The following is a 97478-nucleotide window of genomic DNA, read 5'->3' as shown; positions in this document are numbered from 1 at the left end:
TTGAGGGAAGAAATGCGGTAATCCTCCCTCGGTATCAGCCGCCCGTTTTCATCAAGGGTGGGCTTCATGGTAAACTCGTCATGCTCAAATGTGAGATAGGCTTCCGCTGCGCCATAGTCCGCATTTTTAGAGCTGATATGTTTGAATGTTGCCAACAGCGTCACCCACTTTCTGCAAGACTTCAAACTTTAGGGCAGCAAGGTCGGAAACCGCCGCCCGTACCTCCCCGGCAAGCTGCGGGTAGGGGCTGTGCCACTCGTTCAGCGTCCGGGCTATCTGGTTTAAGTTGCCGCCGATCCTGCCGTATTCGGCGGTCAGCTTCCCGACAGCGGCAAGCAACTCGTCATTGACGGGGGAAACGGTTATGATGGGGCGTATGGCTGCCCCGGTTATGGCTTGCCGGATAAACTCGGCTTGGCTCATGTTGTAAGCAGAAAGCCTTTCCGCAAACTCGGCGTATTCTTCCTCGGTCATGCGTGTCTTGACTACCCGGCTGCGGTGCGGCGTGTTATATCGTTTTCGCATGGTAAAACCTCCTTCGGCTGTGCGTGGTGTCCTCTCACTAATAGGAGAAAAACAGGGTGTAAAGCGGAACTGTTTTTGAAAAATCCGAAAAATTATTTTGAGGGATTTTCCAGCGGCGTAAGCCGCATAAGCAGGGTTTGGGGAAGGCACTCCCCAACAAGATTCCCGCAGGGGCAAAATGAGCGATAAGCAAATTTTGGTACTGCGGTAGAATCTTGCTCTGAAAAACTCCGGCGTTCCCCGGCTTCCGTACTTTCCGCTAACAAGACGTTTCAAAAGGGCTTTGCTACCCGCTATTCCGGCATATCTTGAAAATTTTCCTTTCACTACCTACAACACCACGCAAAGCAAAATGGACGGAGATTTTTAGAATTTCCCCTTATTCCCTACAACACCACGCAAGCCGAAAAAGGCGGACAATGGCAGTATTTTTTTCTTTGATACCCTCCACGGATAAGTAAGGGATTTTGCCAACTGCGGCGGCAATTTTCCCTTTTGTTTTTTCATACTGGGGATTTTCAAAAATGCCAAACAGGAACGAAAAAAAGCAGCAAATCTGTTGAATAGATTTACTGCTTTCTGGTTGCCGGCGAAGCGGCGGTTATTCAGTTGTAGGCGGTAGGGCTATCTCCCAAAGCGGAACTTGAAAATAGCTGTGAGAAGCGTCTGGGTGATGTAGTCCTCTGTATCTTGGTCTACCCGTCCATTCACACGGGCGGCACATTGTATGCGGCGGCGGTAATACTGCAATACAGTTCCCACCGCTTCCGGCTCCCCGCTGGTGGCTTGGACGATTGTTTCATAGGGGAGAAGCCTATTATTTCTCATATGCCATTCCCTCCATTTCCGCTTGGAGCTGCCGTAGGACTTTTCGGATATGGTAGCCCGCTGTGCTGCGGCTGCGCCCGTACTGTCTGCCAATTTCGTGCTGTGGAATACGCTTGAAAAAGGACAGGTAAATCATTTCCCGCTCCCGTTCGTCCAGCCGTGACAGGGCTTCCGCAAGTAAGCCGCTGCTGAAAATGACCGTATCGCCGCAAAGGGTAAGTATGTATTCCTCGTCCGGCTCCGGGGCTTGGAAATATTCATCTGTCGTGCCTAAAGGGTAGTGCTTTTCGTCTGTGAGGTATTCAAGGGATATTTCTCTTTTGTGCTTCCTGCTCCGTGTCCTCGCTGCGTTGATCGTTGCATTTCGGATAACGACTTTGCAAAAGGCATGGAAAGTGTACTCGATATGTTCCCGATATTCTTCTGTACAGGTCATGGAAAATCCCCCTTTCCTCCCAAAAGGGCTGTGGCTGGTTAGTAGTTGCTTTTTATGATAGTAAGGGGCGGCAGCACTTTAGGCTGTCGCTCCTTGACTGCCTAACTGCAAAACCGGGCGGGGCTGTCAACGGCGGGCGAAGCCCGTTCATCTTGACCGTTGACTGGCTCGGCCAGGTTTGCTATTTATCCGGCAAACTTGAATTTATTTTAAGCTATCACGTTTTACCTTTTTAAGCCTTACTATCATTACCATAGGAATTTCTTTGTTGTTTTTGAAACATTCTTCATAAAATCCATCAATGACAAATCCAGCTCTAAAACAAAGGTTAAAAATATCTTGTATGGAACGATGATAATAAATCTGCTCCTCCGGTTGCCCTTCAATCGCTATACCATAGTAACTGTGCGGTGTCATATATTTTTCAGTCAACGTGATAAAACAAGGGTGTTGCGTTGCAAAGACAAAAATTCCGCTTTCCTCCAACAGTTCATAAACAGCCATAAGAAGTGGTTCAATATCCGTAATATCCATAATTGCCATATTAGAAACTGCTTTCGTAAAGGCTCGATTTCTTTTTAATTCTAATATACTTTCTCTATTGGTCGCATCCGCTACACAAAATTCAATTTGTTTTGCATATTGTGATTGCCGTCTTTTAGCCAATTCTATCATTTTTTTGCTGTAATCAAAAGCGACAATCGAAGCGCCTCTTTGTGCAAGATACGAAGAATAATTTCCATTGCCACACGCAATATCCAAAATGTAATCCGCAGGATTAGGAGATAGAAGTTCCGTTACTTTGGGACGCACTACCTCTCTGTGAAATTCATTAGATTTGTCACCCATTGCATTATCCCAAAATTGTGCGTTTTTCTCCCAGATTTTTTTACTTTCCTCTGTTCCCATGTTCTCTCCCACTCCCAAAATTTGCCTTTTTGCTTCCATTAAATCTTCCTTACTATATTCCATTGTTACCCTCCATAACTTCTGATTGTTGCCGTCTTGACTATTATGTATCTTTTCTTTCCAAAATGGTATAGGCTTTTATTTTTATAATGCTGCAAAACTTTTCTTCTGTAAGGTATTCAAAGGATATTTCCCTTTGCCGCCGCTATTGGAAAGCCAAAAGCAGCGGCTTTTTTACGCGATATGACCGAAAAGTCTAGAAAGCAGGATATGTCATCATTTGTCATTTCTTCTCAATGTAATAACTGCATGGCATATCAAGCCAAATACAAGAGAAAAACAGCCACCGCCAAATAGTGATGCTCCCCACCCTGCACCCGACATTGTCATAAAACCGCCAACAAAGAAAATACCAATGCCAAGAAATATCCCGACACCATAAAAAAGTCCAATTGCCATATCATACTTATTAAATTGTCGTTTCTCTTTTTTTTCACATGTTTCCATTTTTGTTATTACCTCCTTCGCAAAATCGTCCATGTGGACTCCAAAAAGAAAACAAATTTTTTTCAACGTATTTAAATCGGGTTCATTAACATCTCTCTCCCAATTCGATAGCGCCTGCCGGGTAACATTCAATTCCCCAGCCAGTTCTTCCTGTGTCATTCCCGATTGTGTTCGCAGATGACGTATTTGCTTTCCTGTTGTAATATCCGTCTGTTTCTGGTTCAAAATGGTTCCTCCTCTCTGATGCTGATTTTATCAATATACGATACATTTATGCAGACAACACCACGGATCGGCTTTTGGCTGGACAATTCCAATCAAACACCACAGCAGACAGCAGAAACCATTCTGAACACTAGGAAGCCGGTATGATTGTTACATATAAGGGGAAGAAAAATTTCTTTTAAGTACTTGCTTTCCTAAAACTGATGTGATATAATAGCTTCATTCCAGAAAAGGAGTAAAAAATATGCGGCAAGGTATTCTTAAATAAAACTATAATCAAATAGTGGGAACAAAGAATTATGATAGCTCCTTTTGTGGGGGCTTGGTTTTTTGTACCCAATTTAAGAATACTTTTGCCTTATCAATTTTGACATATTCAAAAAACAGCAATCACAAATAGGTGTATGCTGTATATGTGTATGTCCGCAAATTAGAATCCCCAGTGGTAAAAGTATTTTACTGCTGGGGATTTTTATGCCCTTTGGGGCTGTAAAGGGAGGACAATCACATGAAAATAATCAATATCGGCATTCTGGCCCATGTAGACGCAGGAAAAACTACATTGACAGAAAGTCTGCTATACACCAGTGGAGCGATTGCGGAACAGGGAAACGTGGATAAAGGGACCACAAGAACAGACACTATGATTTTGGAACGGCAACGGGGAATTACCATTCAGACAGCGGTTACTTCTTTTTATTGGAATGATTATAAAATCAATATCGTGGACACTCCCGGTCATATGGATTTTTTAACCGAAGCATACCGCTCTTTATCTGTCCTTGACGGAGCTGTTTTAGTCATTTCAGCAAAAGACGGCGTACAGGCACAAACCCGTATATTATTCCATGCGCTTCAGAAAATGGACATTCCGACAATTATCTTTATAAATAAGATAGACCAAAATGGGATCGACCTGCAGTGTGTTTACCAAAGCATTAAAGATAAACTTACCAGTGATATGATTGTCATGCAGGAGGTTTCCCTGTCGCCAAAGATAACCATGACCGATATTTCTGATTTAGACAAATGGGATATGATTATTTCCGGAAGCGATGAACTATTAGAACGATATGTTGCAGAGGATTCTTTGGATATACAGGAATTACAATATGAAAAGTGCAAAAGAACCAGATGCTGCTCTTTGTTTCCTGTTTATCATGGGAGTGCAAAAGACAATTTAGGAACAGAAAAACTGATTGAAGCGATTATAGAAACTTTCATTACAGAAACGGACGATATTCAGTCTGAATTATGTGGATATGTTTTTAAGGTTGAGTATACAGAGCGGAAAAAACGGCTTTCTTATTTACGCCTGTATCATGGGACGCTCCATTTACGGGATACCCTGCTGCTGTCAAAAAAGGAAAAAATAAAGATTACAGAAATGTGTATTCCGTCAAATGGTGAAATCGTCCCGGCTGACCATGCCTGTCCGGGAGAAATTGTTATTTTAGCTGATGATACTTTGAAACTGAACGATATCCTGGGAAATGAAAAACTCCTGCCTCACAAAACACGGATTGATAATCCCATGCCATTACTTCGGACAACGGTAGAGCCGCAAAAGCCGGAGCAAAGGGAAGCCCTGTTAAATGCCCTCGCAGAGATTGCTGATACAGACCCTCTTTTGCATTTTGACATTGATACTGTTACCCATGAGATTATGTTATCTTTTTTGGGAAAAGTACAGTTAGAAGTTATTTGTTCGCTATTAGAAGAAAAATATCATGTGGGCGTGGCTATGAAAGAGCCTTCGGTTATTTATCTGGAAAGACCGCAAAAAAAAGCGAGCTGCACGATTCATATTGAAGTGCCGCCGAATCCGTTTTGGGCATCTATTGGTTTGACTGTAACACCGCTTCCTGTTGGAAGCGGAACACAATATAAAAGCGAGGTATCTCTCGGCTATTTAAACCAAAGTTTTCAAAATGCCGTCATGGAGGGTGTGCGTTATGGAATGGAGCAGGGCTTATATGGCTGGGGAGTGACAGACTGCCAAATTTGTTTTGATTATGGAGTTTATTACAGCCCGGTCAGCACCCCCGCTGATTTTCGTTTTCTTGCGCCTGTCGTGTTGGAGCAGGCATTGAAAAAAGCAGGGACACAACTGTTGGAACCATACCTTTCCTTTACCCTTTTTGCACCGCAGGAATATCTTTCACGGGCTTATAATGATGCACCAAAGTATTGCGCAATCATTGAATCAACCAGACTTGAAAAAGATGAAGTTATTTTTAAGGGTGAAATCCCTGCCCGTTGTATCGGTGAATATAGGAATGATCTGAATTTTTATACAAATGGAAGAAGTGTCTGCATTACAGAATTAAAAGGGTATCAGGAAACTTCCGGCGAGCCTGTATTTCAGCCACGCCGCCCGAACAGCCGTTTAGACAAGATCCGGCATATGTTTCAGAAGATAATGTAACGTCTTGCGCAATGCAAGCGTTCATTGCTGGCTATTGCGAAATATCCCAGAAGGCCGGCTCCCAAGGAGGAAACGTCAATGATCCTGCCTTCAGTGATTATACCTCTATATTTTGTCTGGTGCATTAAGGAAACCTCAGACACGGTAAATATGTCCTATAACTTCTGATGGAGGGGGAACTCCTCCTTCCGTTATATCTATATAGATTTATTAGATTGGACTTTGTAACTATTAACCAGTAGTCGTTCTTGACTACACCATTATTATACTAGGAGAATGTAACTTCATGTTTGCTAAAAATTCAAAGGCATATTCTGTCTACCTGCTGTTCCGATTTGTCTGTTCCCTGGCGGTTTCTATGTCCACAGTGCTTTCCATCGTGTACCACCTGGAGGTGGTGCAGCTGGATGCTTTCCAGCTTGTCCTGGTAGGGACGGTTCTGGAGACCTCCTGCTTTCTGTTCGAGATACCCACCGGTGTGGTGGCGGATTTGTATAGCCGTCGGCGCTCGGTGCTGATTGGAATGTTCCTCTACGGCCTGGGCTTTCTGATGGAGGGTGCGCTACCGTGGTTCGCGCCGGTTCTGCTGGCCCAGGTTGTCTGGGGTTGCGGTGATACCTTCATCACCGGCGCTCTGGAGGCGTGGATTGCCTCGGAGGAAGAGGACAAACCCATAGACAAGGTGTTCCTGCGGGGCAGTCAAATGGGGCAAATCGGCGGCGTTCTGGGCGTGGTGCTGGGCACACTGCTGGGAAACATAAACCTGCAAATGCCTGTCATCTTGGGGGGCAGTTTGTGCTTGTTGTTGGGGCTGGTGATGGTTCGCATCATGCCAGAAACCAACTTCTCCCCTGCTATTGAGGAACGGCAGGGCTTGCTTAAAGACTTTGTCTGCCTGTTCAAGCTCAACCTGGGCTTTGTGAAAGGCGCACCTGTGTTGCTGGCGCTCTTAGCAATCACACTATGCGGGGGACTTGCCAGTGAAGGCTTTGACCGGCTCTCCACCGCTCATTTTCTGGATGACACGGTAATACCCGTTATCGGGCCGCTGAACAGCGTCACTTGGTTCGGTGTTATCAGTCTTATCGGCAACGGCTTAGGTATTCTGGCTTCTCAGTTGCTCATCGCCCGCATGGAGAAAAAAGGGACTGTCAGCCGAACCAGTGTGGTCATGTCCACCAGCGCCGGGTATATCCTGTGCCTGGTTCTCTTCGCGGTGGGGCGGAGCTTTTGGTTCATGTTGTTGGTGTTCCTGCTGGCGGGGCTTATGCGCACCATCAAGGAGCCTGTGCTGGCCGCCTGGATGAACGACCATGTGGATGAGAAAATGCGCGCCACAGTCTTTTCCACCAGCGGACAGCTGGACTCTTTCGGGCAGATCATCGGCGGGCCTATTGTGGGGCTGGTAGCCCAGCAGGTGTCCATACCCTGGGGGCTGGTCTGTACCGCTTTCCTGCTGTTGCCCGCGCTGTTCTTAGTGCCGGTGGCGGGAAAGAAGCGGGATTGATATGGCATAGTTAAGTTTACTGACGAGCGGGAGATTACTTCCGCTCGTCTTCATTTAGTAGCGCAAAATTTGAGGACTCTTTATTTCCTTATTCGGTATAGCGGAGGCGGCTGTCAATTCGACATAATTTTCTTGTGATACTTTACCGTACATGAGCATTCTCCGCCGGGCTGTTCCAGTTTTTGTGGACGTGGAATGACTTCTTCAACACCAACATTTACATCAATACCGTGTCCAAATTTCCGTTGTCCCTGGCACTCCGGGTCAGCATCGATGTCACCTCCAACATTCAGTGGAACCAGGTGATGTCCATGGCGCTGGTTTCGATTCTTCCGCTGATTCTTCTGTTCTTCGCGGCGCAGAAATATTTCGTGGAAGGGATTGCCACGACTGGTATGAAGGGATAGGGCGCGGAGATGGAATTTGAACAGGGACTTCTGTACCATGTGGACGGTCTTCTGCGGGACGAAGCGTGGGGAGATTTTATTATCAGCCGGATTCCGGAGTCTGTCAGGTGTCAGCTGAATGAGAAAGCGCAGAAAAACATGTTGTTTGCAAGCAACAGTGAGCTGCGCTTCGTGATGGAGGAGGAGACGGTGACAATCGTCCTGCGGAGACTGCCGGTGAGCGGGCAGATCCGGTCCGCAGGAATCCTGGAGGTCTTTTCCGGCGATTATCAGGGCAGCTATGAGATCAGTCCTGGCGTGGTGGGAGTCGGGGAGACAGAGATTACTATCCACAGGCAGGACTGGAGCCATATCAGCCGCTTTCCGCGAAATCCCGGCGGGTTTGCGCCGCAGGTCACACGAGTCCTGCTTCCCTACGACTGGGGCTGCGCCATCCGGGAGATACGCGGAAGCTTAAGGCCGCCCAGACCGGAGGAAATGCCGGAAAAACGCCTGCTGTTTTACGGTTCCTCCATCACCCACGGAGGAAATGCTTCCGTTCCATCCAGAACGTATGCGTTTCAAACGGCCTGGGAACTGGGGTACGACTTAATCAATCTGGGAAGCGCCGGGAGCGCCTTCATGGACCAGGCATTGGCGGAGTATATCGCCGGTCTGAAGGACTGGGACGCCGCCGTGTTTGAGCTGGGAGTCAATGTGCTGGAGGAATGGACGGACCGTCAGCTTTACGACCGGGCTTACCAGTGGATTGATACGGTAAAACGCGCTCAGCCGGAAAAACCTGTGTTCGTGACAGATTTCTATTACAATCATTATGATTTTGAAGAAAATGGAAAGTCTGACGCATTCAGAAAAAAGATAAAAGAGTGCACGGCTGTACTGGAAAAAAAGTATGATCGGTTGTATTATAGGAATGGAACGCAGATCATGGGAACGTTTCGGGGGCTGTCCTCGGATGGACTGCATCCCTCGGACGCGGGTCACACCATGATCGCACAGAATTTATCGAACTTTATGAGAGCACATGGCCTGTAAGACAGGGCGTGGCTGAAATGGAGGATTTTATGCAGACTTACAAAAATCCGGTATTGTACGCGGACTATTCGGATCCCGATGTGATTCGGGTCGGAGAAGACTACTATATGGTGGCGTCTTCCTTTACTTATTTTCCCGGGGTGCCTCTCCTGCATTCGAAGGACCTGGTGCACTGGGAACTGATCAACTACTGTGTGAAGGAGCTGCCGTATGAAAAATACGCGGTGCCTTCCCATGGATCCGGAACCTGGGCGCCGGCGATCCGTTACCACGACGGAACCTTCATCGTGTTTATCCCGCTGGTGGACGAAGGGATTCTGGTGGCCAGAAGCCGCGATCCCTATGGAGAATTCCAGCTGAACATGCTATGCGAACGAAAGGGCTGGATCGATTCGTGTCCTTTCTGGGATGATGACGGTAAGGCATACATGATCTTTGCCTACGCGGGCAGCAGGGCTGGGGTTAAGCACCGCCTGATGGTGGTGGAGATCGACCCCGACTGCCGGGAACTTATCGGTGAACCGGTCCTGATCTTCGACGGCGAGCAGATCGCCCCAACCACAGAGGGGCCGAAGATGTATAAAAAAGACGGATACTATTACGTTTTAATGCCGTCCGGCGGAGTGGAGAACGGCTGGCAGTCCTGCCTTAGATCCACGTCGGTGTACGGCCCCTACGAGTATAAGATTGTCATGCGCCAGGGCAAGTCCCCCATTAATGGCCCTCACCAGGGCGGCTGGATAACGGCCCCGGACGGAAGAGACTGGTTCATCCATTTTCAGGATGTCCTGGAACTGGGGAGAATCATCCATCTTCAGCCCATGTGTTTTGTGGACGGATGGCCGTTTATGGGACAGGATACGGACGGAGACGGAATCGGCGAGCCTGTGGCGGAATGGAAAATGCCGGTGGAAGGCATGCCGGAGTATGAGATTGCGCGTGCGGATGATTTCTCCTCGGAGACCCTGGGGCTCCAGTGGCAGTGGCAGGCGAATCCCAATTCGGAAAACTATTCCCTGACCGCCGCACCGGGCCATCTAAGGCTGTACTGCCGCAGAAATCCGGACAGGGAGAATCTCCTGTGGTACGCCCCCAATGTGCTGACTCAGATCCCCCAGCAAAAGGAGTTTTCCATGATAGCCAGGCTGGAACTGCACGGAGATAAGAACGGAGATTTCGGCGGAATCGGCATGGTGGGCCATTCCTACGCCTACGCTGGCTTATATCAGGGGCCGGACGGACCGGAGCTTTGCTGCTATGAGGGGACCGTTTCGGAGAAAATGTTCCTCGGTGAAGCGGAGGAGCACTGTGTCCTTAAGGCACCCGCCGCCGGCAGCAGCCTGTGGCTGAAGCTTTCTGTCTCCGGGGACAAGACATACCAGTTTTCCTGGTCCGCCGACGGCACCGTGTTCCATAAGCTGGAGCCGGTATTTAGGCTGTGCCGGTCCACCTGGACAGGAGCGAAGCTCTGTCTGTGGTCCTGCTCGCGTGAAAATGAGGAATCGGCCGGATACTGCGATTATGAGTGCGTTCTGTTTGAATAAATAGGTGTCAGTGCGTGGGGGAGACCATTTATCACTGCAACAAATAAAAAGCGTGGGAACACCGAGAAGAATCTGCCCGGCGTTTCCACGCTTTATTTGTTATCCATGATAGATTATATGATGATTCCTAACTCTCCATTTTTTTCAGGATACTTCTCGCCACGCTGATTCCGTTGGCAGATGCCTGCTGAAGCCCGCGCGTAACGGAGGCGCCGTCTCCGATGGCGCGAAGTCCCGTGACACTGGTCTCGAAGTCAGAATTGACTACAACCTTGTTGGAGTAGAATTTTACTTCCACACCGTAAAGCAGTGTCTCGTCGCTGGCGATACCCGGAGTGACCTTGTCTAAGGCCAGCAGCATTTCCTTAATATCGACCATGATGCGGTGCGGGAATACCAGAGATAAATCGCCGGGAACCGCGTCCTTTAAGGTCGGGATTAAGTTGTTGCGGCAGAGACGCTCTTCCGTGGTACGTCTGCCGCGCTGGAAATCGCCGAAGGTCTGAACCAGAATCTTGCCGTCGCAGAGCATATTGCTGAGCTGGGCGATGTGCTTGCCGTATTCAATCGGCGTCTTGAACGGCTTCGTAAAGTTCTTGGAGACAAGAATCGCGAAGTTCGTGTTGTTTGTCTTGTATTCCTTGGACTTATAGGCGTGGCCGTTGACAACGGCCAGTCCGTTTTCGTAGTATTCTGTGGCGACCTCACCGGAAGGATTCGTACAGAAGGTACGCACCTTGTCGTCAAAGGTCGGTGTGTAGTAGACCAGCTTCGCTTCATAGAGGTTCTTGTTTAAGAACTCCATGATCTCGTCGCGGACCTCTACGCGGACTCCGATGTCCACCGTTCCGACGCGGGTCTCGATGCCGTGCGCGTCGCAGATGTGGCTGAACCAGTCAGAGCCTTCGCGGCCGATGGCGGATACGATCTCCGGCGCATAATACGTCTCGCCCTTATCGGTAACGATGGCCTTCGCCTCGTTATCTTCTATAATAATGTCCTTTACCATGGTGTTGAATTCCATCTCAACGCCCTGATCCAGTAAATGCTCCTGAAGGCGGGTATAGATCTTGTAGCCTTCCTCTGTGCCGAGATGGCGGATCGGACATTCAATCAGTTTTAAGTTGGCGTTAATCGCCTTTCTGCGGATCTCCTGAATCTCTTTCTGCTTGTCGATGCCGTATACATTCGTGTCGGCGCCGAACTTCAGATAGATGTTATCGGATTCCTTTAAGAGCTCCACTGTCTTGTCATACCCCAGAATCTCCGGGAGATTCCCGCCCACGTCTGGAGAGAGTGACAGCTTGCCGTCGGAAAATGCACCCGCTCCGGCAAAACCGGTGGTGATGGAACATGGCTTGCATCCCACGCAAGTCTTGGTCGTCCTCTTCGGACACGTCCTGTTTTCGATTCTGCGCCCCTTCTCGACCATCAGGATCTTTAAATCCGGTTTCTGCTGAATCAGCTCATAGGCACAGAAAATACCGGAAGGCCCCGCCCCGATGATGATGACATCATAGTTACTTGAATTTGAACTCATGAACAACACTCCTTTTCCCATAAAAATACCAACCAGCCTTATAGTCAACTATTCCGGTAGTTGGTAGAAACGTTCAACCTATTTTGAACCTATATAAGGTGTAATTCAGTGACATTAGCATTTTACCATATTGGGAGGGGCACCGCAAGATGTGCGGACGACTAAATTCATGTGTATAAAAATAACGGCGTCTATGACAGCATATGAAGTTCTATCTATCTTTATTGGGATATTAGCATTGATGATGTCCTTTGGAAGCTTGCTTGTAGCGGTTATCGCCTTTCTCGATAAGAGAAATAAGCGAAAATAAAATGCCCACCCTGTCAGCACACAGGATGGGCGGTGTCCGTAAGGACATGTAACATTTAACGTGGAGCATCCACTTTTGGAGTGGGTGCTTTCTTTAATATTATTATAATTGATTTATACCCAATATTCAAGTTATTTTTAAAATATTTTATGATATACACCGCATCTTCCCCCTTTACATCAAGGTTTCAAACTGTTAAAATGAGTAAACCAGCCAGCGTTAGATACCCCCCTACAAGGAAATCTAGCGCTTTTCGGGCGTTCTGAAGTCCAATACCCCGCCGCAGGCAACTAGTACTGCATTACGCAATGCAGTACTAGGCATTGGTTCTCGCGGCAGTCGCCGGCCGGACATGCGGGCATGTTCGCCTGGTTCACTGCCCGCGGAAATAATTGGCATGAACTCAGAGATAAATTAATATAGAACATAGTAAGGAGCGGAAAATATGTATTTGATCGCAGGACTTGGAAATCCAACAAGGGAATATGAAAAAACGAGACATAACGTAGGCTTTGAAGCCATCGATATTCTGGCGGACAAGGCCGGAACGACGGTGACAGAGAAGAAGCATAAGGCGCTGTACGGAAAGGGATATATCGGCGGCCAGAAGGTGATCCTGGCGAAGCCCCAGACGTATATGAATTTAAGCGGGGAAAGCATCCGGGAAATAGCGGACTTTTATAAAATAGAACCGGAGAACATCATCATTCTCTGCGATGATATTAATCTGTCAGAAGGGCAGCTGCGCATACGCTTAAAGGGAAGCGCCGGCGGCCATAACGGCTTAAAAAATATCATCAGCCATCTGGGAACCCAGGAATTTCCGAGAATACGCATCGGGGTAGGCGAGAAACCGCGCGGCATGGACCTGGCGGACTACGTGCTGGGGAGATTCCCGAAGGAGCAGCAGGCAGTTATGGAGGAGGCGTACCGCGACGCGGCGGAGGCGGCCTGCATGATGATCGAGGACGGAGCAGATGCGGCGATGAACCATTATAACAGAAAAAATAAGGAGAATTCATGAGCGATGTGTTTGAAAGTCCATTAAGAGAGCTGAAGGAATTTGAAGACTTAGACCGCGATTTAAACCGGAAAAAAGGGCCGGTTCTGGTCAGCGGCTGTATGGATTCCCAGAAGGTCCATTTAATGTACGAGGCGGCGAAGGAGGTGTCCTGGAAGCTGGTGGTCACTTACGACGACACCAGAGCCAGGGAGATTTACGAGGACTTCCGCAATTTCGAACCGGGAGTCTCTCTGTATCCTGCCAGGGACTTACTGTTCTTTAACGCGGACATTCACGGAAATCTTTTAACCAAACAGCGTATGGCCGTATTCCGCAGGCTGATGGAGGAGAAGTCCGGCGTGGTCGTCACTACCTTTGACGGGCTGATGGACCATCTGCTTCCGCTGGCCTTCTTACAGAAGCAGATTCTCGAGGTGGGAAGCGGACAGACTTTAGATATCGCAGAGTGGAAGGAAAAACTGGTAGAGCTGGGGTACGAGCGCGTAGCCCAGGTGGATGGCATGGGCCAGTTTTCGATCCGGGGCGGAATCATCGATGTATTTCCGCTGACCGAGGAACTGCCGGTCCGTATCGAACTGTGGGATGATGAGGTGGATTCTATCCGTACCTTCGATATCGAGAGCCAGCGGTCCATTGAAGAGCTGGAACGTGTCCTGGTCTATCCGGCCACGGAGATGGTGCTGACAAAGCAGCAGATCGCAGACGGAAGGGAAGCGATCGAAAAAGAGGCAAAGAAATACGAGAAAGAGTTAAGGGCGCAGCTTAAGACCGAGGAAGCAGCCCGGATTCATTCCATTATCTCGGAACTCTCGGATGGCCTTAAAGAGGGCTGGAAACAGCACGGCCTGGACGGATATATCCATTATTTCTGCCGGGACAGTGTGTCATTTCTCGACTATTTCCCGGAGGAGGACACGGTCATCTACTTAGACGAGCCGGAGCGGTTAAAGGAAAAGGGGGCGACGGTGGAGGAAGAGTTCCGGGAGAGCATGATATCCCGTCTCGAGCACGGATATCTGCTTCCAGGACAGACGGGACTGCTCTATCCGGCCAGGGAGATGCTGGCGAGGACTCAGAAGAGCCGTACCGCGTATCTGACCGGCCTGGAGCAGAAGCTCTCCGGATTTACAGTAAATGGAAGATACAGCCTTTCCGTGAAAAATGTGAACTCCTATCAAAATGGATTTGAACTGCTGATCAAGGATCTGACCAGGTGGAAACGGGAGGGATACCGTGTAATCCTTCTTTCTGCCTCCAGGACCAGATCCAGCCGTCTTGCCAGCGACTTGCGGGAGTACAATCTTCGGGCGTGGTGCCCGGATGAGAGCCGGGAAGAGGTGGAAGTAAAGCCGGGTGAGATCCTGGTAACCTACGGAAACTTACACCGCGGCTTCGAGTATCCGATGATCAAGTTTATCGTGATCACGGAAGGCGACATGTTCGGTGTCGAGAAAAAGAAGCGGAAGAGGAAGAAGACCACCTACGAGGGGACGAAGATTCAGAGCTTTTCTGATCTGTCCGTGGGGGACTATGTGGTTCATGAGGACCACGGCCTCGGTATCTACCGCGGAATTGAGAAGATCGAACAGGACGGAATCATCAAGGATTACTTAAAGGTAGAGTATGGAGACGGAGGCAACCTCTATCTGCCCGCCACACGCCTGGACGGAATCCAGAAGTACGCCGGTTCTGAGGCGAAGAAGCCGAAATTAAACCGTCTCGGCGGAGACCAGTGGAACAAGACGAAGACCAGGGTGAAAGGCGCGGTTAAGGAGATTGCCAAGGACCTGGTGCAGCTATATGCAGCCAGACAGGACACCCAGGGCTTTCCGTACGGGCCTGATACGGTATGGCAGAAGGAATTCGAGGAGATGTTCCCTTACGAGGAGACGGAGGACCAGCTGGATGCCATCGATGCCACCAAGGGTGACATGGAGAGCCGGAAGATTATGGACCGCCTGATCTGCGGCGACGTGGGCTATGGAAAGACGGAGATCGCCCTGCGCGCCGCGTTCAAGGCGGTGCAGGACGAAAAGCAGGTGGTGTATCTGGTGCCGACCACGATTCTGGCTCAGCAGCATTACAACACCTTCGTCCAGAGAATGAAGGATTTCCCGGTGCGTGTGGATCTGATGTCCCGGTTCCGAACACCGGGCCAGGTGAAGAAGACGCTGGAGGATTTAAAACGCGGACTGGTGGATATCGTGATCGGAACCCATCGCGTGCTGTCAAAGGATGTCCAGTTTAAGGATCTGGGGCTTCTGATTATCGATGAGGAGCAGCGGTTCGGCGTGGCTCACAAGGAGAAGATCAAGAAGCTGAAGGAAAATATCGACGTTCTCACCCTGACTGCGACTCCGATTCCCAGAACGCTGCACATGAGCCTGGTGGGAATCCGCGACATGAGTGTGCTGGAGGAACCTCCTGTAGACCGTATGCCCATCCAGACGTACGTGATGGAGTATAATGACGAGATGGTCCGGGAGGCCATTAACCGGGAGCTTTCCCGCGGCGGCCAGGTGTATTACGTATACAACCGCGTCAGCAACATCGACGAGGTGGCAAACCATATCGCCAGTCTCGTGCCGGAGGCCTCAGTGACCTTCGCCCATGGCCAGATGCACGAGCATGAGCTGGAGCGCATCATGTTTGATTTCGTCAATGGGGAGATCGATGTGCTTGTCTGCACCACCATCATCGAGACGGGACTCGATATTCCCAATGCCAATACGATGATTATACAGGATGCGGACCGCATGGGACTTTCCCAGCTGTACCAGCTGAGGGGGCGCGTGGGCCGGTCGAGCAGGACTTCCTATGCGTTTCTCATGTACAGACGTGACAAGATGCTTCGGGAAGAGGCGGAGAAGCGTCTCCAGGCCATCCGGGAGTTTACGGAGCTGGGCTCCGGCATCAAGATTGCCATGCGTGACCTGGAGATCCGCGGGGCGGGCAATGTTCTGGGCGCGGAACAGCACGGCCATATGGAAGCGGTCGGGTATGACCTTTACTGTAAGCTGTTAAATCAGGCGGTATTGGAATTGAAGGGCCAGCGGAGGGAGGAGGACACCTACGAGACTGTGGTGGACTGCGATATCGACGCTTATATCCCCACCTCTTATATTAAGAATGAATATCAGAAGCTGGATATTTACAAGAGGATTTCCAGTATTGAGAATGAGGAGGAGCACATGGATATGCAGGATGAGCTGATGGACCGTTTCGGAGATATTCCGAAGCCGGTTGAAAATCTCCTGCACGTGGCGGCCATCAAGGCGCTGGCTCATGGTGCTTACGTGACCGAGGTGAACATCAACAGCCAGGAGATCCGGCTCACCATGTATCAGAAAGCGAAGCTTAACGTGGCGGGCATACCGGCTATGGTGGAGCGGTACCGCGGCGATTTGAAGTTCCATATGGCGGATGAACCGTACTTTACGTTCATCGACAGGCGGAAAAACCAGACCACGGCCGGCATGATGGAACAGGCGGAAGAGCTGCTGAAACAGTTGCGTGAATTGACAGAAAAATAAAGAGTATTCTGAAAAGTGTTTATAAAAATTTAAGCTTACGATGGTTGCTATTAGCCTATTTTATGATATAATAATAGTAGAAGAAGGGATGAAAATCCCCAATGCATGCTATATTTCCATAATCATAAAATATAAGAAAGGTGGTAACCATGGACGTTTTAGGTATGTATCTTCTGCAGAGAGTTTCGAATGAGCTGACCATTCAAAGGAATGAATCATTTGAGAACAGATTTGTAGCTCCGGTTCCTGACAGCACGGCGGCAAGGGTGACGCATGAGGCGTATGTATGTTCCTCAAAGGACGTATCACCAAGGGTCACGAAAGGAGCGTTCTGATTCAGACAATGAAGATTGCGAAAGAGTAGTAGGAGTTTCGTAAGCAGGCGGCTGTTCCGGATTCTGTAAGGAGCATGCTTAAAAGATTTTGAAAGGGAGCTGCTGCACCGGCTGTGTAAAACCAGCGGTGCGCAGCTTCTTTTTATCGGGTAAAATAATAGAAAATACGATACGGGGAAAGGATAACATTTATGAAGCAGAATTACATCCTGTATGCAGGAAGCTATGCAGCGTCAGAGGAGGCCGGAATTCACGGGTACAGGCTGATCCGGGGAGAAGGCGGGGAGCCGCGGCTCACGGAAGTTTTTGCGGCCGCAGGAGTGTCGAATCCGTCGTACCTGGCGGTTTCCTCCGATGGCCGGTTTTTATACTCCGTTATGGAGGACATGACTTATGAAGGAAGGAGCGGAGGCGGTGTGGCTGCGTTCCGGATTCACAGCGATTCGCTGACGCTTCTTAACACACGGGGAACGGAGGGAACGCTGCCGTGTCATCTGCTTCCCGATGAGAAGCGGGGCTTTCTGTACGCAGCCAACTATATGAGCGGCAGCGTATCCATGTTCCGGTTAAATGCGGATGGCTCCATCGGGGAACTGTGTGATTTGAAACAGCATTCCGGCCACGGACCCAATGAAGAGAGACAGGAGGGGCCTCATGTTCATTATGCAGGGTACTCTGCGGATGAAGCAGGTCTCTGGTGCGTGGATTTAGGGATCGACCGGATCAAATATTACAGGATCGATGAAGAGAATGGGAAGCTGGAGCCGGACGAGAAGCGCGATATTGTATTTCCAGGAGGTACGGGGCCGAGACATTTTGTCTTAAACCGTGAGAAGAGAGAGCTGATGTATGTGGTGAGTGAACTGAGCTCGGAGGTATTCGTGATTCAATGCAGCGGCGGGGAAAACCGTATCCTGCAGAGAGTCTCCACACTGCCGGTGCAGGCGGAGAACAACACGTGTGCGGCCATTCATTTATCTGGCGACGGACGTTTTCTCTGCGCTTCCAACCGCGGGCACGACAGCATCGCGGTGTTTGCGGTGGACGCCGGTACCGGACTTCTCACGTTCACCGGGCGGACCGGGACGAGGGGAAAGACGCCCAGGGATTTCTGCCTCTGCGGGGACGTAATCCTTTCCGCGAATCAGGACAGCGATACGATTACCATGTTTCGATTTGATGAAAAAAATGGAAAAATCGATGACATGGATGAGGAGATCCGCTGCGGATCGCCGGTATGTCTGATCGGCGCAGCGGAACGGTGAGGAGAAGACAGGCAGGAAGAATATAACAGAACAGCCATCAACCACAAAATCTGATCGTATTTGCGCCAGTTCAAAAGAACTGGCGCATTTTCTTACGCCATACTCTGCAGTCATGATACTGCGGAAGCCGCATTCAGAGCGGTCTTCACGGCTGTAAATCAATTTTAAAAACCTCATTCGATGGAAAATGACAGGGATATATTACGAAAAATGGCAGACATGAGTATAAATCTCAGCGTTCGTAGCAAAATAGTATCAGTGATATAAAATTGTACACCATGGAGGAGTTTTATATGAAAGCAACAGGTATTGTAAGGAGAATTGATGACCTTGGCCGTGTGGTAATCCCGAAAGAAATCAGGAGAACCCTTCGTTTGAGAGAGGGTACGCCGTTAGAGATATTCACAGACAGGGAAGGCGAAATCATTTTAAAGAAATATTCACCGATGGTTGAACTGACGGCGTTTGCATCCCAGTATGCGGAAGCCATGGCACAGACGACGGGACTTACCGTCTGCATCAGTGACAGGGACCAGGTGATCGCGGTTGCCGGTGGTTCGAAAAAGGAACTGCTCCAGAAGACGATCAGCAAACAGCTGGAAAATGTGATTAATGAAAGAACCGTATTGCTGGCAGGAAAAGATGATAAGAATTTCACTCCCCTGACTGGAGAAGCCCTGGAAGGGATCACAGCCCAGGTGATCGCGCCGATTATCTGTGAAGGCGATGCGATCGGGGCGGTTGCCTTGTTAAGCCGAGAGCCCAGAGCAAGATTTGGAGATATGGAAACGAAGCTGGCTACGACGGCAGCAGGATTCCTTGGAAGACAGATGGAAGGCTGATAACAGCCGAAAAAAAGGAGGTGACAGAGATGGCAGCGTATGATCCGAAGGAAGATGATTACGGTGATGGAGACATTCCCGAAGTGGATACAGAACCCTACAAGGACGGCTTCTATGTGGAGCCGCTTCCTGAGTCCACACGTCCCAGAAGGGACGGCCCCGGCGGGGACTGATGATGAAAAATAAAAACGGCCTGTCAGCTTCATGGCGACAGGCCGTTTTGTTTAATTGATTATCTGATCGCCGTCCTTGATGCAGTAATTGACACGCACGCCCAATTCCTCCATCCACTGACGGGTCTCCAACGTCTTCCAGTCCCCGCTTCCGATACCGCCGCCGTTGTCGTTGTCCCAGAGCCACTGCGGGCAGGGCCATAAGGCGATCTGAGGATTGATGGCTGCGTAGACATCGCGGTTTACGCCGTACTGTCCGTGATGGGACATCTGTACGATATCGCTCTTAAGCTCGGCGGGCGTGTGCTCGTTCATTAAGAGCTGTCCGCCTTCCGGTCCCAAGTCGCCCAGAACCAGGATGCTGACGCCGTTTAAGTAAAACTTAAAGACGACGGAGCTGTTGTTGACAGAGGTGGCATCAAGCAGATACGGATCATTCATGACGACGGCCCGGATATCGCCCAGCTGTATTTCCTGGCCCTTGGTGATGTCGCCGTGAAGCTTCTCCGGCGGAAGCTTTGCCAGGGCGTCCCTAAGGCCAACTACGAAGTCGCCGCGTCCGGAACCGTGGGTATCGTACCATTCCTGGTCTGTGAATTTGTAGTAGACGTTGTCAATGGTGATCTGGCTGTCCGGATTATTTAAAATCTCAATCAGGGCGCCTGCGTGGTCGGAATGGGGATGGGTGATGAACCATCCGGAGACATGGCCTCCCTTGGAGCGGATCACATCGAGTAAATGGGCGGAATCACTGTCCCAGCCGCCGTCAATGACGACGAGAGTGCCATCCTTTGACTGCATGACCATGGACAGCATCTGACGGTTGCCGTGGTCAGCCAGCAGAGACAGGCTTCCGCCGTCAAAGAGCTGGCTTCCCGGCCCGATGGACAGTTTGGAAGAAAACCCCATACGCTGTATGGCCGGCTGTCCTTCCGTTCCTTCTGCGGCCACGGGCTGTCCGATAAAGCTGGTCAGTGCAATATTTAAAAACAGAATTCCCGCGGCTATTTTTTTCCAGATATTAAATGATTTCATGTTTCCCTCCGGTTTCTTTTTTGACTATCCCTTATTATATAAGATTGTCCCCGTTTTTAACAGGTGGAGGCGCGAATTGTCAGGAAATCTTCAGAAATGGCGAAAGCTGCCGCTGTTATTGAGAAAAATCATGCATTAAGCTCTCTTTTCTGCCGGCACAAGGATATGGGAAGCCTGCATTCCGCCGCGGCAGATGGTGTTGTGCGCGATCCGGTTCACTTCGCTGTCGAAACCATTTTCCGTATTACTGTTTGGAAACATAAAATTTTTTGCGCCGGAGGTAACGGTAAAACGCATCCGGTGGCCGGCTTTGAAGGTGTTGGAGAGCTTTGTGGTCCGAATGCGCACTTCGTAGATGCCATCCGGTTCCATAAATTCCGGTTTTTCAAAGCTGTTTCTGTATTTTACATCCATGACGCCGTCCGCCAGCTTGATGGACGTCCCGTTTTCATCCACATCCGTGATCCGCACGAATAAATCAGTGTCAGGACAGTCGGAGGAAAGATAAAGGACCGCGGTGATGTCTCCGGTCACGGTCAAATCGTGATCCAGCACCGGCGTGGTGTAGCACAGGATATCATCGCGTTTCTCTTCTTCGGTGTAGTCTTCCGGCACCTCCAGCTCATTTTCGGAAACGTCTATGATGTGTGCGGCGGGAGAATCGGGATCGTAATCGTAGGAATCGGATTCCTGCCTTTGAGGTTTACATAATGTTAAGGCTTCGCGGTCCAGATACCAGACGGTGGGAACGGTTTCCGGCAGAGGCCAGTGCTCTCCGGTCTTCCAACGGTTGTCACCCAGTGTATAGTATTCCACAGGCGCGGTGGTCTCGATGCCGTTGTCTTCGCCCTTTAAAAAGTGATCCAGCCACGCAAAGCACAGGAGATCCATATCATAGCGCAGCGCGCGTTCTCCCATAAAGATGCCGTGGATGTCGTAATTGGCATTGCCGCTGTGTTTCCAGGGGCCAAGAACCACCTTGTACGATCCGGTGGGATAGAACTCGTCGATCAGCTCCAGCGCTTCCGTGGTTCCCATTCCATTGTCATCAAACCATCCGGACATGACGAGGGCGGGAACGACATGGCCGCAGCTGCGCTCTCTCCAGTTGGCTTTTCTCCAGAAATCGTCGTAGTCGGGATGCTTCAGCCATTCGTTTAAGAATGGGACATCGATGCCCAGCGCCTTTTTGGCCATGTCCCGGAGGGGCCGCAGCTTTAAGACCTCTTCCCAGTCGCTGCGGATCATGCGGTCCTCGCGGAACCGCTGCTCCGTCATGGCGAAGTTCCAGGCCATGGAGCCGGAGGTGAAACAGCCGCCCCGTCTGGGGAGATCGATGAAGGGGCTTCCCGCGCAGACACTGCTTAAAATGGCTTTCAGATGGGGATTGCCGCTGGCCGCCGCGGCCCATTGAACGTACCCGAGATAGGAGCCGCCGGTCATTCCCACGTTTCCGTCACTCCACGGCTGTTCGGCAATCCAGTCCAGGGTGTCGCTGCCATCCTCGACTTCATAGTAATTCGGCATCCATTCGCCGGTGCTGTCCTCTCTGCCCCGGACATCCTGTACGACGACCGCGTAGCCGCGCTGTACGAACCGGTAGTACTGTTCTGCGCCGTCGTGCTTACCGTAGGGGGTGCGGACCAGGACTGCCGGCACCTGGGTGGGGAACGGCCCGGAACATACTGCGGCGGGGTCCAGCACATGCTCGGAGACGATCGTGCCGGGAAGATAGACGTCCGAAGCCAGCAGCTCGCCGTCTGCCGTCGGGACCATGTGGGTACCGGCAAAACGCACCGCGCAGACCGGTCTGTCGCTCCATTCTTTCAGAATTGTATGCTCCTCCATTCCATCCAATACCAGGACTCCCGTATAATCCCTTCCGGACATCTGTACAGCGTAAAGCTGTCCGTCTGATACGTACAAATCCAGCGGAAACTTGACCTCTCTCTGTATGTAAGAGTCGTGTATGCAGGAGTCATGCATATAAGCTTCATTCGCCTGCAGGCCGTCTCCGTTTAACCTGCGGGTAAAAACCTGCCCCTTTGACGTGGTGAAACGCTCTTCTCCCGCGCCTGCATGGGCCTCGTATTCCGGAAGCGATTCGAAGAAGCGGCGTATCTTCCTGCGGCAGAGCACTTCGTAAAAATCATCGTTGTGAAACGGTTCTTCCCGGTTAAAGGTGTTGGTGAATACGTCCAGTGTCTGGTGATTCAGTTCCTTTCCGTCCTCGTTCTGGTCACGGATTATCCCGTAAAGAATCCCTGAAAAATAAAAATTCCATTGTTTCATCGTCTTATTCCTCCTGTCTCTGTTTCTGATTATAAGGGAAATGGGGTATTCTGGAAACCGGTAAATTGGAAATTATTTCAAAAAAAGATTGACAGACGGCGCATCCTCCTGTACAATAGCACGCAATACATAGCAAAGAGATATGAATACTATGAATCGAACGTGTTCCGCATGAGGAACGGGGAAAGGATGGATGCATATGTCAGAGAAAAAGAAATTGAGGTTTGAAACATTACAGATCCATGCCGGCCAGGAGGAGCCTGATCCGGCCACAGGGGCCAGGGCGGTTCCGATCTACCAGACCACGTCGTATGTATTTAAAAACTGCAAAGAGGCGGCGGACCGTTTCAGCCTTTCGGATGCAGGCAATATCTACGGACGCCTGACCAATCCGACAGAGGATGTGCTGGAACAGCGGATCGCGGCTTTAGAGGGCGGCAGCGCGGCGCTTGCCGTGGCCAGCGGAGCGGCAGCTATCGCCTATACCTTTCAGGCGCTTGCCAGGGAAGGCGATCATATTGTGGCGGCTTCCACCATCTATGGAGGCACCTACAATCTGCTTGCGCACACGCTGCCGGAATTCGGCGTGACGGCCACCTTTGTAGATCCCGACGAGCCCGGGGCGTTTGAGCGTGCCATCCGCCCCAATACAAAGGCCGTCTTTATCGAAACGCTGGGAAACCCCAATTCCAGCATCATCGATATGGAAGCCGCGGCCGCTGTGGCCCATGCCCATAAAATTCCCCTGATTGTGGATAATACCTTTGCTACCCCGTATCTGTTCCGCCCGCTGGAGCACGGGGCTGATATTGTGGTGCACTCCGCAACCAAATTTATGGGTGGTCACGGTACGGCGCTGGGAGGCGTTATCGTGGAAGGCGGAAGCTTCGACTGGGAGGCCTCAGGCAAATTCCCCAGTCTTGTGGAGCCGAATCCCAGCTACCACGGTGTCAGCTTTACGAAAGCGGCCGGACCGGCGGCCCTCGTGACGAAAATCCGCGCAGTACTTCTGCGGGACACGGGTGCTACCCTGGCGCCTCTGCACGCGTTTTTACTGCTTCAGGGACTGGAGACGCTGTCACTGCGTGTGGAGCGCCACGTCTTTAATGCTGTCCGGGTGGTGGAATACTTAAATGCGAATCCTCACGTAAAGAAGGTAAACCATCCATCACTCCCCGACAGCCCGTACCATGAACTCTACAACCGGTATTTTCCGGAGGGAGCCGGTTCCATCTTCACCTTTGAGATAGAGGGCGGGGCGGAGAAGGCAATGGAATTTATCGACCATCTGAAGATATTTTCCCTTCTCGCCAATGTGGCCGACGTTAAATCTCTGGTGATCCACCCGGCCAGCACCACACACGCCCAGATGACGGAGCAGGAACTTGCGGCCAGCGGCATCAGGCCGGAGACCATCCGGCTTTCCATCGGAACCGAGCATATAGAAGACATTATTCAGGATCTGGACCAGGCATTTGCTTGTGTTTTCTGACAAAAAAGCGTATAATTTTCTGGTATAGGAAATCATTCCCGGGCCGGATGGAGCAGCTGCCCATCCGGCCCGGATTATTTACGCCGACGTGAGCCGGGCGGACGTGTCCGCATGGCCTCCGGCGGCAGCATGCCTCGCTTTATCGGGTACTGTTAATAGAAGGGGGAATACAGATGTATTCATTTGAGGATCTGGTAAGAATTACGGCACAACTCCGTTCGGAGCACGGCTGTCCCTGGGACAGGAAGCAGACTCATGAGAGCCTGAAGCCATGTTTGAAAGAGGAGAGCGAAGAGGTATTTGCGGCCATCGACAATCACGATATGGAGAATCTCTGTGAAGAACTGGGGGACGTGCTGTTCCAGGTGCTGATGCACAGCCGGATCGCAGAGGAAAACGGTGCGTTTACGATGGATGATGTGATAAACGGCCTCTGTGAGAAGATGGTGAGGCGCCATCCTCATGTATTTGGCGACGCGAAGGCGGCCACTCCTGAGGAAAGCCTGGAATTGTGGAATGAGATAAAACGCCAGGAGAAGCTGGGGAAGAAATAGGAGAGCTGGTTTCATGGAGTGGTTGAAAAAACGGGTCAATATGAGAGTATTGTCGGTGTTTCTCCTGGTCATTGCAATACCCGTCATTGTGTACTCGGCCTGGAATGTGAGGGCGGTGCATGTCTGCGTGGTGCGGCAGCAGGAGATTGAGCAGAGCCGCAGGATGTGTGAGGCCAACAGTCAGAACCTGGCCAATGCGTCGGACTACCTGACAGAGGAGGTCTGGCGGTTCGTTGCAACGGGAGATATGGAAAATCTGAATAATTATTGGGATGAAGTGGATAATATCCGTAACCGTGATAAAGCGATCAAAGAGCTTGAAACGCTTAAGCTGACAGACGAGGAGATGGAACTCGTGAATATCGCAAAGGCGGAGTCCGATCTGCTGATCGATGGGGAGGCGAAGGCCATGCGCCTTGTGGCCGAGAGCATCGGCATGAAGACAGAGGAGATGCCGCCCCAGGTGGCTTCCGTGGAACTGACCGCCCTGGAGAGCCGGATGACGGCGGAAGAGAAGCGGGCTTCGGCCGCGGATTATATCTTCGGAGCGGAGTATGAGGCGGGAAAGGCTCTGATTACGGACAGCTTAAACCGCTTCCGCAGGATGCTGCGCAGCAGAAAAGACGAGGAAGTAAAGGCCGCCATGGCGGAGACGGAGCGTGCGCTGGCGCTGGCCCAGTCGGACAATGCAGCCGTGCTTCTTCTGCTCGCTGCGGCGCTGGTCTCCTTCTATCTGCTGGTAATGAAGCCGTTCCTCAAATATTCCGTCGCTTTAAGGCGCGCGGATGGGGCGTCGCCGGTTCAGCTGGTGCCGGCAGGCTCGGCAGAGGTGCGGGAGTTTGCCTCCGTGTTCAATCACGTATACAGCCAGTGGCAGGAGCAGAATGAGCGTCTGAAGGAATTAAACGCCATCGACTCCCTGACCGGAGCCGCCAACCGGGAGACCCTGTACCGGTATCTGGAGGACCTGATCGGGAAGAAGCAGGGAAACATCGGCGTGTTTATGCTGGATATCGATTCCTTCAAGTCGTTTAACGATGCGTATGGCCATTTATCCGGCGATGAGGTGCTGGCGAAGATCGGTCATTTCCTGAGTACCATTATGGCGGAGGTCCATGGTTTGGCCAGCCGCGTGGGCGGGGAAGAATTTGCCCTGGTGGTCCCGGAGGCCTGTGCAGAGACCATCGACCATATCGCGGGGAAGATTCTGTACGGAATTCAGGAGCTGAATTTAAAGCATGAGCTCCTGCCGCTGACCGACACGCATATCACGGTGAGTCTGGGCAGTATTTTCTGGAAGGGCGGAGAGACAAAGACGCCCAAGGAGCTGATCCACTACGCGGATTTGGCGCTGTACCAGGCGAAGAAGAACGGTAAGAACCAGCATGTGATGTTTTCCGAGACGGATTACTCCTTTATCGTCCTTCAGAACAGCCACACGCATGACAGCGAGGTGGAGGCGGATATGTACGGCGCCCTGGAGCGGGGAGAATTTATTCCGTACTACCAGCCGCAGTATGATTTAAAGACGGAGCGGATCGTGTCGGCGGAGGCGCTGGTGCGGTGGAAGCATCCGGAAAAGGGGATTCTCTATCCCGATTACTTCATTCCTCTCTTCGAGCGGAACGGCTTTATCACGAAGATGGATTTCTGCATGTTTGAAGCGGTATGCAGGGATTTAAGCGAGTGGATCAGGACGGGAGAGCGGGTGATTAAGGTGGCGTGTAATTTTTCCCGTCTCCATTTTGCGAGGGAGGATGTGGCGGAGAGGCTGAAAGAGATTGCGGATGCCTATGGCGTTCCGTATGAATATCTGGAGATTGAGATCACCGAGAGCGCGTTTATGGATGACAGCAAAAATATCATTGATCAGATGAAAAAACTGCGGGAAATCGGTTTCTCGACGGCTATCGATGATTTCGGCGTGGGGTACTCATCCCTCGGTCTGCTGCAGGACGTTCCGGCCGATGTTCTGAAGATCGACAGGGGATTTTTAAACCGTGACATGGCGGACAGAAAGAACGTGATGATCATCAAGGGCATCGTGAATATTGCCAATATTCTGCATTTAAAAACCGTGTGCGAGGGCGTGGAAACAGGCGCTCAGAAGGAGCTTCTCAAGGGCATCGGATGTGATCTGGCCCAGGGTTATTACTACGGAAAACCCATGGAAAGGGAAAAAATGGAAGCGCTTTTATTCATTCATAAAGAGCTGGCTTAAGACCCAGAATATTTTTAAGGGCAAAGCCAATAAAAAGGTAAAAAACCTTGACAAAAACAGGAGAAACAGCTATAAATGATATAGTATCGTATTAACGAGAAAAATCGTAGTTAAATACTACATTCTAGGAGGAAGATATCAATGAACAAAACAGAATTAATCGCAGCAGTAGCAGAGAAGGCAGAACTGTCCAAGAAGGATGCAGAGAAGGCAGTAAAGGCTTTCACAGATGTAGTATCTGAAGAATTAGTAAACGGCGGAAAAATCCAGTTAGTTGGTTTTGGTACATTTGAAGTTTCTGAAAGAGCAGCAAGAGAAGGAAGAAACCCGAAGAGCGGCGAAGTTATGAATATCCCGGCTTCCAAGACACCAAAATTCAAAGCTGGCAAGGCATTAAAGGATATGGTGAACGCATAATTCATGAGACTTGACAAATTCCTAAAGGTTTCCCGGCTCATCAAGAGAAGAACCGTGGCTAACGAAGCCTGCGACGCAGGCCGAGTGGTCGTGAATGATAAACCGGCGAAGGCTTCCTTAAACGTTAAGGAAGGCGACATCATCGAGATTCATTTCGGGACAAGCTCCGTAAAGGTGGAAGTCCTCGATGTAGCGGAGACTGTAAAAAAGGATGAAGCGAAAGAGCTTTATCGCTATATTTAACAGGAATAAAGAGGCGCGCCTCCTAATATACTTTAGACAGGTATATTAGGAGGTTTTTTAATGGAAGAGAAGATGAATATCCGCCCGCATAAGCTTACACTGGAAAACAGAGGGGCCGGAACCGTTACGGGGATCCGGGAGGTCGTGTCGTTCGATGAGAATCAGGTGGTGCTCGATACCGATTTGGGGCTTCTTACTGTCAAGGGGAAGGACTTGCATGTCAGCAGGCTGACCCTGGAAAAGGGAGAGGTGGACTTAGACGGCACCATCGACAGTTTAAACTATTCCTCCAACGAGGCGTTAAGAAAGTCCGGAGAATCCCTGTTTACCAGATTATTCAAATAAAGAGCCTAAAGGAGTCCTATGAGCGTCCATATTGTATATGAGGTGAGACTTCTGCTCTACAGCTTTGCCACGGGCGCAGGGCTTATGATGACGTATGATTTTCTAAGGATCCTTCGCATCTTCATTCCTCACCTTCCCGTCATCATGGGCGTGGAGGACATGGTATACTGGGTCTACGCGAGCCTGGTGACATTCTCCCTGCTGTATGAACAGAATGACGGAGGCTTAAGGGGATACGTCATCGCAGGTGTCTTTATCGGAATGTTTTTATACGACCGGCTGATCAGCAGGTTTTTTCTAAAGTTCTTGAAAAATACATGGAAATATCTTAGAATGAAGCTAGACAAGTGTTTCCGCCGCAGAAAGAAACGGCAACGATAGAATAGCTGGTGATAAAGAGAATGAGTAATTTTGGAAAATCGAGGAGAAAACGGAAAGATAAATGGGGCAACCGTATGGCCCTGATCGGAATCACCTTTGTGGTATTCAGCCTGGCAGTCATCGTTACGGTCAAGGGCGCCTCCTTAAAGGACAAGGAACTGGAATACCAGATTCGTGAGGAGAACTTAACCGCTCAGAGGGACAAGGAGCTGGAACGCTCGAAGGAACTGGAAGAGTACCGGATCTATGTCCAGACGAAGCAGTACATAGAAGAGGTGGCGAAACAGAAGCTGGGGCTGGTGAATCCTGACGAGATTCTGTTGAAACCGAAGAAAAAAGAGTGAATCCTGTCGTAATATTTTTGGGACAGGGTGTTAAGATTTGACAAATATTTCCCTCCAACCTGTATATAATGTGCGTTAGGAACAGTATGCATAAAAACAGGCAGGAGGGAATTTTTGTGTTCAGACGTAAGGCGGAGCATCACGATATGGCTGATGTGAATGTATATACAGCGAAGAGATTAAACGACATGGCAGGCTCCCTCGGAGAGCTGGCCAGAGCATGTACAGATGAATTGTCCGCCGGACAGGGACTTACGAAGGAAGATGGGGTTGCGGCGATGCAGACAGCCGCAGCCATGGTATGCGCGGGCTGCAACAAGTGCAATATCTATTCCAGCCAGGAACAGGAAAATAACTACTATCTGTATTATCTGATTCGCTCGTTTGAGCAAAAAGGAAATCTGGATTACGGGGACATGCCCCGCATGTTTCTCGAGACATGCAAACGCCGGGACGAGTACGTGGACCAGTTAAACCGCAGCCTCGGAAAAGCAACGATGAATTTAGCCTGGAAGAACCGGTTCCTGGAGAGCAGGGATGCGGTCATCATCCAGTTTAAGGAGCTTGCCGTCATCCTGGAGGAATTCTCCCACCAGATGGAAAAGGCGGTGGACATTACCCAGGACAAAGCGGACGCGGTGGAGAAGGAATTCAAGCGCCGCCACATTATCATTGAGAAAATGCTGATTCTGGAGTATGAAAACCACCAGAAAGAGGCATTCCTCACCATGCGGACCGGAAATGGGCGCTGCGTGACTGCGAAGGAGGCGGCGGAGCTGTTGGAGGAAGCCATGGACGAAAACGAATGGTGTGTCGCCCACGACGGCAGAAACTTAATCACGAAGCAGCCGGCCACGATCCGTTTCGTGGAAAAGGGACGTTACCGCATGGTCTACGGCGCCGCCCGCGCCATAAAGACAGGGGAGGCCGTCTCGGGGGACAACTACAGCTTCAGCCAGATCATGCCCGGCCAGGTGATCATGAGCCTCTCCGACGGCATGGGAAGCGGTGAGATTGCGGAGGAAGAGAGCCGTCAGGTTATAGAGCTGACAGAGAGACTTCTGGAAACCGGTTTTTCCGCCCGTGCCGCCTTAAAGCTTGTCAACACAGTGCTTCTTCTGACCGGCAACGTGCAGCATCCCGCGACTCTTGACTTAGGATGCATCGACTTACATACCGGAATCCTGGAGGCCATGAAGCTGGGCGCCGCGGCCACCTATATACTGACTCCCAGCGGAGTGGAGCTTCTGGAGGCCGGCGAGGTCCCCATGGGCATCTTAAATCCGGTAGAACCGATTCTTCTCTCCAAAAAACTGTGGGACGACAACCGCATTATCATGGTCAGCGACGGCGTGTTAGACGCCCTGCCCGGTGAGGACAAGGAGCTGTCGCTCCTGGAATTCATAGCCGGAATGCCCATAAAAAATCCACAGGACATGGCCGACCGCATCCTTCTCTTCGCCCGCTCATTCAACGAGTACGTAGGCGACGACATGACCGTCTTAACTGCCGGCATCTGGGACCGCTGACGGTTTAGGGGGATCTGTCTGTGCCATGCGGCAGCCGTTGTCTGCCGGCCCATACGAATTCAGAAGGCATACGCCCCGCGCCTTCTGAATTCTTTATAACTTTCATCCGATTCTCCCGTACGCCTCCATACAATCCTCCCGTTTAAAATTTCCAGCCAACATTTCGAGTCGGACTTTCACGATTTTCCTCTTTATGGTATATTTATAATTATACCGGGAAAAATCTACAAAGGCGGTGTCACCATGCACAGAAAAATACTGGAAACCATCAGGGAATTCATCCGGGAGCACGATATGCTCGTCCCGGGCGACCGCGTAATTATAGGATTGTCCGGCGGCGCGGATTCGGTGAGCCTTCTGATGATCTTAAGCGAACTGAAGAAAGAACTGAACATAGAGCTTTTCGCGGTCCATGTCCACCATGGGTTAAGGGGGAAGGAGGCGGACCGTGACAGCGCATACGCACAGGAACTGTCAGAGAATCTGGGAGTGCCTTTTGTTTGTGTGCACGCGAACGTGGCAGAGTACGCCCGTGTCAACGGAGTCTCAGAGGAGGAAGCGGGAAGGCATCTGCGCTACCGGATTCTGGAGGAACAGCGCCTTTTTCGCCATGCGGCGAAGATCGCCGTGGCTCATCACGCGGATGATCAGGTGGAGACCGTGCTCTATAACCTGTTCCGCGGAAGCGGCTTAAAAGGGCTTGGCGGGATGAGGCCGGTGCGGGACGCCGTCATACGGCCTCTGCTTTCCGTAACGAGAAAAGAGATTCTTGCATATCTGGAAGAAAAAGAGATATCATATTGTGAGGACTCTACAAACAGCGGGACGGATTATATCAGGAACCGCCTGCGCCACGAGATCATTCCCGCAGTCAGGGAACGGATCAACGAGGGGGCGCCATCCAATATCCTGCAGGCGGCAAAGACGGCCGCGGCCGCGGATGCCTGTTTCGAGAGGGCCGCGAGGCAGATTCTGGAGAGCGGCGGCATCCGGGAGAGACGGGAGGACGGCGGCGTTATTTCCATTGGAATTTCTGCGGATAGCTTAAAACAGGAAGAGTCCATTGTCCGTCAGTACGTGATCCGGCAGATGATCGGAGAGACGTATTTATCTTTAAAGGACATTGCCTCCGCCCACGTGGAGGAGGCCGAAAAGCTTCTTTTTAAGCCGGTGGGACGGCGGATCCAGCTGCCGGATGGGGGATATGCCCTCCGGACCTACGAGGAATTGTGGATAAAAAAAGAGGAAAAAAAGCTTTTTTCCCAGAGCGGCGGCGAAGAAACCGGAATAACGCCCGTTATGACGACATTTCCTTACAAAAAAGGGCAGGAAATTCCCAAAAACAGGTATACGAAATGGTTTGATTATGATAAAATCAATAGTGCGCTCTCTGTGAGGTATCGGGAAACCGGAGACTATATTACGCTCGCCGGCGGCGGCAGAAAGACAGTCAAATCGTTTATGATCGATGAAAAGATTCCGAAGGAAGAACGCGGTAAGATTCTGCTGGCGGCGGACGGATCACACATTCTCTGGATCATCGGATACCGGATCAGTGAATATTATAAAATTACAGACGATACTCATACAGTACTGCAAATACAAATAGACGGAGGAAAAATTGATGAATGATAAGATACGTGTATTGTTATCGGAAGAAGAAGTAGCAAAGAGAATCAAGGAGATGGGGGATGTAATCAGCAGTGATTACGAAGGCAGACCCCTTCATCTGATCTGCATCTTAAAGGGCGGAGTGTTCTTTACCTGCGAGCTGGCAAAGAGAATCAGCCTGCCGCTGACCCTGGATTTCATGTCTGTATCCAGCTATGGCGCAGGCACCGTATCCAGCGGGATCGTAAAGATCGTAAAGGATTTGGATGAACCGATCGAGGGAAAGGATGTATTGATCGTGGAAGACATCATCGATTCCGGCAATACGCTTTCTTATCTGATTGAAGTCCTGAAGCAGAGAAACCCGAGAAGCATCGAGCTGTGCACCCTGCTTGATAAGCCGGAACGCCGTGTGAAGAAACAGGTTACGGTTAAATACACCTGCTTTACCGTACCGGATCAGTTCATCGTGGGATACGGTCTTGATTATGACCAGAAATACAGGAATTTGCCATATATCGGAGTAATAGAACAGCAATAAGGAGACAGCCCGTTGAAACAACAGCAACCATTTAGAGGGTTAGGTCTCGTTCTGATCCTTGTGATCATGCTGATCGTAGCAAGCATGTTTCCGAGACAGAATGAGAAAATCAGTAACCAGGAATATATGAAGGCCATCGAGGATGGCAGCGTAGTCGCAGCGACTATTAAGCAGAATCAGCAGACGCCCACCGGCCAGGTCGTGCTGATTATAAGCGACGGATCGGCAGAACAGGCCAAAGTCGTGAATGTTCCGGACGTCATTGCAGCACAGGAGCTGCTGGACAGGAACGGAATCGTCTATACTACGGAGAACGTACCCCAGGAGAATTATTTCCTGACCATCGTTCTTCCGATTATCCTGACTGCCGTGGTTCTCGTTGGCATGTTCATGCTGATGAACGCCAGAGCGGGATCGGGAGGCGCCAACGCCAAGATGATGAATTTCGGCCGCAGCCGGGCACATCTGGCCAAGGATGCCAATAAGGTCAACTTTGGAAAGGTCGCCGGCCTGGAAGAAGAGAAGGAAGAACTGGCCGAGGTGGTGGACTTCTTAAAGAATCCACAGAAATACACCAGTGTCGGAGCGCGTATCCCCAAGGGCATTCTGCTTGTGGGCCCTCCGGGAACCGGTAAGACGCTGCTCGCAAAGGCGGTGGCAGGGGAGGCGGGAGTTCCGTTCTTCTCCATTTCGGGTTCCGATTTCGTGGAGATGTTCGTCGGTGTCGGCGCATCGAGAGTCCGCGATTTATTTGAAGAAGGCAAGAAACACGCGCCCTGTATCATCTTTATCGATGAGATCGACGCCGTTGCCCGCCGGAGAGGTACCGGTATGGGAGGCGGCCACGATGAGAGGGAGCAGACCTTAAACCAGCTGCTGGTCGAGATGGATGGATTCGGTGTCAATGAAGGCATCATCGTCATGGCGGCCACCAACCGTGTGGATATTTTAGACCCTGCCATTCTGCGTCCGGGCCGGTTTGACCGGAAGGTCGGAGTGGGAACACCTGACGTCAAGGGCAGAGAAGAGATCTTAATCGTCCATTCCAAGGAGAAACCCCTGGGAGAGGACGTGGACTTAAAGCGCGTGGCTCAGACTACGGCAGGATTTACCGGTGCCGATTTGGAGAATCTGATGAACGAGGCGGCGATCAACGCGGCCCGCGACAACAGGAAGTTTATCAGCCAGGCGGACATCAACAAGGCGTTTGTCAAGGTTGGAATCGGCGCGGAGAAGAAGAGCAAGGTCATCTCCGATAAGGAGAAGAAGATTACGGCGTATCACGAGGCCGGTCACGCGATCCTGTTCCATGTGCTTCCGGATGAGGGACCGGTTCATACCATTTCCATCATTCCTACAGGCATCGGTGCGGCGGGTTATACCATGCCTCTGCCGGAGAGCGACCGGATGTTTAACACGAAGGGAAAGATGCTGCAGGATATTATGGTGGATTTAGGCGGCAGAATCGCAGAAGAACTGGTCTTCGGCGATATTACCACCGGTGCATCCCAGGATATTAAGCAGGCGACAGCGACGGCCCGTTCCATGGTGACCCAGTACGGTATGTCTGACCGTGTCGGTATGATTAACTACGACAATGACGGCGACGAGGTCTTCATCGGCCGCGATCTGGCTCACACCAAGAGCTACGGCAACGAGGTTGCCAACGCGATCGACAGCGAAGTGAAGCGCATCATCGATGACTGCTACACCAAGGCGAAGGATATCATCATGAAGCATGAGGATGTACTTCATTCCTGTTCCCAGCTTTTGATTGAGAAAGAGAAGATTGGCCAGCAGGAGTTTGAAAGCCTGTTCCCGGCAGAGATTTAAATAAACAAACGTCAGCAGAAACACTTTGCGGATCAGAAATATGCAGAAATATGCAGATGCCCGGTAAAATGCCTAAGATTGGCGCTGGGCGCCTGCATTTTTTTGTCTGTAAAATGGGGAGAAATCAAAAATGACGAAAAAACAGGAATGAAAAAAATGATGTTTGTGCACACTTATTTCTGAAAGCATGATATATTATTAATCGTAAACCCCCCCCAATACATTATATAGTTTTTGCTACACCCCATAAGAAACGAAATACCTTCTCCGAAAAACGGTCAGCTCCCCCGCTGACCGTTTTTTATTTCATAGGATAGTTTGTCCTATGAAATAAAAGCCCTCCGGGAGGATGCGCACTCCGCGCCGGACTCTTTGTTCTGCCCATAACAGGGAATATGGAAAAGGTTGAAAGAAAACGAGGGATTGGGCATGAAAAAATGAAGAAACTAAGAGCCCGCGGGGTTGTATATTTAGGCCTGATCAGATAAAATAGATACAGGAGTAAATGAGAAAGGGAAGGATAACCGTATGTGCTTCCAGGCAGAGGCGTTAAACAGAGAGGCGTTATTTACCGACGAGACAGAAAATTTCCGATTTCCCACAGAGCCTTTAGAAGGAGACGACGTATACTTACGTTTCCGGACCGCAAGGGATAATGTGGATTATGTATATTATATAGAAGATGGCAGCAGGAAGGAAGCCGTTATGGAGAAGTCAGATTCCGACGGCCTATTTGATTACTATGAATATAAGATTACAGTCGGCAGGGAAAGAATCAGCTACAGCTTTAAAGTAGTAAAAGGCAGCGAGGCCTGTTACTACAACCGGCTGGGGGCGACGATGGATAATCAGGAGTGTTTTCATTTCCGGATCGCTCCGGGATTTAGCACCCCGGACTGGGCCAAGGGCGCCATCATGTATCAGATCTACGTGGACCGGTTCTGCAATGGCGATCCGTCCAATGATGTCGTGGATAACGAGTATTTTTATATAGACCAGAATGTCATGCATGTGTCGGATTGGAGCAAATATCCCAGCCAGATGGACGTGGGCTGCTTCTACGGCGGTGACCTGCAGGGCGTATGGGATAAGCTGGATTATATCCAGAATCTGGGTGTGGATGTCATCTATTTCAACCCGATTTTCGTGTCGCCATCCAACCACAAGTATGACTGCCAGGATTATGACCATATTGATCCGCATTACGGCGTGATTGTGAAGGACGGCGGAGAGCCGCTGAAGCGCGGTTCCGCCGATAACCGCCAGGCGACCAAGTATATGGTAAGAAGCACGGCAAAGGAGAATTTGGAGGCCAGTGACGCGTTTTTTGCGCGGTTTGTGGCTGAGGTCCACCGCCGCGGGATGAAGGTCATCCTGGACGGCGTGTTTAACCACTGCGGTTCCTTTAACAAATGGCTGGACGGAGAACTGCTTTACCAGATGTCCGGCGACTATGAAGCTGGGGCGTATGTGTCGGAGGACAGCCCGTACCATACGTTTTTTAAGTTCTACAAGGATGACGCATGGCCCTGCAACGATTCCTACGATGGCTGGTGGGGCCACTCCACGCTGCCGAAGCTAAACTATGAGGAATCACCGAAGCTGTATGAATACATCATGAAGATTGCCCGTAAGTGGGTCTCTCCGCCGTACAACGTGGACGGCTGGAGACTTGATGTCGCCGCCGATTTAGGCCACAGCAGCGAGTACAACCACCAGTTCTGGCGGGATTTCCGAAACGCGGTGAAGGAAGCCAATCCAAAGGCGATCGTTCTGGCAGAGCACTACGGCGACCCCTCCAGCTGGCTGGCAGGAGACCAGTGGGACACCGTGATGAACTATGACGCGTTTATGGAGCCTGTAACCTGGTTTCTGACAGGCATGGAGAAGCACAGTGATGAGAGTAATCCCAATCTCTACGGGGATGGAGAGAGCTTTTTCCGCTCCATGAATTACCATATGAGCCGGATGATGACGAATTCCATGATGGTGGCCATGAACGAACTGTCCAACCACGATCACTCCCGTTTCTTAACGAGGACGAACCGGACGGTGGGACGGATCAGCACGAAAGGGGCCAAGGCGGCTTCCGAGGGTGTGAACTACGGCGTATTCCGTGAGGCCGTATTGATCCAGATGACCTGGCCGGGAGCGCCGACCATCTACTACGGCGATGAGGCCGGAGTCTGCGGATGGACGGATCCCGATAACCGGAGAACGTATCCGTGGGGCAATGAGAATCTGGAGCTGATTGAATTTCATAAATATATGACGGGGCTTCATCACCGGATCGCCGCTTTGAGACGCGGCTCCTTAAAGCAGTTGCTGGCAGGAAGGCAGCTGATCGCGTACGGCCGGTTCTGCGGCGACAGCGTCTGTGCCGTGATTGTCAACAACCGGGCGACAGAGCGGGATGTCCAGCTTCCGGTATGGCAGCTGGGCCTTTCGGACGGAGATACGCTGGTACGCCACATGCTGACGTACGAGACAGGATACAATGTGGGCAGAATCAGCTATGAGGTCGCAGACGGCCAGGTATCGGTCTTCCTGCCCGCCAACAGCGCCATCCTGCTCGCAACAGACCGGGTGTAGGACCAGGTCCGGCGGCACTAATACAGCAATTTTCAAACACGCTCTTAATTGGTCCGGCAGAGACGAAGAAGGCCGGGCCAGTCAGAGCGGGATATCCGGATGGAAGAAAGAGGACGAAAAAATAATCGCACAGCCGATGAAAACCGCTTGATTTTTTATGTTCTCTGTGATAAAATAATCACTGCTTGTCAAAGCATTTTGGATGGTTTCCCGAGTGGCCAAAGGGGACAGACTGTAAATCTGCTGCAAATTGCTTCGGTGGTTCGAATCCACCACCATCCATATGCCGGCGTGGCGGAACTGGCAGACGCACAGGACTTAAAATCCTGCGGGCCTAATCGCCCGTACCGGTTCGATTCCGGTCGCCGGCAGTAAAAAAAGCTGCAAAAGTGAATGTTCACTTTTGTAGCTTTTTATTATTCATAAAAATTCGTGCCAGGGACGCCTTGTTCCTGTTGTCGGACCGTATTAAATGTTATCCTCTTAACAGCTCCCCCATTTCCTTTAAGGAGAGGTAGACACCGTCAGGGCGAACCTTTGCGTGATCGAGATCCTCTCTCTTCGTCTCCCCCGTCAGGACCAGCAGACCGGCGGCTCCGTTGTTTACGCCGGCGGCCACGTCTGTGTACAGGCGGTCTCCGACGAAGGCGGTACGATCCCTGGCGGCGCCCGTCTTTTCTAAGATCATCTCGACGGTCTCCGGAAATGGTTTTCCCACATACTTAGGCGTTTTTCCTGTGGACAGCGTGATCGCCGCACAGAAGGAGCCGCAGTCAGGTATGAATCCGTCCTCTGTCGGGCAGTTGATATCCAGATGGGTAGCGAGAAATGCCGCCCCATCCCGGATGTAACTGCACGCCCGTTCCAGCTTGTGATAGGTAAGCGTCGTATCAAACCCCACCACCACAAGGTCCGGCCGCTCTTCGGTCAGAGGGATGCCGGCCTTTTGAAAGCTTTCGCACAGCGTAGGCGTTCCCAGCAGATAGACGGTCTTTTCCGGATAATAATGCTTCAGATATTCGATCATCACGTCGCCGGAGGTCATGATCTGGCTGGAGCCGATGGAGCAGTCCATGCGTCTGAGCTTCTCGATGTAGGACTCGGCGGACTTAGAGGAATTGTTGGTGAAGAACAGATAGCGCCTCCCTGTCTCCTTAAGCGTCTGCAGAAATTCCAGGGCTCCCTCTAAAATGTGTTCTCCGAGATAGAAGGTTCCATCCATGTCCAATACAAAAAGTTCTGTCTTTTCAAGCAGTGATACTCTTTGTTCCTTCAATGCCGTTCTCCTTTACGAGTCCCCCAGTATTTCATCTATCTCTTCTGCCATTTCAGTTAGAGCGGATTCTACGTCCAGATCCTCCTGAATGATTTCGTCCATCCAGTTCTTCCACGTGGTGGATGCCTGGCTCCAGTCGGAGCGCTGAATTCCGGGTGTGATGACATCCAGATTGTCGAAAATAATCTGGAACTCCGGCTTCTTCTCCAAGAAGGCCTTGCCTTCCTCGGTCTCCTGTACCGATTTTCTGGTGGGCAGATATCCGGACTCGGAAGCCCAGATCATATTGACCTCCTTGCTCATTAAGTAAGAGAGGAATTCCCAGGAGGCGTCCTTTACCTTCTGATCGTTCTTGGCCGGGAGGAATAAGACATTTCCGCCTAATTCCTGCTCCTTTGTCTTGCCTCCGGGCAGCCATTCCATCCCGACATCAAAGCTGCAGCTGTCTGCCATGGTGTCAAATAAGGAACTGGTGTAAACGATGGATAAAGCCTTTCCGTCAATAAAGTTCTGACGCATGACGGAAGCTGCATCTTCTCCTGTGGCAAGGTAGGTGTAGCCCTTCTGGCACCAGTCCTTTAACTGGGAAACCAGTTTTATGGAATTGTCAGAGGCCAGGTCTGTCCTGCCTTCCGGCGTAACCATCTGGACTCCGTTGTTGACAAAGAATGGTTCGTAGTACCAGGTGATCCAGCCGGGGATTACCATACCGTAGCGGTTGGTCTTGCCATCCGCGCCGACATCGGAGGCCTTTTCTAAAAACTGGGGCATCTCATCCCAGGTCTTTGGCATCTCCAGACCTAACTCCTTCATTAAATCCCTGTTGTAATAGACCACTTCCGTGGATACGAGAAATGGAAGGGCAACCTGGACATCCTCGTATTTCGCAGCCTGAATCAGACCTTCGCCGAAGTCGTCAATCTCAAATCCGTCGCGCTGGATATAAGGCCCCAGGTCTTCACACAGGCCGCCTGCGCCGTAGCCCGTGACATAAGGGATATTGGCCATGGCGACGCCGGGAAGATTCGTATTGGCTGCATTTGCCGAGACGATGGCCTCGTTTAACGCGGAATAATTCCCGATATACATGGGTTTTACCACGATGCTGTCGTGTGTGCTGTTGAAGTCACCGACTACACGGTTTAATGTCTCCTCATACTGGTTTTCCAGCGCATGCCAGAATTCGATCTCAATCACATCGGAAGCGGCTCCTGAGTCCGCAGCAGCCTCGGCGGCCGGTGCGCTGGCAGCCGGTGTGGTGCCGGCATCCGCCGTTGTTTCCTGAACTTTTGCGGAACATCCGCTCATGGTGATAACAGTCAGTAATGCGATCCCCGCCAAATATCTTTTTATCATAGTCTCTCCTCCTTTTTAGTTCGCCAGCGTAAGTAAATATTCCCCCAGTTCATACGCATAACGCATCATTGCATCGATCATTGGATCCGGCAGGCGGTCCGTCATTTTATGTGTCTCGTAAGCGAACGCCCCCTGATAGTTTATTTTCTTTAAGGTCTTCATGATAGGCTCCCATTCTATCGTACCGAGATAGGGCAGCAGATGGTCGTCAATGACACCGTAATTGTCCTGAACATGGGTGGCAATCAGGCGGTCTCCCATCATTTCAAGACATTCCGGCTGGTTCCAGTGCATCAGATTGGCATGGCCGAAATCCCAGACGATCCCCACATTGTCATAAGACTGGTGCAGCGTATCCACCAGATCGATTAGATCTTCCGGATCCGCCAGATAACGGGGAACACGAACCCGTTTTTCACTGTCGTTGATGTCGAATAGATTTTCGATGGCTATTTTTACCCCGTACTCGGCGGCCAGCTCCAGATGCGGTTTTAAGTACTCGATATTTTCCCGCTTGTTTTTCCGGTAATCCGGGCAGTATGGCAGGGAACCGCCGTGAATGACTACGATACCGGCCCCCAGCTCCGACGAAGCGATGATAGAACGGCGCACCATCTCCTCCTCTTCTTCCCGATAGGGGTAGTCCGGATCGATCACATTATAGAATGGAGCGTGTGACTGGCTGACCGTCATCCCCAGTTCCCCGATCAGACTCCTGCACTCCTGTATCCATTCTCTCCAGTCCTGATAGAACAACTCTGTCTTATGCCTTCTGGTCCACGCAAAGTTAAGATCTAAATCTCTAAAGCCTGCCCTGTGAATTCTGCGAATACTCTCCAGCATGGGCGCCACACTTCCATCCGGTCTCGGACCATAAAACAATGTTGTTGTTGATAGCTTCATCTCTCTTCTCCTTAGTTTTATTAGCAATCAGGCCGTACGCTCCCGCTGTTTAAAAAGCCCCCTCCTTTTTCCGGATTGGGAAACGGTACGGTCAGTCCACTCCGCTTAAAAATACATAAAAAAAGAGCAGGGCTGTCGTGTAAACACATGCCTTACTCTTCGTCTCATTAGCATCATTTGTTTGTATTTTAACAAATAGACGACATGAAGTCAATAAATGTTTAATAATTAACGAATAAAAAATGGTCGAAATATCGTCAAAATGACCAAAAGATGCCGCAGGGCCGGTAAAAAATACGGGTATGTTCTTTCCTGAAGTTTTGTGATATGATGAAAAAAAATAAGGATAACGGCTTTGCCGGAAGGAGAAGAACATCATGAAAAACACAGAAATTAACATCAGGGATCCATTTGTACTTGTGGAGGACGGAACGTATTATATGTACGGAACGAGGGCCGCTACCTGCTGGGGGGCGGCAGACGGCTTCGACTGTTATGTCAGTAAAGACATGGAGGATTGGGACGGACCTTTCGAAGTGTTCCATAAACCGGAGGACTTCTGGGCAGATCGGAACTGCTGGGCTCCGGAAGTGCACAAGTACCGGGGATTTTATTATATGTTTGCAACCTTTAAGGACAGCAGCGTTCATGGGGGAACTGCGATCTTGAAGTCGGAGAGTCCGCTGGGGCCGTTCGTCATGTACAGTGACCGCCAGATCACGCCGAAGGACTGGGAGTGTATCGACGGCACATTCTATGTGTCACCCGACGGGACGCCGTATATGGTGTTTGTCCATGAGTGGGTGCAGATATCGGATGGCAGTATCTGTGCGGTGGAGCTGAGCCGCGACTTAAAGGAAGCCGTGTCTGAACCGGTGACCCTGTTCCATGCTTCGGAGGCAGTGGGTTGGGTGCAGACGATCACCAATAAAAACCGGCCGGGACTTCATTACGTGACAGACGGCCCGTATCTTTACCGGACAGGCGGCGGACGCCTGATTATGCTCTGGTCCAGCTTTGGAAAAGAGGGCTATACGGAGGCGCTGGCTTACTCGGATAATGGGGACATTACGGGGAAATGGACACAGGATGACCGCCTGCTGTTTTTAAAGGACGGCGGCCACGGCATGATATTTGAGAGCATTTCCGGGGAACTGTATCTGACCCTGCATACGCCGAACGAGCATCTGAAGGAGCATCCGGTATTTTACCGTCTGATCGAGGAGGAGGAGACGCTGCGCGTAGCGGAACTATCATGAAAGAAGTATTTTTCACGGGAAAATGCGATGGAATCGGAATCAGCCACGTCGCCAGGGACTGTGATCTAACGGAGACGATCGGATTTTATAAAAATGAGTACCAGATTTATTATATTCTGGATGGGGAACGTTTTTTCTATCAGGGGAGCAAAAGCTACCGGATGGACAGGGGAACGCTGACCTTCATCGACAAACGGCAGATTCCCTTCACCAATGTGATCGGGGGAAAATACCACGAGAGAATATTGATTGAGGTGGATGAGAAATGGCTGGTCAGCATGGGAAAGGCCATGGAGCTGGACCTGATCGGTTTTTTCACAAATTATCACGGCGTTTACCGGCTGGAGGGAAAGCATCTGGCGGCAGTGGAGAAAAAGCTCAAAAAGATGGAAGAGGTGATGGTGCAGAAGAGATCCTGCGCGCCCGCGGAGGTAAAGAATCTTCTGATTTCCGTTATAGTATCCATGCTGTATGGCGCGGGCACGAGGTGTGAGGAGTACAACATGCCAAACGGAAAGATGCTCCGTTACGCCAAGGCAAGGGAGATAATCCAGTATATTATGGAGCATTACTCGGAGGTCTACGGACTGGAGGATCTGGCTGGAATCTTCTACATGGACAAAAGCTATTTAAGCCGGATCTTCAAAGAGGTGACTAATTTTACCGTAAACGAATTTATCAACTGTCAGAGAATCGGTCATGCCAGGGATATGCTGCTGGATGAGTCGCTGTCCATGGAGGAAATTTCTCAAAGGCTGGGCTATGAAAGATTATCCTATTTTGACCGTGTTTTTAAGAAATATGTGGGGATGTCTCCGCTGCAGTACCGTAAATCCAAGCGAAGAAAGAATGAGGATGAAGAAAACCAGTCAATATAGTGCAAAAACCGGAGATTTTTTGAAGGATTGGTGAAAGTGCCCAAATTGGTTGAAAAAATAAGTCTTAAATAGTAAGATATGTTTACAGAAACGTATCGGATCCGGAAAAGCTTAAGCAGGTAACCCGTGAGAACAAAGACAGCGAAAGGTGTAAAAGGGGATCAATTATGAAATTAAGAAGACTTATGGCACTGACAACAGCAGCTATTATGGCAGCATCACTGACCGCATGCGGCGGACAGAAAGCTGAGACAAATACACAGGCAGCGGACAGCGGGAAAGAATCGGCGGCGGCCGGGGAGCAGATCACGCTTCGCATGGCGTGGTGGGGATCACAGACGAGACATGATGCCACCAACAAAGTAATCGAAATGTATGAGGAACAGAATCCAAACGTACAGATTGAGGCGGAGTTTTATGATTTTGACAGCTACTTCACAAAGCTGGACACCCTGGTGGCAGCAGATGATGTATGGGATATCTTCCAGATGGGCGGAAACTTCCCGAAATATATAAACAGCATTGAACCGATGGACGCCTACATCGAAGCGGGAACCATTGATGTAAGCGACACCACAGAAAACTTCCTGGCGACCACGAGAGACAACGACGGTACCCAGGTGGGAATCTCCATCGGAACCAACACCTATGGAATCGCCTATGATCCGGCCATGTTTGCGGAAGCGGGACTGGAAGAGCCGTCCGACAACTGGACATGGGATGAGTGGAAGGCTGACTGCCTGGCGATTACCGGGAAGCTGGGAATCTACGGAAGCTCAAAGATGGACAACTTCATCGCAGGTGTAACGCAGAGAGCCTCACAGGCCGAGAAAGACGGCAATTTCTTCAAAAAGACCAACGATGGCCTGGAATTTACGGATACTGCCACCTTTGCATCGTATATGCAGATGATCAAGGATTTAACGGACGCGGGAGCGTATCCTGATGCAGGTGCGATCAAGGAGATCAAGGACATCGAAGGCGACTATCTGGTAACAGAAGACGCAGCCATGACCTGGGTATCCTCCAACCAGATCGCCTCCATCGTCAACGCAGCCGGCAGAGAAATCAAGATTGCGCCGGTACCGCGTATTACGAAGGACGGCTCCTACGGAATGGGCGTACAGTCCTCCCAGCAGTTATGTATGGCCAAGAGTTCCAAAAACAAAGAAGAAGCAGCTAAGTTCATCAATTATTTTGTCAATGACATCGAGGCCAACAAAGTATTAAACGGAGAACGCGGTGTACCGATCATGTCGAAAGTAAGAGATGTAGTTATGGAGCAGGCGGACGACAGCAGCAAGATGATCTACGATTTCGTAGACAAAATCGGCAACTTCCCCAAAGAAGACTGCAACGTCATCAGCCCGGACCCCAAGACAGAGATAGAAGATCAGTATAAGCTTCTGATTGAAAAAGTACAATACGGAGATGTAACCCCAGAGGATGCGGCAAAACAATTAGTCGAATTTGCGGAGAGTAAATTTACACGCCAGCAATGAGCCATGCGAAAAAGGGCAAATGCAGATATGCGTTGTGCTCGCACATAAGCATATCTGGGTTTGTCCTTTTTCATAGGGCGAAGCCCGTGACCGAGATGAAGCGAAGCGGAATCGAGGTGCATGGCGGACTAACGGGATGCAATCCCAATTCAAATCCAATACCAAAGGCAGGTGGGACCAGCCCCTATAAAAAATCACCTCACCTGCCTTTTCTGCGCAAAAAAATGGAGGAAATGACCAATGGAAGAAAGGAAAACCAGCAGAAAAAAGTTCTGGTACAACGACAATACGGTGGGCTATATATTTTCGCTCCCGTTCATAATCGGTTTTCTGGCATTCACCCTGATACCGATCGCGGTTTCCATGTACTATTCGGTAACCGACTATAAACTGGGCCAGACACCGGCATTTATCGGAATCAAAAACTATCTGGAACTCTTAAAAGATGAGCGGTTTATCAATTCCGTAAAAGTAACCCTGATTTACGTTGTTACATCCGTGCCGACGAAGCTGATTTTCGCGCTGTTTGTAGCGTATTTGCTGACACAGGGAAGGCGCGGCGTGACATTTTACCGTTCCCTGTATTACGTACCGTCCTTAATCGGCGGAAGTATCGCGGTAGCCCTCGTGTGGAAGACCATCTTTTCCAGAAAAGGCCTTGCCAACACGATCCTGGCTTCTTTGGGACTTCAAAAGCTGTCCTGGCTCGGTGATCCGAAGCTGTCCATGGGAATCCTGGTTTTAATGTCGGCATGGCAGTTCGGTTCCTCCATGATCATTTTCGCAGCAGGTTTGAAGGAGATACCGGGCAGCTATTACGAGGCGGCGGAAATTGACGGCGCGAACAAATGGCAGCGTTTCTTAAGCATCACGCTTCCATGCCTTTCCCCCATCATTCTCTATAACCTGGTGATGCAGACCATCACGGCATTTATGGCATTTACGCAGGCATTTGTCATCACACAGGGAGGTCCCAACGACGCGACCAACTTCTATGCCCTCTATGTCTACAACCACGCATTCAAGTGGTCCAACATGGGGTATGCGAGTGCGATGAGCTGGCTCATGCTGGTTTTAATCAGCGTAATTACACTGATCCTGTTCAAATCCTCGAAGTTCTGGGTATTTTCTGAGGCGGATCAATAAGGAGGGGGAAAAAGATTATGACGAAAAAACATAAAATCGAAGCAGTCCTTTACCATTTGTTTGTGTGCCTGTTCGGACTCCTCATGATATATCCGGTGCTCTGGATGATCAGCGGCTCACTCAAAAATAACACAGAGATTTTAAACGGAGGAATGAATTTGATTCCCCCGGCCTGGAGAGTGGAGAACTTTGCCAACGGATGGAAGGGATTCGGCGGAATCAGCTTCGCCACCTTCTTCTCCAACTCATTTTTCGTAGCCGCTGTTTCTACCCTTGCCACGGTACTGTCGTCAGCCTGTGTGGCTTATGCATTTTCGAGGGTGAAATACAAAGGAAGAAATATCTGGTTTACGGCCATGATCTGCACCATGATGATACCGACACAGATCATTCTGGTGCCGCAGTACATCATCTACAATAAACTCGGCTTCGTCGGAACGTATCTTCCGTTAATCCTGCCGCATTTCTTCGGCCAGGCCTTCTTCATCTACCAGATGATGCAGTTCGGATCCGGTATTCCGAGAGATTTAGACGAAGCAGCCATCATAGACGGATGCAGCAAATATACGATATTCACAAAGATATTCCTGCCGCTTTTAAAGCCATCCATCGTAACCACGATCATCATTCAGTTCTACTGGAAATGGGACGATTTCATGTCACCAATGATCTATTTGAGCAAGCCGAAGATGTACACCGCCTCCGTGGCGATTAAGAATTTTGCGGATTCCACTTCCACGACCGACTACGGCGCCATGTTTGCCATGTCCACCCTGTCCCTGATTCCGGTATTCCTGATTTTCCTGTTCTTCAACCGGTATCTGGTAGAGGGAATCAGCACGAGCGGTATCAAGGGATAATCACAGCGATACTATGACACAGAGAGGAAATGAGTGTGAAAAATCAAACGAGTGTATCCTTTCAGACCTCCGACGGCCTGCTTCAAAAGCTGGTGGACACGGCAGAAGAAAAGTCCAGAGAGAATCTGAAACGGTTTGAAAACAGACTGGTGCTGATCGAAGGCGGCGGTTACGAGAAAATATGGCTGGAAACGCAGCCCATGGGCGGCGAGATGTACGCCAAACGCAATCTGGAGGCGGGAATCAACAATCAGCTGCTCTTTATGGAAAATCAGAGGGAGGACGGCAGAATACCCGGAAGCGTAGCCTGTGAAAACGGCAGGATTACTCCGCAGTTCAACAAGTTCCAGGGCTTCTGTTTCCCCTCCGCTGCGCTGAATGTATACTACTTAATGGGAAAGGATCCGGGATATCTCGATCTGCTCTACACCACGCTGGAACGTTTTGACAGCTACTTATGGCGCGTGCGGGATTCCGACGGTGACGGCTGTCTGGAGACCTGGTGCAAATACGACACGGGAGAAGATCACGCCCTCCGGTACGGGGACGCCCCCAATGACTGGAGCGAGGAAGTGCCCCCGGAAGGATGCAGCGTGGTTCCCATGGCTTCCATGGATATTATGAGCTTTTCCTACGCATCGAGGGAAACGCTGGCAAAGATTAGCAGAATCCGGAAAGACATCAGGCGGGAAGCGCTCTGGAAGGAGAAGGCAGCCCATGTGCAGGATAAAATCCGGTCCTATCTGTGGGATGACGCCGCGGGCGCCTGCTTCGACCGGGACAAGAATCACCGGGTGCTGCGAACGATGACCCATAACAATCTGCGGGCCATGTACTGGAACAGCTTTACCCAGCCGATGGCCGACCGTTTCGTAAAGGAACATCTGCTGAATCCGGAGGAATTCTGGACGCATATGCCGCTTCCATCGGTCGCGGTAAACGATCCGCTGTTTCGGAATGTGACGACCAACGACTGGAGCGGCCAGGCGGAGGCACTGACGTACCAGCGGGCCATCCGGGCTTTGGAAAATTACGGGTACGACAGCCTGATCCCGGAACTGGGCGAAAAGCTGTTTCGGGCCATCGGCAGGGACTGCGTCTTCGTCCAGCAGTATGACCCGTTTACGGCGGAGCCGTCCCTTGTCTGCCTGGATGGAGAACAGGACTGTTACGGGCCGGCCCTTCTGTCGGTTCTGGAGTATGCGGCGCGCATGTACGGCGTCCATATCGAGCATGACGCGGTCTTTTGGGGAACCGTGGGCGGCCATGAGAGTGTTTATGAACAGATCTGGGGAGACCGTTCCTTTAAACTGGTTCAGAATGGAAATGGGGCGGAAGGCTTTATGAATGGAAGAAAGGTATTTGAAGCCGGACCGGGCGTCAAGGTGATTACCGGGCTGGACGGAAACGTGCTGGGAGTAAAGAAACTATCAAAGAATGGAGATGTGAAAAGCATCCGCCAGAGGTTATAAGAATATAGAAGGAATAAGAATATAAAACGAATAAGAACATAAAAGAAGGCTCTGGAAGCTGCAAATGCAAACTTTCAGGGCCTTTTTCCATATCACGCGGACCGCGTTATTCCGGCGGCCATTCCTCCGTCTCCTCAATCCAGGCCACATGAGCGGCTTCCTTCACGCCGCCTTCGATCAATCCTTTGCGAACGGTCTGAAAGGTTCGGAGAAACAACCGGCCGGCTGCCCGGGAGAACAGCTTCGCGTCCCGTTCTTCCAGAGAGCGTAACAGGACCTTCATGATGGAGGCCGTCTCCCCGGGAGTGAGCCATAGACTGCGGCAGGAGATGGGCCAGAGTGTCTGCCACATGAGCTGGCTGCATACCTCCGAGAGAGCGCTGTTTCCCATGGCATAGAACAGGTCGAAACACGTCTTATAGTGCCTGTAGCAGTCCTCCTGGTGTACACATTCCCTCATCTGCTCCGCGTAAAATGCCAGCGTGTCAGCGGGAATACCAGGAAAGAATACGCTTGAGATGCTCCCGGCTGTCAGTGCCAGCACCTGAAAGGCCTCCAGGGAGAGAAGCAGTTCTTTCCGGCACTCCTCGGACTGAGGAAGCTGCATGGCCTGCTGGTTCACGATATCCAGGGCCATCGTGCCCTTGCCGTTCAGCGTTTTGACAGCGTTAAAACTGACCAGCAGCGAAAGACTCCGGCGTATGGTGATCTCCGCCACGGAAAATTCCTCCGCCAGCTGCGAGACAGACGGCAGGAATTCCCCCGGCTGGTACTGACGGCATAGAATTCGGTAAAGGAGAATCTGTGCGGTAAAGGATCTGTGTTCGATTCTGCCCATGGTGATGTACCATCGGAACGGAACTGGAATTGGAACCGGCTGACCGGTTCTGGCGTAGGAAGCTTCCAGGTTCTTCCGCAGCTTCTCCGCCCGGAGCTGGCTGATCTGATCCAGCTGCCGTTTGATCCCGCCGAAATCTTCCGCGGCATGGCATGTCAGGAGATCTTCCATATAATTCGCCAGACGGTCAAAATAGAAATCGGAATAGCTGGCGTCAGTCATCATGTATAAGTCTGAGAGATGGCCGAACATGGTGCTCTCTGTAAAGAGGCTGGCAAGAAGGGGATTGCCCAGGCTGTCCAGCACGGTGCAGAAGAAGTCGATAAAGGCCCGGAAATCCCAGCGCCGCACTCTGGAAAGGTACTGTGACAGCTGCTCTCTCTGGTCGGCCGGCAGGCGGCAGAACGCGGGGAACAGTATGGAAGAGAGAAACGAGCGCCTCAGACACTGCAGCTCCAGGGCCGCATCCTTGTGGGCCAGATAATAGGTCCGGCAGAAATCGGCGTGATCCTCGTTGCTGAAGTCCTTGATCACGACAGAGGACCGCCCGCTTCCGGAAGAGATAAATCCATCCTCCTTCAGCTGGCGGAGCATCCGCCGTGTGGTTTTGTCGGACACGCCAAATGTCTCGGATATTTCATGAATGGAAGGGATGGCGTCTCCTTTTATATAGTAGCCCGATTGAATCCGGGTAACATAAAATTCGTAGATGTAACGGTACAGGCGTGAATCTCTGTCCATAGGGCATCCTTTCTGCTGGTAAAATACTGAAAATATTTTATCACAGACCATGGGGATTGACAATAAATGAAAATTTCAAAAATATCTTTTTTTTGGAAATATGATATGCTATACTATACTTTATCAAATGGTACATTTTAAGTATTTAAGGCAAATGTGCCGTGTGAAGGGAGATGTCTATGAGTCGTACGGAGGAAGAAATTACCAGAGAGACAGAAGGGACAGAAGAACCGTGCGGCGTCATCGTGGACGAGATGGATAATATTTTACATATGGCCAATGAGATTAATCAAATCCTGGTGTTTCATACAGGCCGTTTTACGAACAACCTGTTTTCCAACCTCCCCAATGATGTGGGACTGGTGGTCAACGGGCTTCTGCGCAGGCTGCGGAACGGGAGCGATTTTTCGTCCGTCAGGGCGACCGGACTGGAAGGCTTTCAGAATCGGGAAATTGGAGATAACCGTTTTTCATAAACGTGAAGAACAGGCAGAGTAAGGCTGGGGGGCTGTAAAAACTCTGCTCCGTAAGGAGAGGAAAATGAGTATTAAGAGGTGTAGAAATGGAAGAAAAGGAAAAAGCCGACATCAGCGACTTTAGTATCTATTACCAGGAACTCCTGTTCCAGAATGAAGAGATGAAACGCATTATGCAGGAAAATGAGCTGCTGAAGCAGAGATACCAGCGGCTCTATGAGGATGCGCCTGCAGGATACGTGGTATACAACCACAACGGCCAGATCATAGCGGCCAACAACACACTATGCCGTCTTCTGGGCTTCCCCCCGCAGGAATGCCAGATACACCGCTTTCCGCGGTATGTTCTGCCTGAATTTCAGGATGAACTGTACTTAATGATTCAGAGAGTGCTGAAGAAGAAAACGCCGGAATCCATCGAAGTCCAGATCCGGGGGGCGGATGAGATCCGGGATGTCATGGTAACCACCAACTGTTATCGGGAAGAGGTGGAGATCCCAGGCATAGAGGAACTGGTGAGCAGCGATCTGCTCCGGAGCGTGATCACGGATATTACGGAACTGAAGAAGAGACAGAGAGACTTCTGGAACCGAAGCGTGCATGATCCGCTGACCGGAATCTACAACCGCCAGTTTTATAAAGAAGAGATGCATGACATGGATGTGCTGGAGAATCTTCCGCTGTCCGTGTCCATGGTGGATATCGACGGTTTGAAAATTATCAATGATACGCTGGGCCACGAGTTCGGTGACCAGGCGATCAAAATCATCGTGGATGAGCTGAAACGAAACGCCAGACCGGAGTATACGCTGATGCGAGTCGGCGGCGACGAGATTGTAATCCTGTTTCCGAGGACGAACCTGGAAACGGTGCGCCGCTATATGCAGGAGGCGAAAAAGGCCATGGAAGAGAAGTCCATCTCAGGAATTCCCCTCAGCTTCTCCTGGGGCGCCGCCACAAAGAATACGCCGGAGGAAGAGCTGTCCTTCATCGTGGCCGCAGCCGAGGATATGATGTACAGCCGAAAACAGGTCAGAGGCGGCAGCCGGTTTAACGGGGCCGTACATATGATTCTGGAATCGCTGTTTGAACGCAACCGTCAGGTGAGAGACCACAGCCTGAGAATCAGGCAGTTTATCAATGACTTTGGGACTTGGATGGGTCTCGGTGAAGAGGAGGTGGCCTGCTTATGCAGCGCCGGACTTCTGCATGATATTGGGATGGCCTCCATTTCCGACGAAATACTCAATAAAAACGGCATGCTGACGGAGAAAGAACAGAGAGAAGTTCTGCGCCATCCGGAGGTGGGCGGCCGGATACTCCATGCCAACGGAGACACCGCCGTGTACGCGGAGGCAGTGCTCTACCACCATGAAAACTGGGACGGTACGGGCTATCCCCGAGGCCTGGCCGGTGAACAAATCCCGTTTGAAGCGCGTGTCCTGGCAATCGCGGACGCCTATGACCGCATGAAGTATGGTTTGAATGGAAGAGGGACGAGGTACAAAGATGAAATGATGATCCTGGAAGAATTTGAGCGGTGCAAGGGCCGCCAGTTCGATCCGGAGCTTACTGAGAAATTACTTGAATGGAAGACAGAAAAGAAGCATCCCGCGTCCTGAAACGGTCTGGGATGCTTCTCTGTACAGGTGAGACCCTTGGGTTTTATGCCTCGGTCTTCCAGAAACCGTGAAGGTTGCACCAGGCGTAGGCCGCCTTCGGTGTATCGCCGTCCTCCAGCGTAAAGTGGGCGACCGGCTCACAGGCGGGATCTAAGGGCACCCGCATGGTGGCCCCGGCCTTCGTCTGTAAGCAGACCCATCCGATGTTGTGTTCCTCGCTCATGGGATGGAAGATGCTTCCGACCTTGACGGTCACATGGTTTCCGTCGGTTTCAATGATGGGGAGGTGCTTTTCGGAAGCGCCTTCCGAGGTGTTGGGCTCCAGTACCTCAAATGGTTTTAAGCTGTCCGGGACTGCCGCATTAGGCATTCCCGCGATGGCCTCCAGTATCACGAGGCGGTCTCTGTCCGTTAAAAATACAGGCTGTTTATTCATAGAATCCTCCAGTCATAATGATGATTTCATAAGGTTGTCTGCTGCGGATACTCCATTATTTTCCCTGGATTGCCTTCCTTTTATACATGAAGCTGAAAAGCTTTTTCTGGTCTTCGGCGCTGTCCGGAGAATGAATTGCCGCATTTTACCCAATACTATGATGGAAATCTATAATAATATGAAAAGAGGTATTGGATATGAGCGCAGACGCGGAAATGCTTAATTTTATTTATCAAAATTCCCAGATGGGTGTCGAGACCTTAAATCAGCTGATTCCTATGATTGACAATGAGGCGTTTAAGAAACGGATTGAGGCACAGCTTAAGGAGTACGAGCAGATTCATGAGGAAGCGAAAAAGCTTTTGAACCGCCATGGCTACGATGAGAAGGGAATCGGCGCCCTGGAAAAAATCATGGCCTACCTGATGATCGATATGAAGACCCTGATGGATAAGTCTTCCTCTCACATTGCGGAAATGCTGATTCAGGGCAGCAATATGGGGATTATTGATGCGGTCAAGCGGATCAATCAGTATGAGAAAGAGGCGGAAAAGGAAGTGACGGCTCTGATGAAGCGGCTTCTTAAATTTGAGGAGAATAATGTGGAACGGTTGAAGGAGGCTCTCTGATGGGGTATAATGGCTTTAGCCTGAGAGAAACGGAGTGCAGCCATGATACTGAGTGTGAGCAGAAGGACGGATATTCCACAGTATTATTCCGACTGGTTTTTCAATAGAATGAAAGAGGGATTTCTCTATGTGAAGAATCCGATGAACAGCCACCAGGTCAGCAAGATCATGCTTTCTCCCGACCTGGTGGATTTAGTGGTGTTCTGGACGAAGAATCCGGCCCCCATGATGAGACGGATCGGAGAACTGGGAGAAATCCCGTATTACATACAGTTTACACTGACCGGATACGGCCGTGACATAGAACCGGGGCTTCCGGACAAACACGAGCTGATCCGTATCTTCCGCGAAACTGCGGAAACGGCTGGACGGGACCGCATGGTGTGGCGGTACGATCCGGTGCTTTTCAATGAAAGATACCCGGCGGAGTACCATTTCCGTGCGTTTGAAGCGATTGCAGAAGGAATCTGCGGCTGTACGGATAAGGTGGTCATCAGCTTTCTGGACTGCTATGGGAAGACGAAACGCAACATGAGGGGCATCCCTCTGGAGACGCCGGATGAAGAGATCATGAAACGAACGGGTGAGCGGTTCGTAAAGACGGCGGAGAAGTATGGCATGACGGTGGAGAGCTGCGCGGAGACCGTGGATTTAAGCGAAGTGGGAGTCCGCCATGGAAGCTGTGTCGATCCGGCGATGATTGAACGCATTCTGGGCGTTCCGGTTCGTGTGAAGAAAGACAAAAACCAGAGGCCGGAATGCGGGTGTGTGGAGAGCGTGGAAACGGGGGCGTACGACACCTGCCTGTGCGGCTGTAAATACTGCTACGCCAATGACAGCGAGGGCGCTGTCATGAGGCGGAGGGCAGAGTATGATGTGCATGCACCGCTGCTCTGCGGCAGGGTGGAAGAAGGAGACCGGATCACGGTGCGCAGGACGAGCCGGATTCTGACCGGAGAATAAAACCTGATCAGGGGGATACCAATGAAAAAACATTTAAGAATACTGTTTCCGCTCCTTTTAGGCCTGCTTGTGGCGATCAGCGCAGTCTCGATCAAGCGGATTTCAGATATTCGGGACTACGGGAAGCTGATTAATTATGTGGGAATTGTGAGAGGAGCTTCCCAGCGGGTGGTGAAGCTGGAGACGAACGGCCGCCCTGACGATGAACTGATCGGGTATGTGGATGATATTCTGGACGAGCTGGTGACCGGCCACGGCATATATGGCCTGGTCTCCACGGACTGCAAGCTGTACCAGATGAATTTAAAGCTGCTGAAGGGGCAGTGGGGTACCGTGAGGGAAGAGATCGACGCTGTGAGGCAGGGTGAGAGTGCAGATCTTCTGATCGATTCCAGCGAGAGGCTGTTTGAGATAGCCAACAACACGGTTTTTACCATAGAGCAGTATTCCAGCGACATGGCGGAAAGGACGGTGCGCATGATTTCGGCAACAGCGCTGGTCAGCGCCATCGCGTTCGCGTTTGCCATGTATTTTTACATAAGAAAATTCTTTCAATTAAAGGATACCAACGAAAAGCTGGAGGATTTGGCATCCAGAGATGAGCTGACCGGGGCGTACCATACGGAGAAGTTTTACTCCGAGGTAAACCGTATACTGGAACGGAAAACCGATGCCAGATTCGCGGTTCTCTATATTGATTTCGAAAATTTCAAGTATGTAAACGACGTATTCGGCTACTCGTACGGGGACGAGCTGCTCAAAGACTACGCACGGCTGATCATGAGCCATCTGAAGGAAGAGGAACTGCTGGGCCGCGACGTGGCGGACCGGTTTGTACTCCTGCGCCGCTATGAGAGCCGGGAGGAGCTGCTCGAGACACAGAAACAGGTGGATGAAGAGTTCTTAAATTCCGCCCTTGTCATGTCGAACCGCCACATGATGACCATCGCATGCGGAATCTGCTGCGCGGAGGATCTGGTCGAGGAGCCGGAGGCGGTGATGATGGTCAACCGGGCCAATTTCGCCCAGAAGGAAGTCAAGAACAAACCGGGAAAGCACTATGCGTTCTACGGCGATGAGATCCGGCAGAAGCTGATTGCGGAGATGAAGGTGAAGGACCGCATGCAGGAAGGCCTGGATAATGAGGAGTTCGTCGTCTATATGCAGCCCAAGGTGGGCGTGGAGGACGGTGTCGTGAGAGGCGCGGAGGCGCTGGTGAGATGGGCGGTACCGGGCAATGGCCTGCTCTCCCCGGGGCTCTTTATTCCGGTGCTTGAAAAGAACCACTTTATCGGCAAAGTGGACCGTTTCGTCTTCGAAAAGGTGTGCATATGGCTGCATGAACGCATGGAGAAAGGGCTTGCCGTGGTGCCGGTCTCCGTCAACGTGTCTAAAATACAGTTTTATAACCCGGATTTCATCCCGGTCTACGCCAGCATCAAGAAGCAGTACGGGATTCCTGACGGGCTGCTGGAGATTGAACTGACGGAGTCGGCCGCGTTTGAGCACGAGGAGTATCTGCTGCAGGTGGTGAGAGAGCTGCACGACAACGGATTTCTGTGTTCCCTTGACGATTTTGGCACCGGCTACTCATCTCTGGGGCTTCTAAAAGATCTTCCTATCGATGTGCTGAAGCTGGATGGAGTATTTTTCCGTGTGAGCGTGGATGTGAATCGGGAACATACGATCCTGAAATATATAATTGATATGGTGAAAGAGCTGAATATCAGCACGGTAGCCGAGGGCGTGGAGCGTCAGGATCAGATAGAATTCTTAAAATCCGTAGGCTGCGATCTGATTCAGGGCTTCGCATTCTATAGGCCGATGCCGATGGATCAGTTTGAAAAGGTGCTCGATGGAGAACAGTGATATGCGGTTTCACGAAAATGGGTTTCGAGAAAATAAATGAAATTTATATTGACAAATGCAGGGAAATCTTGTAAACTTATTCGTGTTGTGAGTGAGAGGAGCAGCTGCTTCAAACTGATTCCGATTACGCACAGGACATCGTATGTCTGCCCAGATAGCTCAGTTGGTAGAGCAGAGGACTGAAAATCCTCGTGTCGTTGGTTCGATTCCGACTTTGGGCATTGTGCTCGCGAGAGTACATTTGAAATGCTTTTGGAATTTCCTTTGCGGGTGTAGTTCAATGGTAGAACACTAGCCTTCCAAGCTAGATACGTGGGTTCGATTCCCATCACCCGCTTTAGAAAATTTCTGTTGCATTTTCATGAGATGTATGTTATAATGCTTTTACGAAAAAGTTCATACTTTGTTTTATCGTTTATGCGCGAGTGGCTCAGTGGTGGAGTACAACCTTGCCAAGGTTGGGGTCGCGGGTTCGATCCCCGTCTCGCGCTCTTTTTATTTGGTGGCCGGAGGCCTGCAGTTTTGCAGGAGTCCGGTCTTTTTGTTTTATATTTAAGTCGTCTGTGATATCAAAAAGTCTTCCTGTGATATCGAAAAGTCCTCCCGGCAGGAGCGGTCTGCCAGCGGGATTCTCTTTTCCATTTCTTAAAAATCCGAAACTTTCCATTGAAATCTCACATAAAACCAATCATAATATGCAATAAAATTTCATAACAACCCCGTATAATTGACACAATTATTTCATATGCTATGATGAAGGAGAGGTAGGAAATATGGCAGCAAAAGGATTGCTGCTGCGTCTGAAAGACTATCAGGTCAAGGCAAGCGCAGCGGAAAAGAATGCAGTAACAATCATCTTGAATCATCCGGATATGGTGATTGGAAAGAGTATACACGAGTTTGCAGATTTGGCCTATGCGTCGCCGGCGACCATTATCAGACTCTGCAGAAAACTGGGCTGCGCGGGATACCGCGATTTCCAGCATGCGCTTGTATATGAAAATGCTCTGTTTAAGGACAGCAGGGAGATATCCGTTCAGGAGATCATCCCCACGCCGTCGACAGAGGACATTATTCAAAAGGTTACACGAAAAAACATCGAGTCTCTTGAGACGTCAAGAAAGCTGGTAGAACCGGAGATTATTGACACCTGCGTCAAAATGATCGAAGAGAGCAGGATTATCCAGCTGTTTGGACTCGGTTCCTCCTTACTTGTTGCACGAGACCTGTATTTAAAATTGATACGTGTGGAGAAACTGTGTAATATCTGCGACGACTGGCACGCTCAGCTGCTGGCCGCGAGAACCATGAAAAGGGGCGATCTCGGTATCGTGATCAGCTATTCCGGACTGACGGAGGAGATGATCACCTGTGCCAAGGCGGCAAAAGCCAACGGCGCCAGAATTATCGTGCTCACGAGGGCCGCTGATTCCAAGCTGGCGGCCGAGGCAGACTGCGTGCTGGCTGTGGCCGCTACGGAGCTGATTCTGCGCAGCGGAGCCATGTCGTCCAGAATTTCACAATTAAACATGGTAGATATCCTCTATGTTGCCTATGTAAATAAACATTATGAGAGCTGCATGAGGAGTTTTCCGAAAACACACATTCAAAAACCATTGGAGGAATATTAGAATGCTTGATTTGACAAAGCTGACAACAGAGACAAGAAATGATAAAACCATGAATTTAGATCAGATGACTCCTGCTGAACTGGCGGCCGTGATGAATGAGGAAGACGGCAATGTCGTCAAAGCCGTAAAGGAGGTTATCCCGGAGATCGCCACAGCGATCGAATGGGCAACCGAAAGCTTAAATCGCGGCGGAAGAATCATTTACATGGGAGCAGGAACCAGCGGCAGGCTGGGAGTTCTGGATGCCGTTGAGTGTCCGCCCACCTTTGGAGTGTCTCCCGATCTGGTAGTTGGTCTGATTGCCGGCGGTGAAGGGGCATTCGTAAAGGCGGTGGAAGGCGCGGAGGACAGTCAGACCCTGGGCGTACAGGAGTTAAAGGATTTAGCTCTCAACAAAAATGACATTGTGATCGGTCTCGCCGCAAGCGGAAGGACCCCCTATGTGATCCATGGTCTCGCATACGCTGATTCCATCGGATGCAAAACGGTCGCAATCGCATGCAACCGGCAGTCAGATGTAGGAAAGGCCGCGCAGCTTGCTATCGAGCCGGTAACAGGCCCGGAGGTCCTGACCGGTTCCACAAGGCTGAAGGCCGGTACCGCCCAGAAAATGGTTCTGAATATGATATCAACCGGCAGTATGGTGGGATTCGGAAAGGTATATCAGAATCTCATGGTGGATGTTCAGCAGACCAATGAGAAGCTGGTCGTAAGGGCTCAAAATATCACCATGACTGCCACCGGCTGTACGAGAGAAGAGGCGAAAGCCGCTCTTTCAGAGGCTGACGGTCATGTTAAAACGGCCATTGTCATGATCCTGCTGAGCTGCGGCGCGAAGGAAGCGAAAACGCATCTGGATGCGGCCGGCGGCCATGTAAGGAATGCTTTATAACACATAATAGACGATCGGACAGAACGTCTGATCTTAAAAACAGGAGGGACCATATGAACTACAGGGAATTGAGTGAAAAGCTTCTCTCTCTGCTTGGCGGAAAAGATAATATTTTGGGCAATGCCGCGTGCATGACCCGTCTGCGCATCAGCGTGAGAGATTTAAGCATTGTAGATATCGAAGCAATTAAAAAAGTGGAAGGCGTGCTCGGCGTCGTGGAATCGGAAACACTTCAGATTATCCTGGGGCCGGGAAAGGTGAATAAGGCGCTGGAGGAGTTCTCCAAGCTGACAGGGCTGGCCAAGGGCGCAGTCTCAGACGCCCCGGCTTCCGCCGCTGGAAACGTGGAGGATCTGGCTAAGGAAAATAAAGCCGCACAGAAGGCCAAATACGATAAACCGCTCCAGAATTTTTTGAAGAAAATTGCTAATATTTTCGTGGCGCTTCTTCCGGGCATTATCGCAGCCGGTTTAATCAACGGAATCAGCAATGTTGTCAACGTCTCCACAGGCGGCGCGCTCAGCGGAATCTGGTGGTATGAATGCATCCGCACCATGGGCTGGGCTCTGTTTGCCTATTTGCCAATCCTGGTCGGTTATAACGCCGCAAGAGAATTCGGCGGTTCCGCATCTCTGGGAGGAATTGCGGGCGCTATGTGTATCGCCAATACTGCGATGCCGCTTTTAGCCAAATATAACGACGCGCAGATTCTTCTGCCGATCACCGGTAATGTGTTCAACCCGGCCGCAGGCGGTATGCTTGCCGCTCTGATTGCAGGCGTATTTTTCGCATTCTTAGAGAAACACATCCGTAAGATTATGCCAGATCTGATCGATACGTTTATCAGTCCTCTGCTCGTATTAATCATCGGCGGACTGGTGATCCTTCTGATCATACAGCCGGTCGGCGCGGCTCTGACATCTGGTATTTATACTGTGCTGACATTTGTATATGAAAAACTCGGTGTTGTGGGCGGATATATCCTCTCGGCAGGCTTCCTTCCGCTGGTTGCGGTCGGGCTTCATCAGGCGCTGACGCCGATCCATGCCATGTTAAATGATCCGGCCGGCGCGACGCAGGGCATCAACTATCTTCTCCCCATTCTGATGATGGCGGGCGGCGGACAGGTAGGCGCAGGTCTGGCTCTCTACTTCAAGACAAAGAACAAAAAGCTGAAAGGCTATATCCGCGATTCGATCCCGGTAGGTATCCTGGGCGTGGGCGAGCCGCTCATGTATGCGGTAACACTTCCGCTTGGAAAGTCCTTTATTACCGCCTGTTTAGGCGCCGGTGTCGGCGGTGTTCTCTCCGCACTGTTTCATTTGGGAACCGTATCCCAGGGTGTATCGGGGCTGTTCGGCCTGCTGATCGTAAAACCGGGACAGCAGATTCCATATATTATCGCTATGGCTGCGGCTTACGCCGGCGGTTTTATTCTGACCTGGTTCTTTGGTGTGGATGAGAAGCGGATCAACGAAGTCTATGGGGAATAAATTTATGAAAACAGGAATTTCACTCTATTTCAGCAATGGCGTGGAAAAGAACGAGGCGATGATCAGGAAAGCGCAGAAAGCCGGCATCAGATACGCGTTTACCTCCATGCATATCCCGGAGGAGACGGGGATCGATTATAAAAGGGATGCCAGAAAGCTTTTGGAGCAGTGCAGAGATGCCGGCATCAATCTGATTGTCGATGTCAGTCCGGTTACTTTAGAAAAGCTGGGCTGCACCTCCTTCGATGAACTGCTGTCACTGGGGATTACTTATATCCGTCTCGACTTTGGATTTACGGCAGAGAAAACGGTCGAGCTTTCGGAAAAATTTCATATCGTTTTCAACGCCTCTACGATTTCACAGGAAGATATTCAGAACTGGGCGGCGGCAGGGGCAGATTTTACCCGCTTTGCCGCCTGCCACAATTACTACCCGAAACCATATACCGGTTTGTCACTTGACCGCGTAAAGGAGATGAATCAAAGGCTCAAAATTCTCGGCTTTACCACGATGGCATTTGTTCCGGGCAATGCCGGGCTGCGCGGCCCTCTCTGTGAAGGCCTTCCCACGGTGGAGGAACACCGGTTTTCCAGGGATGAGGTGCTTCTTCACATGCTGGAGCTGTACCAGGCGGATTCCGATATTGTTCTGGTGGGCGACAACGATGTGACGGAGGAGGTATGGACGCAGCTGGCTGCACTGAGCAAAGGATATGTGACCCTGCATGCGGATATACGGCCCGGTTATGAATTCGAGAGGGCGATCATCCATCATGACCGGCCCGATTCCAGCGAATATGTGATCCGATCCCAGGAATCCCGTTTTAACTGCAGGGACCGGGTCATCGCGGCAGACACAGCGGGAGATATTTCCGGCCAGAGGCTGGCCGGAAATATCTGTATTGCCAATGAAGCGTATTTGCGGTACATGGGAGAGCTTGAAATTTCCAGGGTTGACATGCCTTCTGATCCGCGCGTGAATGTGATCGGACAGGTGGACGGGAAGGACAGAAAATACCTTCCGTATATCAGGGAAGGGCTGGGATTTTACCTCTGTCCGGCTGACGGACAGTGATGAGAATCAGGAAGAAATCTTGTTTGACGGATTTCTTCCTGATTTTTTTGATTTCTGATTTCTATGAAGAAAGTTTGTCCTATGAAACAAATACCTTCCGGGGAACCGCCTGCCCTGCTGCATTTCCTGTTGCAATTCCCCTCTGCCCTGTGATAAACTTTCCTCATAAACAGCCGCCGCCAAAACGGCAGCGGAAACGGAAAGAAGGAGAGCCTTTTATGAATACGAAACTGGTTCGTTTTACAAAATATATGCTGGATGCCATGTTTTATATCGGGATTGTGCTGACGGCAGCGATCCCGGTGCTGTTTTATTTTTTCGGGAATTACATCGAGAGCTTCCGGAAATACTATGTATTTCAATGCGTGATCTATATGGCTTCCGGCGTGATGGCGCTGTTCATCATAAAGGAGCTGCGGAAGATGTTTCTCACTGTCCTGACGGATAATCCGTTTGTCATGGAAAATGCCGGTTCGCTTAAAAAGATGGGTAAATGCAGTTTCATGATTGCGCTTCTCTCCATCATCCGCCTGCCGGTATCGCTCACTCCGGCGACGGCTGTCATCATTATCGTGTTTGCCATTGCCGGACTCTTTTCCATTGTGCTTTGCCAGGTGTTTGAGAAGGCGGTGCAGTACAAGCTGGAAAACGACTTGACAATATAGGAGGGATAGAATGGCGATTGTAGTAAATCTTGATGTCATGATGGCAAAGAGGAAAAAGGGATTGACGGAGCTTGCGGGCGAAGTGGATATCACCATGGCCAACTTATCCATTCTGAAGAATAATAAGGCGAAAGCCGTCCGTTTTACCACGCTGGAGGCGATCTGCAGGGCGCTGGACTGCCAGCCGGGAGACATTCTGGAATACGTTCCGGATGATCCGGCCGAGTAAACCGCTGCTGCTCACGGCTCTAAGGGCCTCTGTAAAAATATAAAATAAATTAAAAAAGTTTCCGAAAGTACTTGACAATATTAACTGTAACTTTTATAATAACAGTACAAACTGAAACAAATAAAATTACAGTTAATAACACTTTCAGGAGGCGATATGGGATTTTCAGTTGAAGTCGGAATACCGGCAATTACAGTATTTATTCAGGGACTTTTAAGCTTTTTCTCACCCTGCGTGCTGCCACTTGTACCGCTTTACATCGGATATCTGGCAGGAGGAACGAGGACCGTCGATGAAGAGGGACGCGTCCGGTATTCGAGAAAAAAAGTTATGACCAATACGCTGTTTTTCGTAATCGGCGTCAGCTTTGCATTTTTCCTGCTGGGCTTTGGATTTACGGCAGCGGGCCGGTTCTTTGGCAGCAACAGAACCCTGTTCGCACGGATCGGCGGCATTATCGTCGTCCTGTTCGGATTATTCCAGCTGGGTGTGTTCGGAAGCTCCGTGCTGGGGCAGGAACACCGGCTTCCTTTCCGGCTGAACCAGCTGGCGATGAATCCGCTCCTGGCATTAGTGCTCGGCTTTACCTTCAGCTTCGCATGGACTCCCTGTGTGGGACCTGCGCTTGCAAGCGTTCTTTTGATGGCTTCCTCGGCAACCTCCCAGGGAACCGGATTTTTACTGATCGGCGTCTATACGCTGGGCTTCGTCATTCCGTTTCTGGCAGTGGGACTGTTCACCGGATCGGTGCTCGATTTCTTTAAGAAGCATCAGAATGTGGTGAAGTACACGACAAAGGCCGGCGGCGTGCTGATGATCGCCATGGGCGTCATGATGTTTACCGGCTGGATGAACGGAATTACCGGATACTTATCAAGCTTTGGCGTGGGCGGCCAGACCGTGACCGAGTCCCAGGCGCCTTCCGGCAGCGGAGACGGTACTCCTGACAGCAGAGAGACGGCGCCGCAGACCGAGACGCAGAGTCCGGCTGATAACGGACAGAATCCGGATCAGAGCGCGGGACAGAGCGGGGATAACGGACAGGATAGCGAAAGCGCGGCTGCCGGCGAGACAGAGAGCAGTCTTCCGGATACATCGGACCGTGTGGAAGCGCCCGATTTCACTCTGGTGGATCAGTACGGAGAAGAACATAAACTCTCGGATTATAAGGGAAAAGTCGTATTTTTAAATTTCTGGGCGACCTGGTGTCCGCCATGCCGCGAGGAGATGCCTGATATCGAGGCCCTTTATAAGGAATACGGAGAGAATTCAGAGGATCTTGTCATTTTAAGCGTGGCAAATCCAAAAACGAAGGATAATCCGAACAATAATGACAAAACTATAGAAGAAGTGACAAAGTTTATGGAGGATAACGGATATTCTTATCCTGCACTTATGGACACAACGGGTGATGTTCTGTTACAATACTATATAACAGCATTCCCAACCACGTTCATGATTGACCGTGAAGGACGCGTCATCGGCTATGCAAGCGGCGCGCTGACAAAAGACATTATGAAAAATATAATTACACAGGCGCTTTCAGAAAGCGCAGAATAAGGAGGAACCATATTATGGCAGTAGTAACATTTACACAGGAAAATTTTGATCAGGAAGTATTAAAGAGCAGTGACATCGCGATCGTCGATTTCTGGGCGACCTGGTGCGGACCGTGCAAGATGTTTTCACCGATTATTGATGAGATCGCGGAGGAGAATCATCCGGGACTGAAGGTTGGCAAGGTGAACGTCGATGAGCAGCCGGATTTAGCCGGACAGTACCGCGTTATGAGCATCCCGACCCTGCTTGTATTCAAGGGCGGCAAGGTTGTAGCGACCAGCGTCGGCGTACAGAGCAAGAAGGCCGTTCTGGATATGGTGGAAAAGGCCAGATAGCCGATAAAGGACTGCGTTAAGAATATGGACTATGGACCGCCGGTTGAGTGGCCGGTTCGGAAGAGATTCCGGGCCGGGCGCTTACCCGGCGGTTTTTTGTACTTTTAAACATATGGATTTCCGGCAGGCACTGTGGTAAAATTTTCAGTATACATACAGAAAGCCGAAGTAAGGCAGCTGCAGGAAAGGAGGAGGCGTCATGGTGTTAAAACGGGAGGCGGCAGCATACAGGGCCTGGAAGGAGGGCGTGGTACATACGACTCTGAACCCGAAAGGGCCGGGCGCGGTGCGGATACATCTGATTCCCCCGAAATATCGCCCCTTTGGAAAAAATCCTTATGCGATGATTTTAAATGGATATTACATTCTTCCTCTGGGATACTCCTGGGCGGTTCTCCTGGGTAATTTTATCCGTGAGGTGAACCGGTATGACGGCCGTCCCATGGACGAAAAAGATATGGAAAAGGTCGTGACGGCGGCCGTGGAGAGGACGGGGAAGTCGTACCGGGTGCCTGAGGAACAGCTGCGCGGCGATCTGGAGGAAATTCTGGCCATGCTCTACGGCGTCGCCTGCGGAGAGGAACCCTCCGGGGAGATCGAACCGCTGTCCCTGCGGGAGTATGCGCCCCACATGACGGCGCCCCACCGGATGGATCTGATGGTGAGCGCCATGACGAAGGCGGACGGAGGCTGGAACTGTAATTTACAGTGCCGCCACTGCTACGCCGCCGGACAGCCGGAGGCAGAGGGAAAAGAGCTTAATACGGAGCAATGGAAGAAAATTATCGACAGTCTGAAAAGCGCCGGTGTGCCGCAGGTTACCTTTACGGGCGGGGAACCGACGCTGCGCAGGGACTTAGTGGAGCTGGCGGCGTACTCGCGGTGGTTTGTGACGCGCCTCAATACCAATGGAATCCTGCTTACGCCGGATTTATGCCGGGAGCTTTACGAGGCCAGCCTGGACAGCGTACAGATCACGCTTTATTCCTGGGACAGCGGGATTCACGATTCCCTTGTCGGCCGGAAAGGCGGCTTTTACGGAACCACAGAAGGCATCCGGAATGCATTAAACGCAGGGCTTAATGTCAGCGTGAATACGCCGCTGTGCAGGGATAACCAGGATTATGGGAAGACGCTGGCGTTTTTAGACGGACTGGGGGTCCGGTATGTCACCTGCTCCGGGCTGATTGAGACGGGCAACGCCTCCTCCGGCGGCTCAGTCTCCAGCCAGCTGTCCATCAGGGAGATGGGAGAGATCCTGACAGCGGCGGCGGACATCTGCCGGGAAACGGGGATGGAGATCGGTTTTACGTCACCCGGCCGGGCGGAGGTGAAGCTCTTAAAGCGGCTGGGAATACCGGTACCCATGTGCGGCGCCTGTCTGTCCAACATGGCCGTGACACCCGACGGGCTGGCCGTTCCGTGTCAGAGCTGGCTGGGCGGTGTGGTTCTGGGGGATATGAAAAAAGATTCCTGGAAAAGCATCTGGAACCATGCGATGTGCAAAAAAATCCGGGCCATGGAGGAAGAGGAAAGCCTGTTCTGCCCGCTCCGAACCGGGAAATCCGAAAAGGGTGGTGAAACGTAATGGCCAAATCGAGGGCAAAAGCAGAGGAAGAGGAAAAGAAAAAACTGAAAAAAGAGAGAATCCGGAAAGCCCTGATCCTGGCGGCCATCGGTCTGGCCGTACTGATTATTTATCTGATTATCGCCTGTATGCCGTTAGATGAGATGACGGACTACCGTGTTCATGTGACGCCCCAGGACGATGGGAGTCTGGAGATTACATACAGCTACGAGTGGAAGGTCTTAAACGATTCAAAGGAGGGACCTCTCAGCTGGGTGAAGCTGGGCATGGCGAATCCCAACTATGTGGTGAAGGAGTTTGGCGGAGCGGCCGGTGGAATCCGTTACCAGCCGTCAGAATCTTCTGAGAATCCCATGCTGGAGCTGAATCTGGACCGGTCCTATTACAAGGGGGAGACGGCCAGCTTCTGGTTTACGGTACACCAGAGAAACATGCTGTGTGAGAACAGCGCCGACCCGGAAGAGCCATTTTACGATTTCACACCGGGCTGGTTTGATGAAATGCGTGTGAAGCACTACGAGTTTACCTGGGAGCAGAGGCGGAATATCCTGACCCACAACGCGGACCGGACGGAAGACGGAGACCTGGTGTGGGAGGGGACCCTGAAAAAAGGGGAGAGCAGACAGATGAAGCTGACCTGCGCCCTGGAGGGCTTCCGGCGGCCGGAGCTGGTTGTCTGGAGGGAGTACCGCAATGGCGTGGAGGGGGACAGCCCCATCGTCGGAGCCATTACCATCGTCCTGTTTTTCGGTGCGCTGTGCGCCGTATTCGGTTTCCTGGGGGATTCCGACCAGAGCCATTACAACGGAGGCCGCGGCTATCACGGCTATCACGGGCCGCGAAGCGGGGGAGGCGGCTGTGCGTGCGCCTGTGCCTGTGCGGGCTGCGCGTGTGCCTGCGCCTGCGCAGGAGGCGGAAGAGCCGGATGCAGTAAGAAGGATTTCTATCATACGGCAGATAAAAAAGAAGAGAAATAGCGGAAAAAGCCTAAAAATTTTTTAGAATTTGAATAAAAAAGTGGGAATCGGGGTAAGATATAGCAAACCGGCTCCCCTTTTTTTGTACTAAAAAATGTACAAAAACCCGCAATTTGTATACCATCCAATATTATCCAGTAAAATTTACGTACATAATAGACAAAATCAAAATTTTTAGGTATAATACCATGTATATGTGCAAAATGCAGAAAGCAGGTGGATTCATGCGCCATAAAAAGAGCGTAATGAGGAATATGATGATGGTTACCCAACTGGGTCTCAGCGTCATGGTGCCTGTGTTTGTCTGTATTCTTGCCGGCAGCTGGATTGACCGGCATGCCGGGACGAACCTGACGATCTTTCTGATGTTTCTGGGATTTCTGGCAGGCGGATGGAACGGCTACAAGGTAGCCATGACGACGCTTCGGATGAATGAGCAGGAAGAGAAAAAAGAGGATCAGGAGGCACGTCAGGAGCAAATGGGAGAGCCGCGCCCGCCGGTGCATAAGCCGAAGCAGAAGAGCCGCGTAAGGAGACATGAGGATGATGAAAAGCTTTAGAAAACAGGAGGATTTGTGAATTGGGGAAGGAAACAAAGAATCTGGTGCTTGAGGTTTCATCAGGAATCGTGATTTTTACCGTGGCAGCCATGCTGGTTGCGCTTATTGTGTATCCGAAGCCGTCGGTTTTTGCCGGGCTCCTGCTGGGGATGGTCCTGGCTCTTGCCATGTTTTTTTCCATGGCGGAGGTGCTGGACCGCTCCATGAAGACGGAAGATTCGAAGACTGTCCAGAAAAGGACGGTGATCAGTTCGGTCATCCGTTATGTCGTGCTTTTTGCTGTTCTGGTTATCGTCGTGGTCTGGTTTCCGGATCAGGTCAATGCGGTTGCCCTAGTAATCGGAGTCCTCGGACTCAAGGCTGGTGCATATCTGCAGCCGGTTATACACAGGATCGTGTCACGTGGGAAAAAAGAGGAGTAATTTTCGTGTACAGGAGCCGGTGTGATCAAGTAAGAAAGGAGGCTTAAGCGTATGGGCATAGCTAGTGCCAATAATGTGGACTTTATGATCAAGGGCGTTTTCAAGTTTCAGGCATTCGGCCAGGAACTCTGGGTAACAACGACCGAGATCGGTTTAAGTATCGTGACCATTGTCATATTGCTGATCGCAATTGTAACCAATGTTAAGATGAAAAAAGCGACGGAAGTACCAGGTACATTCCAGAATATCATCGAATTCGCAGTAGAGACGCTTGATAACATGGTAAACGGCACAATGGGTCATAATGCGAAAAAGTTCGTTAACTATATCGGAACTATATTTATTTTCATATTGTTCTGCAATATTGGCGGCTTATTTGGACTCAGAACACCAACAGGAGACTTTGGTGTAACGTTTATGCTGGGTATCTTCACATTCTGCATTACACAGTATCAGGGTATTAAAAACCACGGAATCGGTCATCTGACGAGCATGTTCAAACCGTTCCCGATCCTATTCCCGATTAACTTGATCGGAGAGATTACAAATCCACTGTCTCAGGCGCTTCGTCTGTTCGGTAATATGATGTCAGGCGTTGTAATCATGGGATTGTGGTACGGCATGATGCCAATCTTTGTAAAAATTGGTATCCCGTCATTTTTACATGTATATTGTGACCTGTTCTCGGGATGTATACAGACATATGTATTCTGTATGCTGACCATGGTATATGTCAATGATAAGATGGATTAACAAGGATTGTTTTCACAATCAAAAAGCGCAGGAGCGCGTAATACAAAATTGATTTCAGGAGGAAGTTATCTATGAACGGAATTTCAGGACAGGATTTTATCTTAGGTTGTTCAGCAATCGGTGCGGGCCTTGCGATGATCGCAGGTATCGGACCTGGTATTGGACAGGGTATCGCAGCAGGACACGCAGCAGCAGCAGTAGGCCGCAATCCGGGCGCGAAGTCTGATATCACATCTACCATGCTTTTAGGCCAGGCCGTTGCCGAGACAACAGGTCTTTACGGTTTCGCTGTCGCTGCTATCCTTATGTTCTTAAAGCCATTCAGCTAAAGAGAAGAACGGATAAGAATAGAGAGCGAGAGGAGGCGAAACCTTGGAACGATTATTGGGATTTGACCCACAGCTGCTTTTCGATGCGTTTGTGACGGGCATTAACGTCTTTATCCTGTTTTTCGCGTTATCCTATCTGCTGTTCAACACCGTGCGTGACGTCCTGGAGAGAAGAAGACAGAAGATCGCCGGAGAACTGAAGTCCGCTGCTGATGACAAAGAAGCTGCGAGAGCCATGAAGGAAGAGTACCAGACACGGCTTACCAGCGTCAATAAAGAAGCGGAACAGATATTAGAGGATGCGAGAAAGAGAGCAAAACAGCGCGAAGCAGAAATACTTACAGAAGCCAGGGAAGAAGCGAACCGCATTATTGAGAGGGGTAACCGCGAAGTAGAGCTGGAGAGAAAGAAAGCGCTTGACGATATGAAGGAACAGATCATATCCATCGCTTCTGTCATGGCCGGCAAGGTTGTGGCTGCGTCCATTGATACAACGGTATCGGATGCCCTGATTGAGGAAACTTTGAAAGAGATGGGTGAGAGCACATGGCAAAGCTAGTATCAAAAGTATACGGCGATGCATTGTTTGAAGAGTCCATCGAAAAGCAGAGTGTTGACACCCTGTTTCATGAGGTGAAGGCGCTGCTTGCCATTTGGCGGGAGAACCGGGAACTGGCGGAACTTCTGGATAATCCAAAGATTGTGAAGGAAGAGAAGATCGGTATCATAACGAATATCTTCGCCGGCCGGGTGTCAGACGATCTGATGGGTTTTCTGGCAGTCATTGTCGACAAGGGCAGACAGAAGGACATTCCTGCAATCTGCACGTATTTTATCGATACGGTCAAAGAATATAAGAAAATCGGCGTGGCCCATGTGGCGAGCGCCGTGGAATTAAAGAGTGAACAGAAAGCCATGATCGAACAGAGGCTTTTAGAAATCACGGAGTACGTGGAATTTGAGATGGAGTATTCGGTGGACCCGTCCTTAATCGGCGGTCTGGTTATCCGGATCGGAGACCGCGTCGTGGACTCCAGCATTAAAACGCAGATTAACGAGCTGCACCGCAGCTTGTCAAAACTGCAGTTATCGTAACAAATAGAAAGATAGAAGGAAGGTGCAAACCTTAATGAATTTAAGACCAGAAGAGATCAGTTCTGTCATCAAGGAACAGATTGAAAGATATTCTACAAAGCTGGAAGTCTCTGATGTTGGTACAGTCATTCAGGTAGCGGACGGAATTGCACGTATCCACGGTCTTGAGAACGCCATGCAGGGTGAACTTTTAGAGTTCCCGGGAGATATCTACGGCATGGTACTCAACCTGGAAGAGGATAACGTGGGCGCCGTTTTACTCGGTGCCGGAGACATCAGCGAGGGCGATACCGTTAAGACGACCGGCCGCGTGGTGGAAGTTCCTGTCGGCGATGCGATGACCGGCCGCGTGGTGAACGCGCTGGGACAGCCGGTAGATGGCAAGGGACCGGTCCAGACAGACAAATTCCGTCAGATTGAGCGAGTTGCTCACGGCGTAATTGACAGAAAATCAGTAGACACGCCGCTTCAGACCGGTATCAAGGCGATTGACGCCATGATCCCCATCGGAAGAGGACAGCGTGAATTAATTATCGGCGACCGTCAGACAGGTAAGACGGCGATTGCCATCGATACCATCATCAACCAGAGGGGCCAGGGCGTTCACTGTATCTATGTGGCCATCGGCCAGAAGGCTTCTACGGTTGCTACCATTGTTAAGACTCTTGAGGAGTACGGCGCTATGGATTACACCACCATCGTGGTATCCACGGCTTCCGACTTGGCTCCTCTTCAGTATATTGCTCCATACTCCGGATGCGCCATCGGCGAGGAGTGGATGGAGAACGGCGAGGACGTGCTGGTTGTTTACGATGACTTAAGTAAACATGCGGCGGCTTACCGTACCCTGTCCTTACTGCTCAAGAGACCACCGGGACGTGAGGCATATCCGGGCGATGTATTTTATCTCCATTCAAGACTTTTAGAGAGAGCAAGTAAGTTATCCGACGCTTTAGGCGGCGGCTCCTTAACGGCTCTTCCGATTATTGAAACTCAGGCAGGTGACGTTTCGGCCTATATTCCGACAAACGTTATCTCTATTACTGACGGCCAGATTTATCTGGAGACAGAGATGTTCAACTCCGGCTTCCGTCCGGCTATCAACGCAGGTCTGTCCGTATCCCGTGTAGGCGGCGCGGCTCAGATCAAGGCGATGAAGAAGATTGCCGCTCCCATCCGTGTGGAGCTGGCTCAGTACCGCGAGCTTGCAAGCTTTGCCCAGTTCGGCTCAGAGCTTGACAAGGAGACCACGGAACAGCTGGCACAGGGCGAGAGAATCAAGGAAGTGTTAAAGCAGGGCCAGTATCAGCCGATGCCGGTAGAATATCAGGTCATGATTATTTTCGCGGCAACCAGAAAACTGCTGCTTGACATTCCGACTCACCGCATTCTTGATTTTGAAAGGGCATTATTCAGCTTTATCGACGGCAAATATCCGCAGATCCCGGCTTCCATCCGTGAGACGAAGCAGATTACCGAGGAGACGGATGCACTGCTGACGAAGGCGATTAACGAGTGTAAAGCGGAGGCTTATTAAAGGCAGGTGAAGAATCATGGCATCCATGAGGGATATCAAACATAGAAAAGAAAGTATTCAAAGCACCGAGCAGATTACGAAAGCCATGAAGCTTGTATCCACCGTGAAGCTGCAGAAGTCCAGAGCGAAGGCGGAAGAATCAAAACCGTATTACGACCTGATGTACGATACCATCTGTTCCATGCTGCGCAAATCCGGTAGTATTGAGCACAAGTATTTAAAGGCGGGAGACTCGAAGAAGAAGGCGGTAATCGCCATCACTTCCAACCGTGGACTGGCGGGCGGTTATAACAACAACATCGTCAAGCTGGTAACGGGCACGGAGGGACTTACTCCGGAGAACACCGTCATCTATGCAATCGGCCGTAAGGGAAAGGATTCCTTTGTGAGAAAAGGCTATGCGATCGCCGAGGACTATTCCGAGGTTATCAATGAGCCGATCTACCGCGACGCGGCGGATGTGACTGCGGAACTTCTGGATGCGTTTGGTCAGAACCAGATCGGTGAAATCTATCTGGCCTACACTTCATTCAAAAATACGGTGACCCATATTCCGACGCTGAAAAAGCTGCTTCCCGTGGAAGCCGGCAAAGACAGCGAAAAGACGGACCTGGTGCTCATGAACTACGAACCGAATGAAGATCAGGTGCTGGATTCCATCATTCCGAAATATATGAGCAGCTTAATTTATGGCGCGCTTTTAGAGGCTGTGGCAAGTGAGAACGGCGCTCGAATGACAGCCATGGATTCTGCGACGAATAACGCGGAAGAGATGATTGAAGAACTTGGTTTGGCATACAACCGTGCAAGACAGGGCTCCATTACTCAGGAGCTTACCGAGATCATTGCAGGTGCCAATGCGATATCATAGGCATGCAGCTGAATCGGATTTCATTATAAAATAAAGGAGAAACAAGATGGCAGAACAAAATATTGGTAAGATCACCCAGATCATCGGTGCCGTACTGGATATCAAGTTCAGCCAGGGCAGGCTTCCGAGCATCAATGATGCGATCGACATCACGATGAAAAACGGAAACCGCCTGGTTGTGGAAGTATCCCAGCACCTTGGCGATGATACCGTAAGATGTATCGCCATGGGTTCGACCGATGGACTGGTGCGTGGTATGGAAGCCGTCGCAACGGGTGCGCCGATCACGATACCGGTCGGTGAAGAGACCCTGGGACGTATCTTTAACGTACTGGGTGATCCCATCGATAATAAACCAAAGCCGGTAGTGAAAGAGTACTTACCGATCCACAGACCGGCTCCTACATTTGAAGAGCAGTCCACAGAGACCGAGATCCTGGAGACAGGTATCAAGGTAGTCGACCTTCTCTGCCCCTATCAGAAGGGCGGTAAGATCGGTCTGTTCGGCGGCGCCGGTGTAGGTAAAACCGTATTAATTCAGGAGCTGATTCGTAACATCGCCACAGAGCACGGCGGATATTCCGTATTCACCGGCGTTGGTGAGCGTACCCGTGAGGGCAATGACTTATACTATGAGATGCAGGAATCAGGCGTTATCAATAAGACGACCATGGTGTTCGGACAGATGAACGAGCCGCCGGGAGCCCGTATGAGAGTCGGACTGACCGGACTGACCATGGCAGAGTATTTCCGTGACCAGGCAGGAAAGGACGTCCTTCTGTTCATCGACAACATCTTCCGTTTCACGCAGGCAGGTTCCGAGGTTTCCGCTCTGCTTGGCCGTATGCCATCCGCGGTTGGATACCAGCCGACCCTGCAGACGGAGATGGGCGCTCTCCAGGAGCGTATTACATCGACAAAGAACGGTTCCATCACATCCGTACAGGCTGTTTACGTGCCGGCCGATGACTTGACTGACCCGGCTCCGGCAAACACATTTGCCCATCTGGATGCGACCACCGTTTTAAGCCGTGCGATCGTAGAGCTTGGTATCTATCCGGCTGTAGATCCGCTGGAGTCCTCCTCCCGTATCTTAGACCCGCGTATCGTGGGTGAAGAACACTACAAGGTAGCCCGCGGCGTGCAGGAAGTACTTCAGAAGTATAAAGAGTTACAGGATATCATCGCCATGCTGGGTATGGATGAGCTTTCAGAAGAGGATAAGCTTACCGTTTCCCGTGCGAGAAAGATTCAGAGATTCTTATCCCAGCCGTTCTTCGTGGCAGGACAGTTTACCGGTCTGGAAGGCCGTTACGTTCCGCTTGTTGATACGATTCAGGGCTTCAAGGAGATTCTGGAAGGCAAACATGACGATATTCCTGAAAGCTATTTCTTAAACGCAGGTAGTATGGATGATGTTCTTGCCCGTGTGAAATAGGGGGTGGGAATATGGCTGATTTATTCAAACTGCATGTGATTACTCCCGAGCGGAGATTTTACGATGGAGAAGCTTCCATGGTGGAACTTACGACGACGGAGGGGGACATCGGTGTATATAGAAATCATATCCCGCTGACAGCCATCGTGGCTCCCGGAGTCTTAAAGATTCACGAGGAGGGCGAGGTTAAGGAGGCGGCTCTGATATCCGGATTTATTGAAATTCTCCCGGAGAGAATCACCATTATGGCCGAAGTGGCCGAGTGGCCGGATGAGATCGATGCCAACCGTGCGGAGGAAGCGAGAATCCGTGCGGAGCGCCGCCTGAAGGAAGAGAGCGGTGAAATTGATACCATGAGGGCGGAACTGGCACTCAGAAGAGCGCTTGTAAGACTTTCCCTCAGAAAATAGGATTGATGAGAATGGACTGGTGTCCGATACGTGATGTGTCGGATGCCAGTCTCTTTATTTTATTGCCGCAGGTTACAGAATTTGGAATATTTTAGTAATTTATTCTTAATTTGAAATTATTCCCCAGCTATGGTACACTGATATCAGCAAACGGCTACACCGTTTATTATTATGATATGAGTCAGGGGATTACAAATGATGGGGCATCAGAAACCGGTTCAGTACTGCCGTTTTCTTTTTTATGTAACCGCAGCGGTCTGCCTGGGGCAGATGCTTTCGTTTGCTTCGGCGGCCTCGCCCATATCCGAAGCGGAGCGGCAGAAAAAGGAAGCGGAGGAGAGGTACGAGGCGGTAAACGGGGAAGCGGAGGACCTGGAGAAGAAAAAAGGGGAAGCTGCGGTGCAGGCGGGCCAGCTGGATAAAGAGCTGACAGACTTGCTGACCGATATGGACTTGCTGGAGACAGACATGTCCGATATGACGCGGCAGATTGAGAAAGAGGAAGAGGAATACCAGAAGGCGGAGGAAAAGCGGAAGCGTCAGTACGAGATACTGAAGAAGCGGATCCAGTATATTTATGAAGAAGGCGATGTCACCTATCTGGACATCCTCCTGAAAGCGAAAACCATCGGCGATGTGATTAATGGGAATGAGTATTTTCAGCAGCTCTATGAGTATGACAGGAAGCTGATCACAGAGTATGAGAAGACGAAGAACGATGCGCTTGGCCGGAAGGAAGTGCTGGAGGAGCGGCAGTCGGAGCTTCAGAGCTTAAAACAGGAATATGGAGTCCGGGAAAAGAAGCTCCGGACCATGATTACGAAAAAAAGGGCGGACGAGTCTGATTTTGACCGCAGACTCAGGGCGGCAAAGGCGGAAGCCGGCAGCCAGGCCGAGATTATAAGGAAGAGGACGGAGGAGATCCGGCTTCTTCAGAAGGAAGAGGAAAGAAAGCGGGAAGAGGAACGCAGGGCGGAAGAGAAACGCAGGGCGGAAGAGGAACGCGGGGCGGAAGAGCAGAACAGCGGCCCTGGAAGGATCAAGAGCATGGGTGGTTCGGAATTCGGACGGAATGTCGCGGACTACGCATTGCAGTTTATCGGGAACCCCTATGTGTGGGGCGGCACCAGCCTGACCTCAGGAGCGGACTGCTCCGGGTTCGTTCAGTCGGTCTACCGCCACTTCGGTGTATCGATTCCGAGAACGTCCGCCGAGCAGGCCGGTTATGGCAGGGAAATTGCATATGAAGAGATGGAACCTGGAGATCTGGTCTGTTATCCGGGTCATGTAGCCATGTATATCGGAGGCGGCAGAATTGTCCACGCGCGCTCGGCAAAAGCGGGAATCCGGGTGGATGACAACCCGGCGTACCGCACGATTGTGTCGATACGGAGGCCGTGGTAGGCGGCCTGCGGAGAGCGGATCAATGGAGAGTATGAAAGAATAGAAGATTTTAAACAAATGACATGAGCAGGGGGAAAACAAGATGAGATACAAGAACAAATCCGGCAGGCTGTGGCTGCTTCTTGCCGCTATAACGATCATGGCAGCCGGTTTTTCCATGGTTACTTACGCAGAGGAGGCAATTAAGACCGTGTCGGTCACAGTCACCTCTTCGGTGGAAGCGGAAGCCGATGAGGGAACGGTCTCGGCTACATCAAACAGCTCAAAGTACCGGGTGGTATCGTGCGATTTCGCAAATTCCAGGGGAAGCTGGAAGGCGGGGGAGACTCCGAAGGTAAACATCAGGCTGGAGGCAGAGGAAGGATACTATTTCAACTCTATTAACGCCGGAAAGGCCACCGTAAAGGGAGCTGTCTATTCGTCAGCAAAGAAGGAGACGGACAACCATTCCCTGATACTGTCGGTAAAACTGAAGGGCGTGAAAGGAACGCTGGGAACCGTGGAGAGCGCTTACTGGGAGTCGACACCACTGGGCAAGGCGAGATGGAGCAAGGTGGAAAATGCTCCGGCCTATGAAGTAAAGCTTTACTGCGGAGACAGCATGGTGTACCGGGTGGAAAAGACGTCCTCCACCAATTATGATTTCTTCTCCCAAATGACGACGCGGGGCGATTACTATTTCAAAGTGAGAGCCGTGGCGAAGACGGAGTCGGAAGCGGATTATTTAAAAGCCGGAGAGTGGACGGAATCCGATAATCAGGAGATTACAAAACGGGATGCCGAGGCGGCGGAGACACGGAAGTCTTCAGGAAACGGCAGTTCCGGCGGCAGCTCGGGCAGCGGCAGCCAGGGACCCGGGCAGGGAGACGGCCCCGGTTCGCAGAATCCCGGATGGGAACAGGACAGGAATGGCTGGTGGTACCGGAACGCGGACGGAACGTACCCGGTAAACAGCTGGCAGTTAATCAATGATAAATGGTATTTATTTGACATGGGCGGCTACATGCTGACTGGATGGCAGACGAAGAACGGGCGGGAATATTACCTGACGACCAACGGTGACATGGTGACCGGATGGTTCCAGTACAACCGGGTATGGTATTATCTGGACCCGCAGGTGGGAAAAGTGTCCGGCGGATGGCTTCAGCAGGGCAACGACTGGTATTACATGAATCCGGACGGCAGCATGGCAGTTGGCTGGATCCGCTATAAGGACAACTGGTACTATCTGGATCCGGACAGCGGACGGATGGTGAAGGACAGAGTCGTTGAAAAGTATTACATTAATCCGGATGGTATCTGGATACCGTAGCAGACAGGAGGACAAGATATGTTACGCAAGTTAAGACGGGCTGCCGCGGCTGTTCTGGCGTGTGGCTTGCTGACGGCAGCGCTGCCGGGCGCTTCAGGCACGGCTCTGGCAGCGGTGAAAAATGAGACGAGAACACCGATCACTTCCGTGTCGATTAAGGTGCGTTCCGATGTGAAGGCCGACTACGATCTGGATGCGGCTACGGTCTATGTGACGACTGACAGCAATCTCTATACCATCGGAGCCTACACGTGGGTCAGCGGCAATAAGGAATACTGGGAACCGGGAGACGTGCCGAAGGTACAGATCGAGATCCATGCCAGAAGCGGCTGTTATTTCGAGAAGACCACAGGAGCGGGGAAGTTCCAGATCTCGGGAGCGACCTATGGCTCGGTAAAACGCCAGAATAATAATGAGACACTCCTTCTGACTGTAAAACTGACACCGGCCTCCGGCACGCTGGATATTACGAATTCCGCGGAGTGGGTAGGCTATCCGCTGGGAAAAGGCACCTGGGAAGAGGTTCCCTACGCCGGAGCGTATGAGCTGAAGCTGTACCGCGACGGCCAGATGATTCAAGGCGTGGCAAAGGTCAACGCCACCACCTATGATTTCTATCCCTTTATGACCCAGGCGGGCCGCTACCAGTTCCGTGTCCGTGCAATCCCGAAGGATACGGAGGAACAGGGTTACATAACCAGCGGTGACTGGGTATATTCCGATGAACAGGATATCGATGACGACCAGACATACAGCCTGGGAGCGGGCAGGCAGAATGCAAATCTGACACCGGCTAACATCGGATGGGTGAAGAATTCAGACGGATGGTGGTACCGCAACGCGGACGGAAGCTATCCTGCAAATACGTGGCAGAACATCGGCGGCTTATGGTATCTGTTTGATTACGATGGTTACATTTTAACCGGATGGCAGATGAAAAACGGCAAATATTATTACCTGGACAGCAACGGTGCGATGCAGACAGGCTGGTTCCAGGATAACCGGAAGTGGTATTACCTGGCGGCCGACGGAAGCATGCAGACCGGCTGGATGACGCTGGGCGGCAATACTTACTACTTCGACAGCGACGGAAGCATGCACACCGGGTGGCTTCTGGACAACGGAAAATGGTATTACTTCGCACCGGATACCGGAATGATGGTGCGCGGGACGAGTGTCGGCGGCTACTATCTGAACTCTGACGGAGTCTGGGTTCATTAAGAAATGATTACAAACCACTGTATTTTATGGCTGAAACAGGAAACAGCCACAAAATATGGTGGTTTTTTTGTATTTCCTTATGGCTGCAAAAGATGCCTCACAATTTTTGCACGAAATAAAAATTTGCATTTTCAATTTGGAAGCTGATGGAAAGTTATGGAAAAACGTAAGAATTATTACAAAAACAGACTTTTTTCTTAAGTTTTAAGTTGACGTAACGATATTAAAAAGTTATACTAAAAATAACCAAATTTTGTAACCAAAAGCAAAATAAGAGGGGTGCTTGGAGGGGGAAATATGTTTATAGTGCCAATTACGAGGCTGGAAGGAGTTTCATCTTTGGAGGAGATGAAAAAACTTGACAAGACCCCGCAGAAACAGGTGAAAAACAGTTTTCAGAATATATTGACGGACGCGGTAAAGGAAGCGGATCAGGCAGTAAAAGATACCAGAGAAATGGACGTGAAGCTTGCTGCCGGACAGATCGATAATTTACATACAGCCTTGATTCAGGCAGAACAATCCGCTGCTGCAATTGAGTTTACGACCCAGCTGACCAGTAAGGCAGTCAGTGCGTATACTCAGATTATGGGAATGCAGATCTAAAATAACAGAAAGATAGCAGTGGTGGAACTATGGGTATGAAAGAAAAAGTAAAAACGGCTGTCGACGGCAATGGTACGGTCGGCCGTCTTTTGGGCAGCAAAAAAAAGAAAGCCGCGGCAGCGGGGATACTGGCAGCGGTCATTATCGCACTGGCAGCGGCAATTCTGTTAAATACGAATAAAGATGGGGAATACGTGGTGCTCTTCCCCGGTATTTCAAGAGAAGAGAATAACGAGATACTCGCAGTGCTGAACGGTCGTGGAGTCGGCGCGAAGAGAAATGCAGAAGGAGAAGTGACGGTTCCGGAGAACCAGGTCGGTGACATTATGCTTGATATGTCAGAACTGGGATATCCGAAAACGGCACTTCCTTTTGACATTTTTTCGGATAATATGGGCTTTACAACGACGGAATTTGAGAAGCGCCAGTACCTTCTGTTAAACCTTCAGGACAGAATTGAGCGGACACTGAAGGACATGAACGGCATCAAGAACGCCATAGTGACGTTAAACGTATCCGACGACAGCAACTACGTGTGGGACGATCAGGGGGCTGACAGTACAGGCGCGGTCTCCCTGACGCTGATGCCCTCCTGTGAGCTGTCACCGGAGAAGGTGGGCGCCATCAAGAACCTGATTGCCAACAGCGTTCCCAGGCTTCTGCCGGAGAACGTGACCGTAGTCAACGCCGAGACCATGCAGGAGATGGTATCCGACGATGTGGGCGGTCTGACCAGCTACGGTCTGGGACGTCTGGATTTTGAGGCAAAGGTGGAGAAGCGGCTTCAGGATAAGATCATGAACGTGCTGACTCTTGCGTATCCTCAGGGACAGATCCGCGTATCTGCTACTGTAGTCATCGATTACGATAAGATGATCACCGAGGACCTGCAGTATGAGCCTCAGGACAACGGTCAGGGCGTGGTGGATCACTATAAGTCGGGCCAGTCGGTAAGCGGCCAGGGCGGAGGCGCCGGCGGTGTGGCCGGGGAAGAGAATAACACGGATATTCCGACTTATGGTGCGGCAGGAACCGGCGGAGCCAATGGATCTAACGGCGATTACTACCGCGATGTGGATTATCTGGTTGGCTATATTAAGAAGCAGATCGAGAAAGACAATGTGAAGCTGCAGAAGGCCACCGTGGCCATCGCAGTGAATGACAATAATCTGACGGAGTCGAAGAAGCAGCAGCTGATCGACGCGGCGTCGAAGGCTGCCAATATCGCACAGGAAGACATTGTGGTATCCAGCTTCCAGCAGATTGCGTCGGATAAAACTCCGGAACCGGAAAAACCGGTGATTCCGGTGACGGCTCCGGGAGTCGGGGGAATCGATCCGCGTGTGCTGGTGGCGGGAGCCGCGGCCGGCGTTTTCCTATTCCTCGTGCTTCTGTTCCTCGTTTTACGCCACAGAAGAAAGAAACAGAGAAAAGAAGACCAGGAGCTTTTCGGACCGTTTGAGGGAGATGCTTTTGATCTGGACAGCGACATTGCGGAACGCGCCGAAGAGCGCGCAGTGGAGAACCAGATTGCCGACGTTCCGGTAAGACCCCAGGATCCGGTGAATCAGGTTCGTTCCTTCGCAGAGGACAATCCCGAGATTATCGCATCCATGATAAGTACCTGGCTGAAGGAGGAGAAGAAGTAATATGCCGGCAGAAGAAAGAAGACCAGCAGAAAAAGCTGCGGCCGTCATATCCATGCTCGGTACGGAACGGGCCTCCGAGGTGTTCCGGTATCTGACAGAGAATGAAGTGGAACAGCTGTCCATGGAGATTACGAGACTCCCTCACCTGGCACCGGATGAGATGGAGGATATTGCCAAGGACTTTTATAATTGTTGTGTGACGGAAAAGGTGATTACCGAGGGCGGAAAAGACTACGCCAAGGAAGTGCTGGAAAAAGCATTTGGCCAGCAGCAGGCCAGAAATTTGATGGACCGGGTCAGCAAGGCGCTTAAGACCAAGGCATTCAGTTTTATCAGAAAAGTGGATTATAAGACCCTGATGACTGCCATACAGAACGAGCATCCTCAGACGCTGGCGCTCATACTGTCATACGCCACGCCGGAGCAGGCGTCCAAGATCATCGCCAATCTGCCCCAGGAGACACGGGTGGATGTGGTGGAGCGCATCGCGGGCATGGACCGGGCTCTGCCGATGGCAATCAAGATCGCGGAAGAGGTGCTGGAGAAGAAGATCGGCTCCTCGTCTTCGGAGGAGACCATGGAGGTGGGCGGACTCAACTACATCGCCGACATTATGAACCATGTGGACCGCAGCACGGAGAGAGATATTTTTGACGAACTGAACTTAAAGAATCCCCAGCTTGCCGAGGATGTGCGCAAGCTGATGTTTGTATTTGAAGATATCGCATACCTGGATCCGCTGTCTATCCAACGCTTCTTAAGAGAGACAGATTCCAAGGATCTGGCGGTTGCGTTAAAGGTGTCCAACAAGGATGTGATGAGCGCAATTTTTGCCAATATGTCCAACCGTATGAGAGAATCCATACAGAGCGACATGGAGTACCTGCATAATATTCGTATGAGCGACGTGGAAGAGGCGCAGCAGAGAATCGTGGCTGTGATCCGCCGTCTGGAGGAAGAGGGCGAGATCGTAATCTCCAAGGATGGAAAGGATGAGATCATTGTATAGGGTAATCAAGTCCGGACAGACGGTGCTGGGGGAAGGAAGAGTTCCGGCCTATCAGATGAACGGCCCCGAGACCGCCCAGGCGGAGGAGATAAGCGGGGAACCGGGTAACGCGGCCAGAGAAGCCGCGGATGGAGCGGTGCCCCGTTATGCACTGATATCCGAAGAAAAGAGAAAGATTCTGGAACATGCCAGAAACCAGGCAGAACAGTCTGCCGCCCGGATTTTAGAGGACGCTTACGCCCAGCGGGATAAGATTGTGAACACGGCCCTGACGGAAGCGGAGCGGCTGAAGCAGCAGGCAGAGGAACACGGCTATGAAGACGGGATAAACCGGGCCGAAGCGGACATATCCGATGGGCTAAAAATGATTGGGCGGTCCGTGGAACAGGCGGGACGCCAGCTGGAAGAGCACTCGGAGGAGATAAAGGCAAGAATTACAGAGATGGCCCTTGTGATCGCGGAAAAAATTCTGCAGAGAGAAGTAGGCGCCGGTGCAGAGGGACTGGCCGATTTAGTGGAGCAGGCCGTGATGTCGGAGCGGGATAAGAATGAGATCACCGTGCATTTATCGGATGACTCCATCACTCTGGTGGAGGAACTGGAGACACGTCTGGAACCATTGAGAGACAGAAACGGCGGATACGTTCGCATCAGGCCGGAACAGCAGCAGCCTGGCTATGTGCAGATTGAGACGGAGGAAGGGATCGTGGACGCCTCCGTGTTTGTACAATTGGAGAATTTAAAGCGGCAGCTGGCGGAATTGCTGAAATAGTGTGACAGGCGGCGCATAAGATGATAGAGAATGTGAGACAGGCGGTTCAGAACGCCAATTTGTATACATATCTGGGGAAAATAGACAAGATCGTAGGAACCACGGTGGAAGCCATGGGGCCTGCCTGCAGGATCGGGGATGTCTGTGCCATCGATGTCCCGGGAGACAACCCGCCGGTGAAGGCGGAGGTCGTGGGATTTCGTGAAAACAGGGTACTCCTGATGCCCTACGAGGAGACAGAAGGCATTGGGTACGGAAGCGCGGTCCGCAATACGGGGGAGCGTCTTCTCATACCGGTCTCCAATGAGCTGATCGGCCGTACCGTGGATGCCATGGGAATGCCCATCGACGGGCAGGGGCCTTTGGGAGAAGTCGCTTATTATCCCATAACGGGAAAACGTTCCAACCCCATGGAACGGCCCAGAATCGACACTGTGATCCAGATGGGAGTCAAGGCCATCGACGGCCTATTAACCATCGGCAAGGGGCAGAGAATGGGAATCTTCGCCGGAAGCGGTGTGGGAAAGAGTACACTGATGGGCATGATCGCCAAGAATGTGAAGGCGGATGTCAATGTCATTGCGCTGGTTGGTGAGAGGAGCCGTGAGGTTGTGGAATTCATCAACCGGGATCTGGGAGAAGAGGGCTTAAAGCGCTCGGTTCTGGTAGTGGCCACCTCCAACCAGTCCGCTATGATGCGGTCCAAATGCACCATGACGGCCACTACAATCGCGGAGTATTTCAAGGATCAGGGCATGGACGTGCTTCTGATGATGGATTCCCTTACCCGATTCGCCATGGCGCAGCGGGAAGTGGGACTAAGTATCGGAGAACCGCCGGTAGCGAGGGGGTACACGCCCTCCATTTACTCGGAGCTTCCGAAGCTGCTGGAGCGCTCGGGCAATTTTGAGACAGGCTCCATCACCGGAATCTACACGGTTCTGGTGGAAGGCGACGACGCCAATGAACCGGTGTCCGATACGGTGCGCGGCATTATTGACGGCCATATCATGCTGTCGAGAAAGGTGGCGACGCAGAACCGCTATCCGGCCATCGACATCTTATCCAGCGTCAGCCGTCTGATGAGCGACATTGTGATGCCGGAGCACAAAGCGGCGGCCGGAAAGATCCGGAAGCTTCTCTCGGTCTATGAGAGCAACATCGATCTCGTTTCCATCGGAGCGTATAAGAAGGGGACCAATAAGGAACTGGACGACGCGCTGATGAGAATTGATAAAATATATGAGTTTTTGCAGCAGAAGACGGATGAGAGCTTCTCCCTTGATGAGGCCGTCATCCGTATGATCCAACTGACCGAATAGAGAGGTTCTTATGAAAAAGTTTGCATTTTCACTGGAGCGAATGCTGAATTTCCAGAGTCAGAATCTGGAAAAGGAGATGGGAATCTTAGGCAGGATGACCGCAGAGCGGGATGCACTGGAAGCCCAAAAACAGGATATGGCAGAGAAGGCCGCAGGCGTGCAGGCGGATATAGCCAGGCGGGAGGCAGAGGGAACGACGATATTTATGCTGAAAGCCTGCTTCTCTATCCTGGAAAGTGCAAGGAACCAGCTGGAGGAGATGGAGGAGGAGCTTAGGCTTTTACAGGCAGGGCTGGAACGGCAGCGTCAGATCGTGACGGAGGCATCCAGAGAGGTAAAGAAGCTGGAAAAGCTGAAGGAAAAACAGTTAGAGGAATACCACCGCGGCGAAGCGAAGGAGCAGCAGGAGACCATAGCGGAACATGTTGCGGGTAATTTCGTGCGGCGTGGTGCTTCCCAATAAATATGTCACAGAGAGAAAGGCGGTGAGAAGAGAATGAATATGGGAACAGCCATGAAGGCTGTGGGAACCGGCTGGAAACAGTCTGGAACCACAGACAATGGAAAGGGCAGAGATGCAGGAAAAGCCGATTTTGCCGATACCTTCAGCGAGATGTTAAAGGCGGGAAAAAAGGCGTCAGAGTGGAGAAAGCAGACACAGAATACGCAGAAGGCAGCGGAGGCGCAGAAGATCACAGATGCGCAGAGGATCACAGACGCGCAGAAGATCACAGATGCGCAGGCGGATCAGAAGGCGGCCGATACCGGAAAGGATGCGGTGAAGGCGGAAACCTCCGGACAGGATAACACGGCAGTAAAGAAAACGCCGGAAAAGAAGCAGGAGCCGGAAAAAGCCGATGACAGAACCGTGCAGGATGAAGCAGCGGCAGCGGCAGCCGCTCTGGAAGGAATGGCAGAGCAGCCGGCAGTTATGGCGGAAGACCCGGTCGAAGCAATGGAGCATGGCATGGAAGCAGAAGCTGGCGGACTGCTGGCGGTAACAGAGGCTGGAGGGATACTGGATCAAACAGCATCCACAACAGAGACCGGAGCGGGACAGCGCACCGGAAATGCGGAGGTTCGGCAGGCAGCTGCAAATACGGGCACATCGGAAGCACTAAAGAATCAGGAGGCGCTTTACCAGACAGCGGCCCAGAAACCAGGGGAAACAGGAAGCGGCCGAAAGACAGAAGCTATGGAGCCCGCAGCAGCGGAAACCCAGGTTACTGCCGATGATATGGCGGTGCAGACGAAGAACAGCACAGGCAGAGATGAGGGAACATTTTCCGATCTGCTGAAGGACCAGTCGGACCAGATGAAGGCCATGGGAGCCGGAAAACGGGTTCAGACAGAAGATGAGACCGATGGTGATGAGGCGCTGGACAACCAGATGCTGGAGGAGCTGAAGAAGAATTCAGACGGAAAAGGCGTAACGTATCTCGATAAGATAAGCGCGTCGAGGCAGGGCGGATTCCGGGGCGTGCCGGCGGTGGACAATACCGCTTCCGATATCCACACACCGGTTGCAGAACAGCTGAAGGCAGGCGTGGAGCAGGGCATGAAACGGGAACTGTCGGAATTTACCATCAAGCTGAAACCCGAAGGTTTGGGAGAGATCATCGTACATATGGCCAGTGCAAACGGCAGGACGTCAGTCAGCATCGGAGTATCCAACCCGGAGACGGAGAAGCTGGTGAACAGCCAGATGACGAGCTTAAAAGAGATGCTGCAGCCGCTTCACGCGGAGGTGGAGGAGGTATACCACAACAGCCAGGGCGGAATGGATTTTGCAGGATTTGGCCAGGAGCTTTACCAGAATCAGGGGCAGCAGGCCCGGGGACATTACCACCACGGTATGAATCAGGGAATGACGGCCGACGACGGCGTGTTTGCACAGGAAACAGAGCGGATGGCGGCGGAAAGCCTGGTACGCAGACTGTATGCATATGTGTAAATACCCCATGAGGACAGGGCTGATAAGGACAAAAATGATAAGGGCAGAAATGATAGGGACAGAAACGAAAAGAAAAGGAGAGACATGTCAGTACAGATACCAGACTATACGAATCCGTACTTAAGGACTGCATCTTCCGGCAGCAGCGGACCAGGAGCACTGGGAGACAACACACCGGCAAAGGCATCGAACGACAGCGATAAAGACACGGAAGGCACCGATGGAACTTCTGGGAGCAATGATGTCATAGACGCGGTGTTTGGAGACGCATCCGACAAGGCCGTCAGTATGGACGATTTCCTGACTCTGATGGTAGCCCAGCTGAAAAACCAGGATTTTATGAATCCGGTGGACGATACCCAGTATGTAACGCAGCTGGCCCAGATATCGACCATGCAGCAGATGGAGGAGATGGCATATAACGCCAAGAGCACCTATGTGACCTCACTTGTCGGCAAGACGGTTACGGCTGCAAAATTCACGGTCGCCGGGGACTTAAAGAAGACGGAGGGCATCGTAAACAAGGTTTCTCTTCTGGACGGGAAATTCGTGATCTATGTGGAGGGAGAATCCTACAGCATGGATGAGATTATGGAGATCAGGACAGAGGAAGCAAAGAAGGATGACGGCAAGGACCCGGATGCAGGCAGCGACGGGGACAAGGACGGAAACGATCCGGGAGACAAGGATCCGAAGGTATGAGAGACTGTGAGGTAAGGAGGTAAGAGAATGGATTCCATGATATACAACAAAATGCTTCATACCCCCATATGTACAGGAAAACCGTGGGAAGCCGCGAGGAACAAGCCGGCGGAGGGCACGGAAGAAAGCAGCGCATTCAAGGAACTGCTGGAACAGAAGTTAAAGGAAGAAAGCCAGGTGGCGTTCTCCAAGCACGCGGTAGAGCGGGTGATGGAGCGGAGCGTGGATATATCTTCTGATAAGCTGGAACGATTGAATGAGGGCGTGAAACTGGCCGGAGAAAAGGGGCTTAAGGCTCCGTTAATCCTGATGGATTCCACGGCATTTGTTGTAAATGTAAAGAATAACAGAGTAGTGACAGTTGTGAACGAGGAGAGCTTAAAAGGCACTGTCTTCACAAACATTGACGGAACCGTTATGGTATAGCCGGTCCTTTTGGAGGCTATTCTTACCCCGATTGACGGACGGGTAAGGCGGTTAGAAAAGGAGATATAAACTATGTTAAGATCATTATATTCCGCAGTGTCCGGTATGAAAGCACACCAGACGAAGCTGGATGTTATCGGCAATAATATTGCCAACGTGAATACGTACGGATTTAAATCCAGCCGTGCGCGTTTCCAGGATGTATTTTACCAGACATTACAGAGCGCCGCAGGCGGCGACAACAATAAAGGCGGAACCAACGCCAGCCAGGTTGGCTACGGTTCCCAGTTAGGCGGCATCGATCTGGATATGAGCCGTTCGGCGCTGCAGTCCACAGGCAGACCAATGGACGTGGCGATCACAGGCGAGGGCTTCTTCCAGGTTATGGATGCGGACGGAAATATCTTCTACACGAGAGCGGGGAATTTAATGCTGGATTCCAACAGCGGCAACCTGGTGGACTCCAACGGTTACACGGTTCTCGGCGTGTCCGGTGATCCGCTCGGAAAGGCGCCATCCTCCGACAAGATCCATTTGAACATTCCGACCAAGTCCAGCGGACTGGCATCCAAGACACTGAATATCAACGGAACCCAGTTTACGATCACTTCGGAGAAGGCGACGACGGACGCCAACGTATCCATTACCTTCAAGGCGGAGGATAATCTGCCTTCCGGTTCCGATATCGTCGTAAATTCTTCCGATATCAACGATTCCAGCATTACCGTGCATGTGAATAAAAATGCCATATTTACAAGTCTTTCAGACTTTAACAGCAAGATGAACAGCGCCATCACCCGTGGATGCGGCGGAAAGGCCCATCCGGGCGGAAACTTTACCATCACCGCGACACCGGCGGAGAATGTATTCCAGAAGCCGCTGACCGGCGCGGAGCTGCTGGGCGACCATTTTGGAATCAACGAAGGAACCTTCGAATTTGCCACCTCCACGGATGCAGCTGACGGTATCTTCGGCGGACTGAAGTTTTCCGGCATGAGCACGAGCCCGGCCTTTGATGCGGCGGGACCGGTGGACTTTAAATCAGAATTGAAGCCGGGCACAGGCGGTAAGATGGCCTGGGTGGTGACGGCGACGGTCGGCGGACGGGAGTTTGTCGGTGAAATAAATGAGAACACCACAACCGCAGGCAAGATGTGGCTGAAGGAAGCCGGTACGGGACAGTACATCGAGATGAGCCATCCGGGGTACACCGCGATTACATCTTCTTTTAACGGCGGTTCAGGAAACACGGCTCAGTCTTTTCACAATGTGACGATGCCTGCGGCAGCAGGAACCGGATTCTTCAATAAGAGCATGAGTCTCAAGGACTATGGTACCTCGGGAATCAACCCTGGCGACAACATCGAATACAGTGCGGTAAAGATTCCTGCCAGCGCGGGCAATAAGGCAAAATGGCATGTGACCGCAGTAAGCGGCGGCAAGACGTACTCCGGTGATATCAGCGAAGGCGACGCTGCCGGAGATCTGGTGCTTACGGAAGAGGGCGGCACTGCCCTGACCATCGATCACAAGGGCTATTCAGACATTAATACCGCATTTTTAAATGCGGATGAGGCGGATAAAACATACGCTTCTTTCATACCCAAGGACAACGCGGGTACTATCACGGCCGCGACACAGTCCAACGATGTAGGCCTCGGAAGCGGTACCTTTACGCTGGAAAACGGTACGGAAGGCGGCGCGATCTCCCTCTCCGGCGCTTCGATCGCCATTCTTGGAAACGGTATCATTGAAGCGACCCATCCGGATAAGGGAAAAATTCAGATCGGACGCATCGATCTCGTTACCTTTGAAAATCCGTACGGCCTGGAAGAGAACGGCAACTCCTATTTCCGTGCAACCTCCAACTCCGGCGAGGCCAAGGCCTGCCAGGCTGGTGAGGACGGAACAGGAGCGTTAAAGACGTCTTCACTGGAGATGTCCAACGTGGATATATCCACAGAGTTTTCCGACATGATCGTAACACAGAGAGGTTTCCAGGCCAACTCCCGTATTATTACGGTGTCGGACTCGATTCTGGAAGAACTTGTAAATCTGAAACGATAACAGGAGGTGGTATCGGTGATTCCCTTAAGTAAGTTAAATGGCGAGGAGTTCATCCTCAACTGTGATTTAATCGAGATGATTATGGAAAATCCCGATACCACGATTCTTCTGACCAACGGCAAACACTTGATTGTGCGGGAATCAAAGGAAGAGGTAGTCGAACGGGTAGCAGCATTCCGGAGAAAGACGTTCAGCGATCTGATTGAACAGATCAAAGGATAGCTGCGGCGGAAATACAACAAGAAAAGTTTAGAAAAGGATGTAGCAGATATGGATATCATGTCAATTCTGGGTTTTATTTTGGCGGTAGTGCTGGTACTGTTCGGTATGACCTTTGATCAGGAGGCCATGAAACTGGTCTTTCACAATCTAAGGGCGTTTGTCGATATTCCAAGTATGGCCATTACCTTAGGAGGCACCATCGGAGTTATGATGCTGTCCTTCCCCTCCGGGGCGTTTAAAAAGATAGGGAAACATTTAAAAATCATTATAAAACCGTATAAGTTCGATCCGGAGCAGTCCATTGAACAGATCGTGGAGCTGGCGACGGAGGCCCGTATGAAGGGACTCCTCTCCCTGGAGGACAAATTAAGTGAGATTGACGAGCCATTTATGCACAACAGCCTCTTACTGGTGGTAGACTCCGTAGATTCGGAAAAGGTCCGCCAGGTCATGGAGACGGAGCTGGATCAGTTAGATGAGCGTCATGCGCTGGACCGGGGATTCTATGAGAAAGCGGCCAGCTTTGCGCCGGCGTTTGGTATGATCGGTACACTGGTCGGCTTAATCCTGATGCTGGGCAACATGCAGGACGTCAACGCCCTGGCAAAGGGCATGGCGACGGCCCTGATCACCACCCTGTACGGCTCTCTTCTGGCCAACATTGTGTGTCTGCCGGTGGCAAGCAAGCTGAAGGCGAGACACGATGAGGAGTTTTTATGTAAACAACTGGTTCTGGAAGGCGTTCTGGCAATCCAGGAAGGGGAAAACCCGAAATTCATAGAAGAAAAACTTTATAAACTGCTTCCGGCCAGCCGCAAGAAGACGGACGAGGATAAGGATCCTGTGAAGGAAGAGGGAAAGCAGAAGAAAAAGAGCAGACGGAAGAACAGAAAGAATGAGGAATAAAAGGAGCTTATGGCGATGGCGAAGGAAGTAGAAAACCAGGGGATCATAAATATGACGGACCGGCAGGTGTTTGATGAACTGATTAATCTGCACGCGAAGGCGGCGGGGGAATCCCTGTCATCGATTCTGAAGGCGGATATAGAGATCAGCGGCCCGGAGATTTCGGAGATAACGGTGAAGGAAGTGGAATACGGGATTTTGGAACCGGCCATCTTCGTGAAGAGCTGTCTGACCTCCGGAGTTGCCGGCAATATGGTCATTATCCTGCGCCAGCGGGATATGCAGGCGTTCCTAAATGAGCTGATGGGAATCGATGATCTGCCCGACCCGGATTTCGAGTTTGACGAGGTCGCCATGAGCGCGGCCACGGAGCTGATGAACCAGATGGTCCACGCATCCGTGGAGGTCATGGCTGAATACCTGGGCAATACCATGGAGTCATCGGACTGCCAGCTGATCTTATCGGACGGCAGGCAGAACCTGTCCCCAGCCATCGGTGAAGCTCCTGAATCAAAGACGATCGTGATTCATTACCGTGTGAAGATCAAGGACATGGTGGAATCTGAGTTTATGGAATGCATATCTACTACGGCGGCTGACAGCTTGTATCAGGAGATAGGGACCAGGAGGGAAGCGGATAAGAAGGCGGAGGCCGAGGCGAAAGCCATGGAGGAAAGCCTTCTCGTGAAACCGGTGCAGCCGGGCGCTGTTCCGGTGTCGGCCGGGAGAGAGCACTTACAGTCCGCAGCTGAGAGCCGCACGGTGAATTCTGCGGCGGTGGACGGCGGGCGGACCGTATTCCAGGCTTCTCCGTCGATAAACGGCAATCTGGGCCTCATCATGGATGTCCCCTTAAACGTCTCCGTTGAGATCGGAAAGACCAGACGAAGACTGAAGGACGTGCTGAACTTTAACAACGGCACGGTGGTGGAGCTTGACAAGCAGGCGGATGCGCCAGTGGATATCATCGTAAATGGACAGCTGATCGCCCGCGGGGAGGTCGTCGTGATCGACGATAATTTCGGGGTCCGTATCAGTGAAATCGTAAATACAAGAAGTATTATTGGAAATGGTGAATAAATTTGAAACGGTTTAATATCCTTGTGACAGCGGGAATCATCGGAATCATTTTCCTGATTCTGATCCCCCTGCCGACGCCCATACTGGATTTTTTATTTATACTGAATATCACGTTGTCGCTGCTGATTCTTGTCATGACGATGTATATCCGGGAAACGCTGGAGTTCTCCGTGTTCCCGTCCCTTTTGCTGATCACAACGCTGTTCCGGCTGGGGCTCAACATCTCCTCGACGAGGAAGATCCTGTTTGACAACGGTTACGCGGGGCAGGTGGTTAAAACCTTCGGACAGTTTGTAATCCGGGGGAACGCGGTCATCGGTTTCATCATATTCCTGATCATCGTGCTGGTACAGTTTATCGTTATCACCAAGGGTTCGGAACGTGTGGCCGAGGTTGCGGCCAGATTCACCCTGGACGCCATGCCGGGCAAGCAGATGGCTATCGACGCTGATCTAAACAGCGGTCTGATCGATGAACAGCAGGCCAGGGAGCGGCGCTCGAAAATCCAGAGGGAAGCCGATTTCTTCGGTTCCATGGATGGCGCTACCAAATTCGTAAAAGGTGATGCGATCATATCCATCATCATCACGCTGATCAACTTCGTAGGCGGCATTGTCGTCGGTATGATGAACGGCCAGGGGAGTATCTCCGAGATCATGCAGATCTACACCACGTCAACAATCGGAGACGGTCTGGTATCCCAGATCCCGGCGCTTCTGATCTCTGTGGCAACCGGTATGGTGGTGACGCGTTCCGCATCGGAGAACAGCTTAAGCGAGGACTTGACGAGCCAGTTTCTGGCGCAGCCTAAGGTGCTTATGACGGCCGGCGGCGCGGCAGCCTGCCTGTGTCTGATTCCGGGATTCCCGGTGCCCCAGATTCTCATGATATCAGCAATGATGATCGGAGGCGGATACGTGCTTTTGAAACGGCAGAAGACCATCGTGGCTGAGGCGGCGGAAGGATATGTGGAAGCGGAAGTGACCAGTGAAGCTTCCTTCTATAGAAATATTGAAAATGTATACGGTCTTCTGACCGTGGAACAGATTGAGATGGAATTCGGCTACAGCCTGATACCGCTGGCGGATGAGAGCAACGGCGGCAACTTCATCGACCGTGTCGTCATGTTCCGTAAGCAGATGGCTCTGGATATGGGCTTCGTAATCCCGTCGGTCCGGATTAAGGACAGCGGGCAGCTCAATCCCAACCAGTACAGCATCCTGCTGAAGGGCGAAGAGGTGGCCAGAGGGGATATCCTGATGGATCACTATCTGGCGCTGCCGCCGGGAGGGGAGGCGGATGACATTCCGGGCATCGATACCATCGACCCCGCATTCCACATTCCGGCCAAATGGATCAGCGAAGATAAAAAGATCCAGGCGGAACTGGCGGGCTATACGCTGATTGATCCCACTTCGGTGGTTATCACCCATTTATCCGAGGTGGTGAAGGAGCATTTACATGAACTTTTAAACCGCCAGGAAGTCAACAATCTGCTGGAAACACTGAAAAAAACAAACGCCAGCATTATCGAGGACACGATTCCCGCTGTGATTACGGTGGGAGAGCTTCAGAAGGTGCTTTCCAACCTGCTGCGCGAAGGAATACCGATCCGCGACATGGAGACGATCGTGGAGACGCTGGGCGACTATGGAACCCAGATAAAGGATACGGATATGCTGACGGAATATGTGCGTCAGGCTCTGAAGAGGACCATTTCCCATCGTTTCTCCGAAGCGGGGCAGATGAAGGTCTTAAGCCTGGACGACAAGATCGAGAATATGATCATGTCATCCGTAAAGAAGGTGGATACTGGGTCCTATCTGGCGCTGGAGCCATCGGCCATTCAGAATATCGTGGCGTCGGCCACCGGAGAGATCAATAAGATCAAGGATCTGGTCAATGTGCCGATCGTGCTTACGTCCCCGGTTGTACGGATTTATTTTAAGAAACTGATCGACCAGTTTTACCCTAATGTAACAGTGGTGTCGTTCAGTGAGATCGATAATAACATACAGATACAGGCTTTGGGGAATATCGCCCTGGGCCAGAGGTAACGGTTTATGCAGATGGAACAGATGAGCAGAGAAGAAGGGAAGGCGGTGCTTTCGGTTTACTTAAAGAACGGAAGCCAGGAGCTGCGGAATAAGCTTATCGTCCACTTCCTCCCCATCGTCCGTTCCGCGGCGGCACAGCTTCGCGGGATGTCAGGCAGTTCCACGGAGGAAGAGGATTTGATCGACCAGGGAGTGCTGGCGCTGATGGAGTGTCTCGACCGGTATGATGTGTCGAAGGGAGCCCAGTTTGAGACGTACGCGTTTATCCGCGTGCGGGGGGCCATGATCGACTATATCAGGAGCCAGGACTGGGTGCCTCACAGGGCCCGCAGTTTCCAAAAAAAGGTGGATGAGGCGTATTCCATGCTGTCCCATGAGAAGATGCGGGAACCGGACGCGGATGAAGTCGCGGGTTTTCTGGATATTCCGGTGGAAAAGGTGGAGAACCATTTAAAGTACATGAACCACGCAGCAATACTTTCCTTTGAAGCGGTGCTGCAGGACATGACAGGTGTGATTGCAAAAGGGGAACTGGAAGCGACGGACGTCGATACGAAGCCGGAGGAAAGCCTGTTTTATAAAGATCTTCAGAGAACGCTGGCGGAGGCGGTAGAGGCATTGGGCGATAAGGAACGGCTCGTCGTGTCGCTGTACTACTATGAGGAACTGAAATATTCGGAGATTGCCGAGGTCATGGGCATCGGCCAGTCCCGGGTGTGCCAGATTCACACGAAGGCAATGAAAAAACTAAAGAACAGTCTGGAAGAATATGTGAGAGGATAGGGAACCATATGTTTTCAGGATTTTATACAGCCGCCTCGGGCGTGCTGATGAACCAGAGGGCACTTAACATTTCGGCCAACAATATTGCAAATGTGAAGACCAGCGGATACCAGAGCAAACGTCTGGTAAAGACCACCTTTGACGAACAGCTGGTGCGTCAGATGAACGGACAGACCACAGGCATCGGCGGCGGTTCCACCATATCCGTGGCGGAGCGCGAGATGACGACCCACAGACAGGGCGCGCTGGTGGATACCGGTAAGAATTTTGACATGGCGATCAGCGGCGACGGTCTCTTCGTTATTCAGGGCGAAGACCGGCAGTATCTGACACGCAACGGCCATTTTACTCAGGATGAGGACGGTTATCTCGTTCTAAAAGGAATCGGCCGTGTCATGGGAGACGGCGGTCCGATTCAGGTGGAAGAGGGCGGTTTCCGCGTGGGTGAAAATGGAATTATCTACGACAGCGAGGACGGTGAGCTGGAGCAGATCCAGATCATGGTCCCGGATAATTACGATAACCTGGCATTTTACGACAACGGTACGTACGGCGCCGAAAACGGTGTGGTTCTGACACAGGTGTATCCTGAGGTCTATCAGGGGAAGCTGGAAGAATCGGGCGTGAATTTGAATTCTGAGATGACGCGGGCCATGGAGGTTCAGCGTGCATTCCAGTCGTGCAGCAGGGCTCTGACGATCGTGGATCAGATGAACCAGAAATCAGCTTCGGAGATCGGGAAGCTGTAGGAGGAAATAGCAGATGAATATATCATACTATACAGCGATTTCGGCCATGAATGCGTTTCAGTCGGAGCTTGATGTGACTGCCAATAACATGGCAAATGTCAGCACCCCGGGCTACAAGGTGCTGCGAAGCTCCTTCGACGACCTGCTCTATACGCAGATGGATACGAGAAACGCAGACCAGAAGGTGGGCCACGGTGTGAAAACCAACGGCGCGGAGACCGTGTTTGACCAGGGAATCTTCGAGAAAACGGAGCGGGATCTGGATTTTGCTATTCTTGGAAAAGCGTATTTCGCGGTGGAATCCGAGGATGAAGACGCGGAGGAGCCATATTATACAAGAGACGGGTCGTTTCAGATATCGGCCACAGACGAAGGAAACTATCTCACGACACGGGACGGCCATTACGTGCTCAGCCGTGACGGAGACCGCATCGAGCTGGAATACAAGACGGTGGAAGGCAGCAATGGAAAGAAGCAGTCCACCAATGAGCTGGATTTGAGCGGACTCAGCGAGGTGATCGGCTTATATACGTGTGAGAATCCGGATGGACTGATTCCGGTGGGAAAGAACTTATACGGGACAGGCGCCGTTTCCGGAGAATGGGTCCCGATAGATGATATGGATGAGAATGAGGAGGGAAGCCGTCTGTTAAGCGGTACACTGGAGCTTTCCAGTACGTATGTCCCCACGGAAATGATCAATCTGCTCCAGGCCCAGAGGGCATTCCAGTTAAACAGCCGGATTGTCAGCGCAGCGGATCAGATGGAGGAAATGATCAACAATCTTCGCTAATCGAAACTTGAAGTATCTACATAAAAAGGGGGAATCCCATGAGCGATAAGAGCCTGATTTTTAGCATGTTTTCAAAATTCCTCGACAATGGCGGGGAAGACGAGCAGGACGAGCGCGAAGTTCGGCCCCAGACCGATGACAGTAAAATGGAGGCGGGCAGAGATCAGCGCATAGAGACAGTCGAAGACTGGAATGACGCGGAACGAACGCGCAGAGAACGGCTGGAACGAGAACTGACAGGCGAAAACGGCTCTGAGGAGACGGAGTATACGGCAGGCACAGAGGCGGAAGCAGATGGTCTGGGCGTAAAGGATTCTGGCGGCTCGGATTACATCGGTTCGGACTATGGAAGCTCTGGCAGCCTGGGCGGCAGAATGAGCCGCAGTAGTCTGGAAAATGGGAGTACGGCTGAGAGCCGGAAGGCCTCCGGTGAGGAAGAATACCGCGACGCCGGTGTCGAGCTGACGGTGTCAGACGACCGTATGGCGGTGTCTCTGATGCTTATAGAACCTTCAGGAGGCGGCAGTGATATTACCCGGGAACAGATCGAACAGGAGCTGGAAGCACATCGAATCATACACGGAATCGACGAGGAAAAGGTAAACACCATAGCGGCGGAGAAATTGTACCGCCAGATGTTTCTCATAGCCAGGGGAACCCCGGCGATCGATGGAAATGACGGCCGCATTAAGGACTATTTTCCCCGTGAAGCAAAAATAAAGTATGCCTCAAAAGGAAACGGCGGCATCGATTTTAAGAGCATGAACCTGATCCATAATGTGCAGAAGGGGGAACTGGTCTGTGAACTGACCATGCCCACCGAGCCGCAGGATGGAGTGGATGTCTTCGGACAGCCGGTCAGGGGAAAGAACGGTACCATGCCCCCGATTCCACAGGGAAAAAATGTTGTCTACTCCCCGGAACGCGACAAGCTCCTGACTGCCTGCGAAGGCAACTTAACCTTTCGAAACGGCAGGTTTCAGGTGGAGAACGTCTTTGTGGTGTCGGGAAATGTGGATAATTCCATAGGAAATATTGATTTTACAGGGAGTGTCACCATTCACGGCGACGTCTTTGAAGGATATACCGTTAAAGCTAAGGGTGACATCACAGTCATGGGAATCGTGGAAGGCGCGGTTCTGCAGGCGGGCGGAAGTATCTTACTCCATAAGGGGATGCGGGGAATGAAGAGCGGCGTTCTGGAAGCAGGCACGGATATTACCGCTAAGTTCCTGGAGGATTGTACCATTTATGCGCAGCACAATATTCAGGCTGAGTATATCATCAACTCGGAGGTATCCTGCGGCCATGATCTGACTCTGATCGGAAAGCGGGGGGCATTTATTGCCGGAAGCTGTGCGGTTCATAACTGCATGAATGTGAAGACTGTGGGAGCTTCCAGCCATGTATCTACGATAGTAACGCTGGGCGTGACGCCGCAGCTGATGGAGGAAGTGGAGAAGATCAGCGTCGATCTGGTGGCTGTCTCCAGGAAACAGGCGGAGACGGCTAAGGACATCAGCTACCTGAACGGAAAGCTGAAGGATGGCAGCATTACACCGAGGCAGAAGGAGCGCCTGGCAAAGCTCAAGTTAGAGGCGCCGATCCACAATCTAAAGGAGAAACGGTTAAAGACGCAGGCGGCCGATCTGGCACGCCAGCTCCGTGAGGTGGGCAAATGCCGGCTGACAGCGGCGGAGGTCCATCCGGGAACCGTGATCAATATCGGGGACTGTAAGATGACCATTGTAAAGCGGGAAGAGAGCTGTTCCTTCTATTATCTTGACGGAGAAATCAGGAAAGGAATCAGGTAATGGCAGATATTTTACGGGTGACGTCCCCTGTGATTAACAAGAATATCATTCAGCCCGACAGGGCGCAGAAAGACCCATCCGTGCCATTCGATATGCAGGAAATCCGGCATATCACAAAGAACCCCTCGGGAAGTGCACTGCTGGGCCAGCACAACGTGTTCCAGAAGGAGGCCGGGGCGGCGACGCTCATGAACCTTTTGAAGGATCCGGCTGTGACTGTCAACTATTTAAAGAATATCTACATGCTGGAGGAGATTATCAGCCTCCTTCCAGTGAACAACAACACCATGACGCAGGAAATCAGGCAGCTGTTTCATTCGCTGCTCATCAACCCCGATGATATCGTTGGAGAGCTGGTGGATCAGGAATATGCATCCACGCTGTTTAAGGGACCGCTGTTCGATTTCCTGAGAAATCTGCTGTATGAAAAGCCGGAACTGCGGCTGGAGATGGCTGATTTCCTGAAGGCGGTAAATGGAAGCGTGTCGAGAAATGATGTTCTTGATTCCGTGGCCAACAGCCTTGAGTACTTATCCGGTCAGCTGGCGGGAAGCCGAAATCTATCCGGGATTTTTGGAATACTGTCGGACCGGATCCGCGCCATGATCGAGGGAGCCGGAGGACAGCGGGATATGGAAGGCAGTGAGACTGGCGAGGCCGGGGCGCGGCAGGCCGGCGGAATGTGGCAGAGCAGCGGCGTGTATGGACGCGGTTCAGAGATAGAAAATAGTCTGACGGAATGGGAAGCAGTCAAAGCGGATATTTTAGATGCCCTGAAGGAGTTGGAGAACAGCATTTTATTCTCCCCTCAGACGGAACGGATGATTCCGAATCTTCTCTATAATATGTCACGGTATCAGGATAATGAGTCCTATTTGCAGGAGGCGTTACTGAATCTCCTGATTCATGTAAACAGCCGGGAGGACAAGGACCAGCTGAAAAGCCTTCTGAAAGATTATGTAAACCAGTTTAGCAGCCCGGAATACCGGGAGAACCGTTCCCGAATTATGGATACGTTGGCGGAGATCATCAGGAAGCAGGACAGGGAGACTCCCATGAACAGCTTAAACGGTGAGAAGATAGAGAAAATTATCACAAGCCTTCTGTCTTCACCATGCAACTATACGCCGCTGCTTCATTTTGTTATACCAGTGGAATACCAGGGGATGAAGGCATTTTCAGAACTTTGGATCGATCCAAAAGATGAAGGCGGCAGCGGGCAGGAGCGCGATGGAGAAGACCACGTCCATGTGCTGATCACTTTCGATATTCCGGGAATCGGCCAGATGGAGGCGGAATTTCAGGTGGCCGGCAGGGAGATGGAGTTTTATCTGTACTGTCCGGAATCATACGCAGCTGTGTTTGGGCGGCTTACGCCTGATTTCAGAAAGATTATGGAGGAGTATGGATACCATGCGGCGGAAGTGGAAGTCAGCGGACTGGACCATGTGCGTTCACTGATGGATGTATTTAAAAATCTTCCGTACAGGAGGACAGGCGTCGATGTCAAAATATAAGAAAAACAAGGCGGTTGCCTTAAAATATAACGCGGAAGAAGACGCTTCCCCAGTTGTCATCGCCTCTGGCTATGGAACCGTGGCGGAGCATATCATAGATATTGCAGAGAAAAAGGGGATTCCGGTATTCAAGGATGACAGCGCTGCTTCACTTCTCTGCATGCTGGAGGTTGGGAGCAACATACCGGTGGAACTGTACGAGGTGGTGGCGGCTATTTACTGCA

91 protein-coding genes, 5 tRNA genes, 2 pseudogenes and 1 riboswitch (1 of these 99 only partly in view) are annotated in these 97478 nt (G+C 51.1%); of the genes and pseudogenes, 84 read left to right on the top strand and 14 right to left on the bottom strand.

Features of this window, described 5'->3' with window-relative positions:
- The 6 genes and pseudogenes from H8S80_RS26410 to H8S80_RS26385 all read right to left on the bottom strand — a co-directional run.
- Positions 1 to 155, bottom strand: a pseudogene (locus H8S80_RS26410) (relaxase/mobilization nuclease domain-containing protein); the annotation flags it as partial.
- Positions 127 to 525 carry a plasmid mobilization protein gene (locus tag H8S80_RS26405; protein ID WP_002569238.1) on the bottom strand — a complete coding sequence of 133 codons (399 nt, stop codon included), beginning with the start codon at positions 523 to 525 and terminating at the stop codon, positions 127 to 129. The pseudogene H8S80_RS26410 and the gene H8S80_RS26405, both read right to left, overlap by 29 nt.
- Positions 526 to 1149: 624 nt before the next feature.
- Entirely contained in the window at positions 1150 to 1353 is a 204-nt protein-coding gene (locus H8S80_RS26400) for a helix-turn-helix domain-containing protein (RefSeq protein WP_003505336.1), read from the bottom strand.
- A complete protein-coding gene (locus H8S80_RS26395) occupies positions 1343 to 1789 on the bottom strand; it encodes an RNA polymerase sigma factor (RefSeq protein ID WP_003505338.1) in 447 nt (148 codons plus the stop codon). Before H8S80_RS26395 ends, H8S80_RS26400 begins: the two co-directional genes overlap by 11 nt.
- A gap of 204 nt (positions 1790 to 1993) precedes the next feature.
- Entirely contained in the window at positions 1994 to 2761 is a 768-nt protein-coding gene (locus H8S80_RS26390; protein ID WP_003505400.1) for a class I SAM-dependent methyltransferase, read from the bottom strand.
- A gap of 213 nt (positions 2762 to 2974) precedes the next feature.
- The gene (locus H8S80_RS26385; protein WP_003505401.1) at positions 2975 to 3430 is read right to left on the bottom strand and encodes an XRE family transcriptional regulator; all 456 of its coding nucleotides are present in this window, start codon (positions 3428 to 3430) and stop codon (positions 2975 to 2977) included.
- 508 nt (positions 3431 to 3938) lie between these two features.
- On the opposite strand from H8S80_RS26385, the gene tet(32) reads away from it, so the two are divergent.
- From tet(32) to H8S80_RS26360, 5 genes and pseudogenes are all read left to right on the top strand, one after another.
- Positions 3939 to 5858 carry a tetracycline resistance ribosomal protection protein Tet(32) gene (gene tet(32) / locus H8S80_RS26380; protein ID WP_003505402.1) on the top strand — a complete coding sequence of 640 codons (1920 nt, stop codon included), beginning with the start codon at positions 3939 to 3941 and terminating at the stop codon, positions 5856 to 5858.
- Positions 5859 to 6144: 286 nt separating this feature from the next.
- The gene (gene tet(40), locus H8S80_RS26375; protein ID WP_024407615.1) at positions 6145 to 7365 is read left to right on the top strand and encodes a tetracycline efflux MFS transporter Tet(40); all 1221 of its coding nucleotides are present in this window, start codon (positions 6145 to 6147) and stop codon (positions 7363 to 7365) included.
- 158 nt (positions 7366 to 7523) lie between these two features.
- Positions 7524 to 7772, top strand: a pseudogene (locus H8S80_RS26370) (carbohydrate ABC transporter permease); the annotation flags it as partial.
- A 9-nt stretch (positions 7773 to 7781) separates the two neighbouring features.
- Entirely contained in the window at positions 7782 to 8807 is a 1026-nt protein-coding gene (locus tag H8S80_RS26365; RefSeq protein WP_117633058.1) for an SGNH/GDSL hydrolase family protein, read from the top strand.
- Between the two features lie 29 nt (positions 8808 to 8836).
- Positions 8837 to 10351, top strand: a complete 1515-nt coding sequence (locus H8S80_RS26360; protein ID WP_117633057.1) for a glycoside hydrolase family 43 protein — start codon at positions 8837 to 8839, stop codon at positions 10349 to 10351.
- 127 nt (positions 10352 to 10478) lie between these two features.
- Here the strand turns inward: H8S80_RS26360 and H8S80_RS26355 are convergent, their stop codons facing one another.
- Complete coding sequence (locus tag H8S80_RS26355; RefSeq protein WP_002605196.1) at positions 10479 to 11891, bottom strand: NAD(P)/FAD-dependent oxidoreductase; 1413 nt, start codon at positions 11889 to 11891, stop codon at positions 10479 to 10481.
- A 21-nt stretch (positions 11892 to 11912) separates the two neighbouring features.
- Positions 11913 to 12008, bottom strand: a riboswitch (purine riboswitch).
- Between the two features lie 52 nt (positions 12009 to 12060).
- Here H8S80_RS26355 and H8S80_RS35180 point away from each other — a divergent pair.
- The 7 genes from H8S80_RS35180 (at position 12061) to H8S80_RS26325 (ending at position 19373) form a co-directional block, all read left to right on the top strand.
- A complete protein-coding gene (locus tag H8S80_RS35180; protein WP_432764472.1) occupies positions 12061 to 12201 on the top strand; it encodes a putative holin-like toxin in 141 nt (46 codons plus the stop codon).
- A 445-nt stretch (positions 12202 to 12646) separates the two neighbouring features.
- Positions 12647 to 13225, top strand: a complete 579-nt coding sequence (gene pth, locus H8S80_RS26350) for an aminoacyl-tRNA hydrolase (RefSeq protein ID WP_002605191.1) — start codon at positions 12647 to 12649, stop codon at positions 13223 to 13225.
- Entirely contained in the window at positions 13222 to 16758 is a 3537-nt protein-coding gene (mfd, locus tag H8S80_RS26345) for a transcription-repair coupling factor (RefSeq protein ID WP_029467070.1), read from the top strand. The genes pth and mfd overlap by 4 nt, the downstream gene beginning before the upstream one ends.
- A gap of 149 nt (positions 16759 to 16907) precedes the next feature.
- A complete protein-coding gene (locus tag H8S80_RS26340) occupies positions 16908 to 17093 on the top strand; it encodes a hypothetical protein (RefSeq protein WP_002605189.1) in 186 nt (61 codons plus the stop codon).
- 191 nt (positions 17094 to 17284) lie between these two features.
- Positions 17285 to 18358, top strand: a complete 1074-nt coding sequence (locus H8S80_RS26335; RefSeq protein ID WP_117633056.1) for a lactonase family protein — start codon at positions 17285 to 17287, stop codon at positions 18356 to 18358.
- Positions 18359 to 18651: 293 nt separating this feature from the next.
- Positions 18652 to 19200 carry a stage V sporulation protein T gene (gene spoVT / locus H8S80_RS26330; protein WP_002605187.1) on the top strand — a complete coding sequence of 183 codons (549 nt, stop codon included), beginning with the start codon at positions 18652 to 18654 and terminating at the stop codon, positions 19198 to 19200.
- Positions 19201 to 19229: 29 nt separating this feature from the next.
- Positions 19230 to 19373 (top strand): hypothetical protein, encoded by a 144-nt coding sequence (locus H8S80_RS26325; RefSeq protein ID WP_002605186.1) that lies wholly within the window; start codon positions 19230 to 19232, stop codon positions 19371 to 19373.
- Between the two features lie 51 nt (positions 19374 to 19424).
- On the opposite strand, the gene H8S80_RS26320 is transcribed toward H8S80_RS26325, so the two are convergent.
- Together H8S80_RS26320 and H8S80_RS26315 are read right to left on the bottom strand one after the other, a co-directional pair.
- Positions 19425 to 20408, bottom strand: coding sequence for a ComEC/Rec2 family competence protein (locus H8S80_RS26320; protein ID WP_002605185.1), 984 nt, complete (start codon positions 20406 to 20408; stop codon positions 19425 to 19427).
- 135 nt (positions 20409 to 20543) lie between these two features.
- Positions 20544 to 22700, bottom strand: coding sequence for a CocE/NonD family hydrolase (locus H8S80_RS26315; protein WP_117633055.1), 2157 nt, complete (start codon positions 22698 to 22700; stop codon positions 20544 to 20546).
- 199 nt (positions 22701 to 22899) lie between these two features.
- Here H8S80_RS26315 and H8S80_RS26310 point away from each other — a divergent pair, with 199 nt between their 5' ends.
- The 15 genes from H8S80_RS26310 to H8S80_RS26240 all read left to right on the top strand — a co-directional run bounded on the left by H8S80_RS26310 (position 22900) and on the right by H8S80_RS26240 (position 37174).
- Entirely contained in the window at positions 22900 to 24192 is a 1293-nt protein-coding gene (locus tag H8S80_RS26310) for an O-acetylhomoserine aminocarboxypropyltransferase/cysteine synthase family protein (protein ID WP_117633054.1), read from the top strand.
- A gap of 173 nt (positions 24193 to 24365) precedes the next feature.
- Positions 24366 to 24746 carry a MazG family protein gene (locus H8S80_RS26305; RefSeq protein WP_002605181.1) on the top strand — a complete coding sequence of 127 codons (381 nt, stop codon included), beginning with the start codon at positions 24366 to 24368 and terminating at the stop codon, positions 24744 to 24746.
- 13 nt (positions 24747 to 24759) lie between these two features.
- Positions 24760 to 26967, top strand: coding sequence for a putative bifunctional diguanylate cyclase/phosphodiesterase (locus tag H8S80_RS26300; RefSeq protein ID WP_117633053.1), 2208 nt, complete (start codon positions 24760 to 24762; stop codon positions 26965 to 26967).
- A 141-nt stretch (positions 26968 to 27108) separates the two neighbouring features.
- Positions 27109 to 27384 carry a non-specific DNA-binding protein Hbs gene (gene hbs, locus H8S80_RS26295; protein WP_002605179.1) on the top strand — a complete coding sequence of 92 codons (276 nt, stop codon included), beginning with the start codon at positions 27109 to 27111 and terminating at the stop codon, positions 27382 to 27384.
- A gap of 3 nt (positions 27385 to 27387) precedes the next feature.
- A complete protein-coding gene (locus H8S80_RS26290; protein ID WP_002605178.1) occupies positions 27388 to 27627 on the top strand; it encodes an RNA-binding S4 domain-containing protein in 240 nt (79 codons plus the stop codon).
- Between the two features lie 60 nt (positions 27628 to 27687).
- Positions 27688 to 27972 (top strand): sporulation protein YabP, encoded by a 285-nt coding sequence (yabP, locus tag H8S80_RS26285; protein WP_002605177.1) that lies wholly within the window; start codon positions 27688 to 27690, stop codon positions 27970 to 27972.
- Positions 27973 to 27990: 18 nt separating this feature from the next.
- Entirely contained in the window at positions 27991 to 28353 is a 363-nt protein-coding gene (gene yabQ / locus H8S80_RS26280; protein ID WP_002605176.1) for a spore cortex biosynthesis protein YabQ, read from the top strand.
- 20 nt (positions 28354 to 28373) lie between these two features.
- The gene (locus H8S80_RS26275) at positions 28374 to 28697 is read left to right on the top strand and encodes a septum formation initiator (RefSeq protein ID WP_029467076.1); all 324 of its coding nucleotides are present in this window, start codon (positions 28374 to 28376) and stop codon (positions 28695 to 28697) included.
- A 116-nt stretch (positions 28698 to 28813) separates the two neighbouring features.
- On the top strand, positions 28814 to 30226 hold the full coding sequence (locus H8S80_RS26270; RefSeq protein WP_029467077.1) for a SpoIIE family protein phosphatase: 1413 nt from the start codon (positions 28814 to 28816) through the stop codon (positions 30224 to 30226).
- 243 nt (positions 30227 to 30469) lie between these two features.
- Complete coding sequence (tilS, locus tag H8S80_RS26265; protein ID WP_117633052.1) at positions 30470 to 31858, top strand: tRNA lysidine(34) synthetase TilS; 1389 nt, start codon at positions 30470 to 30472, stop codon at positions 31856 to 31858.
- The gene (gene hpt, locus H8S80_RS26260; RefSeq protein ID WP_002605172.1) at positions 31851 to 32378 is read left to right on the top strand and encodes a hypoxanthine phosphoribosyltransferase; all 528 of its coding nucleotides are present in this window, start codon (positions 31851 to 31853) and stop codon (positions 32376 to 32378) included. Before tilS ends, hpt begins: the two co-directional genes overlap by 8 nt.
- 12 nt (positions 32379 to 32390) lie before the next feature.
- A complete protein-coding gene (ftsH, locus tag H8S80_RS26255; protein WP_117633051.1) occupies positions 32391 to 34211 on the top strand; it encodes an ATP-dependent zinc metalloprotease FtsH in 1821 nt (606 codons plus the stop codon).
- 528 nt (positions 34212 to 34739) lie between these two features.
- Entirely contained in the window at positions 34740 to 36803 is a 2064-nt protein-coding gene (locus H8S80_RS26250) for a glycoside hydrolase family 13 protein (protein ID WP_117633050.1), read from the top strand.
- 200 nt (positions 36804 to 37003) lie between these two features.
- Positions 37004 to 37085 (top strand) — tRNA-Tyr (locus tag H8S80_RS26245).
- 3 nt (positions 37086 to 37088) lie between these two features.
- Positions 37089 to 37174: transfer RNA gene (locus tag H8S80_RS26240), tRNA-Leu, on the top strand.
- A gap of 104 nt (positions 37175 to 37278) precedes the next feature.
- Here H8S80_RS26240 and H8S80_RS26235 read toward each other — a convergent pair.
- Genes H8S80_RS26235 through H8S80_RS26225 form a run of 3 tightly spaced genes read right to left on the bottom strand, consistent with a single transcriptional unit; the run spans position 37279 to position 40338 of the window.
- On the bottom strand, positions 37279 to 38079 hold the full coding sequence (locus H8S80_RS26235; RefSeq protein WP_181988024.1) for an HAD-IIA family hydrolase: 801 nt from the start codon (positions 38077 to 38079) through the stop codon (positions 37279 to 37281).
- A 12-nt stretch (positions 38080 to 38091) separates the two neighbouring features.
- The gene (locus H8S80_RS26230) at positions 38092 to 39435 is read right to left on the bottom strand and encodes an ABC transporter substrate-binding protein (protein WP_117633049.1); all 1344 of its coding nucleotides are present in this window, start codon (positions 39433 to 39435) and stop codon (positions 38092 to 38094) included.
- Positions 39436 to 39450: 15 nt separating this feature from the next.
- Entirely contained in the window at positions 39451 to 40338 is an 888-nt protein-coding gene (locus tag H8S80_RS26225; RefSeq protein ID WP_002605156.1) for a sugar phosphate isomerase/epimerase family protein, read from the bottom strand.
- Between the two features lie 377 nt (positions 40339 to 40715).
- On the opposite strand from H8S80_RS26225, the gene H8S80_RS26220 reads away from it, so the two are divergent.
- The 6 genes from H8S80_RS26220 (at position 40716) to H8S80_RS26195 (ending at position 47455) form a co-directional block, all read left to right on the top strand.
- Positions 40716 to 41597, top strand: coding sequence for a glycoside hydrolase family 43 protein (locus H8S80_RS26220; protein ID WP_117633048.1), 882 nt, complete (start codon positions 40716 to 40718; stop codon positions 41595 to 41597).
- Positions 41594 to 42475, top strand: a complete 882-nt coding sequence (locus H8S80_RS26215; protein WP_117633047.1) for a helix-turn-helix domain-containing protein — start codon at positions 41594 to 41596, stop codon at positions 42473 to 42475. Before H8S80_RS26220 ends, H8S80_RS26215 begins: the two co-directional genes overlap by 4 nt.
- A 167-nt stretch (positions 42476 to 42642) precedes the next feature.
- Entirely contained in the window at positions 42643 to 43977 is a 1335-nt protein-coding gene (locus H8S80_RS26210; protein WP_117633046.1) for an ABC transporter substrate-binding protein, read from the top strand.
- Between the two features lie 240 nt (positions 43978 to 44217).
- Positions 44218 to 45123: a carbohydrate ABC transporter permease gene (locus tag H8S80_RS26205; protein WP_002605152.1), complete on the top strand. Its 906-nt coding sequence runs from the start codon at positions 44218 to 44220 to the stop codon at positions 45121 to 45123.
- A gap of 17 nt (positions 45124 to 45140) precedes the next feature.
- Positions 45141 to 45983 (top strand): carbohydrate ABC transporter permease, encoded by an 843-nt coding sequence (locus tag H8S80_RS26200; protein ID WP_002605151.1) that lies wholly within the window; start codon positions 45141 to 45143, stop codon positions 45981 to 45983.
- Between the two features lie 29 nt (positions 45984 to 46012).
- Positions 46013 to 47455 (top strand): MGH1-like glycoside hydrolase domain-containing protein, encoded by a 1443-nt coding sequence (locus H8S80_RS26195; protein ID WP_117633045.1) that lies wholly within the window; start codon positions 46013 to 46015, stop codon positions 47453 to 47455.
- Positions 47456 to 47561: 106 nt separating this feature from the next.
- On the opposite strand, the gene H8S80_RS26190 is transcribed toward H8S80_RS26195, so the two are convergent.
- Positions 47562 to 49034: a GntR family transcriptional regulator gene (locus tag H8S80_RS26190; protein ID WP_181988023.1), complete on the bottom strand. Its 1473-nt coding sequence runs from the start codon at positions 49032 to 49034 to the stop codon at positions 47562 to 47564.
- A 179-nt stretch (positions 49035 to 49213) separates the two neighbouring features.
- On the opposite strand from H8S80_RS26190, the gene H8S80_RS26185 reads away from it, so the two are divergent.
- A complete protein-coding gene (locus H8S80_RS26185) occupies positions 49214 to 49510 on the top strand; it encodes a hypothetical protein (RefSeq protein ID WP_117633043.1) in 297 nt (98 codons plus the stop codon).
- Between the two features lie 86 nt (positions 49511 to 49596).
- Positions 49597 to 51132 (top strand): diguanylate cyclase, encoded by a 1536-nt coding sequence (locus tag H8S80_RS26180; RefSeq protein ID WP_117633042.1) that lies wholly within the window; start codon positions 49597 to 49599, stop codon positions 51130 to 51132.
- 43 nt (positions 51133 to 51175) lie between these two features.
- Here H8S80_RS26180 and H8S80_RS26175 read toward each other — a convergent pair whose 3' ends face one another.
- A complete protein-coding gene (locus tag H8S80_RS26175) occupies positions 51176 to 51568 on the bottom strand; it encodes a desulfoferrodoxin family protein (protein ID WP_002605145.1) in 393 nt (130 codons plus the stop codon).
- A 197-nt stretch (positions 51569 to 51765) separates the two neighbouring features.
- On the opposite strand from H8S80_RS26175, the gene H8S80_RS26170 reads away from it, so the two are divergent.
- The 49 genes from H8S80_RS26170 to H8S80_RS25930 form a co-directional block, all read left to right on the top strand.
- Positions 51766 to 52197 carry a hypothetical protein gene (locus H8S80_RS26170; protein WP_002605144.1) on the top strand — a complete coding sequence of 144 codons (432 nt, stop codon included), beginning with the start codon at positions 51766 to 51768 and terminating at the stop codon, positions 52195 to 52197.
- 42 nt (positions 52198 to 52239) lie between these two features.
- Positions 52240 to 53160 (top strand): DUF1848 domain-containing protein, encoded by a 921-nt coding sequence (locus H8S80_RS26165; protein WP_117633041.1) that lies wholly within the window; start codon positions 52240 to 52242, stop codon positions 53158 to 53160.
- A gap of 21 nt (positions 53161 to 53181) precedes the next feature.
- The gene (locus H8S80_RS26160) at positions 53182 to 55029 is read left to right on the top strand and encodes a putative bifunctional diguanylate cyclase/phosphodiesterase (RefSeq protein ID WP_117633040.1); all 1848 of its coding nucleotides are present in this window, start codon (positions 53182 to 53184) and stop codon (positions 55027 to 55029) included.
- 148 nt (positions 55030 to 55177) lie between these two features.
- Positions 55178 to 55250 (top strand) — tRNA-Phe (locus H8S80_RS26155).
- 45 nt (positions 55251 to 55295) lie between these two features.
- Positions 55296 to 55366, top strand: a tRNA-Gly gene (locus tag H8S80_RS26150).
- An 82-nt stretch (positions 55367 to 55448) separates the two neighbouring features.
- Positions 55449 to 55520: transfer RNA gene (locus tag H8S80_RS26145), tRNA-Gly, on the top strand.
- Between the two features lie 282 nt (positions 55521 to 55802).
- The gene (locus H8S80_RS26140; protein WP_025530928.1) at positions 55803 to 56660 is read left to right on the top strand and encodes a MurR/RpiR family transcriptional regulator; all 858 of its coding nucleotides are present in this window, start codon (positions 55803 to 55805) and stop codon (positions 56658 to 56660) included.
- A 1-nt stretch (position 56661) separates the two neighbouring features.
- The gene (gene murQ, locus H8S80_RS26135) at positions 56662 to 57552 is read left to right on the top strand and encodes an N-acetylmuramic acid 6-phosphate etherase (protein WP_025530929.1); all 891 of its coding nucleotides are present in this window, start codon (positions 56662 to 56664) and stop codon (positions 57550 to 57552) included.
- Positions 57553 to 57605: 53 nt separating this feature from the next.
- Positions 57606 to 59045, top strand: a complete 1440-nt coding sequence (locus tag H8S80_RS26130; RefSeq protein WP_002605139.1) for a PTS transporter subunit EIIC — start codon at positions 57606 to 57608, stop codon at positions 59043 to 59045.
- Between the two features lie 4 nt (positions 59046 to 59049).
- On the top strand, positions 59050 to 60120 hold the full coding sequence (locus tag H8S80_RS26125; RefSeq protein WP_117633061.1) for a MupG family TIM beta-alpha barrel fold protein: 1071 nt from the start codon (positions 59050 to 59052) through the stop codon (positions 60118 to 60120).
- 218 nt (positions 60121 to 60338) lie between these two features.
- Positions 60339 to 60785: a DUF2975 domain-containing protein gene (locus H8S80_RS26120; protein ID WP_002605137.1), complete on the top strand. Its 447-nt coding sequence runs from the start codon at positions 60339 to 60341 to the stop codon at positions 60783 to 60785.
- Positions 60786 to 60795: 10 nt separating this feature from the next.
- The gene (locus H8S80_RS26115; protein WP_025530931.1) at positions 60796 to 61014 is read left to right on the top strand and encodes a helix-turn-helix domain-containing protein; all 219 of its coding nucleotides are present in this window, start codon (positions 60796 to 60798) and stop codon (positions 61012 to 61014) included.
- A 156-nt stretch (positions 61015 to 61170) separates the two neighbouring features.
- The gene (locus tag H8S80_RS26110; RefSeq protein ID WP_117633039.1) at positions 61171 to 62574 is read left to right on the top strand and encodes a redoxin family protein; all 1404 of its coding nucleotides are present in this window, start codon (positions 61171 to 61173) and stop codon (positions 62572 to 62574) included.
- A gap of 14 nt (positions 62575 to 62588) precedes the next feature.
- Positions 62589 to 62909: a thioredoxin gene (trxA, locus tag H8S80_RS26105; protein WP_002605134.1), complete on the top strand. Its 321-nt coding sequence runs from the start codon at positions 62589 to 62591 to the stop codon at positions 62907 to 62909.
- A gap of 199 nt (positions 62910 to 63108) precedes the next feature.
- Positions 63109 to 64497, top strand: coding sequence for a radical SAM protein (locus H8S80_RS26100; protein ID WP_117633038.1), 1389 nt, complete (start codon positions 63109 to 63111; stop codon positions 64495 to 64497).
- Positions 64497 to 65474 (top strand): hypothetical protein, encoded by a 978-nt coding sequence (locus H8S80_RS26095; RefSeq protein WP_117633037.1) that lies wholly within the window; start codon positions 64497 to 64499, stop codon positions 65472 to 65474. Before H8S80_RS26100 ends, H8S80_RS26095 begins: the two co-directional genes overlap by 1 nt.
- Positions 65475 to 65698: 224 nt before the next feature.
- Positions 65699 to 66034 carry an AtpZ/AtpI family protein gene (locus H8S80_RS26090; RefSeq protein WP_002605131.1) on the top strand — a complete coding sequence of 112 codons (336 nt, stop codon included), beginning with the start codon at positions 65699 to 65701 and terminating at the stop codon, positions 66032 to 66034.
- A 20-nt stretch (positions 66035 to 66054) separates the two neighbouring features.
- Positions 66055 to 66456: an ATP synthase subunit I gene (locus H8S80_RS26085; protein WP_002605130.1), complete on the top strand. Its 402-nt coding sequence runs from the start codon at positions 66055 to 66057 to the stop codon at positions 66454 to 66456.
- 51 nt (positions 66457 to 66507) lie between these two features.
- Entirely contained in the window at positions 66508 to 67209 is a 702-nt protein-coding gene (gene atpB, locus H8S80_RS26080; protein ID WP_002605129.1) for a F0F1 ATP synthase subunit A, read from the top strand.
- Between the two features lie 71 nt (positions 67210 to 67280).
- Positions 67281 to 67538 (top strand): ATP synthase F0 subunit C, encoded by a 258-nt coding sequence (atpE, locus tag H8S80_RS26075; RefSeq protein ID WP_002605128.1) that lies wholly within the window; start codon positions 67281 to 67283, stop codon positions 67536 to 67538.
- A 43-nt stretch (positions 67539 to 67581) separates the two neighbouring features.
- Positions 67582 to 68097, top strand: a complete 516-nt coding sequence (gene atpF, locus H8S80_RS26070) for a F0F1 ATP synthase subunit B (RefSeq protein WP_002605127.1) — start codon at positions 67582 to 67584, stop codon at positions 68095 to 68097.
- A complete protein-coding gene (gene atpH / locus H8S80_RS26065) occupies positions 68085 to 68633 on the top strand; it encodes an ATP synthase F1 subunit delta (protein ID WP_002605126.1) in 549 nt (182 codons plus the stop codon). Before atpF ends, atpH begins: the two co-directional genes overlap by 13 nt.
- Positions 68634 to 68667: 34 nt before the next feature.
- Positions 68668 to 70170 (top strand): F0F1 ATP synthase subunit alpha, encoded by a 1503-nt coding sequence (gene atpA, locus H8S80_RS26060; RefSeq protein WP_117633036.1) that lies wholly within the window; start codon positions 68668 to 68670, stop codon positions 70168 to 70170.
- Positions 70171 to 70186: 16 nt separating this feature from the next.
- Entirely contained in the window at positions 70187 to 71041 is an 855-nt protein-coding gene (gene atpG / locus H8S80_RS26055; protein WP_002605124.1) for an ATP synthase F1 subunit gamma, read from the top strand.
- 46 nt (positions 71042 to 71087) lie between these two features.
- A complete protein-coding gene (gene atpD / locus H8S80_RS26050; protein WP_002605123.1) occupies positions 71088 to 72479 on the top strand; it encodes a F0F1 ATP synthase subunit beta in 1392 nt (463 codons plus the stop codon).
- An 11-nt stretch (positions 72480 to 72490) separates the two neighbouring features.
- Positions 72491 to 72889, top strand: coding sequence for an ATP synthase F1 subunit epsilon (gene atpC, locus H8S80_RS26045; RefSeq protein WP_002605122.1), 399 nt, complete (start codon positions 72491 to 72493; stop codon positions 72887 to 72889).
- 195 nt (positions 72890 to 73084) lie between these two features.
- Entirely contained in the window at positions 73085 to 74293 is a 1209-nt protein-coding gene (locus H8S80_RS26040) for a C40 family peptidase (RefSeq protein WP_117633035.1), read from the top strand.
- An 82-nt stretch (positions 74294 to 74375) separates the two neighbouring features.
- Complete coding sequence (locus H8S80_RS26035; RefSeq protein WP_117633034.1) at positions 74376 to 75605, top strand: N-acetylmuramoyl-L-alanine amidase family protein; 1230 nt, start codon at positions 74376 to 74378, stop codon at positions 75603 to 75605.
- An 18-nt stretch (positions 75606 to 75623) separates the two neighbouring features.
- A complete protein-coding gene (locus H8S80_RS26030; protein WP_117633033.1) occupies positions 75624 to 76826 on the top strand; it encodes a PspC-like choline-binding domain-containing protein in 1203 nt (400 codons plus the stop codon).
- A 297-nt stretch (positions 76827 to 77123) separates the two neighbouring features.
- Positions 77124 to 77432, top strand: coding sequence for a flagellar hook-basal body complex protein FliE (gene fliE / locus H8S80_RS26025; RefSeq protein WP_002605118.1), 309 nt, complete (start codon positions 77124 to 77126; stop codon positions 77430 to 77432).
- A gap of 29 nt (positions 77433 to 77461) precedes the next feature.
- Positions 77462 to 79081 carry a flagellar basal-body MS-ring/collar protein FliF gene (gene fliF, locus H8S80_RS26020; RefSeq protein ID WP_117633032.1) on the top strand — a complete coding sequence of 540 codons (1620 nt, stop codon included), beginning with the start codon at positions 77462 to 77464 and terminating at the stop codon, positions 79079 to 79081.
- Between the two features lies 1 nt (position 79082).
- Positions 79083 to 80090, top strand: coding sequence for a flagellar motor switch protein FliG (fliG, locus tag H8S80_RS26015; protein WP_002605116.1), 1008 nt, complete (start codon positions 79083 to 79085; stop codon positions 80088 to 80090).
- On the top strand, positions 80074 to 80862 hold the full coding sequence (locus tag H8S80_RS26010) for a FliH/SctL family protein (RefSeq protein WP_117633031.1): 789 nt from the start codon (positions 80074 to 80076) through the stop codon (positions 80860 to 80862). The genes fliG and H8S80_RS26010 overlap by 17 nt, the downstream gene beginning before the upstream one ends.
- 20 nt (positions 80863 to 80882) lie before the next feature.
- The gene (locus tag H8S80_RS26005) at positions 80883 to 82184 is read left to right on the top strand and encodes a FliI/YscN family ATPase (RefSeq protein WP_002605114.1); all 1302 of its coding nucleotides are present in this window, start codon (positions 80883 to 80885) and stop codon (positions 82182 to 82184) included.
- A gap of 10 nt (positions 82185 to 82194) precedes the next feature.
- Positions 82195 to 82647: a flagellar FliJ family protein gene (locus tag H8S80_RS26000; RefSeq protein ID WP_029467106.1), complete on the top strand. Its 453-nt coding sequence runs from the start codon at positions 82195 to 82197 to the stop codon at positions 82645 to 82647.
- Between the two features lie 33 nt (positions 82648 to 82680).
- Entirely contained in the window at positions 82681 to 84138 is a 1458-nt protein-coding gene (locus H8S80_RS25995; RefSeq protein ID WP_117633030.1) for a flagellar hook-length control protein FliK, read from the top strand.
- A gap of 84 nt (positions 84139 to 84222) precedes the next feature.
- A complete protein-coding gene (locus H8S80_RS25990; protein WP_002605111.1) occupies positions 84223 to 84840 on the top strand; it encodes a flagellar hook assembly protein FlgD in 618 nt (205 codons plus the stop codon).
- Positions 84841 to 84867: 27 nt separating this feature from the next.
- On the top strand, positions 84868 to 85266 hold the full coding sequence (locus H8S80_RS25985) for a TIGR02530 family flagellar biosynthesis protein (protein WP_002605110.1): 399 nt from the start codon (positions 84868 to 84870) through the stop codon (positions 85264 to 85266).
- 72 nt (positions 85267 to 85338) lie between these two features.
- Positions 85339 to 87333: a flagellar hook-basal body complex protein gene (locus H8S80_RS25980; RefSeq protein WP_117633029.1), complete on the top strand. Its 1995-nt coding sequence runs from the start codon at positions 85339 to 85341 to the stop codon at positions 87331 to 87333.
- Between the two features lie 15 nt (positions 87334 to 87348).
- Entirely contained in the window at positions 87349 to 87555 is a 207-nt protein-coding gene (locus H8S80_RS25975) for a flagellar FlbD family protein (RefSeq protein ID WP_002605108.1), read from the top strand.
- Positions 87556 to 87603: 48 nt separating this feature from the next.
- Positions 87604 to 88461 carry a motility protein A gene (locus H8S80_RS25970; RefSeq protein ID WP_002605107.1) on the top strand — a complete coding sequence of 286 codons (858 nt, stop codon included), beginning with the start codon at positions 87604 to 87606 and terminating at the stop codon, positions 88459 to 88461.
- Positions 88462 to 88476: 15 nt separating this feature from the next.
- Entirely contained in the window at positions 88477 to 89541 is a 1065-nt protein-coding gene (gene fliN, locus H8S80_RS25965) for a flagellar motor switch protein FliN (RefSeq protein ID WP_117633028.1), read from the top strand.
- A gap of 2 nt (positions 89542 to 89543) precedes the next feature.
- Complete coding sequence (flhA, locus tag H8S80_RS25960; protein WP_117633027.1) at positions 89544 to 91598, top strand: flagellar biosynthesis protein FlhA; 2055 nt, start codon at positions 89544 to 89546, stop codon at positions 91596 to 91598.
- A gap of 6 nt (positions 91599 to 91604) precedes the next feature.
- A complete protein-coding gene (locus tag H8S80_RS25955) occupies positions 91605 to 92381 on the top strand; it encodes a sigma-70 family RNA polymerase sigma factor (protein WP_117633026.1) in 777 nt (258 codons plus the stop codon).
- An 8-nt stretch (positions 92382 to 92389) separates the two neighbouring features.
- Positions 92390 to 93130, top strand: coding sequence for a flagellar hook-basal body protein (locus H8S80_RS25950; protein ID WP_002605103.1), 741 nt, complete (start codon positions 92390 to 92392; stop codon positions 93128 to 93130).
- A gap of 13 nt (positions 93131 to 93143) precedes the next feature.
- Positions 93144 to 93923: a flagellar hook-basal body protein gene (locus H8S80_RS25945; RefSeq protein ID WP_002605102.1), complete on the top strand. Its 780-nt coding sequence runs from the start codon at positions 93144 to 93146 to the stop codon at positions 93921 to 93923.
- Positions 93924 to 93961: 38 nt separating this feature from the next.
- Positions 93962 to 95737 (top strand): flagellar assembly protein A, encoded by a 1776-nt coding sequence (locus H8S80_RS25940; protein ID WP_025531611.1) that lies wholly within the window; start codon positions 93962 to 93964, stop codon positions 95735 to 95737.
- Positions 95737 to 97254 carry an antitoxin gene (locus H8S80_RS25935; RefSeq protein ID WP_117633025.1) on the top strand — a complete coding sequence of 506 codons (1518 nt, stop codon included), beginning with the start codon at positions 95737 to 95739 and terminating at the stop codon, positions 97252 to 97254. The genes H8S80_RS25940 and H8S80_RS25935 overlap by 1 nt, the downstream gene beginning before the upstream one ends.
- Positions 97241 to 97478, top strand: the 5' portion of a protein-coding gene (locus tag H8S80_RS25930; protein ID WP_117633024.1) for an EscU/YscU/HrcU family type III secretion system export apparatus switch protein. It continues 149 nt past the right edge of the window; the window shows 238 of its 387 coding nt (coding positions 1-238); the start codon lies at positions 97241 to 97243; the stop codon falls past the right edge of the window. Before H8S80_RS25935 ends, H8S80_RS25930 begins: the two co-directional genes overlap by 14 nt.

The sequence above is a fragment of the Hungatella sp. L36 genome (assembly GCF_014288035.1).
Note: the sequence above shows the minus strand (reverse complement) of the source record. Positions and strands in the feature narration are given on the sequence as shown.

Coding starts and splice junctions, on each gene's coding strand:
- pth (WP_002605191.1), top strand. CDS start 12,647: ATGTATTTGATCGCAGGACTTGGAAATCCAACAAGGGAATATGAAAAA.
- H8S80_RS26200 (WP_002605151.1), top strand. CDS start 45,141: ATGACGAAAAAACATAAAATCGAAGCAGTCCTTTACCATTTGTTTGTG.
- H8S80_RS26275 (WP_029467076.1), top strand. CDS start 28,374: ATGAGTAATTTTGGAAAATCGAGGAGAAAACGGAAAGATAAATGGGGC.
- spoVT (WP_002605187.1), top strand. CDS start 18,652: ATGAAAGCAACAGGTATTGTAAGGAGAATTGATGACCTTGGCCGTGTG.
- hbs (WP_002605179.1), top strand. CDS start 27,109: ATGAACAAAACAGAATTAATCGCAGCAGTAGCAGAGAAGGCAGAACTG.
- H8S80_RS26130 (WP_002605139.1), top strand. CDS start 57,606: ATGAACTACAGGGAATTGAGTGAAAAGCTTCTCTCTCTGCTTGGCGGA.
- H8S80_RS26340 (WP_002605189.1), top strand. CDS start 16,908: ATGGACGTTTTAGGTATGTATCTTCTGCAGAGAGTTTCGAATGAGCTG.
- H8S80_RS25990 (WP_002605111.1), top strand. CDS start 84,223: ATGTCAGTACAGATACCAGACTATACGAATCCGTACTTAAGGACTGCA.
- murQ (WP_025530929.1), top strand. CDS start 56,662: ATGCTTGATTTGACAAAGCTGACAACAGAGACAAGAAATGATAAAACC.
- mfd (WP_029467070.1), top strand. CDS start 13,222: ATGAGCGATGTGTTTGAAAGTCCATTAAGAGAGCTGAAGGAATTTGAA.
- H8S80_RS26040 (WP_117633035.1), top strand. CDS start 73,085: ATGATGGGGCATCAGAAACCGGTTCAGTACTGCCGTTTTCTTTTTTAT.
- yabQ (WP_002605176.1), top strand. CDS start 27,991: ATGAGCGTCCATATTGTATATGAGGTGAGACTTCTGCTCTACAGCTTT.
- H8S80_RS26320 (WP_002605185.1), bottom strand. CDS start 20,408: ATGAAATCATTTAATATCTGGAAAAAAATAGCCGCGGGAATTCTGTTT.
- H8S80_RS26120 (WP_002605137.1), top strand. CDS start 60,339: ATGAATACGAAACTGGTTCGTTTTACAAAATATATGCTGGATGCCATG.
- H8S80_RS26170 (WP_002605144.1), top strand. CDS start 51,766: ATGAGCGCAGACGCGGAAATGCTTAATTTTATTTATCAAAATTCCCAG.
- H8S80_RS26110 (WP_117633039.1), top strand. CDS start 61,171: ATGGGATTTTCAGTTGAAGTCGGAATACCGGCAATTACAGTATTTATT.
- H8S80_RS25935 (WP_117633025.1), top strand. CDS start 95,737: ATGGCAGATATTTTACGGGTGACGTCCCCTGTGATTAACAAGAATATC.
- atpE (WP_002605128.1), top strand. CDS start 67,281: ATGAACGGAATTTCAGGACAGGATTTTATCTTAGGTTGTTCAGCAATC.
- H8S80_RS26305 (WP_002605181.1), top strand. CDS start 24,366: ATGTATTCATTTGAGGATCTGGTAAGAATTACGGCACAACTCCGTTCG.
- H8S80_RS26365 (WP_117633058.1), top strand. CDS start 7,782: ATGGAATTTGAACAGGGACTTCTGTACCATGTGGACGGTCTTCTGCGG.
- atpD (WP_002605123.1), top strand. CDS start 71,088: ATGGCAGAACAAAATATTGGTAAGATCACCCAGATCATCGGTGCCGTA.
- atpG (WP_002605124.1), top strand. CDS start 70,187: ATGGCATCCATGAGGGATATCAAACATAGAAAAGAAAGTATTCAAAGC.
- H8S80_RS26230 (WP_117633049.1), bottom strand. CDS start 39,435: ATGATAAAAAGATATTTGGCGGGGATCGCATTACTGACTGTTATCACC.
- H8S80_RS26005 (WP_002605114.1), top strand. CDS start 80,883: ATGATAGAGAATGTGAGACAGGCGGTTCAGAACGCCAATTTGTATACA.
- H8S80_RS26205 (WP_002605152.1), top strand. CDS start 44,218: ATGGAAGAAAGGAAAACCAGCAGAAAAAAGTTCTGGTACAACGACAAT.
- H8S80_RS26315 (WP_117633055.1), bottom strand. CDS start 22,700: ATGAAACAATGGAATTTTTATTTTTCAGGGATTCTTTACGGGATAATC.
- H8S80_RS26185 (WP_117633043.1), top strand. CDS start 49,214: ATGAGTCGTACGGAGGAAGAAATTACCAGAGAGACAGAAGGGACAGAA.
- H8S80_RS26165 (WP_117633041.1), top strand. CDS start 52,240: ATGATACTGAGTGTGAGCAGAAGGACGGATATTCCACAGTATTATTCC.
- H8S80_RS26290 (WP_002605178.1), top strand. CDS start 27,388: ATGAGACTTGACAAATTCCTAAAGGTTTCCCGGCTCATCAAGAGAAGA.
- H8S80_RS26140 (WP_025530928.1), top strand. CDS start 55,803: ATGGCAGCAAAAGGATTGCTGCTGCGTCTGAAAGACTATCAGGTCAAG.
- H8S80_RS25980 (WP_117633029.1), top strand. CDS start 85,339: ATGTTAAGATCATTATATTCCGCAGTGTCCGGTATGAAAGCACACCAG.
- fliG (WP_002605116.1), top strand. CDS start 79,083: ATGCCGGCAGAAGAAAGAAGACCAGCAGAAAAAGCTGCGGCCGTCATA.
- fliN (WP_117633028.1), top strand. CDS start 88,477: ATGGCGAAGGAAGTAGAAAACCAGGGGATCATAAATATGACGGACCGG.
- H8S80_RS26300 (WP_117633053.1), top strand. CDS start 24,760: ATGGAGTGGTTGAAAAAACGGGTCAATATGAGAGTATTGTCGGTGTTT.
- H8S80_RS26030 (WP_117633033.1), top strand. CDS start 75,624: ATGTTACGCAAGTTAAGACGGGCTGCCGCGGCTGTTCTGGCGTGTGGC.
- H8S80_RS26210 (WP_117633046.1), top strand. CDS start 42,643: ATGAAATTAAGAAGACTTATGGCACTGACAACAGCAGCTATTATGGCA.
- H8S80_RS26190 (WP_181988023.1), bottom strand. CDS start 49,034: ATGGACAGAGATTCACGCCTGTACCGTTACATCTACGAATTTTATGTT.
- H8S80_RS26125 (WP_117633061.1), top strand. CDS start 59,050: ATGAAAACAGGAATTTCACTCTATTTCAGCAATGGCGTGGAAAAGAAC.
- H8S80_RS26215 (WP_117633047.1), top strand. CDS start 41,594: ATGAAAGAAGTATTTTTCACGGGAAAATGCGATGGAATCGGAATCAGC.
- atpC (WP_002605122.1), top strand. CDS start 72,491: ATGGCTGATTTATTCAAACTGCATGTGATTACTCCCGAGCGGAGATTT.
- H8S80_RS26115 (WP_025530931.1), top strand. CDS start 60,796: ATGGCGATTGTAGTAAATCTTGATGTCATGATGGCAAAGAGGAAAAAG.
- H8S80_RS35180 (WP_432764472.1), top strand. CDS start 12,061: ATGTGTATAAAAATAACGGCGTCTATGACAGCATATGAAGTTCTATCT.
- atpH (WP_002605126.1), top strand. CDS start 68,085: ATGGCAAAGCTAGTATCAAAAGTATACGGCGATGCATTGTTTGAAGAG.
- H8S80_RS25995 (WP_117633030.1), top strand. CDS start 82,681: ATGAATATGGGAACAGCCATGAAGGCTGTGGGAACCGGCTGGAAACAG.
- H8S80_RS26400 (WP_003505336.1), bottom strand. CDS start 1,353: ATGAGAAATAATAGGCTTCTCCCCTATGAAACAATCGTCCAAGCCACC.
- tilS (WP_117633052.1), top strand. CDS start 30,470: ATGCACAGAAAAATACTGGAAACCATCAGGGAATTCATCCGGGAGCAC.
- yabP (WP_002605177.1), top strand. CDS start 27,688: ATGGAAGAGAAGATGAATATCCGCCCGCATAAGCTTACACTGGAAAAC.
- H8S80_RS26095 (WP_117633037.1), top strand. CDS start 64,497: ATGGCCAAATCGAGGGCAAAAGCAGAGGAAGAGGAAAAGAAAAAACTG.
- H8S80_RS26100 (WP_117633038.1), top strand. CDS start 63,109: ATGGTGTTAAAACGGGAGGCGGCAGCATACAGGGCCTGGAAGGAGGGC.
- atpB (WP_002605129.1), top strand. CDS start 66,508: ATGGGCATAGCTAGTGCCAATAATGTGGACTTTATGATCAAGGGCGTT.
- fliF (WP_117633032.1), top strand. CDS start 77,462: ATGGGTATGAAAGAAAAAGTAAAAACGGCTGTCGACGGCAATGGTACG.
- H8S80_RS26325 (WP_002605186.1), top strand. CDS start 19,230: ATGGCAGCGTATGATCCGAAGGAAGATGATTACGGTGATGGAGACATT.
- H8S80_RS26250 (WP_117633050.1), top strand. CDS start 34,740: ATGTGCTTCCAGGCAGAGGCGTTAAACAGAGAGGCGTTATTTACCGAC.
- atpA (WP_117633036.1), top strand. CDS start 68,668: ATGAATTTAAGACCAGAAGAGATCAGTTCTGTCATCAAGGAACAGATT.
- H8S80_RS25945 (WP_002605102.1), top strand. CDS start 93,144: ATGAATATATCATACTATACAGCGATTTCGGCCATGAATGCGTTTCAG.
- H8S80_RS25985 (WP_002605110.1), top strand. CDS start 84,868: ATGGATTCCATGATATACAACAAAATGCTTCATACCCCCATATGTACA.
- H8S80_RS26010 (WP_117633031.1), top strand. CDS start 80,074: ATGAGATCATTGTATAGGGTAATCAAGTCCGGACAGACGGTGCTGGGG.
- H8S80_RS26035 (WP_117633034.1), top strand. CDS start 74,376: ATGAGATACAAGAACAAATCCGGCAGGCTGTGGCTGCTTCTTGCCGCT.
- H8S80_RS26360 (WP_117633057.1), top strand. CDS start 8,837: ATGCAGACTTACAAAAATCCGGTATTGTACGCGGACTATTCGGATCCC.
- H8S80_RS26395 (WP_003505338.1), bottom strand. CDS start 1,789: ATGACCTGTACAGAAGAATATCGGGAACATATCGAGTACACTTTCCAT.
- H8S80_RS26195 (WP_117633045.1), top strand. CDS start 46,013: ATGAGTGTGAAAAATCAAACGAGTGTATCCTTTCAGACCTCCGACGGC.
- H8S80_RS25950 (WP_002605103.1), top strand. CDS start 92,390: ATGTTTTCAGGATTTTATACAGCCGCCTCGGGCGTGCTGATGAACCAG.
- H8S80_RS26310 (WP_117633054.1), top strand. CDS start 22,900: ATGTCAGAGAAAAAGAAATTGAGGTTTGAAACATTACAGATCCATGCC.
- H8S80_RS25970 (WP_002605107.1), top strand. CDS start 87,604: ATGGATATCATGTCAATTCTGGGTTTTATTTTGGCGGTAGTGCTGGTA.
- H8S80_RS26160 (WP_117633040.1), top strand. CDS start 53,182: ATGAAAAAACATTTAAGAATACTGTTTCCGCTCCTTTTAGGCCTGCTT.
- fliE (WP_002605118.1), top strand. CDS start 77,124: ATGTTTATAGTGCCAATTACGAGGCTGGAAGGAGTTTCATCTTTGGAG.
- H8S80_RS26355 (WP_002605196.1), bottom strand. CDS start 11,891: ATGAGTTCAAATTCAAGTAACTATGATGTCATCATCATCGGGGCGGGG.
- H8S80_RS26335 (WP_117633056.1), top strand. CDS start 17,285: ATGAAGCAGAATTACATCCTGTATGCAGGAAGCTATGCAGCGTCAGAG.
- H8S80_RS25940 (WP_025531611.1), top strand. CDS start 93,962: ATGAGCGATAAGAGCCTGATTTTTAGCATGTTTTCAAAATTCCTCGAC.
- H8S80_RS26000 (WP_029467106.1), top strand. CDS start 82,195: ATGAAAAAGTTTGCATTTTCACTGGAGCGAATGCTGAATTTCCAGAGT.
- H8S80_RS26220 (WP_117633048.1), top strand. CDS start 40,716: ATGAAAAACACAGAAATTAACATCAGGGATCCATTTGTACTTGTGGAG.
- H8S80_RS26390 (WP_003505400.1), bottom strand. CDS start 2,761: ATGGAATATAGTAAGGAAGATTTAATGGAAGCAAAAAGGCAAATTTTG.
- H8S80_RS25955 (WP_117633026.1), top strand. CDS start 91,605: ATGCAGATGGAACAGATGAGCAGAGAAGAAGGGAAGGCGGTGCTTTCG.
- H8S80_RS26090 (WP_002605131.1), top strand. CDS start 65,699: ATGCGCCATAAAAAGAGCGTAATGAGGAATATGATGATGGTTACCCAA.
- H8S80_RS26175 (WP_002605145.1), bottom strand. CDS start 51,568: ATGAATAAACAGCCTGTATTTTTAACGGACAGAGACCGCCTCGTGATA.
- hpt (WP_002605172.1), top strand. CDS start 31,851: ATGAATGATAAGATACGTGTATTGTTATCGGAAGAAGAAGTAGCAAAG.
- H8S80_RS26225 (WP_002605156.1), bottom strand. CDS start 40,338: ATGAAGCTATCAACAACAACATTGTTTTATGGTCCGAGACCGGATGGA.
- H8S80_RS26180 (WP_117633042.1), top strand. CDS start 49,597: ATGGAAGAAAAGGAAAAAGCCGACATCAGCGACTTTAGTATCTATTAC.
- trxA (WP_002605134.1), top strand. CDS start 62,589: ATGGCAGTAGTAACATTTACACAGGAAAATTTTGATCAGGAAGTATTA.
- H8S80_RS26405 (WP_002569238.1), bottom strand. CDS start 525: ATGCGAAAACGATATAACACGCCGCACCGCAGCCGGGTAGTCAAGACA.